This is a genomic window from Pelagibacterium sp. (assembly GCF_048264985.1).
GTDB lineage: Bacteria > Pseudomonadota > Alphaproteobacteria > Rhizobiales > Devosiaceae > Pelagibacterium.
Map to the genome: position 1 here is coordinate 171,771 of NZ_JBLXCL010000003.1, position 87,694 is coordinate 259,464.

Annotated in this window: 78 protein-coding genes and 1 pseudogene (1 of these 79 running past the window's edge); 32 read left to right on the forward strand and 47 right to left on the reverse strand. The window is 56.4% G+C overall.

The window, feature by feature from the left end:
• Nucleotides 1-857, forward strand: partial view of a dipeptide ABC transporter ATP-binding protein gene (locus ACN0TA_RS12440; RefSeq protein ID WP_417583359.1) — the 3' portion only. Its footprint begins 784 nt before the window's first position; the window shows 857 of its 1,641 coding nt (coding positions 785-1,641); its start codon lies beyond the left edge, outside the window; its stop codon occupies nucleotides 855-857.
• 35 nt (nucleotides 858-892) lie between these two features.
• Here ACN0TA_RS12440 and ACN0TA_RS12445 read toward each other — a convergent pair whose 3' ends face one another.
• The gene (locus ACN0TA_RS12445) at nucleotides 893-1,894 is read right to left on the reverse strand and encodes a helix-turn-helix domain-containing protein (RefSeq protein ID WP_417583361.1); all 1,002 of its coding nucleotides are present in this window, start codon (nucleotides 1,892-1,894) and stop codon (nucleotides 893-895) included.
• A 113-nt stretch (nucleotides 1,895-2,007) separates the two neighbouring features.
• Between ACN0TA_RS12445 and ACN0TA_RS12450 the strand changes: the two genes are divergently transcribed.
• Nucleotides 2,008-3,027 (forward strand): alpha/beta hydrolase family protein, encoded by a 1,020-nt coding sequence (locus ACN0TA_RS12450; protein WP_417583363.1) that lies wholly within the window; start codon nucleotides 2,008-2,010, stop codon nucleotides 3,025-3,027.
• A 736-nt stretch (nucleotides 3,028-3,763) separates the two neighbouring features.
• A pseudogene (locus tag ACN0TA_RS12455) lies at nucleotides 3,764-4,054 on the forward strand (IS256 family transposase); the annotation flags it as partial.
• A gap of 327 nt (nucleotides 4,055-4,381) precedes the next feature.
• Here the strand turns inward: ACN0TA_RS12455 and ACN0TA_RS12460 are convergent.
• Genes ACN0TA_RS12460 through ACN0TA_RS12475 form a run of 4 tightly spaced genes read right to left on the reverse strand, consistent with a single transcriptional unit; the run spans nucleotide 4,382 to nucleotide 8,511 of the window.
• The gene (locus ACN0TA_RS12460) at nucleotides 4,382-5,869 is read right to left on the reverse strand and encodes a tripartite tricarboxylate transporter permease (RefSeq protein WP_417583365.1); all 1,488 of its coding nucleotides are present in this window, start codon (nucleotides 5,867-5,869) and stop codon (nucleotides 4,382-4,384) included.
• Nucleotides 5,870-5,882: 13 nt separating this feature from the next.
• The gene (locus ACN0TA_RS12465; protein ID WP_417583367.1) at nucleotides 5,883-6,365 is read right to left on the reverse strand and encodes a tripartite tricarboxylate transporter TctB family protein; all 483 of its coding nucleotides are present in this window, start codon (nucleotides 6,363-6,365) and stop codon (nucleotides 5,883-5,885) included.
• A 5-nt stretch (nucleotides 6,366-6,370) separates the two neighbouring features.
• Nucleotides 6,371-7,333, reverse strand: coding sequence for a tripartite tricarboxylate transporter substrate binding protein (locus ACN0TA_RS12470; protein ID WP_417583369.1), 963 nt, complete (start codon nucleotides 7,331-7,333; stop codon nucleotides 6,371-6,373).
• Between the two features lie 5 nt (nucleotides 7,334-7,338).
• Nucleotides 7,339-8,511 (reverse strand): hypothetical protein, encoded by a 1,173-nt coding sequence (locus ACN0TA_RS12475; RefSeq protein WP_417583371.1) that lies wholly within the window; start codon nucleotides 8,509-8,511, stop codon nucleotides 7,339-7,341.
• Between the two features lie 271 nt (nucleotides 8,512-8,782).
• On the opposite strand from ACN0TA_RS12475, the gene ACN0TA_RS12480 reads away from it, so the two are divergent.
• Nucleotides 8,783-9,688, forward strand: coding sequence for a LysR substrate-binding domain-containing protein (locus ACN0TA_RS12480; protein ID WP_417583373.1), 906 nt, complete (start codon nucleotides 8,783-8,785; stop codon nucleotides 9,686-9,688).
• Between the two features lie 838 nt (nucleotides 9,689-10,526).
• On the opposite strand, the gene ACN0TA_RS12485 is transcribed toward ACN0TA_RS12480, so the two are convergent.
• The 9 genes from ACN0TA_RS12485 to ACN0TA_RS12525 form a co-directional block, all read right to left on the reverse strand.
• On the reverse strand, nucleotides 10,527-11,357 hold the full coding sequence (locus ACN0TA_RS12485; RefSeq protein WP_417583375.1) for a hypothetical protein: 831 nt from the start codon (nucleotides 11,355-11,357) through the stop codon (nucleotides 10,527-10,529).
• 4 nt (nucleotides 11,358-11,361) lie between these two features.
• Nucleotides 11,362-13,011 carry a DUF6538 domain-containing protein gene (locus ACN0TA_RS12490; protein WP_417583377.1) on the reverse strand — a complete coding sequence of 550 codons (1,650 nt, stop codon included), beginning with the start codon at nucleotides 13,009-13,011 and terminating at the stop codon, nucleotides 11,362-11,364.
• Nucleotides 13,012-13,340: 329 nt separating this feature from the next.
• Complete coding sequence (locus tag ACN0TA_RS12495) at nucleotides 13,341-14,081, reverse strand: GntR family transcriptional regulator (protein ID WP_417583379.1); 741 nt, start codon at nucleotides 14,079-14,081, stop codon at nucleotides 13,341-13,343.
• A gap of 14 nt (nucleotides 14,082-14,095) precedes the next feature.
• Nucleotides 14,096-15,859, reverse strand: a complete 1,764-nt coding sequence (locus tag ACN0TA_RS12500) for a thiamine pyrophosphate-binding protein (protein ID WP_417583381.1) — start codon at nucleotides 15,857-15,859, stop codon at nucleotides 14,096-14,098.
• On the reverse strand, nucleotides 15,844-16,437 hold the full coding sequence (locus ACN0TA_RS12505) for an ABC transporter permease (protein WP_417583383.1): 594 nt from the start codon (nucleotides 16,435-16,437) through the stop codon (nucleotides 15,844-15,846). The genes ACN0TA_RS12500 and ACN0TA_RS12505 overlap by 16 nt, the downstream gene beginning before the upstream one ends.
• Nucleotides 16,438-16,657: 220 nt before the next feature.
• The gene (locus ACN0TA_RS12510; protein ID WP_417583385.1) at nucleotides 16,658-17,440 is read right to left on the reverse strand and encodes an ABC transporter permease; all 783 of its coding nucleotides are present in this window, start codon (nucleotides 17,438-17,440) and stop codon (nucleotides 16,658-16,660) included.
• Between the two features lie 60 nt (nucleotides 17,441-17,500).
• Nucleotides 17,501-18,505: an ABC transporter substrate-binding protein gene (locus ACN0TA_RS12515; RefSeq protein ID WP_417583387.1), complete on the reverse strand. Its 1,005-nt coding sequence runs from the start codon at nucleotides 18,503-18,505 to the stop codon at nucleotides 17,501-17,503.
• A gap of 56 nt (nucleotides 18,506-18,561) precedes the next feature.
• Entirely contained in the window at nucleotides 18,562-19,374 is an 813-nt protein-coding gene (locus ACN0TA_RS12520) for an ABC transporter ATP-binding protein (RefSeq protein WP_417583389.1), read from the reverse strand.
• Nucleotides 19,375-19,418: 44 nt separating this feature from the next.
• Nucleotides 19,419-20,897: an aldehyde dehydrogenase family protein gene (locus tag ACN0TA_RS12525; RefSeq protein ID WP_417583391.1), complete on the reverse strand. Its 1,479-nt coding sequence runs from the start codon at nucleotides 20,895-20,897 to the stop codon at nucleotides 19,419-19,421.
• Nucleotides 20,898-21,259: 362 nt separating this feature from the next.
• Between ACN0TA_RS12525 and ACN0TA_RS12530 the strand changes: the two genes are divergently transcribed.
• The 9 genes from ACN0TA_RS12530 (at nucleotide 21,260) to ACN0TA_RS12570 (ending at nucleotide 31,293) form a co-directional block, all read left to right on the forward strand.
• The gene (locus ACN0TA_RS12530; RefSeq protein WP_417583393.1) at nucleotides 21,260-23,356 is read left to right on the forward strand and encodes a hydantoinase/oxoprolinase family protein; all 2,097 of its coding nucleotides are present in this window, start codon (nucleotides 21,260-21,262) and stop codon (nucleotides 23,354-23,356) included.
• A 1-nt stretch (nucleotide 23,357) separates the two neighbouring features.
• Nucleotides 23,358-25,115 (forward strand): hydantoinase B/oxoprolinase family protein, encoded by a 1,758-nt coding sequence (locus ACN0TA_RS12535; RefSeq protein WP_417583395.1) that lies wholly within the window; start codon nucleotides 23,358-23,360, stop codon nucleotides 25,113-25,115.
• Entirely contained in the window at nucleotides 25,112-26,056 is a 945-nt protein-coding gene (locus ACN0TA_RS12540) for a hypothetical protein (RefSeq protein ID WP_417583397.1), read from the forward strand. Before ACN0TA_RS12535 ends, ACN0TA_RS12540 begins: the two co-directional genes overlap by 4 nt.
• An 11-nt stretch (nucleotides 26,057-26,067) precedes the next feature.
• The gene (locus ACN0TA_RS12545; protein ID WP_417583399.1) at nucleotides 26,068-27,795 is read left to right on the forward strand and encodes an FAD-dependent monooxygenase; all 1,728 of its coding nucleotides are present in this window, start codon (nucleotides 26,068-26,070) and stop codon (nucleotides 27,793-27,795) included.
• Nucleotides 27,779-27,988 carry a DUF2783 domain-containing protein gene (locus tag ACN0TA_RS12550; RefSeq protein ID WP_417583401.1) on the forward strand — a complete coding sequence of 70 codons (210 nt, stop codon included), beginning with the start codon at nucleotides 27,779-27,781 and terminating at the stop codon, nucleotides 27,986-27,988. The genes ACN0TA_RS12545 and ACN0TA_RS12550 overlap by 17 nt, the downstream gene beginning before the upstream one ends.
• Before the next feature lie 51 nt (nucleotides 27,989-28,039).
• Nucleotides 28,040-28,927, forward strand: a complete 888-nt coding sequence (locus ACN0TA_RS12555) for a fumarylacetoacetate hydrolase family protein (RefSeq protein WP_417583403.1) — start codon at nucleotides 28,040-28,042, stop codon at nucleotides 28,925-28,927.
• Nucleotides 28,928-28,938: 11 nt separating this feature from the next.
• A complete protein-coding gene (locus ACN0TA_RS12560; RefSeq protein ID WP_417583405.1) occupies nucleotides 28,939-29,745 on the forward strand; it encodes an SDR family NAD(P)-dependent oxidoreductase in 807 nt (268 codons plus the stop codon).
• Between the two features lie 69 nt (nucleotides 29,746-29,814).
• Nucleotides 29,815-30,543 (forward strand): dienelactone hydrolase family protein, encoded by a 729-nt coding sequence (locus ACN0TA_RS12565; RefSeq protein WP_417583407.1) that lies wholly within the window; start codon nucleotides 29,815-29,817, stop codon nucleotides 30,541-30,543.
• Nucleotides 30,544-30,546: 3 nt separating this feature from the next.
• Complete coding sequence (locus ACN0TA_RS12570) at nucleotides 30,547-31,293, forward strand: isochorismatase family protein (protein WP_417583409.1); 747 nt, start codon at nucleotides 30,547-30,549, stop codon at nucleotides 31,291-31,293.
• Nucleotides 31,294-31,399: 106 nt separating this feature from the next.
• Here ACN0TA_RS12570 and ACN0TA_RS12575 read toward each other — a convergent pair whose 3' ends face one another.
• Nucleotides 31,400-31,630 carry a DNA-binding protein gene (locus tag ACN0TA_RS12575; RefSeq protein WP_417583411.1) on the reverse strand — a complete coding sequence of 77 codons (231 nt, stop codon included), beginning with the start codon at nucleotides 31,628-31,630 and terminating at the stop codon, nucleotides 31,400-31,402.
• A 13-nt stretch (nucleotides 31,631-31,643) separates the two neighbouring features.
• Nucleotides 31,644-32,264: a hypothetical protein gene (locus ACN0TA_RS12580; protein ID WP_417583413.1), complete on the reverse strand. Its 621-nt coding sequence runs from the start codon at nucleotides 32,262-32,264 to the stop codon at nucleotides 31,644-31,646.
• Nucleotides 32,265-32,659: 395 nt separating this feature from the next.
• On the opposite strand from ACN0TA_RS12580, the gene ACN0TA_RS12585 reads away from it, so the two are divergent.
• Nucleotides 32,660-32,905, forward strand: a complete 246-nt coding sequence (locus ACN0TA_RS12585; protein ID WP_417583415.1) for a helix-turn-helix transcriptional regulator — start codon at nucleotides 32,660-32,662, stop codon at nucleotides 32,903-32,905.
• A gap of 13 nt (nucleotides 32,906-32,918) precedes the next feature.
• On the opposite strand, the gene ACN0TA_RS12590 is transcribed toward ACN0TA_RS12585, so the two are convergent.
• The 4 genes from ACN0TA_RS12590 to ACN0TA_RS12605 all read right to left on the reverse strand — a co-directional run bounded on the left by ACN0TA_RS12590 (nucleotide 32,919) and on the right by ACN0TA_RS12605 (nucleotide 38,041).
• Nucleotides 32,919-34,820, reverse strand: coding sequence for an AAA family ATPase (locus ACN0TA_RS12590; protein WP_417583417.1), 1,902 nt, complete (start codon nucleotides 34,818-34,820; stop codon nucleotides 32,919-32,921).
• Nucleotides 34,813-35,214 (reverse strand): DUF6634 family protein, encoded by a 402-nt coding sequence (locus tag ACN0TA_RS12595; protein ID WP_417583419.1) that lies wholly within the window; start codon nucleotides 35,212-35,214, stop codon nucleotides 34,813-34,815. The genes ACN0TA_RS12590 and ACN0TA_RS12595 overlap by 8 nt, the downstream gene beginning before the upstream one ends.
• The gene (locus ACN0TA_RS12600) at nucleotides 35,130-35,759 is read right to left on the reverse strand and encodes a hypothetical protein (RefSeq protein WP_417583519.1); all 630 of its coding nucleotides are present in this window, start codon (nucleotides 35,757-35,759) and stop codon (nucleotides 35,130-35,132) included. Before ACN0TA_RS12600 ends, ACN0TA_RS12595 begins: the two co-directional genes overlap by 85 nt.
• A gap of 1,322 nt (nucleotides 35,760-37,081) precedes the next feature.
• Nucleotides 37,082-38,041, reverse strand: coding sequence for a helix-turn-helix transcriptional regulator (locus tag ACN0TA_RS12605; RefSeq protein WP_417583421.1), 960 nt, complete (start codon nucleotides 38,039-38,041; stop codon nucleotides 37,082-37,084).
• Nucleotides 38,042-38,165: 124 nt separating this feature from the next.
• On the opposite strand from ACN0TA_RS12605, the gene ACN0TA_RS12610 reads away from it, so the two are divergent.
• The 4 genes from ACN0TA_RS12610 (at nucleotide 38,166) to ACN0TA_RS12625 (ending at nucleotide 41,412) form a co-directional block, all read left to right on the forward strand.
• The gene (locus tag ACN0TA_RS12610; protein WP_417583423.1) at nucleotides 38,166-39,122 is read left to right on the forward strand and encodes a DNA-binding protein; all 957 of its coding nucleotides are present in this window, start codon (nucleotides 38,166-38,168) and stop codon (nucleotides 39,120-39,122) included.
• Nucleotides 39,112-40,284, forward strand: a complete 1,173-nt coding sequence (locus ACN0TA_RS12615) for a tyrosine-type recombinase/integrase (RefSeq protein WP_417583425.1) — start codon at nucleotides 39,112-39,114, stop codon at nucleotides 40,282-40,284. Before ACN0TA_RS12610 ends, ACN0TA_RS12615 begins: the two co-directional genes overlap by 11 nt.
• On the forward strand, nucleotides 40,272-40,781 hold the full coding sequence (locus ACN0TA_RS12620) for a hypothetical protein (RefSeq protein WP_417583427.1): 510 nt from the start codon (nucleotides 40,272-40,274) through the stop codon (nucleotides 40,779-40,781). Before ACN0TA_RS12615 ends, ACN0TA_RS12620 begins: the two co-directional genes overlap by 13 nt.
• A 217-nt stretch (nucleotides 40,782-40,998) precedes the next feature.
• Nucleotides 40,999-41,412 (forward strand): hypothetical protein, encoded by a 414-nt coding sequence (locus tag ACN0TA_RS12625; protein ID WP_417583429.1) that lies wholly within the window; start codon nucleotides 40,999-41,001, stop codon nucleotides 41,410-41,412.
• A gap of 440 nt (nucleotides 41,413-41,852) precedes the next feature.
• On the opposite strand, the gene ACN0TA_RS12630 is transcribed toward ACN0TA_RS12625, so the two are convergent.
• From ACN0TA_RS12630 to ACN0TA_RS12680, 11 genes are all read right to left on the reverse strand, one after another.
• Nucleotides 41,853-42,092, reverse strand: a complete 240-nt coding sequence (locus tag ACN0TA_RS12630) for a DUF2798 domain-containing protein (protein WP_417583431.1) — start codon at nucleotides 42,090-42,092, stop codon at nucleotides 41,853-41,855.
• 123 nt (nucleotides 42,093-42,215) lie between these two features.
• Nucleotides 42,216-42,536: a hypothetical protein gene (locus ACN0TA_RS12635; RefSeq protein WP_417583433.1), complete on the reverse strand. Its 321-nt coding sequence runs from the start codon at nucleotides 42,534-42,536 to the stop codon at nucleotides 42,216-42,218.
• Between the two features lie 38 nt (nucleotides 42,537-42,574).
• Nucleotides 42,575-43,360, reverse strand: coding sequence for an IclR family transcriptional regulator (locus ACN0TA_RS12640; RefSeq protein WP_417583435.1), 786 nt, complete (start codon nucleotides 43,358-43,360; stop codon nucleotides 42,575-42,577).
• A 47-nt stretch (nucleotides 43,361-43,407) separates the two neighbouring features.
• A complete protein-coding gene (locus tag ACN0TA_RS12645; RefSeq protein WP_417583437.1) occupies nucleotides 43,408-44,733 on the reverse strand; it encodes a TRAP transporter large permease in 1,326 nt (441 codons plus the stop codon).
• Nucleotides 44,734-44,791: 58 nt separating this feature from the next.
• A complete protein-coding gene (locus ACN0TA_RS12650) occupies nucleotides 44,792-45,313 on the reverse strand; it encodes a TRAP transporter small permease (RefSeq protein WP_417583439.1) in 522 nt (173 codons plus the stop codon).
• A 12-nt stretch (nucleotides 45,314-45,325) separates the two neighbouring features.
• Nucleotides 45,326-46,372 carry a TRAP transporter substrate-binding protein gene (locus tag ACN0TA_RS12655; RefSeq protein ID WP_417583441.1) on the reverse strand — a complete coding sequence of 349 codons (1,047 nt, stop codon included), beginning with the start codon at nucleotides 46,370-46,372 and terminating at the stop codon, nucleotides 45,326-45,328.
• Nucleotides 46,373-46,415: 43 nt separating this feature from the next.
• Nucleotides 46,416-47,714, reverse strand: coding sequence for a TRAP transporter large permease (locus ACN0TA_RS12660; RefSeq protein ID WP_417583443.1), 1,299 nt, complete (start codon nucleotides 47,712-47,714; stop codon nucleotides 46,416-46,418).
• Nucleotides 47,707-48,180: a TRAP transporter small permease gene (locus ACN0TA_RS12665; RefSeq protein WP_417583445.1), complete on the reverse strand. Its 474-nt coding sequence runs from the start codon at nucleotides 48,178-48,180 to the stop codon at nucleotides 47,707-47,709. The genes ACN0TA_RS12660 and ACN0TA_RS12665 overlap by 8 nt, the downstream gene beginning before the upstream one ends.
• A 57-nt stretch (nucleotides 48,181-48,237) precedes the next feature.
• A complete protein-coding gene (locus ACN0TA_RS12670; protein WP_417583447.1) occupies nucleotides 48,238-49,251 on the reverse strand; it encodes a TRAP transporter substrate-binding protein in 1,014 nt (337 codons plus the stop codon).
• A gap of 62 nt (nucleotides 49,252-49,313) precedes the next feature.
• Nucleotides 49,314-50,897: a benzoylformate decarboxylase gene (mdlC, locus tag ACN0TA_RS12675; protein ID WP_417583449.1), complete on the reverse strand. Its 1,584-nt coding sequence runs from the start codon at nucleotides 50,895-50,897 to the stop codon at nucleotides 49,314-49,316.
• A 111-nt stretch (nucleotides 50,898-51,008) separates the two neighbouring features.
• Nucleotides 51,009-52,457, reverse strand: coding sequence for an aldehyde dehydrogenase (locus tag ACN0TA_RS12680; RefSeq protein WP_417583451.1), 1,449 nt, complete (start codon nucleotides 52,455-52,457; stop codon nucleotides 51,009-51,011).
• A 202-nt stretch (nucleotides 52,458-52,659) separates the two neighbouring features.
• Here ACN0TA_RS12680 and ACN0TA_RS12685 point away from each other — a divergent pair, with 202 nt between their 5' ends.
• The 7 genes from ACN0TA_RS12685 to ACN0TA_RS12715 all read left to right on the forward strand — a co-directional run bounded on the left by ACN0TA_RS12685 (nucleotide 52,660) and on the right by ACN0TA_RS12715 (nucleotide 58,048).
• Nucleotides 52,660-53,094 (forward strand): MarR family winged helix-turn-helix transcriptional regulator, encoded by a 435-nt coding sequence (locus ACN0TA_RS12685; RefSeq protein ID WP_417583453.1) that lies wholly within the window; start codon nucleotides 52,660-52,662, stop codon nucleotides 53,092-53,094.
• A 90-nt stretch (nucleotides 53,095-53,184) separates the two neighbouring features.
• Nucleotides 53,185-54,846: an FAD-dependent oxidoreductase gene (locus ACN0TA_RS12690; RefSeq protein ID WP_417583455.1), complete on the forward strand. Its 1,662-nt coding sequence runs from the start codon at nucleotides 53,185-53,187 to the stop codon at nucleotides 54,844-54,846.
• 33 nt (nucleotides 54,847-54,879) lie between these two features.
• On the forward strand, nucleotides 54,880-55,935 hold the full coding sequence (locus tag ACN0TA_RS12695; protein ID WP_417583457.1) for a maleylacetate reductase: 1,056 nt from the start codon (nucleotides 54,880-54,882) through the stop codon (nucleotides 55,933-55,935).
• Nucleotides 55,936-55,977: 42 nt separating this feature from the next.
• Complete coding sequence (locus ACN0TA_RS12700; RefSeq protein ID WP_417583459.1) at nucleotides 55,978-56,835, forward strand: intradiol ring-cleavage dioxygenase; 858 nt, start codon at nucleotides 55,978-55,980, stop codon at nucleotides 56,833-56,835.
• The gene (locus tag ACN0TA_RS12705; protein ID WP_417583461.1) at nucleotides 56,822-57,187 is read left to right on the forward strand and encodes a hypothetical protein; all 366 of its coding nucleotides are present in this window, start codon (nucleotides 56,822-56,824) and stop codon (nucleotides 57,185-57,187) included. The genes ACN0TA_RS12700 and ACN0TA_RS12705 overlap by 14 nt, the downstream gene beginning before the upstream one ends.
• Before the next feature lie 310 nt (nucleotides 57,188-57,497).
• Nucleotides 57,498-57,776, forward strand: a complete 279-nt coding sequence (locus ACN0TA_RS12710; protein WP_417583463.1) for a transposase — start codon at nucleotides 57,498-57,500, stop codon at nucleotides 57,774-57,776.
• A gap of 116 nt (nucleotides 57,777-57,892) precedes the next feature.
• Complete coding sequence (locus ACN0TA_RS12715; RefSeq protein ID WP_417583465.1) at nucleotides 57,893-58,048, forward strand: hypothetical protein; 156 nt, start codon at nucleotides 57,893-57,895, stop codon at nucleotides 58,046-58,048.
• A gap of 80 nt (nucleotides 58,049-58,128) precedes the next feature.
• On the opposite strand, the gene ACN0TA_RS12720 is transcribed toward ACN0TA_RS12715, so the two are convergent.
• From ACN0TA_RS12720 to ACN0TA_RS12750, 7 genes are all read right to left on the reverse strand, one after another.
• Complete coding sequence (locus ACN0TA_RS12720) at nucleotides 58,129-58,476, reverse strand: transposase (RefSeq protein WP_417583467.1); 348 nt, start codon at nucleotides 58,474-58,476, stop codon at nucleotides 58,129-58,131.
• Between the two features lie 87 nt (nucleotides 58,477-58,563).
• Nucleotides 58,564-58,755, reverse strand: a complete 192-nt coding sequence (locus tag ACN0TA_RS12725) for a hypothetical protein (RefSeq protein ID WP_417583469.1) — start codon at nucleotides 58,753-58,755, stop codon at nucleotides 58,564-58,566.
• 387 nt (nucleotides 58,756-59,142) lie between these two features.
• Nucleotides 59,143-59,946, reverse strand: coding sequence for an IclR family transcriptional regulator domain-containing protein (locus ACN0TA_RS12730; RefSeq protein WP_417583471.1), 804 nt, complete (start codon nucleotides 59,944-59,946; stop codon nucleotides 59,143-59,145).
• A 247-nt stretch (nucleotides 59,947-60,193) separates the two neighbouring features.
• On the reverse strand, nucleotides 60,194-61,210 hold the full coding sequence (locus tag ACN0TA_RS12735) for a VOC family protein (protein WP_417583473.1): 1,017 nt from the start codon (nucleotides 61,208-61,210) through the stop codon (nucleotides 60,194-60,196).
• 176 nt (nucleotides 61,211-61,386) lie between these two features.
• Nucleotides 61,387-61,701, reverse strand: a complete 315-nt coding sequence (locus ACN0TA_RS12740; protein ID WP_417583475.1) for an NIPSNAP family protein — start codon at nucleotides 61,699-61,701, stop codon at nucleotides 61,387-61,389.
• 31 nt (nucleotides 61,702-61,732) lie between these two features.
• Nucleotides 61,733-62,467 carry an SDR family oxidoreductase gene (locus tag ACN0TA_RS12745; RefSeq protein ID WP_417583477.1) on the reverse strand — a complete coding sequence of 245 codons (735 nt, stop codon included), beginning with the start codon at nucleotides 62,465-62,467 and terminating at the stop codon, nucleotides 61,733-61,735.
• Entirely contained in the window at nucleotides 62,464-64,179 is a 1,716-nt protein-coding gene (locus ACN0TA_RS12750; protein WP_417583479.1) for an acetolactate synthase catalytic subunit, read from the reverse strand. The genes ACN0TA_RS12745 and ACN0TA_RS12750 overlap by 4 nt, the downstream gene beginning before the upstream one ends.
• A gap of 294 nt (nucleotides 64,180-64,473) precedes the next feature.
• On the opposite strand from ACN0TA_RS12750, the gene ACN0TA_RS12755 reads away from it, so the two are divergent.
• From ACN0TA_RS12755 to ACN0TA_RS12785, 7 genes are all read left to right on the forward strand, one after another.
• Nucleotides 64,474-65,724, forward strand: coding sequence for an FAD-dependent oxidoreductase (locus ACN0TA_RS12755; protein WP_417583481.1), 1,251 nt, complete (start codon nucleotides 64,474-64,476; stop codon nucleotides 65,722-65,724).
• 218 nt (nucleotides 65,725-65,942) lie between these two features.
• On the forward strand, nucleotides 65,943-66,923 hold the full coding sequence (locus ACN0TA_RS12760) for a Bug family tripartite tricarboxylate transporter substrate binding protein (protein ID WP_417583483.1): 981 nt from the start codon (nucleotides 65,943-65,945) through the stop codon (nucleotides 66,921-66,923).
• 131 nt (nucleotides 66,924-67,054) lie between these two features.
• Nucleotides 67,055-67,552: a tripartite tricarboxylate transporter TctB family protein gene (locus tag ACN0TA_RS12765; protein WP_417583485.1), complete on the forward strand. Its 498-nt coding sequence runs from the start codon at nucleotides 67,055-67,057 to the stop codon at nucleotides 67,550-67,552.
• Nucleotides 67,546-69,066, forward strand: a complete 1,521-nt coding sequence (locus ACN0TA_RS12770) for a tripartite tricarboxylate transporter permease (RefSeq protein ID WP_417583487.1) — start codon at nucleotides 67,546-67,548, stop codon at nucleotides 69,064-69,066. Before ACN0TA_RS12765 ends, ACN0TA_RS12770 begins: the two co-directional genes overlap by 7 nt.
• 82 nt (nucleotides 69,067-69,148) lie before the next feature.
• Nucleotides 69,149-70,633: an aldehyde dehydrogenase family protein gene (locus ACN0TA_RS12775; protein ID WP_417583489.1), complete on the forward strand. Its 1,485-nt coding sequence runs from the start codon at nucleotides 69,149-69,151 to the stop codon at nucleotides 70,631-70,633.
• Between the two features lie 95 nt (nucleotides 70,634-70,728).
• A complete protein-coding gene (locus tag ACN0TA_RS12780) occupies nucleotides 70,729-72,423 on the forward strand; it encodes a thiamine pyrophosphate-requiring protein (RefSeq protein WP_417583491.1) in 1,695 nt (564 codons plus the stop codon).
• Between the two features lie 153 nt (nucleotides 72,424-72,576).
• The gene (locus ACN0TA_RS12785) at nucleotides 72,577-74,040 is read left to right on the forward strand and encodes an NAD-dependent succinate-semialdehyde dehydrogenase (protein ID WP_417583493.1); all 1,464 of its coding nucleotides are present in this window, start codon (nucleotides 72,577-72,579) and stop codon (nucleotides 74,038-74,040) included.
• A 493-nt stretch (nucleotides 74,041-74,533) separates the two neighbouring features.
• On the opposite strand, the gene ACN0TA_RS12790 is transcribed toward ACN0TA_RS12785, so the two are convergent.
• The 9 genes from ACN0TA_RS12790 to ACN0TA_RS12830 form a co-directional block, all read right to left on the reverse strand.
• Nucleotides 74,534-76,324, reverse strand: a complete 1,791-nt coding sequence (locus ACN0TA_RS12790) for an ADP-ribosylglycohydrolase family protein (RefSeq protein WP_417583495.1) — start codon at nucleotides 76,322-76,324, stop codon at nucleotides 74,534-74,536.
• Nucleotides 76,321-77,016 carry a DarT ssDNA thymidine ADP-ribosyltransferase family protein gene (locus ACN0TA_RS12795; RefSeq protein WP_417583497.1) on the reverse strand — a complete coding sequence of 232 codons (696 nt, stop codon included), beginning with the start codon at nucleotides 77,014-77,016 and terminating at the stop codon, nucleotides 76,321-76,323. The genes ACN0TA_RS12790 and ACN0TA_RS12795 overlap by 4 nt, the downstream gene beginning before the upstream one ends.
• Complete coding sequence (locus ACN0TA_RS12800; protein ID WP_417583499.1) at nucleotides 77,013-78,404, reverse strand: 3'-5' exonuclease; 1,392 nt, start codon at nucleotides 78,402-78,404, stop codon at nucleotides 77,013-77,015. Before ACN0TA_RS12800 ends, ACN0TA_RS12795 begins: the two co-directional genes overlap by 4 nt.
• Before the next feature lie 137 nt (nucleotides 78,405-78,541).
• The gene (locus ACN0TA_RS12805) at nucleotides 78,542-80,515 is read right to left on the reverse strand and encodes a TRAP transporter large permease subunit (RefSeq protein ID WP_417583501.1); all 1,974 of its coding nucleotides are present in this window, start codon (nucleotides 80,513-80,515) and stop codon (nucleotides 78,542-78,544) included.
• 32 nt (nucleotides 80,516-80,547) lie between these two features.
• Nucleotides 80,548-81,594, reverse strand: a complete 1,047-nt coding sequence (locus tag ACN0TA_RS12810; RefSeq protein WP_417583503.1) for a TRAP transporter substrate-binding protein — start codon at nucleotides 81,592-81,594, stop codon at nucleotides 80,548-80,550.
• Between the two features lie 122 nt (nucleotides 81,595-81,716).
• Nucleotides 81,717-82,577 (reverse strand): IclR family transcriptional regulator, encoded by an 861-nt coding sequence (locus ACN0TA_RS12815; protein WP_417583505.1) that lies wholly within the window; start codon nucleotides 82,575-82,577, stop codon nucleotides 81,717-81,719.
• Between the two features lie 35 nt (nucleotides 82,578-82,612).
• Nucleotides 82,613-83,527, reverse strand: coding sequence for a fumarylacetoacetate hydrolase family protein (locus ACN0TA_RS12820; RefSeq protein WP_417583507.1), 915 nt, complete (start codon nucleotides 83,525-83,527; stop codon nucleotides 82,613-82,615).
• Nucleotides 83,524-85,236: a hydantoinase B/oxoprolinase family protein gene (locus tag ACN0TA_RS12825; RefSeq protein WP_417583509.1), complete on the reverse strand. Its 1,713-nt coding sequence runs from the start codon at nucleotides 85,234-85,236 to the stop codon at nucleotides 83,524-83,526. The genes ACN0TA_RS12820 and ACN0TA_RS12825 overlap by 4 nt, the downstream gene beginning before the upstream one ends.
• Nucleotides 85,233-87,290 (reverse strand): hydantoinase/oxoprolinase family protein, encoded by a 2,058-nt coding sequence (locus ACN0TA_RS12830; RefSeq protein WP_417583511.1) that lies wholly within the window; start codon nucleotides 87,288-87,290, stop codon nucleotides 85,233-85,235. Before ACN0TA_RS12830 ends, ACN0TA_RS12825 begins: the two co-directional genes overlap by 4 nt.
• Between the last annotated feature and the right edge of the window lie 404 nt (nucleotides 87,291-87,694).

Genomic DNA, 87,694 nt, shown 5'->3' on the forward strand with positions numbered 1-87,694 from the left:
CAACGCGCGGACGGTCATTGTTTTCAAACGATACGCCCAGCGCCGCTGCTCCGGCTCGGACCGGGCCCGTGCGCGAGATCATCAATGTCAGCAACATTTCGCATCGCTACAAGAAGCGAGAAGTGGTCAAGAACGTCTCGTTTTCGGTTTCATCAGGCGAAACGCTGGGGATTGTCGGTGCTTCGGGCAGCGGCAAGACGACTGTTGCGCGCATCATCATGGGGCTGGTTCGGCCCAGTGAAGGCGATGTCGAAATCGAAGGACGGCCATGGAGTGCGCTCCACGAAAGGGCACGGCGTGCCCTTCGCCCCAATATCCAGCTCATTTCACAAGACCCGCTCAGCGCCTTCGATCCACGCTATCGCGTCAAGGACATTATAGGCGAGGCACTCGAAATACGCGGCCTGAACCGCGACGAGAGACGCGGCCGCACGCTTGAATTGCTGGAGTCCGTAGGGCTGGGGCTACCCCATCTGGACCGCCGCCCGCTGCAGCTTTCGGGCGGGCAGCGTCAACGCGTCGCCATCGCCCGTGCCCTCGCGCTGTCTCCCGACATCCTGATCTGCGACGAGCCGGTTTCGGCTCTCGATGTTTCGACCCAGGCCCAGGTGCTCGATCTCCTCGACGACCTCAAGCGGCGGTTCGACCTGACAATGGTGTTTGTCTCGCACGACCTTGGGGTCATCCGCCATGTGAGCGACCGGGTGATCGTCATGCACAATGGTCAGGTGGTCGAACATGGTGATGTCGATGCCGTGATGGGCGCGCCGCAACACGAATACACAAAGCGCCTCGTCACAGCTCTTCCCGACCTGAGCGATATCCAGGAAGCCCCGGGTGCGCCCGATGGCCGTTAGTGCGCTGCCTGGTGTGGCGCAGCGAAAAAAGGGTGTCAGCGTCTCTTGGTGCGCAGAAACGCCGACGGCGACTGCCCCACGATCCGGGTAAATTCGCGGTTGAAATTGGATTTGGTGTTGAACCCGCTGCAGAGCATGGCCTCGGTAACGCTGTCGCCTCTGTCCAGGGCCAGACAGGCATCGCGAATGCGGTACCCGTTGACATAGCGCGAGACATTTTCGCCCTTCGACAGGTTGATCGCGGCTGAAAGCTGCTTGATCGGGACATGCAATCTTTTGGCAAGGCGGGCAAGGGTCAGATCGGGATCGCGATAGGGTCGTTCTGCCTCCATAAAAGCATCCAGCCGCAAGATCAGCGCCGTTTCCTCCTCTGAGGGGCGGAGCGGATTTTCTGTGCCGATTGCATCCCCTCCATCGTCTGCAGTGCCGTCAGCATCGCGGGATAGGCTCAAAATCCCGATGCCCAAAAGCGCAAAAGACGTGAGAAAGCTGATGATCAGTGACCGCCATTCACTATTGCCGGACCTTATGGCCACGGCGATCAGGATGTCAGACAGGGCGGAAAGGATCAGTAGAAATCCCACTGTCCTCCAGATCTGCGCGGGCAGGGGGCCCGAACCGAGCGGGGCGAGCGGAAGCGCGCCGTCCTTGCGCGCGCGGAAAAGGGTCGCAGCCCCGTACCCACAAAAGATGGCTGGAAGCACCACATCAAGGGTCGTGGGCGCAAAGAGGGTACAGAAGGCTGTAAATGCCGGCCCGAGCAGGTGGATGGCGTCACGTTTGAGTGCCAGCTGGCGCAGCGCAGCCGATTGAAAGGTCAGCCAGGCCAAAGGGGGAACGACGCTGGCGGTGACCGGCTGGACGACTGCCAATTGCCCAAGCCCATAATGCTGGGTCAGCGAAATCATCAGCGCCTGGAGCGCACAGGCCGCCAGGAGGGCGAGAAATACGCCGGACCGATCGCCGGTCAGCGAATGTTTTAGGGCCAGAAAGCCCAGGATCAGAGCGACGATAAGGGGAATCGGAAGCGTCAACATGAGGGCCGAATAGACCCAAATCCGTTTCTGCGCGACCTCAAACCGGTTCGAGGACGCCGGCCGGCATCGCACCCCGCACGATAACGGCACCAGTCAGATCAAGGAGTTTTCAAATGAAACCTGTGTTGTCCGCCTTTGCCGTTGTCCTTTCACTCGCCAGTCCGGCCGCCGCTGATCCCCTTGTCGGTTTCGATCGGCTCGATATCCAGGCCAAACACCGTTCCAGCCCGTTGTCGGCGGCAGTCTGGTACCCAACCGGGCGCAAGACCTACGCCGCGCCGATTGGCGACAGCCTGGTATTCGAGCCGGTCGAGGCTTATATCGGGGCGGCTCTACCGGATGAAAATTTGCCGTTGATCGTCGTGTCCCACGGCTCCGGCAGCAGTATCGATGGCACAGCCTGGCTGGCCGCGGGTTTGGCCGGGCGCGGTGCGATGGTTCTGGTCATGAACCACCCGGGAACCACATCGGGCGACAGTTCCCCGCGGCGAACCGTGCGCCTGTCGGATCGGTCCGCAGACATGAGCGCGTCTCTTGATGCCATTCTGAGCGATCCTGCCTTTTCCGATCGGATCGACTCCGCCCGGATCTCGGCCCTTGGCTTTTCGCTCGGCGGGGCAGCGGTTTTGGGAATTGCCGGTGTGCGCTTTGATGCCAATGCCTACGCCAACTACTGCCAAACCGCAGGGGATGCCGCCCAGGACTGTCTGTTCCTGGCGCGGGGTGGCGTCGACCTCGACGCTCTGCCGTCGGAATTTTCCGCCGATATGGCAGACCCTCGCTTCACCAGTATCGTCGCCATCGATCCGGGCTTCACCTATGCTGCGACAGCCAATAGTGCGGCGTCGGTAAATGTGCCGGTTCAGATCGTATCGCTTGGCGACACGTATCCCTGGTTCTCAGTCGATGTGCGGGCTCAGGGCAGCGGGCTGATCGATAGGCTGGCCGATGTTGAGCATGCGGTCATCCCGAACGCCTTCCACTATTCGTTTCTGCCCATCTGCAATGACAATGCGGCCCAATTGCTGATCGAGGAGGGCGAGGACCCGATTTGCGATGATCCGGATGGCTGGGATCGTGCAACCGCACACGCTGCATCCATCGAGGCGATTTCCCGGTTCCTGGACCTCTAAAAAAGAGCCTGCAAACCCAACCCCGCCGCTCGCACACAGCGGTGGGGACCGTAAGGGGGCGGAATCAGCTGGCAGTCCCCAGCACCAATGCGCCGCGTATCCTGGAAAGGCGTTGAAAACCGCCACCAGCGATACGATCGGGCGCGGTCCAGATATCATGGTCCACCATTTCAGGTATATCGACGTTGTGCGGAATAGCGGGTTGCATGGATCAAAATCAGCGATGAATGGCGGAGGGGATGGGTTTGAAAGACAACCGTCTCCGCCATCTACGTCATTGTTTTATATGACGTTGACGCTGGCTTGAATGGTCATTTGGTTCAGTCGCGACTGGCAGCGAAACGGATGGCCGTGGTCCCTATACTCCCACGCGGAGATTAACGGACCTGTCCGCTGCGGCGCGCCGTGGCTTCACGACGGCCATCTTCCGTGCCGCGCGTCTTTGGCCGCCATCCCGGCGCAAAGGATCATCCTGTCGCCCGCCGAGAAATTCGAGCTGCTGCGCATCGGAGCGGAGTGCGGACACGATATCGACAAGCTCGGGAGGTGATCAAACCCGCGATCCACAAGGGCTGGCTTGCCCAGACCCGCTCCGGACGCTCCTTCAAGGCAGTGGGCCGGCCACGCCTGACACAGGAACTGCGCGACGTCGTCAACCGTATCGGGTCGCAAAGCCTCCTCTGGTGGTCTGGAAGCGAGCCGCAGACAGCTTGACGGCTTTGACGCCGAAGGTGGCAAGCTGGTCAGGGATCGCTAGGCGTTGCTGACCTTTTACAACTATCCGGCCGCACACTGGAAGCACGTCCGAACATCCAATCCGATTGAAAGTACCATCGCGACCGTTCGACACCGCTCGAAGCGCACCGAAGGTTGCCTCAGTCGCAAGACCGGGCTGGCAATGGCCTTCAAGCCGATAATGTCGGCGCAAAAGAAGTGGCGAAAGCTCGACGGCCAGAACCGCCTGCCGGAGATCCTCCAGGGGATTGAGTTCAGCAACGGCCTTCGCCAACTTCGAGCCGCCGCCTGATCAAGCATCACCAACTTTCGCCAATGTCTCACCGCCGCGTGGTAGTACTTCGTTGCCAATGACGGCCCGGTGGTGCCGCCAGAGACCCTCGCCCGCCTTCACGCTTTGAACGCGCGCATGCCAGCACCGAGGGTAGTGGCCTTGGCCGCGCCCTCGTCGCCGCCATCGCCGACCGGATCGGCAGTAAGGTCCTTTTGGAATAGCCCCGGCCGCGTGAAGTCACAGGTTTCCGGGCCTCGGTCGAGCTTCCGACAGATATTCCGAAAACCTCGACGCGGGCGCCATAGGTGGAATCGCGTGCGCTTGCGCGAAATGGCTACAGCCTCCTCACGCCCCTTTCGGCTTCCGCAAGCCGAAATAGATCGACAGCGCGCAAAGCAGCACCAGCGCCAGCGAAAATGGCCGCGTGACGAACTGCATCAGCAGGGTACCCGCATCGCCCTGCACCAGCGTCAGCGCCCGCGACAGGTTCGATTCCGCCATTGTGCCAAGCACCAGACCCAGAACCATGGGTGCGCGCGGCACGCCGAAGACCGAGAACATGTAGCCGATGAACCCGATCCCCGTCATCATCACCACATCGCCGATCTGGCCGCGAATGGCGAACGCCCCGATGGTGGCCAGCGCGAGAATGGCGGTGGCGAGGATCTCTTTCGGCAGCAGGATGACACGGACACAGTAGCGCGCGATGAGCAGCCCCACCGGGACAAAGAAGATGTTGCTGATAAACAGGCTGAAGATAAAGCCATAGGCAACGTTGGGCGTGTTCTCGAACAGCATTGGGCCAGGCGCCAGACCGTGAATGATCAGCCCGCCCATCAGCACCGCCGTCACCGCGTTGCCGGGGATCCCCAGCGTCATCAGCGGCACCAGCGAGCCGCCCGTCACCGCGTTGTTGGCGGTTTCGGCAGCGATCAGACCTTCTTCCGAGCCATGCCCGAACTTCTCTGGCGTTTTGGAACTGCGTTTGGCCGCATCATAGGCGATGAAGCTCGCGATGCTCGACCCGGCGCCGGGAACGATCCCGACCAGCGTGCCGATCACGCTGGACCGGACAAGGTTTAGCCAGTCCGCCAGCACATCCCTTAGCGTCTTGAAGGCGCCGCTGAAGCTGCTCTTGGTGTTGTCGGCGTCGCGCGCCTGCCTGTCCGACAGGATGCTGATGACCTCGGGGACGGAATAGAGGCCGATCAGCGAGATCACCAGCGGCACGCCGTCATAAAGCGAGGGCATCCCGAAGGTCAGCCGCATCTCGCCCGTCATGGGGTGCATCCCGACGACACTGACGATCAGACCCAGCCCACCGCTGAGCAGACTTTTTAGCAGATCGCCCTCGGACAGCGAGGCGATGATGGTGACGCCGAAAACGGCGAGCAGGAAATATTCAGGCGCGCCCAGCATCAGCGAAAAGGCAGACAGCGCCGGTGCCAGGAACAGCAGCGCAAGCGTGCTGAACAGCCCGCCCAGACAGGACGCATAGACGGACAACCCGATGGCCCGACCGGCCCTGCCCTGCTGGGTCATCGGATAGCCGTCCTGACAGGTCGCCACGGCCGACGGGGTTCCGGGGATGTTCAGCAGGATCGCGCTGATCGACCCGCTGAAGGTCGAGGCGAGATAGATCCCGCCCAGCAATGCCAGCCCGACCTCTGGTGGAAAGGCGAAGGTGACGGGGATCAGCAAGGCCACGCCCATGGTACTGGTCAGACCCGGCAGCATCCCGATGAAGACGCCGCCGATCACGCCCAGCAGCACCGCGATCAGCATCGCCGGTTGCACGGCGGTCAGAAACCCGATGGTAAGTCCTTCAAGCATCGCCAGCGTCCCCTCAGAAGATCATCAAGTGGCGGTCGAGGTCGAGCGTGCTGTCGGGCAGCGCCACGCCAAGAGCGGCAAAGAACAGGGCAAAGATAAAGGCCGCGATGCCTAGTGAAATCAGCACATAGGAAAAGCTGAACCTGCGGCCGAACCCGACCAACGCGGCATGACAAAAGATTGCGGTCGACAGGAAAAAGCCGACGACGCCGATCAGCGCGACATAGCCCAGAAGCAGGACCAGGACCGTTGCGGCAGGGGCCACGCTGTCGGCCCCTGCGCCCGACGCCGAAGACGACGGACGCAGGAAGGACAGCAACAGCCGGACCGCCGCCCCGAGCGCCAGCGAAACCGCCATGACGCGCAGGAAGATCGACGAGTTGTAGGAATAGGAAAACGCCTCGCCGACCAGAAAGACACCGGCAATCAGCATGATGACCGAGAACAGCCTGTCACGCGTGACCAGAGGCGAGCCGGCAGAGATTTCGTTTTCCACGACGATTACTCCATCAGCGTGATGAACTGGCGAGTGTCGGCCATGGTTTCGTCCAGAAGGCCCGAGAACTCTTCGGCGCCCATATAGGTCAAAACGATCCCGGCGTTGTTGGCGGCTTCGATAAAGGCCTCATCCTGCAAAAGCTGCTCGAACGCGCCCGACAGATGGGCGACGCGATCGGCATCCATCCCGGCCGGGCTGACAACGCCGCGAATGGCGGTGCCGACGCCGGGCATGTTCTCGCCGGTCAATTCGCTGATCGTCGGCACATCCGGCAGGCTGGGATGCCGTTCCGGCGAGAAGACGCCCAGCGCCCGGACCTTGCCGGCATTGACGAATTGCAGCGCGGAGCTGGTCGTCAGAAGCGCCGCCCGCACCTCGTTGCCCAGCAGCGCTGTGGCCGACGGGCCGGAGCCGGCGTAGCTGACAAAGTTGATGTCCAGACCAAGCGTCTTTTCGAAGGCAGCTGCCTGCAGGTGGACGTTGGATTGCGGACCATCGCCGGCAATGTTGATACTGCCCGGATTGCTTTCGATTTCCGCCGTGAGCGCGGCGAAATCCGTCAGATCGGCATCGGCGTTCACAGTCAGCAGGATTGGGTCCGACTGAATGTTCGCGATCGGCTGGAAATCGTCTTGCGAGAAGGCGACGCCCTCGCGCAGCAGTTCGATCATGAAGATCGACGGCGCGCTGAGCAGCCCGATCGTGTAGCCGTCATTCCTCGCCCGCGCCAGCCGGGTAAAGCCGACCTGACCGCCTGCGCCTGCCTGGTTTTCGACGACCATGCGCGTGCCGAGATAAGGCTCGATATGCTGGGCCATCAGGCGCGCGACGGTGTCGTTCCCGCCGCCTGGGGAATAGGCGACAATCATCGTCACCGGCTGTTCTGGAAAATCCGCCGCCATCACCGGCATGGCCGCAGCGCTGGACAACAGCAGCCCCGCCAAAAGTCTGTTCATGATTTTCATGATGTTCATCCTCCTTTGCTATTCACGATCGACGAAACGTCGATTTCGTACATCTGACGCTCATGCTGGTGCATGGAGTCTATGCAGACACGCTGGCCGTCCTGGCTCCACCGGGGATGCAAGTCGCAGCGGTTGTCCTTGGTCAGTGCCGGGTCGGCATAGAAGCTGCCGACATCGTGACGGACGTTGTTGTCCACGTCGAACAGGATCAGCACCCGTTCGTTGGTAACCGGGTCGGGATAGGTGTCCGTCAGCAGCCAGCGCTTGTCGACCGGGGAATAGGTCATATGCCCGTTCTCGGTCAGAATGCCCTTGCCGATGATTGTCACCTGTCCGTCATCAGCATCTTCATACAGATGATAGTGGATGGACCCGTCATGCGGCCCCCAGACGATCACGTGACGGTCATCGCGCCAGAGCGGGTGCGAGATCTGGTATTCGGATTTCTCATAGTCGAAGGTGCCGACCTGCGTGGGATCGAAATCCTCGGCCAGCTGCGGCAGCGGGTGGTCGGAACATTCCAGAATCCGCACATCGCTGCCATCGGGGTTCATGGTGATCAGCCGATGCAGGAAGCAGGTTTCATCCTCGACGCGCTCGGTCCAGCGATGCAGGAACAGGATGCGGTCCGAGGATGGGTTGATCTCGATATGGCTGACCCAATGGATCGCCTTATCCATCGACGGCTGGTGATCCAGCGCCTTCAGCCCGGCATAGCTGATCAGCATCTGCGTCTCGCCCGTTTCCAGATCCACGCGGTGGATGCCGTCATCGTCCGGGCACAGCGGCAGGTCGCGCTTTGGGCCGTTTTCGCCGACATAGCCGATGGTCCGATGGGTGATATACAGCCGATCATAATCGACCGTCACGGCGTAGCGCCCGTTCGGCGCGGCGACATAGATCGGCGTCTGCAGCAGGCGGGACTCGCCAGTTTTCAGGTCATGGATCACCGAGCCGAAGCCGGGATATAGCTCACCCTCGGCCTGCACGTTATAGATCAATCGCTGTCCGGCCGTCGCATCCAGCCATTGCAGCTGACTGCCCATCTGCCAGTTCCAGGCCGTGGTCGAGCCGATGACATGGAAGATGCGGTCATCGGCCATTTCGTAATAGCCGATCTCGGCCACGGTTTCGGGGGTGAGTGCGAAGTCTCGATCGGCGACCCGGTGACCAAGCAAAAGCCGATCCTGCGCCCCCCAGTTGGTCTTGTCGTAATAGCCGAAAAAGTGGTGTCCGGAATCGCGTCCTATCCGCTTAACGGGACAAGGTTCATCCGACGGAGACCGCGACAGATCAGGGCTTGGGTTCACGGATACCTCGAAACTTAAAGTGTCATGACCGAGCTGTTACCTGTGACAGTAGTCGCCGGCGGCGATGCTTGATAATGTTATTTCTCTACCTATCCATACGCATCTGGTATACTTGCTGGGACCGGCAGGGAGAGGCGTCGTGGTAAGACCATTGAATTTCAGCCAGATTCAGGCGTTCAAGGCGGTGATAGAGACGGGGACCACCACCAGCGCCGCCTCGCTTCTGAACACCACGCAGCCGTCGATCAGCCGCAAGCTGTCCGACTTTCAACGCGCGACCAGGCTGAAACTGTTCGAGCATCATCGCGGACGACTGCGCCCGACGCGGGAAGGGCAGCAGCTTTACGAATCGGTGCGGCGGCATTTCGAAGGTCTGGAAAAGATCGAAACGGCAGTCGGCGTCCTGCGGAAATCGGGTGCGGGTGTGCTGCGGGTCGGCAGCACGCCGACGCTCGCTTCTGGTCTGCTGCCAAGGGTCTTCAATCGCTTTCTGGACCAGTTTCCCGGCACTTTCGTCGGCCTTCAGACCTTGCCAACCGATCAGCTGGCCGAGCTTCTGATGCAGAACCTGATCGACCTGGCCGTCACCACGGGCAAGGTCGACCCGTCAAAGTTCGAAAGCCTTGTCATCGCCACAACCTCTGCCGTCTGCATCGTTCCCCCAGACCATCCGCTGGCGCAGCAGGACTGGGTCAGTCTTGAAGATCTGGCCAAACACCGAATGATCCTGCTGAACGATTCCGACGATATGGTCATCCGGTTGCGAGAGTTCCTGCGCGGGCTGGGCGCGCAGGAAAACACCGCCATCGAGACCAATTCCTCGATCACGATTTGCGCGCTGGTGGCGTCAGGCGTGGGGGTCGGGGTGGTCAATCCCTTCATCGCGCATGCCATGTCGCAGGACATGGTCATCAAGGAACTGCGGCCGTCGATCAGGGTCGACGTCTCGCTCGTTCACCCGCTATCGCTGGCGCCCTCGCTTCTGGGCGAGGCGTTTACGACCTTGCTGATCGATATGATCGACCCGGACGAGCGAACCGTGTAATTTCTGTACCGCATGAGAACGGCGGTGCGAAATTAGTCCACGGAAGCGGCGGCTTGGTGCTGCTGCGGGCGGCGTAAAAGTCGTCCACCCTTTGCCTTTCTGCGGCAGCAGGGAGGGCGTGAGGATCTACAGCGTGGAACTATATCTCAGGGTTCGCCAGGCATATCTCAGGGTTCGCCAGGCCTGCGCGGATGGCATGAGCCAGCGTGAGGCGGCGAAAATGATGGGACTAGATCAGAATGCCTCATGCGTGTCGCATGGTGTCCATCGTCCTGGACCTGTCGACCGGCTTGATCTCGCGCGTCGCGGCGGGCTGACCGGAGAACAACCTTCGCACCCAGCGCCGCGACACCCGCCGCCCCGCCACCCTTCATAGTGCGGCTGTCGGCCAGCACTTCGCGCGCGGGCGGCGTCTGCCATTCGCGGCAACGTTAGAGGAGCTTCCTTGAGCGTTGTTGCTTGTGAGTTGAAACGGGACGTGCAGTCGTCAGGTTCTCTTCGCTGGTCGTGAATGGCTTCACCCTTGACCGTAGCGTGAAGTGGACCAGCTCTACTTGGCCGCCATTGCATTCTCCGGCACGAGCAATTGGCCGGAGATCGGACGGACACGTACACAATGCATGTGCTCAGCGCCCAAAGATTCTCCGGGAGCCCAAGTCGTTGAAACTTATGAGGAAGCAGGAAATGGCGGAGAGAGAGGGACTCTCCCCTAGCTTGCTAAAAAGCCCAGAAATGCTGAGCTTCTGCTCCACCATTTCTGTACCAGACGTACCACCATTTTGTACCAAGATTCAAGGCCCACCATCTCACGACCGAGGTGCCAGAAAACGGCCTCGCACTATGTGGCCATCAGTTTTTCGTATATGGCCTCCAGCTCGTCGATAAAGCGCCGGTCCCGCTTTAAAGCAGGCAGCAGCTTCAACATGATGTCTGTATCACCTGGGGCGGTCCCCGCCTTCGGCGCCGTCAGTTTTTTAATTTTGCCGTGGATCCAGACCGCCCATCCGATTATCGGCCACTTCTTCAAATGCTCGGCCAAAAGTTCTCGCACCAGCTTTCGCAGTCTCGCGAAGGCCTCCTCCTTGGGAATTTCTATGAGCATCGCTTTCAGGCGCCGAACCAGCTCGTCTCGACCGACTTCCAGATTTTCGCTGCGAAACGCTTCCAGCGTATCTGAACGCAGGTTGTAGACCGTTGCGGCCAATCGCGTGATAGCTATCGCGGCCTCTCCTGCATCTGCGGCACGTGTCTTCCGATCTTCGAGTGGGTCGGGTCCACCTTCGGGCGTAAGTTGATGTAGGGGCTGATCCTCACGCCGAAGCCGAGCCATTGTTTGATCGAGATAGTCCGAGGTCTTTTTGAGAATGTCCCCCGCAGCGCCCGCGGCTTCGCTCAACGCAAGATGCTCGCTCTGAAGTCGAGCCAGAGCAACCTTCGATACAAGCTGACCGGCTCTGCGGTCAAAGTCCGCAATCTCCCGACCTGTCTCCTCGGCGATCTGTCTGGCGGCTTCTGCACGCGCGGGATCGGCATCCTGGAACTTCCGCAGATACTGTTGGATGATGACGGACCCGTTCGAACGCCCCTCCGAGGCGTAGCGCTGCATCGCAGACGCGATGAGCCCCTGCGATTCTCTCCATCTCGTTTGGAGTTCGTCCATGTCGATCATCGCGTCACTCCGGAGCGGCTGGCTTGGCAACATCTAAATATGGAGGGATTTTCGAGACCGCTTCAAAAGAGACTTGCGGCCACACGGAACCATATGTCTCCCCCACAGTTCGCGGCGCGTGTCCGTCAATGTGGTCGATCACCTGCGGGTTGACATTTGCGGCCAGCAAGTGCGACCGGAAAAGATGGCGCCAGCCGTGATTGGGGTTCACATTTTGATCGTCAATGCCGACGTCATGCCGAACCCAACGTCCCAAGCGCTCGCCAACCTTGGCGTACTGTGGGTTGCCTTGCGAGCCCCCGCGCGCCCGGGACGGATCAAAAAACAACCTCTTGCCAACGCGACCACGCACATAGTCAAGAAATCCTTGTTCAAGCAGGTGCGGATGCAACGCAACCTCGCGAGCGTCACGATCCTTTACACTTCCGGCCTCTGGCGTAATGCGCAGCATCCAGACAGGGTCTGCTCCTCTGACCTGGGTGAGAAATATATCTTCCGCCCGAGCTTGGGTAATCTCATTGATGCGCGCGCCGGTGTAGGCGCAAATCCAGGGAACCCAGCGGCGGGCCGCCCGACTTTCCTCAGTCAGGCGTCCTTCGGGAGGTTCCAGTGAAGCCTGCAGGATGCGTTCCGCCTCTTCCAGCGTGAATGCCTTTTCCCGCAGCTTAGCCTTCGTGCGGACCCGAATTCGGATGCCTTCGAAAGGGTTTGCTTTGATAAAGTCGTCGTCTGCGGCCCAACCGAAAAAAGTTCGGGGATGCGCGATGTCGGCGTTGCGGATCGTTTGACGTTGCTTTTCTCCGGCCATCAGGTGCCGCTTCCAACGTTTCGCGTCGGCTTTGGTCACGCAAGAGGGGTCATCGTGACCTAGAAACTGGAAAAATGCGCGAAGTACACCGCGCTGCCTCTTGATCGTTGCGTCAGCTGGTTGCGCTTCTTCAATATAAAGTTCGAACAAGTCATTCCAGTTTAAGGTTGTTGCCGACCCTAGATCTTCGAGGCGCGGAAACCTGTCCGCATCGGGATCGGGCCTATAGTCGCCCCTGGCGCGCTTTATCAAATAGCGGTACGCCTGAGCCAATGCCGTGGCGGCAAAGGGATAAAGCCGGTACCGCGCTTCCCAATCGAGCACGATCCCTTCAGCTTTTAAGTATTCCCGGACGTCGGAGCCAAGCCGGCGACCAGCCTCAAGTACTGGCGTTTGCGCTCGGGTCGGCATCGGCTGAACAAATCCCGGTTCTCGGAGATCTTCGGGCAGTGCAGATTGCAGCGAATTCAGTTTTTGCTGCCAATAACTCGCGCGCCCGGGATTGTTGGCATGGTGTTCGATCGTACGTCTGTAGAGGGCTCCCGAATGGGCCACAAGTTCAATATCACTCACACGCTCGAAACATTCCGGCGATCCTTCTCCCTCGACGGCGGGATCAGAGAGCGCGGATATCTCCATGTCCTCAGAACTCTGTTTCTCAGCCTGCAGCACGGCCCACTGCCTAGCTACATCCGCGGCTATGTCACGGTAGCGCCGCTGGGCGATCTCAAGGTCCGCTGTTTTCAGGCTGACCTTTACTTCGTGCTTTCCAATCAGTTCCCGGAGCCCTTCCGGAACGACTTTTCGAAAATAGTAAACACCGTTGCGCAGAAATGGCTTACCCATCAACCTTGTCCATGTTGCACCGGCAATCTTGAACAGGCACCTCTGAAAATACGGTAAAGCTAGGCAAGAGCAAGATTTATGGTCTGCTGTTTGGTGCGATAACATCAACAAGCTGGCAATAAACGCACCACGACTGGGCGAGGTGCAGACGTGCCTGGTTCAGCACCTGCCCGACTTTGCCAAGCAAACCGAACTGACGCAGGGGAATGGGAAAATCAGCCTCGACGTTTTATCAGCCAGATCTGCTCCAACGGATGTCAGGAGCTCATTTCACTCTCCGATATTCTTGGCCTGCTGACGTCATTGACGATCCCTCAACAGCGCAACACTTAAGTTATTGCATGCCGGTCCTGCACTAGAAACTCGAAGTTGCCCCCGGCCCGGGCGTGCTTCATGATGATGTCGGCCGTATGCTGCAGGTGTGCCTCAATCAATAATAGAAGTTGCGCTTCGTCTCGTGCAAGAGCGGCCTCCATCAGTTGCTTGTGATCGCGATCCTGTGCTGCCTTATGACTAGATTGAAGCTCGTTGTCGGCGGCGCGAAGCGGAATGGAAAGACGCCGATAGCGCTCCGACTGGACGTAGAGAATAGCCTGTAGTCTTAACATCCAGCGGCTTTCGCATCCCGCAACCAGGGCCGCATGAAACGCTGAATGCGCTGCCGCCCAGCTTTCGCTGACGATGTCATCCTTTCCTGCTTCAAGTTCCGAAGTGCGCACCAAGCGATGATAGGTTGCTACGATGTTGGTTTCCCATTCGAGATCACCGTGCTTTAACGCCGATTGAAGGCAGAGTGACTCGATTTCGATGCGGGTTTTCGTTAAATCAAGGAGATCGTCCATTGAGACAGCAGCGACGCGGAATCCTCTCTGCGTCTCACTCGTCACCAGCTCTTCGGACGTCAAACGAGACAGAGCTTCGCGCACGGCGCCAAGGCTTGCCCCATAGCGCCCCGTCAATTCGCTGATAATGAGCTTTTGTCCAGGCTTGATCCGACCTGCAATGACCTCTTCTCGTAGCCGAAGATATGTCGATTCTATTTGGCTAAGTGCTGGGCCGTTTGTGCTCATGACTTTTCTCGATCCTAAGCTGCGTATTCGGCCGGCACGACGACATCCACCACGAACGGGCGACCCGACCGCGCGGCATCCAGGCCCTCCGCCAATGCCGATCGAAGATGGGCCAGCTCCGTGATGGGGCCCGCGGCCCCAACGCCTTGGGCCCTTGCCAAGGCCGCAAGGTCTGGAGCCGGATCATCCAAGCGTTGACCAATCCATTTATTTTCCACTGGTCGATGTCGCACGCGCGCAACATGCTCCTGGTGGGTTTCGTCGTTAAAATATGAGCGATTGTTAGCAACGACGATCAGCAGTCCAATATTGAATTTCGCAGCAGTCCAAAGAGCATTGACGCCCATCAAGTAGTCCCCATCCCCAAGAACGGCCACTGCCGTTCGATCCTTGTGATGATCTCTGAGTGCCAATGCTGCGCCTATGGCTATACCGGGTCCAGCTCCAAGGCCGCCGCCGCCGTTAGCCCCCAGAAAGTCGAGGGGGTGCTCGCAGCGGACCGCTTCTGCCGGCCAACCAAGTGGATTAGAAACTAGCGTAATATTCCGATCTTCGGTCAACTCCTTGAAATTGGCGGCGAGACTACGAAGGTCGAGACGCGGGTTATGCTCTTGTCTCTTCTCCCTCGCAATGCTGGTTTTGAACGTAGTGCCGGTCGCCCGAGGCATCAGCTTCGAATTGATTGCCGCAACGAAACTCTCAGGCGTTGTCGCAATCCTGAGGTCCGCGAATGCGAGCTTCTGGTAGTCCATATTCCAGCCTCGATGAATCTCCTGATCGTTGCTGCACGCAAGAATTTTTGCTCTTTCAGACTTCGTTCCTACAATTTGTGAAAGCGTTCCTCCCAGATCGGTCCAATCCAGTGAAATAATGAGATCTGCATCACGTATCTGCAACGGCAGCTCCTTGATTGAGAACCGGAGGGCTTCAGCAAACAATGGATGGGAACGTGGAAAGCTGGCGGCGGAATTGTATTCCACGAAGACTGGCGCGTTTATCGCCTCCGCGAATTCAATCCGCGCGTTCCAGGCATCCATCTGGCGCGAAGCGCGTCCGCACAACACGACCGGGCGACGGGCTGCCGAAATCATGGCGAGAGCGTCGGCGAGATCGTGCTCGCTCGGCGCAGGGCTGCGTGCAGGGGCAAACCATTCCAAAGGCTTTGGGGCAACCGATGGGCTAATTTGCTGCTCCTGCACGGTCGAGTCGATATTGATGTAAACGGGTCCGCACGGTCGGGTTGACGCGATCATCGCGCCACGTCGCAACGACTCAATCGCTGCAAGAGGAGACCCTGGTTGATCGTCCCATTTCACGAAACCTCTTACCACCGCTCCCTGATCAATCGACGTATGGATCCAATCAATCCATGGCCGACGTCTTTCAGCGTCAAGTGGTCCGGTAGCCCCTATTGCCAAAAGCGGCACCCGATCGCACCAAGCATTGAAGATCGCCATGGATCCATGCAGGAGGCCAACATTGGCGTGCAGCAATACCGCCAACGGGGCATCAGTGACCTTCGCGTACCCTTGGGCGATGGAAACGGCGTGCTCCTCATGCAGACACACAATCATCGAAGGGCTGGAATTGCCCAAGTGATTGACAAAGCTGTCATGTAGACCGCGATAGCTCGCGCCCGGAACCAGGCAAATGTATGGAATACCTAACTCTCTGACGGCTTCGGCAATAAGATCGCTGCCCCAACGTTCGGCAACTTCGGTCGATTTTGCGGACTCGGGCGTGGACATAAAGGAGGCCTCTACTAGTGCTGACGCCATCGGCTGAAATGATTTTCGATACGGCGCAGCGCTTCGTTGATGATCACCGCAATGGCGGAAAGAAGTGCTATGAGGGCGAACAGACCTGCAGGATCAAACTCTATCGCAAAGCTCTTGGTGAAATAGCCAATGCCTTGTTGAGAGATATAAAGCTCGGCCAGAAGTACCCCAATCAAGGTGGCTGCCATTCCCAAGCGAATTCCCGTAAAGAACGAGGGGATGATTGCGGGCACGATCACGTGACGAATAATCTGAAGCCGCGTGGCTCCCATGGACTGTGCCGCCACCACCAAGCTGGGTTTCAGCTTTTGGACGGCTGCTATGACCGTAACGAGAACCGGGAATACCCCGTGACTGAACCCATAGGCAATTTTGGCCGAAGACCCGATACCGAATAGCACTGTAAAGATCGGCAGTAGTGTCGATTGAGGTATCGCGAAGAGGAAAATTACGATCGGCATGAGCGTGAGGTAAGCGAACCGACGGAGGCCAATGGTCAATCCCAACGTCAACCCAATGGTGACGGCAAGGAAGAACGCGGAGCCGAGCTCGAGCAGGGCCCGAAGTAGTGCCTCCACCACACCATCTCGTTGCAACACGGGGGCGACCGCAGCTATCACTGCCGTCGGAGGGCTCAGGAATAATGGATCGACAACGAATCGCGCTGCGAGCTCCCATACGACAAGAAAGGCCAAAATGATCAGCGTGCGAGTTACCGCTGGGGGGGCCTGACGCCAAGAATGACGTGAGGGTCTCATTGCAGCGTGGGTCACGGTTTGCAACATTTCCAGTCTCCCCTCAAGCGTGTCGGTTGATGCGATTTTCGACGGCGAAGGCCGAAAACGTTATGATCAGAGCCATGGCGATCGCGACTATGACGTAGGCAAATACCTTGGCCATGTTAAACTGGTCAGAGAGGGTTACAATCATGTGGCCGAGTCCGTTAAACGATCCCAGCGCTTCTGCCGCCAAAGTACCGCCGGTAGCCGTGATAGTCCCGATGCGCAATCCCGAGGCAATGACGGGAAGAGCCGCAGGAAGGAGTACGTGAAAGAACATCTGGCGATCACTGGCGCCCATCGACTGCGCCGCGACCTTGTATGCCCGATCGACGTTGGCAAAACCGGCAATAGTAGCCAGTATTATTGGAAATATAGCGATCAGTATTCCCATAGCAATTTTGGACTGCACACCAATGCCAAAGAAGAGAATCAGCAGCGGGTAGAATAGAATGGAGGGTATTGCGTACAGAGAAGAGAATAGTGGATCGAACACTTTGACAGTATAACCGGTTCGGCTCGCAAGATAGCCGACGGTGAGTCCTACGATCGACGATACTGCAAGAGCTACCGCTATTTGTCCTAGAGTCGTGAACAGCGGTGACCAAACCTCGCCTTCCGCAAAAATCTCCCACAGCTCCTCGAAAACGGCACCGGGCGCTGGCAATACGAGGGGGTTAACCATACCCTGCTCAGTGGAGACGTACCAAAGAATTGCCAGCACCAAAAGAAAGCCCAGCTGGATGGCTCGGCCGAGCGTGTCATACCCTGCCAATCTTGTGGAAATGGTTGCGGAAGCCATAGCTCTCCTACCTAAATTTCTGGTGACGGGCGCGAAGATTTATCGCGCCCGTCAGTCTGGTTACTGGGGAAGGAACTCTTCAGTGTAGAGCGTCGACAAATCAGGCTCTTCATCTAGAGTGCCGTTCTCAACCCAAGACTCCGACAACAAATCCATTGCCGCCTCATCGAACCGAAGATCTGAGGAGAACGCCGGCATTGCTTCGTCAAAAACCGCTAGCCCAATGTCGGTGTCGACCCCTTGGATGTCCTTGGTCATTTCAACCGTTTCTTCCGGGTTCTCACGCATCCACTCAATGGTTTCCATCCAGCCTTCGATAAACGCGCGGACGGCTTCCGGTTCCTGTTCCATGAAGTCATTCGTGGCGTACATTACGTGGTTGTGGAAAGGGGTCACATACTCGCCAAACCGTGCCACGATGGTTCCAACCCCTTCTTTTTCCAGCTGAAGTGCTGTCGCCGTATTAATGACGATGGCATCCACCTGATTGGTCCGAAGGGCTGCGAGCCTCGATCGATCATCGCCGAGCGCCACAAGCTGAATGCCATCTGGTCCCCAGCCCAGGCCCGCTGAAAGTCGCTGAGTTAGGTAGGCTGTGAGCGAGCCGATTTGCGTAACCGCTACGGTGCCACCTTCGAGATCTTCAGCCGACTGCACTTCTGGATCGTCAGCATTTGCAAGTAGGACAAGCATGGCGGGTGGGCCCATGAACATGGCAACGCCCTTGGCCGGATTTCCCTTGGCGATTGACGCTAGTTCGGGTCCTGAACCTAAGCCGATATCGACAGCGCCAGCCGCCATGCCTTGTTGTAGTCTGGCGCCACCCCCGAAATCGGCGATCGACACATTCAGTCCGTGTTCTTCGAAAATACCGAGTTGCAGGCCGACATGAACTGGTGAGAATGCGAATGTTTCCGCAGAAGACTTCCCGACGCGCACGTCCGTCTGTGCGGCAGCCGGCTGCGCAAACAGTATGGCGGCGGGTAGTGCGATCGCGACTGCTGCACAAAATGCCTTGGATCTGTCAAGCCAGGACTGTTTATCTACGCTGTTGGTTCGAAGCATTTCGATTTCCTCCCTTTGGTTTCGATAGCTGGTTAAACTGCACGCGATTGAAAAACCTATCGAGCCATCGATTGCTCAATCATGGTCTTCCTGATTTCCTCATGCAGCAATTCAAAGAGCTCGTTCCTAAGCTCGTTGAATGTCGGCGACGTCATGAAATCGGCGCTGCGTGGATGCGGCGCGTCAATGTCGATGATCGTCTTGATCGTTCCTGGACGGGCCGTGAAGACTGCCACTCGGTCGGCAAGAAAGACCGCTTCGCCAAGGCTGTGGGTCACGAAGACAATGGTCTTACCCGTCTTGCCCAAAAGCACTGAAAGATCTTCCCCCAGTACGATCCGGGTCTGTTCGTCGAGTGCGCCGAAAGGTTCGTCCATCAGAATGATCGGCGTGTCGAGGCTAAGAGCGCGGGCCAATGCGGCGCGCTGCTTCATTCCGCCCGATAGCTGACCAGGATAGTGATTTAGAAATGCCGAGAGCCCAACCGCGTCAAGTGCTTCGCGGGCCCGATCTTCGCGCTCGGCCTTCGGCACACCTTGAAATTTGAGCCCGAGGCCGACATTTTCGATGATGGTATTCCAGGGGAAAAGAGTGTTCTCCTGAAAGACCATGGCAATTTTCTTTGGAATTGGCCGCCCCGACAATTGTTCACCGTCGACCACAACCGTGCCGGCGGTGGGAACAAGCAGCCCCGCAATTATATTGAGCAACGTGCTCTTCCCACAACCGCTGGGACCGATGAAGCACATGAGCTCGCCGGCGCGGATATCAAGGGACGTTTCCTGCAGCGCTACCATTGGCTGAGAAGTCCCTGGCTGGTTGAAGCTTTGCGATACCTTGCGTGCCTCAATCACGGCTGTTGTATTCAATTCCCTACTCCCCAATTGATCGAGCTTCGTTGCTCCAATCATCGTCATAAATTGTCTTGTCCGCCCGTCGGAGGTGACCGGAATGCTATGTTGTAAGCCTTCGTCTCCGTGTAGCTGTAGAGTTCCTCAAGGCACTCCTCGCGACCAACGCCGCTTGATTTTTGGCCCCCGAATGGAACTGCTCGGTAGTGGGCACTGACAGTATTAACCCAAAGATATCCGGCCCGGATTTCTCGCCCGACGCTGAGCGCTGTGTCGATATCACGCGTCCAGATGGATGCTGTGAGTCCATAGTCTGTACCATTGACTTGTTCGATCAGCGCCTCGCGGTCGCTCCAACGAAAGACTGACAGTACGGGCCCAAAAATCTCTTCAGTGGCTATCTTCATGTCAGGCCGCACGTCGGCAAAGACCGTGGGGGTAAACCAATACCCCTTAGTGAAATCCGCCCCGTCTGGGCGGAATCCTCCGGTCATCAGCCGCGCCCCCTGCTCCCTGCCCGACGTAGCGAAGGATTGCACCCTCCGCAGCATGGAAGCCGAATTAAGCGGACCCATCTCGGTCTCACGTTTGATCGGGTGCCCAAGCTTGATCCGCGATACACGCTCTACGACCCTGTCCAGTACATCCTCATAGATATCGTCATGAATAAAGAGCCGGCTCGTCGACCCGCAGGACTGACCCTGCCAGTTGAAATTCATGCCCGAGACGGCAGCCTCGGCGGCCGCCGTGAGGTCGCAATCGGGAAAAATGATCATTGGATTCTTGCCGCCGAGCTCAAGTGAAACGTTTTTAACGCCCACCTCGGCAGCCGAACGCTGAATGGCTCTACCAGTAGCCGCAGATCCGATGAACGCTATTCGTTTCACGAGCGGATGGCGCACGAGCGCGTCTCCAACAACTGCCCCAGGGCCAGTGACGATATTGAATACCCCCGGCGGAAGAGCCTCCCTGCATATCTCCGCAAGCACCATCGAAGACAGCGGGCTGGTCTCCGGCGGCTTCACCACGACGGAGTTGCCCGCGGCCAGCGCCGCCGCGGTCCTGGCAACAGAGAAAAGCAACGGGTGATTGAAGGGCGCTATGCGAACGACGACGCCATAAGGCTCATGCTCGGTGAAGTGGAACATATTTGGCGCACCTGGTACGGACTCGCCCTTCAGTTCCTGTGCCATCGCCGCAAAGTACCGGACCCAGCCTACGGTATTCCTCACATCGTTGGACATTGCGGTGATCGTGTTGCCGGTGTCCCAGACCTCGATTTCCAGCAACTCGTCGGCGCGCGCTTCAATGCCATCTGCCAAGCGATTGAGCGCCTGCATTCGGCCCGAGGGACCAAGTCGAAACCAACTTTGCCATGAGGCGGCAGCTGCCCGCACGGCGCGATCGACATCTGCTGCAGTTGCGGATGGCACTCGACCGAGCGACTGCTCGGTGGCTGGATCGAGTGAAACGTCCCACAAACCGGATTCGCTTTCGACAAGCTTGCCACCGATCAGCATCTTCGAAGGGATCTCAAGCACCTATGTCTTCCTCTCGACGACAACGCATCGTTCAATGCTGCCAAACATTTAAACACACCAAATCATCGGCGCGAGCACTAAGTCAACAAAAAAAATATTTTATTGGTGTTTAAGTGTTTTTTGTTGACATGGCGCAGATGCGGTTGATGATATGTGGTGACCACCGGGGAGAGGCCATGATCAAGAAAATTGTCGCCGAAGATCTATATACGCTGGCGGCTTGCGAGCCTGGATCCTTGCCAGTCATTGATCCGCGGCCCCGCATTCGTGCATTGAACCACTCAATTGCTGCACCAAACTCGGTTGCTAGGATGGGGTTTGATGCCCTCCGCACCTCCGTTCAGCAGCGATAGTGATTTTCTATGACCAGCAACAACTTAACGCACCGAGATGCCAACACCCTCCGCGTATCTGTCGATATCGGCGGCACCTTTACCGATCTTGTAGGCTATGATGCCACGACCGGTGCACTGAGCTTTTCGAAAAGCCTCACGACATACGAGGGACTCTCAAATGGGGTCTTTGATTGCATTCGTCTCGCCGAGATCGATGTATCCGACGTCAGCTATTTCATCCACGGATCGACGATCGCCATTAATACCGTCATTCAACGCAAAGGCGCACGCACCGGCCTCATTACGACCAAGGGGTTTCGTGACGTTTATGCCATCGGTCGCGGCAGCAGACCGGAAGCATACAACCTGATGTTGGAGAAGTTGCCACCGCTCGTTCAGCGGGAGAACATCTTTGAAGTTGATGAGCGCTTGAATGCTGCAGGTTCTGTCGTCGTAGAACTAAACGAAAGTGATGTCGCAATAGCTGTCGATGCGTTGGTTGCACAGGGTGTCGAATCTATCGCTGTTGCGCTGCTCCACGCTTATGCCAATCCCATACACGAAAAGCGGATTGGCGAAATAATTGCTGAAAGAGCACCCCAACTCTATGTTTCGCTATCGCACGAGATTCTGCGAGAATTTCGCGAATACGAAAGAACGTCCACGACTGTGCTGAACAGTTTCGTGGGCCCGATCATCGGAGAATATCTCGGCGAATTGGAAAGCAGTCTGACGAGCGGGGGATTTGCTGGCCACTTTTTAATCATGCAATCCAATGGCGGCACAATGTCGTCAGAGACCGCTGTCGAGAAGCCGGTAGCGATGATGGAGTCGGGGCCAGTTGCAGGTGTCATCGGCTGTGCCCGCTTGGGACAAGCATTGGGCCAGCCGAACGTCATCTCTTTCGACATGGGAGGGACTACTGCAAAGTCTAGCCTAATTGAAAATAACGAGGTTAGAATCGTGACGGGTTATCACATTGGTGCCAGTGAAGGCCTGGGTCATCCAATGATGCTGCCGGTCGTCGATATTGTCGAGGTTGGTACCGGCGGGGGCTCTATCGCTTGGATTGACCCTGCCGGAGGCCTCAAGGTTGGACCAATTAGCGCGGGCTCCGCGCCAGGTCCGGTATGTTACGGCAAGGGGGGCAACGACCCAACGATCACCGACGCTAATTTGGTGCTCGGGCGCCTGGACGCGGGGAACTTTCTTGGCGGACAGATGAACTTGGACCTTGAGGGGGCCAGACGTGCCATCGACGAGAAAATTGCTCGACCCTTGGGCCTTTCTGTCGAGGAAGCGGCTTTGGGAATCATCAAGATAGCAGACACTAAAATGTCCCTCACGGTACGCGAAGTCTCGGTCCAAAAAGGCCATGATCCGCGTGGGTTCGCAATGATCGCAACGGGGGGAGCGGGTCCGCTTCACGCAGTCAGCATTGCTCGTGAGTTGTCATTGCCTACTGTAGTGATTCCCGAACTTCCGGGCACATTTTCCGCGCTTGGAATGTTGATGTCCGATGTCCGGCACGATTTCGTTCGAACGATGATCTTGCAGATGAAGTCGGCGCCGGCCGCTATCATCGAGAACGTGTTTGTCGAGATGGCGGATGAAGCCAATCAACGACTGGCTGCCGACGGTGTGCGCTCTGGCAATGGCTTTCTTACTCGCGGCCTCGACCTGCGCTACGAGGGCCAGGAATATACACTTACGATACCCGTGACCGCGGATGTGATTGATTCAGCGGCGCTAGAGCAGGTGCGCGAAAAGTTCGATGAACTGCACCGCGCACAGTATGGACACGATGCTCCAGAGGAGTCGGTGGAAATAGTGAATCTGCGTTTGGCGGCAATTGGAACGATGGGTGAAGAGCCAGATGTATTCGGCCAGCCTATTACCACCGGCCATGAGCGAACCGGCCGACCCAAAGGGCGACGGACCGTCCATTTTGAAGAGGGTGAGTTCGAGTGTGACGTCTTCGATCGCGGAGCATTAATTCCCGATCAGATCGTCACCGGCCCAGCCATCATCGAGGAACGTGTGTCAACCACTGTCGTCCTTCCTGGCGCGACAGCTAAACTCGATTCCGGTGGCTCCATCATTATCTCGGTGGAAGGAAATTGATATGACAACTGTTAACCCGATTACTCTCGAAGTCGTGCGAAACGCATTGATCGCCTACGCTGACGAGATGGCCACTGTGCTGTGCCGAACCGCCTACAATATGATGATTTTCGAAGTCAGGGACTACTGTGTGGGCATAGTCGATCCTGAAGGTCGAATCATAGCTCAGAACACTGGCGGCCTACCGATCTTTCTTGCGGATTTGGGTGCTGCGGTGAAGGGCGCTATCGACATCCATGGAGTGGAATCGTTCAAAGAAGGCGACGTTTACATCAGCAACGATCCGGCCGTTTGTGGTCAGCATCTAAATAATGTGGTGGTTTTCACTCCCTTCTTCCATGAAGGCAAGCTTGTCGCTTTTCCAGCGTTGCGTGCGCACTGGGTAGACGTGGGTGGTGGCAGCAGAGGATTCGGCTCAACATCGAGCCATGAAATTTACAACGAAGGGCTGCAGCTTTGCGGGGTTCGGGCCTATAGCGGCGGCGAAGCCAATAACGAAGTGCTGCGAATGATACGGGATAATATCCGGTATCCTGACTCGTCCTTTGGCGATCTACGTGCGCAGATCGCAGGTTGCCGGCTTGGTGAGCGGCGACTTTCGGAGTTGTATACCAAGTACGGCGCTGAAACAGTGGATGACTGCATAACCACAATTTGGGATCAGTCCGAAAAACTCGCTCGTCACGCCGTGGCACAAATACCCGATGGAACGTATGAGGCGTCGTCTTTCATCGACAATGATCTCATCAGCCGCGATAAAACGATCCCCATAAAGGTGAAGGTGGTGGTCGACGGTGAAGAGATGACCATCGATTTCTCCGAATTGCCGCCGCAACAAAAGGGTCCTGTCAATTCCGGAGCTTCCGGCGGTATCGCCGCTGCCCGCGTCGCCTTCAAGTGCATTACCGCGCCGCTCGGCGTGGTCAATGAAGGCGAAATGCGACCCCTCAAGATAATCCTTCCCGAAGGTACAATGCTCAGCGCGCTCCCTCCCGCTCCGCTGGGCATATGGAGCATCTCTCTTCCTACGGTCATCGACACCATACTTAAAGCGCTGGCAGATGTTCTGCCAAACTCGATCACTGCAGCCCACAAAGGCGACATGGGCGGACTGGCTATGTTCGGGTTTGATGAGGCTCATAAGCGACGCTTCATATGCCTGAATATCTTCGGTGGCGGTTTTGGAGCGCGGCCAAACGGTGACGGGCTAGACGCTGTGGTGTCTGTCACGCAGGGCAATGTGAGAAATGCCCCAGTAGAGGTCCAGGAAGCCTACTATCCGCTTCAGATCGAAACTCATCGTCTGCGGCCCGACAGCGGTGGTGCGGGCAAATACCGGGGCGGACTCGGGGTCGAAATCGTTATGAAAAGCGACCAAGACTTCTTCATGAACACTCATTTTCAGCGGACGAAGTTGCCGCCTTGGGGGCTAAAGGGAGGATTGGATGGCGCGCCAATGTCAGCTGAGATTGTTCGGGCCGACGGAACGACCGAACCTGGGAACATTCTCGACAGCATGCGGATTGCCTCGGGCGATCGGATGATCGTCCGCTCAGCTGGGGGTGGCGGCCATGGAAATCCGCTCGACCGAGACGCCCACGCCGTGGCGCAAGATGTTCGCAACGGTGTGGTGAGCCGCGAGGCGGCCCAGGAGGCCTATGGCGTGGTGTTCTTCAACGACCTTGATGAACTTGACATTGAGGCGACGAAATCTGAGCGCGCATCGCGCAATGCCAAGCATATGGAGTTGGCAAAATGACACTCGAACTTACATTTGCTTGCGGCGACTACGAAATTTTGCGGGGCATAAAGGATGGCTCCGTTAGGGCCGAAGGGATCGAGCTTAAGGTTGATACGCGGCTTGGCCCCAAAGACCGCCACTGGGTCATGGCCAAGGAGAACGCTTTCGACATATGCGAGTTCAATGCGCCGGCGTATTTTATGGCGCGAGACCGCGGTGTAGCTTGGAACGCGCTTCCCGTCTTCGCTCATCGTCGTTTTCGCCATGGCTTCATTTTCGTGCGGCCGGATGGAAAGATCACTCGCCCGGAACAGCTGTCTGGAGCTCGTATAGGCGGCACTAATTTTCAGCCGGCGGGCAACATTTGGGTGCGAGGCATTCTGGAGGAACACTACGGCGTTAAGCACGACAGCGTCACTTGGTACACTGAACGCGGCGAAGACATCGACTTCGAGCCGCACGACGGCCTCCGAATTGTCCGCATTCCAGAGACCAAGACGCTAGATCAAATGCTGTTCGATGGAGAACTTGACGCGCTCATCCAGCCGGAGTTTCCCAAGCCTTTCCTCGAAGGCGATCCCCGCATGGTCCGCATTTTCGACGATCACAAGAAGGTCGAGAAGGATTACTGGGACGAGACTGGGCTATTTCCCATCATGCATGTCACCGTCATTAAGCAGGAGATCGTGGACGAGCATCCTTGGGTTCCAGCCAGCCTAATGAAGGCCTTCAATGCATCCAAATCTCTCGCCTACGAACGGGTCAGCAACCCAAGAGTGGTGCCACTCGCGTGGTGGGCCAACGCGTGGGAAGAGCAACAGCGAATTCTCGGGCCGGATCCATGGGAATACGGATTGACTCCAGCGAACGTCCGAAATCTCGAAACCCTGCTCGGATACGCGTATCAGCAAGGCTTAATTAGCCGCACGCCTGCCGTGTCAGACCTCTTCGTTCAGTGAGAGGAACTGAGATGGTTCAAAAAAAGAGAGCATCGAGAACGGGGCAGCCCACAACACTCGGTGCATTCACCTATCCAAAATACCCCTACGTCCGACCGGCTGAACTCAATAGCGAACACGTGCGGCACGTGCCAGTTGTAGTTGTGGGCGGGGGCATGGTGGGTCTTACGCTTGCTATTGACTTGGGGCGGAAGGGTGTTCCTTGTATCCTACTCGACGACAACGACACGGTGAGCGCCGGAAGCCGCTCCATCGCCCAGGCCAGGCGAACCATGGAGATATGGTCCCGACTTGGCTGTGCCGAGCCCATGAGTAGGAAGGGGGTGTCATGGTCTCGTGGACACACGCACTACGGTCCCGATACCATCCTGTCGTTTGACGTTTTCCCTGAGGGGGGAAGCCGTTTTCCATCTTTCACAAGCTTGGCTCAATACTACGTTGAGCACTTCCTTGTTGAGCGCGGGAAGTCCCTGGAATCGCTCGATATTCGCTGGCTTCACCGTGTTGAAAGCGTGAAGCAGACGAGCAGTGGCGTTGAGTTGAGTGTTGAGACGCCTGACGGCAACTACAAATTGATTGCGGACTGGGTAGTGGCTGCGGATGGTGCCAAATCGACAGTGCGTCAGGCGCTTGGGCTGGAGTTTCCAGGCGATCGATTACAGGACAAGTTCGTGATTGCCGATGTAAGCTGCCGGGTGGATCTGCCACTTGAACGCAACTACTGGTTCGAGCCCCCCTTCTATGAGGGAAATTCCGTCCTCCGCGTCCCTCAGTCGGACTCGATCTGGCGAATTGACTGGCAAATCGACGTCGATACCGATGTAGAAAAAGAACTTGCCCCTGAGACAGTTCACAGGCGCTTGAAAGGTATTTTTGGTGAGGGCGTCGACTTTCAGGTCGAGTGGGCAAGCACCTATACGTCAGAACATCGGCTCATGGATTCATTTAAACATGACCGAGTGTTGTTTGTCGGTGATGCTGCCCATCAATTCTCGCCCTTTGGAGGTGGTCGGGGTGGCAACTCAGGAATTCAAGATGCCGACAACTTAGGCTGGAAGCTAGCGGCGGTGATTGCCGGAGAGGCCCACCCAAGCTTATTGGACACCTATTCAGCAGAACGGCGTCCGATCGCTGTGCGCAATATAGCCGATTCAAGCACGTCTACTGAGTTCATCACGCCCAAGAGTAGTCACTCTCAAGCCCTTCATGATGCCGTCCTTGCACTCGCAAAGAAGGCGCCGTTCGCAAAGCGATACGTGAACACGGGTAGATTTGCCGTCTGGCCCGTCCTGGAGGAATCTCCTCTGTCGGTTCCTGACGCCGATCATTTCGCCGCAACGGGGCGGCCGGGCACTCCCGTGCTGGATTGCCCGTTGTTTGACAGTAGTGGAAACGAGGCCTGGCTTACTGATCAGGTCGGGGACGATTTTGTGTTGGTCGTCTACGACCAAATCGATGCGTCTGGTGCACAGGGTGCTGTTCAACCGACAAAAGCTCCACGGCCAATACGAGTCCTCCATGTCGCGCCCGCTGGCAGCCCGCTGCGGGAAGGCAGTTTTGAGGACGCGACGGGCGCGTTTGCACAGCAATACGGAGCTCAATCAGGGACCACTTACCTCTTCCGGCCGGATCAGCATGTATTGGCGCGGTGGAGACAACCCTCGCTCAAAGCTGCTGAAGACGCCATCACAAGAGTATTGGGTACCGGAACAGGAGGGTCTCATGAAGCTAAACATTGAGCCCAACGAGAACACCAACCCTGACGAAATCTATTCGAAGCTGAATGCTCTGGGGCGCGACGTGTCAGATCGAGAATCCAGACGTGCGCTCGCGGCTCTAGTTCTCTTGCTTTCCAATCACATCGGGGATGAAGCGGTTCTCGATGACGCCATCGCCCTCGTGGAAAAGCTTCCACCATTGGCAACCAGTTGATCCCTACACGGGCATCACTTGGCCCATTGCAACAAAAAAATAGGACTGCCAATGCGTCTTTTCAACTTCAAACTCGGTGAAATCAGTGGCGTCGGTGTGGCCGATCCGAAGGGCACCCTCCGTGGACTTCTCGTGAACCAGGAACGGTATCCTGGGAGCATCGAAGATTTAATCGGGGAAGGCAAAAATGCTCTCAAAGAGGCTGGCGACCTTCTGGCAACGAGTCCAGTCCTCGATGCAAATGCACTTCAATTTGAACCGCCGGTAAAACGACCCTCAAAAGTATTATGTGTAGGTCTGAACTATGCCGATCACGGAAGCGAGGTGGGGCAAACACTAGTCGATTACCCCACGATATTCTCGAGGTTTGCCACCGGAATTGTCGGGCACGGCGTAGCTATGGTGCGACCGAAGGTTTCCCAACAGTTTGACTTCGAAGGCGAGCTTGCGGTTGTGATAGGGACCACAGCTCGCAACGTTTCTCAAGCCAACGCTCTGTCTCACGTGGCGGGATACTCCATCTTCAACGATGGCTCGTTGCGCGATTATCAAACCCGAACTTCGCAGTGGACAATGGGTAAGAATTTCGACAGGACCGCAGGTTTCGGACCATTCTTGGTCACACCTGATGAACTCCCCGAGGGCGCGGCAGGAATACGTCTGCGTACGCGATTGAATGGTGAGGTGGTTCAGGATGCTACCACGTCTGAGTTTCTTTTTGATGTTCCGCATCTGATCGCGCTGATCAGCGAAGTGATGACACTTGAACCCGGCGACGTAATAGCCACTGGCACCCCAAGCGGCGTCGGTGCAGCTCGCCAGCCTCAACTATTTATGCGCCACGGCGACGTTTGCGAAGTAGAGATCGAGGGCATCGGAACCCTAGTCAACCCTATTCGCGACGAAGGCGAAGCTCGGCAAATGGCAGTGGGATCGTAAGGACGAGGGCGGTGACCTTTGATGGTACGATGGCAGCCGATGCACTCTTCCAGCCAGCCGAGACGGGCATAAGGGGACGTGTGATACTAATCACGGGTGCCGCTCAAGGAATAGGGCGTGAGTTGGCGCTCGAGTGCTCCCAAGCAGGTGCAATTCCGGTAATCACCGACCTCAATGGTGAGGGCGCGCGTCGGGTTGCAGATGAGATCGCGACGCATGGCAACGATGCTCTCGCGCTGGCACTCGATGTCTCGGATGAGCTGAGTGCCGGGGAAACCGTTGCCGCGGTCATGGCGAAGTATGGACGCGTCGATGTGCTCGTCAACAATGCTGCGGTATTCTCCGGCCTGACGATGAAGCCATTTCATGAGATCGGCGTCGACGAGTGGGAAAACCTCATGCGCGTGAATGTCACAGGCTGCTTTATTATGGCCAAGGCCGTGATAGGTGCGATGAAAACCGCGGGTTGGGGCAGAGTCATAAATATGACGTCCAGCGCCGTGCAGCTTGGGCTACCAAACTATCTGCATTACGTGACCTCTAAGGCGGCTCTTGTGGGCATGACCAATGCAATGGCTCGCGAAGTCGGCGCCTATGGAATTACTGTAAATGCAGTTCAGCCCGGCGCCGTTGCCACAGAGGTTCCGCGCAGTACGGTGACGCCACAAATCATGAGTAAAATTGTGGAAAGCCAATGCATACCTCGTCCGCAAACTCCACCGGATTTGGTGGGCCTCGTCCAGTTTCTCGCTAGCCCGGCTGCCGACTTCATCACAGGGCAGACGATCGCGTGCAATGGCGGTCACACCCACCGTTAGGCCTAGAAGGTGCACGTCCGCACAATTAAGTAAATTTCTGTCGGAACCACAGTGTTACTGGAGACGAAAATGGCAAGCGAGATACTGATCGATACTTCGGATGGGGAGGCTCGTGCTTTTCTTTACCAGACCGAGCAGCCGAATGACCCAGCCATTATTGTTTTCATGGATGTGTTTGGAATTAGGCCCGCGTTATTTGGTATCTGCGAGCGCATCTTCATGCTTGGCTATAACGTGCTTCTGCCCGATCTGTACTATCGTCTTGGCGAATACGGCCCTTTCAAAGCTTCGGATATTATCGGAGTGCCAGAAAAGTTCGCCGCCGTCCGCGAACTGCGAGACAAGACTCCAGTTTCGGCCACTATGGCTGATGTGCCCCACTTTATCCACGCCCTGACCAGTCGAGGTATTGGCGGAGACTTGGCTTTTGTAGGCTACTGCATGGGGGGTGGGCGAGCTATTCGCGCGGCGAACACCGCGCCTGAGCGTGTAAAGGCGGTCGCTTCCATCCACGGAGGGAGGTTGGCCGTTGACGACCCCGAAAGCCCGCACTTGCACCTCGATCGGCTGAAAGCTCGACTCTACATTGGATGTGCCGGCGAAGATGAGTCCTTTCCGCCCGAACAGTCCGGGCTTTTGGTGCGCACACTGCGGGAGAGCCAAATTGACCATCTGATCGAAAACTATATCGGATGCCAGCATGGCTGGGCCCTTCCTGACAACCCGATTTTTAATCACCTGGGATCAGAGCGTCACTGGCAGCGCCTTGAAACCCTACTAAAAGAAACTTTGAGGTAGCTTATGTCCGAACGTATCTGGGAACAGTTTCTGACTGAAAGCGACAAGGCAGTGCTTGCAGCTGGCAACTTCGGACAGCGTGCCGGCTTTGGGAAGAGACCGGCCTTGTTGGTGATTGATGCTACTTATGGGTTTTGTGGCGATCGTCCTGAGCCTGTCATGGAGGCCATAAAGCGCTGGCCCACCTCATGTGGACAGGCGGCATGGGACGCTATTCCTGTTATCAAGACCGTTATTGATAAGTGTCACCACAAGGGCGTGCCTGTGATCTACACGCATGGGGTTCGACGTGCCGACAATTGGGACAGCGGCAGTTGGCGGTGGAAGGTGGCTGCTGAGACCGGGCACGGTCCGTCGCCGCGCCATGATGAGATCGTGTCTCCCCTTGAACCTTCAGCCCAAGACGTCGTCATATCTAAACGCAAGCCATCGGCTTTCTTCGGTACAGACCTTGTTGCATTTCTAAACTTGCTCCAATGCGACAGTTTGATCATCACAGGGGCCACAACTTCCGGCTGCGTTCGCGCGACCGTGCTCGATGCGTTTAGCCTCAATTATCGTGTGGCCTTGGTGGAGGATGGCTGCTTCGACAGGCTCGAATCAAGCCACGCGATACATTTGTGTGAGATGCATGCGAAATATGCCGATGTGGCCAGTGCCGAAGAAGTATTGTCGTACCTTGAACAAATCGAGTCCGGTTTGTTCTCACTGCCAAGCGGAATGGCCGATAATAAAGCGTACATAGATTGAAATAAGCGAGTTTCGCAACGCCGATTGGGGTCTCGTGCCTAATGTTCGCCGTTCGGTAGCGTTAAGCACTGGCTAGCGGGCTGCAGGCCACTTCACGCCTAACCGCCTAATAACCATGGCCATCTTGCGAGGGGTTGCCCTCATACTCCTCCTGTTGCCGGATCCACTTGATGAGAGTCGATTTGCGCGCGCAGATACCACTCCCAAGTCTGAAAACGGGCAAATGACCCATATTCACCACGTGATAAACGCGCCGCTTCGGCAGGCCGAGAAATCTGCCGATTTCTTCTGCGCCGTATATCATGTCGCTCGCTATCTCTTGATTGCCTTCTTCCATGTCTCACTCCATTTTAGCGCGCGACTAGCAGACGCGATGAACCCGATAGGCGCCGCCAAATGGATCGATCGGTTACATGGGCACCTGTGATAGTTTTAGCCGCGATCAAAGCAGAAGGTAGAAGTACATCCGCCATTAATCGCCACCTATCGCGTACACCCGGCAGTTCGCCGAGGACGCTCTGGCCTTGCAGCCAGCGGCGCCTATCGGCGATAGGCGTGAGAAGTGCAGCGTTTTCCCGCCGACGGATGTCTGAACCTGCACGGACGAGGAAGCCCGAAGGATGGGCCGCTCCCCTAGCCCAGATGCCATCGTAAGTAAGTTCGAACTCATCGAGGCTCTCTGACATCTTCGTGGAATCGAAGGCGATAGCGCCGTCATCAGCTTCCGCCGCATTTGCGGCCAGGGGAAGCGATCCCGCATCGATCGCTCTGCAACCTTCGGCGTGCCACAATATTCTCGATTGCTCCAGCCACGTTTCCAACGTGGCAACTTCTGACTGTGCAGGAGCAAAGACGGGCGGCACTCTTTCTACCTCAAGAATGGCGGCGCTTGACGCTTCAACCAATTCATGAAGCCTGGCCTCGAGATACCGCACGTCCAGTTTCGTGAACCGACCATCGACAGAACACATCACATATACTTCTTCGAAGGAGGATTTTGTCGGATCGGCAGCATGTTCCATGAGACGACGGCGAACGTCACTTGCTTCGCCAGGCCGCACCGCCAGGCATGCAGAACCGTTTTTGTGAGGGCCTACTAATAGGTAAACTCCATGGGTCGGAGGCAGACCAGCGGCCAATAGCCCCTGAAGATCGACCCAACGAGCGGCAAATGCCCTCAGGGGTGAAGTCCGGCTTTCGGCAATCCGGGGGCCATCGTGATGACCGCTAGCGTAGTGAATGTTAATGGTCAGGCCCCGCATAATCTCCACCTCCGTCTTTTCGAAGGGTTGCGCTGGCGATGGCTACCGGCGAAGATGACACTGGACTCTGACACCGCCAAACCTGAAATGCTGAACAACCACCCATGACTGAGTCGACGCAATCGATCATTGTCCCTGCCCAAATCAGAGCAGCCCGTGGACTTGTCGGTTGGTCGCAGCAGGATCTCGCGAAAAAGACAGGCATATCCAGGCGCTCTATCATGGCTATCGAGACCTCGTCTGCTGCCGCTCGAGCAAGCACCCTCAAATGCATTGAGCAAGTTTTCGACGAAGCCGGCGTCGAATTTCTCAACGAAGGAAGTCGAATCGGTGTTTTGCTGCAGCAATGAAATTGCTTTTGGATCAGTGTTCATGATTGCCTCCGGCGAGTAGCCGTTGAATTTCATCTCCGCCGAGCAGCCTGGATTTCATAAGGGCACGGGCCAATGTTTTCACCTGGTCACGCCTCCGTGCCACAATTTCGATCGCGCGCTTCTCAAGTCGCTGGAGGTCTTGCTCGATGGAGGCTCTTAGGCTTCTATCTGTACTTAGCGCGATCTGCATTGCTGCCGTTTCTCCGCGCCAAGCGAGTTCGCCTCTCAAGCCAAAGCGGCAGTGCGCTTCAAACATCAGCCTTGTTGCCAGATGCAAGTCGCTAGATTGTCCTCCGCCTGAACCTATAGAGACCTCGCCCAGAAGGGTTTTTTCCGCGGCTCTCCCTGCAAGTGCGAAGCAAGTCAGTTTCTCGATTTCATGATTAGTCGATGTGGCGGCGTTTTGATCGATCACGGCCGACCCGCCAACGCCATCGTTGCTGAGGATGGATACGCCAGCGATTTTCAGGCCAAGCTCGACGGCAACGACTGCATGGCCCGCCTCATGTACGGAGATTAGCCATCGTTCGGCGTTGCTGCGTTGGTCAGTGCCTAAGACCTGGCGCTCGAGGTCCAGTAGACTTATTTGGCGACCTTCGGTACGCGCATGCCTTTTGGCGGCACGCACCCATTCCATAATTATCGCGCCGGTGGCCCCTTGTGATGCGGCCGCAACAGCGAGATTCGACAGATCTGTCTGAATCGAGTCTCCATTGCCGACATGGTGCCTGATGATCCGTTCGATACCTGTCGGACTGGGCAGATCGATTGGAATTGCACGCTCCAACCGGCCGGGTCGGAGCACCGCTGGAGAGATGCTGTCAATTCGATTGGTGGCTCCAATGACTACAAGGCCATCTCGCTGACTCACCGCTGAATCCAGGAGAAGGAGAAAGTCAGCAACGACGGGTGACCACCATTGCTGGTGCCGTGAATCCAGACTGTCGAGGTCGGGCAGTTGGTCGATCTCATCAAGGAACAAAATGGACGGAGTGTGTGTCAGGGCGCGTGCGAACAGCTCCCTTTGCGCCTTAATAACACTGTCAAGGTAACCGCGAGAGCTTGCAAAAAGGTCGGCCATGGACGCAATCTGGATGGGTACACCGCAACCTTCCGCCAGCACTTGGGCGAATAGGGTTTTGCCAGTGCCCGGGGGGCCAAAAAGAACGGCGCCCCGATCGACGTCCTCCCATCCTATGTCACCGTTTTGGTAGTCCAGAAGATCTCGTCGCAATTCGAGTCCCCAATCGCGAGCCTTCCCGAATTCAATGGCCTCCTCAAGGATGGGGAGGCGAACGCGAGAGGTTTTCCGACCACTCGTGGCATGCTTTTCGAGAGCCATCACGGCGACTCGGCTCGACCCGCCTCGGGGTAACAACGCGCAGAGGTCATCGAAATCGAGTTCCTTCAGTACGAGGTCACCCTTCAGTCGCGCACGGCCGCGCATCTGCCGTGCCAGCACTCGATTGAGCATTGTCGCCGTCGAAGTTTGAATTTTCACTTTTCGGGTAAGTACGCTTTCAAATGCCATAGGCAGCTGGGGACTGCCGGTGGCTACCAAGACCACGGCATCGCCGTCCGACAGGTTATCCGTAAGGATCGTTGCCAAGTCAGAGTCCTTCCCCTCCCGCTGCCGGAGAATGGACACTTCGGGAGAGATCAGGCGTGACAACGCCTCAGCCACGGGAGAAACCCATTGGCGAGTAGGCACTTGGATGAGTACCCCTGAAGGATGATGTTTGCCAATCGAATCCCAAAACGAGCGCGGTGCCGCTTCCCGGAGGGCAAGGGTGGCTAATAACCAGCGTGTTTCGGGACCATCATCGCCGTCACCATTGGTATCGACGTTGGAGCATCGCCGCATTTTGAATTTCCGAACACTATCAGTCATCAAAAGTTCCCCCGGAATGGTGCGGAGCGCCGAGCTTGTAGAGACGCGAATGCGTCCTCGCCCAAAATCCAGCGGGCTGAAGCGCGTAGAGTTGCGACGTGGTGATCCAGCGACCGGACCCAAGCAACGGGTGCCCCGAAACACGGCCAACCAAGGATAGGCTAACGGTTTCAGCAATAAACCATTGATCCAGGACCGGTGCCGCATGCAGTTGGTCGCTCGTTGGGAACTCCCCGCGCCGTGCAGCCGTCAAATCTCTTGTGAGGTCTTCGAGAGGCACTGGGTCAGCTACGAAATGAAGGCGCGGCATTACCGGTCCCCCCACTCTGCGATTTCGACACGAGTTTCGGGCCCGATCGGCTTTCGTAAATCGATCCGAAGGGTGCCTTCCCATGCGAGGCGAAGAACGCTCCCCACGGGGTTCTCATGACTGAAGAGTTCGGCGCATTCGCGCAGGGTACTGGCTCCCGAGTCCATCAGATGAACAAGCACTGACAGCCTTGACGTTGCATCAACGGACAACGAGCGGCTACGGTGCAACAGTTCCGCATTGCTGCGGCGGGGCTCTTGGTCCACAATCGATTGGGGCACAATCAGGCATCGCCGGCCGAGTTGCTTGGCGGCACGCTTCATCGCCCGGACTTTTGCCATATAGTCAGGCTTGTAAAAAATGCGGTGCGGGACAGCGATCACGGCAATGATCTGATCGCGACGGCGAACCGTCCGCAGAACCAGATCTGCCTCATCGAACCCCTCTCGGAATGCGAGATTTTCTAGAAGTTCATCGGCTCCCAAGTCTTGGGCCGACGACATTGTGTCGATCAATGCGAGAAGCCGCTTCTCCAGGCGGAAATACGCGCGGAGATGCCGGGCCCTTCGGTTGCGACTGTCATGAACCCGGCGTTGCGGCGAAGAGATCTCATAGGAAGCGTAACGCATAGCGGTCTCCTTCGCGACGGCGCTTACCGTCACGTTTCTGCAGCTTTCAGTTTCAGTTGGGTTCGTCGCCCCGTCAGTTGCGGTGCGCGGATAAGCTGGCTCAGCCAGCGCTACGACGCTTTTCTCGCGTCTCGCCGATTCGGTTACCGCATTTTTCCAACGCAAGCAACATAAACTTCGCAAAAAGAGAAGTTAGAGGGGTTTTATGGTTAAGAACCGGTGTCAAAGAAGCACTCGAGAGTAACTCGCCAGTGCTGCAGGTCGAATCTAAACTGTGTTGGTTAAGGTGCGCAGGAAAGTTGAGGGTGGGACCCGGAATGAGGAAACGGTCGAGGAGTACGAAGCCGCTATTCCCATCCTTTCCTTTAGCTTGTCTATTGCGCTGAGCGATATCTGGTTAATGTGCACCCCCCGCACGCGGCTTCACGTCGTCAAGAATGACCAGAAGACGGACCGGTAGATGAACCCATCTCAATTCCAAATTGAATTGTTGCCAGTGCTCGATAAATTGCGAACGACATTCGTGTCCGAGGATATCGCAAGATCGACGATGTAGGCATGGAAAGGCGCGCGGGTATCATCGGCATTCGCCGATGTTACCTATCACAACTAGGATAAGCATTTCAAAGCTTGGCGGCGTCATGCGAAACCGACGGCTTCTCGCTTTCGTATCACAGCCGGATTCCGGAGGTTCCGCTACACTCATATCTACTGCGTGGCTGGCAAGCCAACTAGTCTTGGCTGCGGCCAAACTCGAACGTGTGATGCGCAAGATGTTGGCAGACGGAGCTTGAAGCCGGTGTGCAACGAGTGTGGCAGCAAAATTGCCGCGATGCATTTCCGAATGCCGGATCGGAACCCCGTTGATGTACGCATGGGATTTCGACAGAGTATCTTTCCTGACGAGAAGGTGCCCCCAGGACTGAATTTACCTGCCCAAACTGGCCGACGGGAGCCGCCGTAGGTCCTTGGCAAGACATCCAATTCATGTCGGAACGTTCTCATCGGATACCGTAGGATCCGACGACCTCCAGCAATTACATTGCCAGAATCTTACCTCGTAGCTTCAAACCGCCCAGTTTCCGGGATGAAGCCCCAGTCTCTTAACCCGTGCCTCCCCTGACTGGTGAATTTCGGTGCATCGCTGTTCAACACCAGTTCGTCGCTTTTTCGATTTTAACATCAAGTACTTAACTTCGAGGCGCCTAACTGTGGCAAGCGGTGCCGATGCACCATTTTACATTGATTTGCACCCTTTCCGAGGCATTACATTGCCAATTTCCACCCATGAGATTGCGATAAGCGCAATTCGATATCCTACCCTATTCCACTGCCATACCTACCACTGAGCCTAGCTGGTCGATATCTATGAAGGGAATGGAAAGGGAATCACCGTGCCTCTCGGACGTGACGGCAATTTCTAAGTGGTCGTGCATTCGGCTCTTCAAGTACCCAATAACCAGTTCATACCTGTGCTCTTTAATGGTGATGCATGCAATGTCTCCCACTCCCGGTGGCCGCCAAGGATGCACAAAGACGACCTCCCCATAGCGAAATCGAGGAGCAAGCGCATTGTCTCCGATAAAAAGGCCATACCCCTGATGTACCCCCATGAGTGCTGAGGGTGGCAGTCGATACTCTGCAAGTCGCCAGGCCAGCGTTTTCTTTGCGGAATGCGACCAGGCAAATCGCTCGTATATTGGAATACGGCCATTAATTGCGGTGTGATGAGCGATAGCCTCATCAGACAACTCGGGCGCACCATCGCCCGACCACTTGGGTAGCACGCATTCTGAGTCACGGCGGTTGACCTCGGTGGGTCGCATTACCCCAATGCCGCCATACAGTAGCCATCCCCTTGGAATACCTAATTTATTTGCAATCCTATCCCAGAGAGACAAGTCCGGAAAATCGCCCTTTCCCGCAAGCATGGCGCCCAACCGTTCCCGCGATATGTGGATTTCTGAAGCAAGCGCGTCCTCGGCAACCTCTGCAATAGCCAACGCGGCCTGAAGTCGCGCAGCAATGCCAAGCTGTACAGGCCGCCATGCGCCATCGTGAAACCTTTCGCCTCGAACGACCGGAGTCTGCGTAGCGCCACTACTCTGGAAAAATTCTTCTAAAATGGCAATTTCGGCTGCCTTCAGGGCGCGCGTGCCGCTCAACATTCGGCTAACCGCAGAGGGGGCGACCCCGAGTGCGGCAGCCAAGTCTTTCTGCGAACGCCCCGCCATACGAAGAAGTGAGCGTATCTGTACGGGATCGTACCAAGCTGTCTGCATCTGATTCTCCCGCGGTGAAGTTATCTTATTGCCAGGCCGTTCGCAATTCGTTAAGCAAGTTGCGTTTTTCGCATTGCGCATGTTGCGGGCAGCTTTTATCTTTGCGGCATAGCGAGGTTGACTTATGGAACTCACAAAAATCGAAGCTGCAGTGGCAGCACTCGAAGAATGCGGAAGAGACGTAACGGTGCGCTCGGTCAGAGAAGCCCTTGGAGGTGGCTCGATGACTGATGTCGCGGCAGGCCTGAAGGCACATCGTGAGAAGCGTCGAATGGCTGACGCCATTCAACGCGAAATACCGCCACAGCTTATGGACACGTTGAACGAGATTCTAGTTCAGGTGTGGTCGCACGTATCCTCGGAACACTCTAAACGCCTTGAAATGGTTCAGCGAGGAGCTGCGAGCGCGGCCTCTGAAAGTGACGCGGCACTTAATGAACTCTCGCGCTACGTTGACGAAATCACCCTCGAATTAGAGACCGCGAAAAATCATTCCCACGATGCCGCACTTGAACTTGAGGGGTGTCGTTCCGCGCTGGGTGAGAACGAGAAGCTGCTAGCCATCGCTGAGAACCGGCTTGATGACCTTAGAGAGCAACTTTCTGAGGCACGCCAGCGGGAAATTATCCTGATCGAGTCCCTTCGAGGGACGGATTTCTCAGGCAAACGCGCTACCACTCCAGAACATGATCCTCCAAAAAGACCCGAGATTCCTTCACGGCCCGAAGTTGAACATGAGCGAGGGACAGGCGAAATTGTAGCTTCACACGACGACCACGTGAATTTACCCAATTACGAACCGGGTGCGGATGGTCCTCTTGACCTGCAAAAGCCCTGGACCGGTGAGATGAGAAACGCGGGTGCCTCGATGATTGAGGAGGCCATAAGGAGGAATGGCCCAGTCTCCGTGCTTGAGCTTCGAGATTTGGCGACGGAATTTGTTGGCAGCGATCTGATAAAGTTGCGTGATTTCGTCCAACAACTGGCGAAACAGTTCAACAGGTTCACCATAGGTGAGGATGGTAAAATCGTCCTCCTCAGTGTCCCCGCTTCAAAAGCAGGCGACGACAATGGCCATTGAGCGGCGGCGCCGGGCCGATGGTAATTATAGCTATCGCGTGACCTGGTACGCGAAAAAATCTGGCAGACCTGTGCAGCGCTCGAAAACGTTCAGACGACGGAGCGACGCTAAGGCTTTTGAGGTGGAAAAGCAGGCCCAAATTGCTCGCGGCGAAGAGTTCGCAGAGCATGCCACGACCAAAACGATACGTGAACTTACGCGCGAATGGGTGGACATCAAGTCCAACACAGTGCGCACCTCAAGCATGCCAGAATACCAAATCGCTCGTGCACGCATAGACGCTCATTTCGGAGACGCCTATATCTCGAACATAAGAACGCATCATCTTGAATTTTTCAAAGATCATTTGATTAAGGAAAGACCGCTGGACCAAGCCAGAAGGATCCTTGTCAAAACGAAAGCTTTTTTCGTTTTTGCGCGTCGCAGGGGCCTCATTTTGTCCAACCCCGCCGCTAACATCGAGAAAATTAGGAGGCAGCCCGCCCAGGATCGGGAATGGCCCGACAAAGCCGAAGTTCGCAGGCTGCTTCGAGCAGAAACCGGTCTTTTTCGTGCCTTCTTCTGGTTAGCCGCATTCACCGGTCTTCGGACTCAAGAGCTGCGCGCGCTGCGGTGGAGCGACCTTGTCCATGATCAGCCAAGAAACACATGGTACCTCGACGTGAGATGCGCGGCAACGAGAGACAATAAAATCTACAAGCTAAAGTCCAAAAATTCCCGGCGCCGCGTTCCGATTGGGCACGAGGTCGTACAAATATTGCACGAATGGCAACAGAAATGCCCAAGTTCACGTCTTGATTTGGTATTTCCAAACGGATCTGGTGGTCTCCTCGGTCCCTCCAAAGCTGGTAGGCGCTTTCGCGAAATGCAGGAGATTATTGGTATCGTTACGCGCTATGAGACCGTTCGCTATGGGCGCAACTGGGTAGCTGGTAAAAGCAAATACAATCTACATGCGTTGCGACATTTCGCTGCTTCGATTTTTATTGCCAGCGGCATTGGTCCGAAACGAATACAAGCTCTTATGGGGCACGCATCGATCACCACTACATTTGATCTGTATGGATATCTATTCCCGGACTCCGAGCTAACTTCCACAAGCATGTCAGCCATAGTTGGTGATGTTATGTTCGAACTGGAGGGTGCGGAATGCAAGAACTAAATGGCGCGCGTCTGCCCTCATGCTGTGACCAGCAATGCGAAAAAGAATCGGAAATCCAGTCGTTGCGAGCGCTGATCAATGAGTGCGACTTGAAGATTCGATCTTTGACGGCGGCGCTTGGGGAGCAGGCTGGCCCAAGAGAGCACAGGCCGGAGGAGGCTCCAACGGCTAATCTGGACGCGCCAAAGCATAAACATGTTCCAGAGGTTGGGGAGCAACCGTTGGCCAAGCGCGCCTACACCAAAGATCGGCTCACGCCAGAGAACGCCGCCAAAATTAGGGTTGAAATGCAAAAATTGCTGAGGGAGCAGGGCCCATTGACCGTGAATCAAATCATGAGTGCGATCGTTACGGACTTTGCGTTCACCAAGTCACAGCTTCAGTCAATTGTGTATAAAGAAGCAAGCTCCCCAGATAGCTTAATTCAGCGGGCGGGGCGGGCTCCATTTAATAATGAGGTTGTCGTCTCTCTGAGAGTCGAACGTAACGCTACGTAACGGATAACAGAGGGTGCGATCGCCATATGCTTATGCGGTCAAGAAGGGAATGACGTGAGGTGCGAGATGCGGCACCGCCCACGCCCTGTCCGTGTTCGCAAACATAGTATGTCTTCATCCAACTGCTAAAAACACGAGTAAAACCAAGCACTTGCAATTATGTTGAGTACGAGCCAGCATTGCAGACAGATGCGCCTTGGCTTGGAAGGGATAACCCATGCGTTTTGAGGATTTGGATAATTTCGAAGTCGGATATGCCTCTGCCATCATCGGTTGGCAGGGCTTTTGGCCGGAAGATGATTTAGAGGAGTTTGCAAAGTGGCAAGAGGTGGATTCAACGAGTTTCGGCCCATTAGCGATTCAGCGCATTCATCGGGACTGCGCTACTTTTCGTTCTTTGAAAGTGTCTGGCACTAGCGTTGCCGACCTTCTCGCACAAGCTCAGTTCCATGATTACGATGAATTCAACGCGGGCTGGGATTTGTGGCTGTCTCGCCAAAGATGCGGTGTGAGCTACGGCGATCGCAATCTTGACCAAATCGGCGAAGCATTAGACACAGCAGCCGAGCAACTGGGCGAAACGTACGTGGAATTAGGAGACGATAACTGCATTCATTTCGGGAACGAATAGACTTTCCTACAGGCACGTTCCGAGATGAAATGAGTTTCGCGGTTGCCGATGTCTTGTTCAAGAACTTGGACAAGGAATAACATCGGCCCGGGCGACGACTATATACAAGGTCCCGGGCGCCGGAGGGAAAGCAACGTAACCGCCAAGCCCACCCCGGAGGTCACGGCTGCCGTTGAACGCCGATGACCTTCCGCTCTAACTTCAGGAAGATTTTGCGCGCGCAATGGGGTGTAACTCGACCGGCTGCTGATGTGGCAAATGGATGGGCAGGCCAGCTCCGAGCTCAGCCCAGCCCCGTCGGTTCGTTGTCTTCTCGCGCATCGAGCGGATCTTCGCAAATGAGACGATTGTCCCACCCCCGGTGCAGAAAGCGGGCAAGACCGCATATCCGCCTACTTATGTAGGTTTCGTAACTTCGATTGCCCGCGTAAAAGCAGTCCTCAATATGTAACGCGATCAATAAAGGATTTTACGATTGGTGTCACCAACACAGCAGTCGGTATGGCCACCGGAAGTATACCCACATAAGCCATCAACCAACGACTTATAAAATCCGTCTGGAAACCCAGGTTTATAGCGGTGGCGACGAAAGACATGACGATGCTCATCAGCAGTGCCATTATAAGGCCCATCACAAGCCCAGCATATCTTCTCGGTATTCTTATCTGCGCTCGCGGCATTGACGATTGATCGTTTTAATTAGGCGTTGAAAATCGCTAGTGGCGTATGGCCTGGTTCTCGGACGAAACCAATGCCTGCGGGTGTTGACCCTCATCGGTTAACGGAAGGAAGCTAGGGCCAGATCAAAGAGCCAATGGGTACTCAACTACCGACTCTTTCTGGTTGTCAATCACCATGAAGAGCTGGAAATACTTTATCGTGGGCTCGACACCTGTGCGCTCAAGAAAGCGGGCCCGCCATTTTTCATCGTGGGCAGATCGCGCCGCCTGTTCATTTGGCCAGATATAGATTCCCCCAATTTCGCCGTCCGCACTCTTCATAAAATGCTTGCTGACCAAGTTAGGGTCACTACGCCAGTGATCCACTACGCTTCGAGCATCTTCTATCATCCGCGCGTCGTCGAATTGCGGTGGCTTCTTGAACAAAACAAGCTCAACAATCATCACTTTCTCTCCCATGCATGCCGGTCACCCCTGCTGAATCAGCGTGAGGCGGCGTTCTGAGCGGGCGTGACGCCGTACAAGTGGGAGCTAATTTCGCTCGCAACCGACTTGAGCTTGCCGACCGCATTCTGGACATACTGGTCGGAAAACCGCCAACTAGGTCCAAAAATAGATAATCCAGCCACTGTACTCCCTGAACGCGTTTTCACGGCCACAGCGACGGCGGAAATCTCCACCTCCCGTTCCCTCAGACAGAGGGCATACCCTCTCCTATTCACTTCCTCGACTTCCTTGATTATCGCGCTCGCATCCGTAATCGTTTGCGCGGTGAATGATGCACGTTTCTCATTGTCCAGATAGCGCCTCAGTTCCTCAGGTGGCAGGCTCGCGAGCCAAAGCTTCCCATTAGCCGTGCAATGGGGTTCAAGAACGGAACCGACAGGCATATGCATCGCGTAAGGTCGCGATGATAGTGCGCGCGCGACAATCTCTACCCGCCCTCTGCTGTATTTGGTCGCCAGGGCCGTCTCCCCTAAATCATCAGAAAGCGCGTTTAGGTAGGGCTGGACCTGGGCTGCAATGAAGTCCGCCGAAACGGCTCGCTCCCCCAAATCAGCAAGAGATAGCCCGAGGCGGTAGTGTCCCCTCTGGCTGGCCACTATGGCGCCGGCGGCCTCCAGGCTCCGCAGGAACCGGTATGCCGTCACGGTGTTCATCTCTAGTTCACGGCTCACGTCCTGCGTCGTGACGATCGGGCGATGAGGGGTGAAGAGATTGAGTACCGAGAAGGCCGTAATCACCGACCCGTTCAGTTGGCCTGCCATGTTCATTCCGTCCAAATTTTAAAATGCCTACTCTACTGCCCCCGCTATCAGTTGCCGAGCCATTGAGGGAGAAAGAGCACTATTGCAGGAAAGGCGAGCAACAGCGCAACTCGGACAAGTTCGATCGCAAAGAAGGGGAGAGCGCCCTTAAATGTGTCCATCATGGGCACGTCTCGAGCCATCGAGTTGATGACAAATACATTCATTCCCACCGGTGGCGTTATGAGTCCGAGCTCAACCACGATTAGCGCGAGAATTCCGAACCAAATCTTCGTTTCGTCGGGCGTCATGCCAAAGTCGAGCTGGGCAATGACGGGCCAAAAGAAAGGCATGGCAAGGAGGATCATCGAAAGAGAATCCATTAGGCAGCCGAGGACGATCAAAACAACGAGAAGGAGTATGAGAATCACCATCGGCGTAAGGCCGGAGTTCAACATCATCTCTGCCGCCGCTTGCGGCACTCCCCCGCGTGACATGAATATCTTGAGCAGCTCGGCACCGAACAGTATGATATAGATCATACCTGCCGTTTTTGCGGTTTCGAGAATGGAATCGACTATGTCTTGGCGCGTAACAAGTCTGCGCGCCAGTCCATAAATCAACACCATGAAGACTCCAATGGCCGCAGCCGGAGTGGGCGTGAAAAGCCCTGCGTATATCCCACCGATTACGAGCCCAAACACGACGACAACGGGGATCACACCGATACTGGCGCTGACCAACTCCTGTCGGTCCACCGCCGCGCCCTTCGGGCCTGCTTCCGGGCGAACTGTCGTGTATATGGCGATCACTGCTATAAAGAAGGTCACAGCAAGCAGCCCTGGGATAAGTGCTGCGGAAAACATCGTCACAATGTTTGCTTCAACAATTACGGCGTAAACGACCAACACAACCGAAGGCGGTATGAGGATGCCAAGCACTCCGCCGGCGGCCAGCGTGCCCGTGGCAAGCGACGGCGAATAATTGTAGCGACGCAGTTCCGGCAAGGCGACCTTGCCCATCGTGGACGCGGTTGCCAGTGAAGAACCGGACACAGCCCCAAATCCGGCACACGCAGCGATCGCAGCCATCGCCACTCCACCACGAAATCGGCCCATCCATGCATTTGCTGCACGAAACAAGCCTTGAGAAAGCTGAGCTTTGGTCGCTAGGTGGCCCATGAGGATGAAGAGGGGAACGACTGACATGTCATAGTTAGAAAACGTCCCATAAGCCAGCGTCTTAAGTTGAGACAGCAAGATGGCTGGGCCAGAGAGCATGATAATGCCGCCCATCCCCACCGCAGCCATCGCGTAGCCGATAGGCACTCGTATCCCGATTAGAGCAATGAGGATTGCAAGGCCGGCGAGGCCAACTAGAAGTTCGAAGCCCATGTACTTACCCCTGGCGCATCGGCGCCATTATTTTCGATTTATGCCCAGCGCTACAAAATCAGGCGCTTTCGACCTCATGGGGGACGATCCCTTGGCGAGCCTGAACAAGATTTGCCATTGCCGCGAACGCCATCAGGACAAGCGACATCAGGATGGGAACGTAGGCGTACCAGAGTGGAATCTGGTAAATGGCCGTCGTCTCACCATAGGCGAGCATATCTCCAAAGCCGAGATACATACGCCAGAGCAACAGGATAGAAAGGGCCAGCGCGAAAAGTGCTCCGAGCCCGCCGAGAGCGGCTACGGCATTCTTGCCAAGGTTTGCCGTGAAGATATCGGCGGTCACATTGGATCCCGATATTTGGCAATAGGGCAAAAACATAAACATGCCCATTGCCACCCCCATTTGAACCAACTCATAGACGCCGGGGAATGGTCGATCAAAAAGCATGACCTGCGCCACGCTGTAGACATTCAGAGCTACGATACTGAAGATGAACACCCCACCTAGTAGGGCCCAGTAGCGGGTCATGACGCGAACAACGCCAACAAAGCCTGTCAGGTGGGGTGTCATTTTCATAATGAGCTCCTATCAGTCGGAATGTGCCGATATGGCCGCCCTGGCCGCATCGACTAGAGCCTGGGCGTCAATGGACTCTTGCCCACTCACTTCCTCAACCCAACGAGCAACCACCGGCTCAACAGCTTGGGTAAAGGCAGCACTCTCTTCCTCAGAAAGCACCACATGCTCGTTGCCGGCTGCGACAGCAATATCGATACCGTGGTTGTCAGTTTCCCGCCAGATATCCCCCACCTCACGGAGCCATTCCTCGCTAGAGTTGTCGAGGAATATCTGCTGGATGTCCTCGGGCAATGAGTTCCAACGGTCAAGGTTCATCGAAACCTGAAACACGGACGTGCCGAGGCGACCCATGTCAGTGAGTTCAATCTGGTAATCCGTGAGGTCCTGCAACTGAAGTGCTGGGATGATCTCCCAGGGCACTAACCCGCCATCGACGACCCCCCGAGAAAGGGCCTGCGGAAAATCGGGAACGGGCATGGAAACAGGGTTTGCCCCAAGCGCCTCAACGACCCAGGCACCTGTGCGCGTTGGGGTGCGGAGCGTTTTGCCTGCAAGGTCACCGGGCTCACGGACGACATCCCCTGCAACCTGAATTGCCTGCCCAGCATGGACATGCTGGAAAAGCACTTTTACACCGATATGCTCCTCGGCCAAATACTCGTCAAAAAGGTCAGCGATTGCCAAGTTCGTCGCAACAGGGTCGTTGGTATGCACGTTGGCGAGTTCGAACACTTCGGTCCGAGGAAACAGGCCCGGCGTGTAACCGTTCAAAGTCCAGATCAAATCAACGACGCCGTCGCGCGCTTGCCTGATGAGTTCCGGTGCTGTTCCTCCCAGTGACATTGACGGATATATCTCAATGTCAACTCGGCCGTCCGATGCCTGTTCGATCCGTTCCGCCCAAGGTTCCAACATGTCGACTTGAGCTGGTGCTTGTGGGCCCAAAAAATGGTGCAGCGTAAATGTGTATTCCTGGCCAGTCGCGGAGAGCGAAAAACTGGGAATAGACAGCAAAACTGCAGTTCCCAGCGAAAGCCGATATGCAAATGAAGACATAACAATACTCCTCCTTGGTTTTATTCTACAGTGAAAACCCGAACTACATTGTACTCGGCAGAAAAAGTGAGAGTGCTGGAAAAGCACAAATTAGAAAAAGTCGTATAAGATCGGAGAATATAAAGGGAGCCACGCCGCGATATATATTTCCTAAACTTACGTCCTTCGCCAATGAGTTGATCACGAATACATTCATGCCAACCGGTGGGGTAATCATGCCTAGCGTGCAAGTCATGACCACGACCACGCCGAACCAGACGGGGTCAAACCCCAGTTGAATAATCGCTGGATACACAATTGGAACCGTGACCAACACCACGGCCAGCTCATCCATAAGCGCCCCGAGGACTATGTAGACGAGGACAATCAAGAGCAAAACGCCATAAGGGCCGACTGGAAGCGCGACAAGGAAATCAATGATGTTTTGCGTCGTCTGGGTTATCGTCAGGAAGTAGCCGAATAGATAGGCACCGATAACGATCATGAGGATGGCGGCGCTCGTCCTGAGAGAAAGTACCAAACATTCGAGGATATCGGAGGGTCCGAGCCGTCGTTGCAGTACGCCAATGATCAGTGCCCCAACTGCGCCGACGCCGGCTGCTTCGCTGACCGTAAAAACACCACCATAGAGACCGCCGATAACTGATGCGAATAGGAGAACCGGTGCCCCAACATGGCGTAATGTCGCAAATCGGGCTGATAGAGGTAGAGGATCAGCCATCGGCACTTGATCGGGCCGAAACAGCATCACGAGCCTGATCGTAATTATGTACATCACGATGCCGAGAATGCCGGGCACTACACCCGCCATGAAAAGTCGTGCAACGTCCTGCTCGGTGATAACCGCGTAAAGAACGAATATCACCGAGGGCGGAATCATGATCCCGAGCGTGCCGCCGGCGGCGATCATCCCTGTCGCAAGTTTGTCGCCATAACCTGCGCGCTTTAGTTCCGGCAAAGCGATTTGTGTCATGGTCGCAGCGGTTGCGACCGATGAACCGTTGATGGCGGAAAATCCGCCGCACGTTGCGATCGTGGCAACGCCCAGCCCACCCCGCCAATGACCCAACCACGCGCGGCTGGCCGTGAACAGGTCGCGCGACATGCCAGAGCCGGTAGCAAACGCTCCCATCAAGATGAACATGGGGATGACAGTGAGATTAAAATCGGTGACAGACGAGTATGGCGATTGACTCAACAGGCTGAACGCAGACGACCAATTGGTGAGCAAGCCAAAGCCGACAACGCCAACGATGCTCATCGCAATCCCTACCGGGACCCTCAGAAACATCATGATGAAAAGCGCCGCAAATCCGCCGATGGTGACTAATTCTCTATCCATGGCGGGTGTCCAATTTCATGCAATGCTTGAATAGGGCGAGCACAGAGACCAAGGCTGTAGCGACAACGCCGAAGGCGGCGCAAACGTAGAAGGGCCAAATTGGAAGACGCATGTCAGAAGTAACCTGACCCGATCCAACCATAGAGGGGAGTCGATCAAGCAGGGCCCAGGCAAAACACACAAAAAAAATCGTGGTGATTAGGCTAGCGACGAGATCAATCCACCACTTAAGTTTCGGGGAGGCGGTCTCCCAGAGGATATCCACTGTGATGTGGCCATACCGCCATGTGGCGACCGTGAGCCCCCACATGATGGCGATGCCTTGGAGGTATCGTGCGAAATCGAATCCGTCCGGAACATTCCAGGAAAACCCGTATCGCAGAACGGCGGTAAAGAAGATGAGCAACGCGACCACTGCGATTGATATGGCAGCCGTCTTTTCTATCGCGGAGATAATTTGATCCATCGGAGGCTCCCGGCGCCGGTGGTGAGGCGACGTCGTAACGTCGCCTCTCGGAAGTTCCTACTGAAGCGCCGCGCCTTCGGAGCGCAACGCGTCCCGCAGCTCTTCCAGAGCTGTGAGGGGATCGTCGATTCCGGCAGCTTCCGCATTGTCTGCCCACCTTTGCTGGGCTTGCTCGGCAGCCTCCAACCAAGCTCCCAGTTCGTCTCCCGTAAGCGAATAGACATTGTAGTTGTCGGAGTTCTTCAGAGCTTCATAGCCTTCTTGCTCGTGGGCATTCCAAGTCGACGCGACTTGTACCGCCCATCCAGTGCTACAATGAGAGTCAAACGCAGCACGTTGCTCGTCATTAAAGCGCTCATAGGTTTGCGGATTTACAACCCATGCGAAACCGGAGACGAAAAAGGGAGCGTCCATCGCATAGCTGACTACGCTATCCAGGCCGAAGCTGGAAATTGAGCCCCACGGGAAGGTTACAGCGTCAGCCACGCCAGACTCCAGGGCGGTCCGAGCCTCCGCTGCCGATACGCGCACATTGCTTCCACCCAACTGGGTCAAAAAATCTGCAATCACTGAATTGGCAGTGCGAACCTTGAGCCCTTGGGCCGCGTCGGGTGTTCTAACCTCTGTTCTCGAATGTAGCGAAGCTGGGGCATGCATAAACCCGAGGCAGTACTTCACCTCTTCCATTTCGGATTCTGCGAAGGGACGATACCAGGAGTCAAACGCCTGTGTTCCCCCAACGCCATCGGAGATCATGAATGGCAGATGGACAGCCTCCGCGAGAGGAAAACGACCGGCCTGGTACCCGACGTTGATGTAGGCCATGTCAGCAATTCCATCGCGAGTCATGTCGTAGTGATCGTCGGCACGCCCCAGCTGCTGCGCCGGGTAGAGAGTTCCACTGATGGTCCCTCCGCTCGCCTCGTTAAGGGACGCTGCCCATTCTTCGAACGCCTCATGCACTGGGTGGGCTGGAGGCAGAAATGTTGAAAACCTGAGTTCAACATTCTGAGCACTGGCAGCCGCCGTTCCCGCCAACAAGAGGGTGCCTGTCATCAAGATAGTTTTCATTCGCCTTCTCCCTAATTTCGATGCGCCATCCTTGACTGCACCGCCTCAATGAACTTTTTGCCTCAGTCGTAAAGTGTCTGCACGTCGCGATCGATTTCCACCTCCAGCAAATGGGGTCCGCGTGAGGCGAAAAGTGCCCCAAGCGATGCTTCGAGTTCGCTAGGATTGGATACCTTCGTCGCCTTACACCCCATGCCTCGTGCAAGGCTGAGGAAGTCGAGTCCAGACAGCTCTATGCCCGGCACGTTCCGTACCTGCAGGAGTTGGCTGAACGACCGCATGGCGCCGTATCCGCCGTTATTGATCACCAAGACTTTGAGATCGAGATTATGCTGAACAGCAGTCCAGAGCGCTTGGGGCGAATACATGAATGATCCATCCCCAATCAGGCACAGCACCTTCTGCTCTGGTCTCGCCAGTGCCAGGCCTACTGCGCCAGGCAATCCGTAGCCCAGACCGCCGCTCGCCATGGTATAAAAACTGCCCCATTCCTTCATAATGAGATGGTTTTGCATGGTGGGACGCGTGGACGGCGATTCTTCCATCACCACCACGTCGTCGGGAATGAGTTGCCCTATCCGGCTGAACAAGATTTCAGCCGTTAATTTTTCTGACGAGACAGGACTTGCCGCCTTTTTGCGGGGAGAGGCGGAAGCCGTCTTCGTACGAGGCGCCGTCGCATCCAGAAAAGCCTGGAGCGTAAGGCGCAACGAGCCCAGCACGGATTGGGCGCGTACTGCGCTCACTGCGCTTTCGGCATCGCTTGTGAATTGCAGAATGGGTGTATTCGATCGCATCAACGCTGAGTCACCGGGCACGTGATAGGTGAACACCGGAGCTCCCACGACAACGATCAGGTCGAAATCACATAGCGCGTCCGATATTCCTCCGGGCGAGGCGGGAAGAAATCCTTGAAAAAGCGGATGGTCCTCGGGAAAGCATATTCTGGATGCGAACGGTGCTGTCATCACCGGAGCGCCAACGCGCTCAGCAAATGCCATGAGGGCAGGGCCTGCGTTTTCTTCATCGACCTCAGAACCGACCACCAGGACAGGTTTGCGTGCAGCGGACAAAATCCGAGCAGCCTCGGAAATGCGTTCAGGGTCAGGACCACGGTCGCTCGATATTGCACGGGGGACCACGAAGGATGCGGGGCGCGACCAATCATCAACGGGAATCGACACGAAGGTCGGGCCGAACGGCCGCTGCATGGCCATATAGTATGCCTTTGCTATCGCTTCTGGCACATCCTCAGCGCGCGCTGGCTCAATACTGAATTTGACATATGGTCTGGGGAATTCTGCCGCCGCGACTGCGCCAAGATATGGCACCCCAGGCAAAAGCTCCCGAGCCTGCTGGCCCGCCGTAATGACAAGAGGCGCGCGGTTTCTGAAGGCGGTGTAGACATTGCCCAGCGCGTGCCCCAATCCCGCTGCCGAATGCAAGTTTACAAAGGCGGCGTTACCAGTCGCTCGCGCATACCCGTCGGCCATGGCAACGACTGACGCTTCCTGCAGGCCGAGCACATACTCGATATCTTCGGGCCAACGATCGAGAAACGGTAACTCGGTTGATCCCGGGTTTCCAAAGAACTTTGTAACGCCCAGAGACCGAAGGAGGTCCAGGGTTGCTTCTCGAACGGTCATTTTGGATGACGGATGCATGCGTCTCGTTGTCCTGCCTGTTTGGCGTACTGGCGTCTTGTTCCAACGGATACGGCGGCGGACGGTCTAGCGACCGCCGCCGTATCCTCGCGATTAGAACGGATAGTGCTGGTGGGGATCTTCGATCGTGATCCAGCGCAATTCAGTGAACTGCTCGATGCCGGCCCGACCGCCAAACTTGCCGTAGCCGGAGCCCTTCACGCCGCCGAACGGCATTTGAGCCTCGTCGCCTACAGTCGGCCCATTGATGTGGCAAATGCCGGATTCAATTGCCTCTGCCACTCTGATCGAGCGATTGATATCGGAACCATACACTGATGCCGAAAGGCCGTACTCGTTGTCATTGGCGAGCTCGATAGCGTGGTCCGTGTCGCGGGCACGTACGACGCCCACCACAGGACCAAAGCTCTCGTCTCCGAAAAGTGCCATTCCGGGCTCGACGCGATCGACGATGGTGGCCGGCATTATCGTGCCTTCGTCCGGCACATTGCCGGCGACAATCTCCGCCCCTTTGTTCGTCGCGTCATCGATCAGCATTTTTACGCGATCGATGATCTCGCGATCCACGACCGAACCAAGGACGACGTTATCTGCAGAATTGCCAAAGCTAAGCCCCTTGGCTTTCGCCGCGAACTTTTGGATGAATTGATCCGCGACCTTCTCATCTACGATAATGCGCTCGGTGGACATGCAGATTTGTCCCTGATTCATGAAGGCACCGAACGCTGCACCCTCGACGGCCGCATCGATGTCCGCATCATCGAGCACCACGAAAGGAGCCTTGCCACCCAGTTCGAGAAGGACTGGCTTGAGGTTTTTGCCTGCCTGCTCCGCGATTATCTTACCCACGCGCGTAGAACCGGTGAAATTGATGCGCTTCACCGAAGGGTGCTCTATCAAGGCAGAAACAACTTCGGGGGCATCTTCAGCTGAATGGGTTATGACGCTCAAAACCCCGTCGGGAAGGCCGGCCCTTTTGAACACTTCACCGATCAATCGATGAGTGTGCGGACAACGTTCTGACGCTTTTAGAATAACTGTGTTTCCGCAGGCCAAAGGAGTGGCCACTGCACGCACTGCCAAGATGATGGGTGCATTCCATGGCGCCATGCCAACCAAGACACCCACAGGTCGACGGACTGACATAGCCAACGTTCCCGGCTTGTCCGAAGGAATGACCTCACCATTGAGCTGCGTGGTCAGCGATGCCGCTTCGCGGATCATCCGCGACGCCAGCATCACATTGAAGCCGAGCCAAGTTTTCGTGGCACCGGTTTCGTTCATTGCAGTTTCGATGAACTCGGGCGCCGCTTCATCGAAAAGATCAGCGGCCTTCAGTAGGATAGTTCTGCGTTGGTTGGGGCCCATTTTTGCCCACCCGGGAAAGGCTGCCGCGGCAGAATCAACCGCGCGGTTGACGTCGGCTCGCCGCGCAGCAGGCGCGCGGGTTACAATTTCTGCGCTAATCGGATTTTTGCGCACGAACTGGCCACCCTGCTCCGCTTGAGCAGCGCTGCCATTGATCAACATGTCGATGTCCATCCATCGTCCTCCTACTGGTCAGGCATCCTTACTAACACCTTACAAGCTATTATAGCAATAGAAAAACTACGAATAGATCTCTGCAGCCTTTTGCTGTGATACCCATCACGACGACCTAACCCGGGTCGCCGCAGCTAATCTAGGTTGACGGACTTTCCCAGCTGGGGGAGATAGAGCCCACATCGACAGGAGAAAGAGATTCATGGGACCCAGTTCTTGGCGCAGGACAAATATTGGTCGCCTGATGAACGAGGCAGTCAGAGTTTTCGAGCAGCGCGTTCTGGAACTTATGCGAGAGCGGGGGTTCAGCGACCTGGGTGCTGCACACGTGAACCTTACCCGCCATCTCGACGAGGACGGAAGCCGACTGACCGAGCTGGCCGAGAGGGCAGCAATGACCAAGCAATCCATGAGGGAACTCGTGGAGCAAGTGGAGCGAGCGGGTCTGGTACAAAGAAAACCTGACCCCAATGATGGGCGAGCCAAGATAATCGTGTTTACTCCAGCGGGACTGAAGTGGCTCGCGGCATTTGGTGAAAGCGTCGCAACGGCAGAAGAAGAAATGGCAGATGTGATTGGCTCCGAGCGCCTCAAGCAGGCGCGCGATGCGATGAGACAATACGTAGCTGGACGATGAATGGGGCGCAGCTAACCTTTCGCAAGAGTATCGATTGACAAAATAGTATGGCTTCCTTACTAACTGACGAAAATTAGTGTGGAGGATGCGGTGACTTCGTTTGATGTCGATGTAGCGATTGTTGGTGGTGGCCCCTTCGGTCTCATGCTTGCCATAGAACTTGGTCGGCGCGGAATCAGTGTGGCGCTATTCGATCAGAAACCGTCCACTGCGACCAATCCGCAGGCTAACGCCACCCAGGCAAGAACCATGGAACATTTTCGGCGTCTTGGGTTCGCCAATGAAATTCGTGACCTGGGATTGCCGCCCGAATTTCCGACCGACATCGCCTATTTTACTCGCTTCGCGGGTCATGAGCTAGCGCGCTTTAAACTACCAAGTGCGCGCGAGGCGCGCGAACGAGTGACAAGCATGTCTGGATCCTGGAGCGCGGCGGAACTGCCCCACCGGGTGTCACAGAAGTTTGTAGAGCAGGTCTTACATCGGCAAGCAGCCAGTCTGGACGGTGTCGAAATCTCATTCGGCTGGCGGGTCTGCGATTTTGAAGACGACGGAGAAGGCGTAAACGTTACAGCCATCGCGACTGACGGTAGTGGGAAAAAGACTCTTCGGGCGCGATACCTTGCGGCCGGCGACGGCGCTCGCAGCACGGTGAGAGAAAAACTCGGCTTCCGATATGAAGGGGATGAGGGGGCTGTCCGTGACTTCTTCGGCGGGCGCATGTACGCGGTCTACGTAAACGCGCCCGATTTCTACAATCAGGTTCCACATGCCCCTGCATGGATGAACGTAACTTTCAACAAAGATCGGCGGGCCTTTATGGCCGCCGTTGATGGCAAGGGAGAGTTCGCCTTCCATACGCAGCTGCGTGATGGTGAAGACGAGGCCACGATGACCGATGCGGGTGCCGTCGCATTGTTTCAGGCAGCCGTCGGACGCCCCATAGAGGCAACTGTCATTTCGCGGGGCACCTGGACCGCAGGCTATGCGTTGGTCGCTAACAAGTTCAGGTCTGGCAGAGTTTTCCTGGGTGGGGACGCAGTCCATCTGTTCACCCCAGCCGGAGGGCTCGGTTACAACACCGCCGTGGATGACGCAGTCAATCTCGGCTGGAAGCTTGCCCATTCCGTACGAGGCGTTGCGGGACCGAAACTGTTAGACAGTTATGAGAGCGAGCGGCGACCCGCAGCCATTCGCAATACCGGCTACGCGCGAACTTTCGCCGACTCCCTGGGCTCATTTGTACCATCGCCACACATAGAAGCAGAGGACGAGATCGGCGAAAGAGCTCGGATAGAGGCTGGAACCTACTTGGAAGCTCATGGCAAGGCCGAATTCAACATTCCAGGGATAACCTTCGGCGTTCGCTACGAGGGCTCCCCCATAGTCGCCGCTGAGGCCGGTGCGGCGCCGCGAGACAGTGCCGACACCTACGAGCCAACTGCCAGGCCAGGCGGTCGGGCACCTCATCTATGGCTGGAGCCGGGCAAGTCGTTGTATGACACGTTTGGATTTAGTTGGACATTGCTTCGACTTGGCGATCACCCACCTGAGGTTGAGAAATTTGTCGAAGCAGCAAAGTCAGCCAATGTCGAGCTCGCGGTCGTCGACATATCGTCTAAGGAAGCCGAGCAATTATACCAAGCCAGCCTAGCTCTCGTACGCCCAGACCAAGTCGTTGCTTGGCGAGGCCAAGGCGAAGCGGATGCGCACAAAGTATTAAAGCGTGCACTGGGCGGTCCAAGCTACTAACACGTTGCATAACGAATCCCGGAAGGTCATCCCATGCAAATGAACTTCGTGTATGAACCAAACGCATCGCGAGTGGTGTTCGGCGTCGGCGCTGCAAAGCAGGTGAGGGATGAGGTGGCAAAACTTGGCTCGCGGGCTCTCATCCTTTCCACGGCCTTTCAAAGGTCGGACGCCGAAAGGCTCGCTCAAGATCTTGGAACATTATCGGCGGGAGTGTTTGCGGAAGCGGCAATGCATACTCCGGTGAATGTCACCGAAAAGGCTCTCGCTGCCTTCCAAGAATCTGGCGCCGATTGCATCGTTTCTATCGGCGGAGGCTCTACTATCGGCCTCGGCAAGGCGATTGCTTACCGCAACGATGCTCCTCAAATTGTGCTTGCAACGACCTATGCAGGTTCTGAGGTCACTCCAATTCTCGGGCAAACCGAGAACGGCCTAAAGACCACGGTAAGAGATGCGACCATTTTGCCGGAAGTGGTCATTTACGATCCCGAACTCACCGTCGGATTGCCGGTGCAGATGAGCGTAACGAGCGGCTTGAATGCCATGGCACACGCGGTCGAGGGGCTATACGCTCAAGATCGGAACCCCGTTTCATCGCTTATGGCCGTGGACGCGCTGCGAGCTCTTCAAGCGGCGTTGCCGGTTATTGTATCAGAGCCGACCAACATAGATGCGCGCAGTCGCGCCTTATATGGCTCCTGGTTGTGCGGTACGGTGTTGGGAAGCGTCGGCATGGCGTTGCACCACAAGATTTGCCACACCCTCGGAGGCAGCTTCGATCTGCCCCACGCTGAGACGCACGCGATCATGCTGCCTCATACAGCCGCATTCAACGCAGTCGCGGCGGATGAATTCCTTCGTCCCGTGGCCGAAATTTTCGGCGGCAGTGTTGGCGGCGGGCTACATTCTTTCGCAGTGCAGTTGGGAGCGCCCACAGCTCTTCGGGACCTCGGACTTAAGGAAAGCGATCTCGAAAGAGCTGCTGAACTCGCAACCACCAATGCCTATTGGAACCCGCGCCCGGTAGAAAAGAACGCGGTTCGGGACATGCTCTCGCGAGCATGGGAAGGATCCCCGCCTGAATAATAGCACTGAGCATCGGACACAACATATCGGAGAGGGCTGCAAATGCTTCCATATTTCACGGAGGAGAATTCTGTTGAGACGGTGAATGCTCGGATGAGCGAAGGGGCGAATCCCCGTCTTGTACAGGTCATGTCGGCATTGGTTAAACATCTCCATGCCTTTGCGAAGGAAATTGAGCTCTCGCAAAGCGAATGGGAGGTGGCAATCGACTTTCTTACCCGGACAGGACAGATCTGTTCCCCTGAACGGCAGGAATTCATCCTTCTTTCGGATACACTTGGGCTCTCGATGCTCGTCGATGCGATCAACAATCGACGGCCGGCCGGCGCCACCGAAAATACGGTGCTAGGGCCCTTTCATGTCGCCGGAGCACCAGAGCGCGAAATGGGTGCTTCGATCTGCTTGGATGGCAAGGGCGAAAGCTGCTTGTTCGAAGGGCGGGTTCTCGATTTGAACGGCAACCCGATCGAAGGCGCACGCGTTGATGTCTGGTCAGACAACGCTGAAGGTTTCTATGACGTACAGCAACCTGACATCCAACCCAAATGGAACAACCGTGGCATCTTTACGACCGGTGCCGACGGGCATTACCGCTTTGTCGGCATTAAGCCCGTTTCCTATCCCATACCAGATGATGGACCTGTCGGTCAGATGCTCGCGCATTTGGGCCGCCATCCCTATCGGCCTGCCCATATGCACTACATCGTCACGGCCCCTGGCTATGAGAAGCTAGTCACGCATACGTTCGTTGGTGAGGACGAGTACCTCGATTCAGACACAGTATTCGGCGTCAAGAACACTTTGATCGCACCTTATGAACGGCTGCAAGATGGTCTTGCCGAATGGCGTTCGCCATTTGACTTTGTTCTTGTTCAGGAAAACACCAGTGCCGAACGTTAAGCTGTATATTGATCGCGAACTCCATAAAGACCTCGGCTCCTCGCTTAAATCCGCTCTTCCTCAAATCCGCGAGATTATTTGTTCGCATCTGGCGATTGGTCCGTCGGCATGCCAACTGGCGGTCATCGCGGTTGACGGTTTGCCGGACCAACCCTTGGCGAACCTGGAGCTCCATATTCTACCTGGTGCCAATCGCACCTCCGACAAGCTCAAGCAGCTTGCAGCCGAGCTGCAGAATGCGTTGGAGCCCAGACTGCAGGTGTGTCCGGCGGTGCGCATAGCTCAACTTGACGCCGAAACGTATGTTGCTCTGATAGGGCGGGGCGGCGGCGCGAGAGTTTCGATTTTCTGATCTTTCAACGAATGCTTCACTGCAATCGGTGGGAGAATGCATGCCTTCCATCGGGTTTTGGCTACGCTTTGCAAACCTCGTAGTTGACGGGCAGCAAGGCGGATCTTTGCCGTAAACGGTCGGCGTTTCTTATCAGGGATTCCGCGCATGACACCAGAATAGCCCAGAAGGCGGTAGTTTGCACCCGCGACCTATGAGCTTTGTGTACCAGTGCTGTGGTCAAATTTCAATGGCAGTCCGCTGTGCCCTGATGCCTCGATTGGGATCATTCTGAACTGGAATTTTCGACTTATGATCCCGTGGCCGTGAGATGGAGAATGCTAATGAAGAAGTCCAAGTTCGCCGAGGCGCAGATCGCCTCGGGCACAAGCAAGCCGAGGATGGGACCGCGGTCGGGGAAGTCTGTTGCAAGGCAGGCGTTTCGGCAAACACGTTCTACAACTGGCGCAAGCGGGATGCTGGGCTGATGCCCTCTAAGATGAAGCAGCTGCGTCAGCTCGAGGAAGAAAACGGCAAGCTCAAAGGGTCCGTCGCCGGTCTGAGCCTAGACAAGGCCATGCTTCAGGATGTTCTGCAAAAAAATCTCTGACGCCTGCCCGCAAGCGCTCGCTTGTCGATGAGGTCAGCGCGGTCTGGAAGATCTTGATCCGCAAGACCTGCGATGCCCTCAGAGTGAAGCGGTTGCTCTACCAACCATAATAGTCGATGGCTGTTCCTCTCATCATGCCTGGGGCCGATCGCTCGGACCTTGTTACAAAGACCATCATTCTGGGGACAGCCACCAATCTTGGCTACTCTCCGCTGGCCCATTACGGCATCTCGCGCTCGTGGACAAAGGCGAGCTGCGGAATCCAGTTTTGACTCACGGCTTCCATTTGGAGGCAATCTTGGGCAACTGGACCGGTTTGACAGATGACGAATGGACACTGATGGGTCCGCTTCTACCTTCTGAACGCGGGCGCGGAGTAATCGGCCGGTTTAGGGCCGCAGCAACCATTGGGCTGGCGTCGGCTGGCCGCCAGTTCCATGGGAGCAGCTCGTCGAGCGCTCACGAGCCCCTTGCGGCGCATCTCGCGCCGCCACTGATAGATATGCTGGCGGGTGATATCGTGCCGACGCGCAATACTGGCGACAGTCTCGCCGTCCACGCCGACTTGACCCAAAACCGAAAGCTTCTCTTCGCCCGTCCAGCGCCGCCGTCGCTCAACCCCCGTCATTACCTCATAGCGCATGAAATCCCCGCCGCTTGCGTTGCTGACGTCAATAACGACGCCGATAACGACGGTCATTACACGTCAGCACCTACCCAGCGAAAGGCGGCCCAACCCGGCCGGTTACGGCGCGGATGCTGCCCTGCCCAAATATAGCCGCTGCTATTACGAAGGCATGATGTGGATGGCGCGCACGGTGGCGCAATGGCGGCATCTGCCTGATGATGCGGCAAGTGGAACAGCGTCTTCCGGCGATATCGAGGCAGGGTCGAGGCGATGCTCAAAACTCTGGCCGAACTGGTCGAGCGTGATCGAAGCGCTGACATGATCGACAACTCTGTCATCCGGTCCCATCATTGTGCGATCGGCATGCAAAGGGGACTCAGGCAGCCGAGGCGCTTGCCGATCGCGCGGGGGTTTCACCACCAAGCTCCATGCCCGGTGCGATGCGAAGGGGCGGCAGCTGGGCTTCGTCCTGACGCCCGGGCGAAGAGTGCGCCAGCGCCGACGTCGAGGCTGTCAACCCGTCAAAAACCAACAGGCGTAGTCCGCTCCCGCACGACAAAGCCCAATACAAATGGCGCAACCGGATGGAGCGGCTTTTCAACAAGCTCATGAACTGGAGACGTGTCGCGCCGTTACGCCAAGGCCAAAGAATCTTAACTCGGATTCGTCGCAATAGCAGCAGTCAAACTGTGGTTTACCCTTTGTCCACGAGCGCAAGCTAACAGCAAAGTAGCATTGCTATTTGTAGGAGTCCATCATGTATTCGCTCGACTCAAACGCTAACTGTATTTCTGCCACGCACTCTTTTAATGGAGTCATAAATTCGTCTTCCACAATATCAAGATCAAATGCAGAGCGAAAAATAATGATGTTTACTGCACCGGCCACTTTGCCAAGTCGATAAACAGGCAGTGCGATCGCGCAGATACGAGGGGTGGTCTCTTCTAGAGAAAGCGCGTATCCCCTACGTTGGAAGTCTTTTAAGATCCATTCAAGCTTGCCAGCCTTGTTTATATCTGATTTATTCTCTTCACTGCTCTGACTTATTTCCGAAATTAGCGCTCGTCGGTCGTTTTCATCCATACCGGCAAGTATAGCTTTCCCCAAGGCCGTCCGGAGAATGGGGCGGATACGTCCAACAACATTACGAAAGAACGTCATGCTGGTGAGGTGATGGCTGGAGTCGACGATTTTCAGAGTTCCACGGGAAATCGTTCCGTAATCGCTCGGCCACCGTATCTTGCTTGTTAGCCGGGCCAGCGCTTGGGAAACGAGCATAGAATCGGTGTCCTCGGCCAGAATTCCTCTGCTTAGGTGGCGCATCTTGCTCGAAAGGAAAAACTTGCCATCTTGTTCTCTGCGCACGACATAGCCGGCGCCGATGAGCGACGCGAGGAGACGATACACTGTACCGCGGTCGATCGCTGTTTCCTTAGCAAGTTGGCTCGGAGTCAGCCAACCCAAGCTGCCCATTGTATCAACGAGCGATAGGGCGCGGCTCACAGAGCGAACTTCTTTGAATTGTCCAAGTTCTTTCGCCATCTCACACCTCCAGCCATAGGCCTAAGCTTGATAGCATGGCAAAATCGTACGCTGGGATAAAGAGCCACAAAGGTATGAACCTCACTCTCTTGCTAAGCCGCTGAGAACCAACATTTCGGTCTTGTCGCTATGAGCACTGGCAATTCTTACTCGGCACAACTGTCTCGAAGGTGCTGCCCGTGACGAAAGAATCAAAGGCTGTCGATGCAATCAGATCAAGCTGACGGAGAAACGTTATTGTGGTTTCTCACATATCACTGCTGTCACTCGCCTTGCGCGCCTGCTCCCACCAGATGCAGTTAATCGCGTTGTCGCGGAAGTTATCGCCAGCAACGTAAAGAGGCTCCCTCACGCCATCGGAGGCTGCTTTCAATTTCATCTCTCTGGCCTTTTGGCGGCCTTCCTCGCTCAGCCAATCACGTTCATGGCCCCAGATGCTCGGTCCGACCGTCACTTCATAAGGCGTCCAATCGTTTACGTTGATGAGCTTGCCTCCCCATCCATATTCCATGAGGAATTGTGATGGTGTCCTCGTATAGAACGAGGTCATGAAATCGTTACTGTGCCGGCCCAGTGTGGTTGCGATCATTTCGGGCGTCTTCAGGGCGATGTCGTAGCCTTGCCCGACATCGTCCAGATGATAGAGTTCCATCATCATGTGGTGGACGTCGTTAGATTTCCCCTCGATGAGCGCGACGCTGTGGTGCCTGGGATTGATGTGATAGAAGAACGCTCGAAATGGCGCCGTCACGTAATCGCTCATCCGAAAGCCCAGGATCTTGGTATAAAATTCGTGCGCCGGTTCGATGTTTTCCACGTAAAGGGCGATATGTCCGAGGCCCAGCGGGCCGGTAACGAAGCCTGAAATAGCTCGGGATGGGGCAAAATCGTCATCGGCGACAGTGGCTCCGTAGAACACTTCCAGCCGATTTCCAGCGGGGTCAAAAAAGGTCACGCCTTCGGTAATCGCGCGTTGCTCGCAGAGTGCCGTCGGCATTTTGGTATAGGGAACTTCGGCCTGATCGAGCCTGCGGCAAATCGCGTGCAAAGCCTCCCGATCCTCGGCCTCCCAGCCGTAAAAGGAGGCGCCGCCGCCATCGCCGGCTTCCACGATGATACGCTGCTTGCGATCGTCCATTCGAAAGGCGATGGATTGGCGGGTGCTGTCGACCACCTGCAACCCCAGCAACGATGTGCCGTAGGTGTTCCACTCCGACAAGTCGGCGCTCCGATAACCCACATAGCCAAAAGAAGAGAGTGCCATAATGCCTCCATACAAGCTGATAACAGAATGTGCCGCCAACTTAGGCCCGATGAGCATCGCACGAAAGCGCGCGCGGGCCTCCGTTCGCCATGCGAACGCTGCCACACGAGTGGCTTTCAGGGAAATGCTGCTCAGGCTGAATCAAAGGAAGGCGCCTTAGCGCTCTTCCTTAATAGCTAACGCAATGGCGAGAATGCTGTGGGCAGGAGGATGATGCCTTGCTGCTCGACCAGCGCATCAGAGGTGTTTTTCGTCGGATCCAGCCATTCGGGATCGGACCACAGGTGCTCGCGCCGGCGCGAGCGATCGAGATGGTCCTCATATTCCCAGATGTGGATCAGTTGGTTGACATTACCGGTATCGGGCGTGAAGGCTGCCACCAGTCGGCCGAGATGGCGCTGTAAAATCGGCAGTCGCGTCTCCTCGAACACTTTGAGCCACGACTTCAACTTTCCCGGCTTTGCGGTATAGGTTCGCATTTCATAGATCATAACAGGTCAAGTCCCGGTGTGATGTTTGCTATTAAGGGCGGGGAATACGGTTGTACGCATTGTTCCAGCGCGGTGTAATGACCAACTCATTTATCGCCACGTGACCGGGCTGGCCCAAGATGTAGGAGATCGCACCGGCAATGTCGTCCGGCTGCAGCATCTTGGCGAGGACCTCGGGCGGTGGCGGCGGAACGCGCCTTTGCATTGCAGGGGTCGCCACCTCCCCAGGGCAAAGTGCAGTCGCGACGACGCCGTTGAGGATTTCGGACATGTTGAGGCTTTCGACTAGGCCGCGCATGGCCAGTTTTGTACTAGTATAGGCCGGACCCGGCTGGGGAGTTACATACCATCCGGCAAACGAAGACACGACCACGATCCGGCCACCGCCATTGGCGCGCATGCCCGGCAGCACTGCGTCCACGGAATGATAGGTTCCCAAAAGGTTGGTGGAGACGACATCACGGAAATCTGCGTGGGATATCTCTCCCCACGCTCGGCGACCAACATTCATGCCCGCATTGGCGACCAGCGCCCCAATCGGTCCCTGTTCGCTGATGAGCCGATCCACTGCCGAGCGCATTTCGTCCCCATTGGCGACGTTTGCCGGAAGCAAGAAGCAGGAATGGCCAAGCTGCTCCCGGGCAGCTTGTAAACGTTCCTCGTTTCTGCCGCTGATGGCAACGGTCCAACCCTCGTTCAGCAGGCGGCGGGCGGCAGAAAAGCCGATCCCGCTGGCGCCTCCGGTAACCAATGCAAGTTTTGTCATGCGTCCAACCTTTCCAAACGGGTGATCTGTTCCTTGCTTTTGCCGTCGAACAGGCTGATCGGCGGATAGGCGTCAGGGTCCGTCATCACCTCGATGAGCGTAGGAGCTTTGCGCGCCATTGCCTCCGAAAGTGTCTCGGGCAGGTGACCAGCCTCCGATACCCTGACGCCTTCACAGCCGCATGCTCTTGCAATCGCGGCATGGTCCACCTGCGTAAAATTCACGGAATTGCTGTGGAACCCATAATGGACGTTCTCGGCGTGATACTGGAAGCCCAGAATGCTGTTGTTGAGCACTATTACCGTCAGCGGCAGTTGGAGGCGGAAGAGGGTCTCCAGTTCCTGCCAGCAATGGCCAAAACCCCCATCGCCGACGACCGCAACCACGCGCGCATCGGGTTGCGCGAGCTTGGCTCCGATCGCCATCGGCATGCCCCATCCCAGCCCGGCTAGGCCCCTCGGAACGAGAAACCGCTGGCCGTGGCGTTGCGCCGAAAGATATGTCGTGATCCAGTTGGACGAATAGCTGGCGTCGGCGACAACGATATCACGCGCATTGAGGAGCGGCGACAATTGCGCCATGACGAATTCGGGACGCAAACGCCCGTTCGAGCCAGGCCCGACCGCTTTGACGTAATCGTTTACCGCTGCGGCGGCGTTCTTTGCACGCGTCGCGGTCTCTTCGATATCCGCGCGCTGCGGATAGTCGTAGGCCTCAGAGAGAGCGGCGAGCGTGAGCTTGGCATCCCCAACGAGCCGCAGCGCCTCGTAATTGCGTCCGATCTCCTGGGGATCGATGTCAATATGTAAGTATTGTGCCTCCGACGGGTATGTTTTCCAGCTATCGGTGCCGTTCTGATTGGTGCGCGTTCCGACCAGCAAGACGACGTCGGCATCGAAAAGATAATCCCGAAGCTCTCCGGCGCGGTTCCCTTCCTGGAGGTTGCTCGTGAATACCCCGATGGCTAGCGGATGATCCTCGGCGATCGTGCCTTTTCCCATATTCGTCGTTGCCACCGGAATTCCTGACTTTTCCGCGAAAGCGACCAGTTCCACGCTCGCTTGCGACAGATGCACGCCGCCGCCAGCGATAATCAGCGGTCGGGCCGCTTGGGAAAGTAGTTTTGCGCCCCGCTTTACGCGCTCGGGATCTGCCACCATACGATCCAGAGGATAGTGGCCTAGATTGGCCGTGCGGCGGGTGTTTTCGGGAGCGTCTTGACGTAGGACATCCATCGGTACGATCAACGCGACGGGACCAGGGCGCCCGCTGGTCGCGGCTGTAAACGCCATATCTACATAGTCGTCTACCCGTTCGGCTCGATCGATGCGACGTGTCCACTTTGTACAGCCATCAAACAACGCCAAATGATCGAATTCCTGGAAGGCGTTCCTGTCTACCATGGTGCTCGGCACGTCCTGAACGATGGCGACCATGGGAACTGAGGCTTTCATCGCCTCGGCCATCGGCGCGACGAGCAGCGTCGCCGCCGGGCCATTCTGAGCGCAAACCACGCCGACTTTGCCCGATATCCGGGCATATCCATCGGCCATTACGCCACCGGCATTTTCGGTGCGGTAGCCGATCTGTCGGATCCCGTACTGGGGGAGGGCCAAAACGAATGCCGATGGAATGCTTTGTCCAAAGACGACCTCTACGCCATGCCGCTTCATCCCAGCAGCCAGCGCGTCAGCCACGGTAAATTTCTTCATTCTATCGCCTTAGTAATTGCGGAATTGCTTAGGGAGTACCGTAACGGTAGGCACAGCCTTAACAACCGCAGGAGCAGACTCCAGTGCCCTCGCGGCTTGTGTTTGCGTGGTGAACGCCCTTACCCATTGTTTCATCCGCACGTTTCCGACACGCCGCGAAGCCAGATGTTCACCCCCTGAACGCGACGGCAGTCTTGGTTGCCAGCCCTATGACCGCGAACTAGTGCTTTTTGCATGTAAATCAGCTCCCGCCTTTTGTCGTGTGCAATCGGGGAAAGTATTGTTGGTAGTATAATGAAACATGTTGTTGTTATAGGCGGCGGTATTGGTGGTCTGACTGCTGCGCTGGCGCTTCTCAAGCGGGGTTTTCGCGTCACGGTTTGTGAACGTGCGCCCGCATTTCAGGAAATTGGAGCCGGGCTTCACATCAGTCCCAATGGAACGAGCGGCCTTATCGATCTCGGTCTGGGAAAGGCGATGGAAAGGCTGGCGTTCGTACCCGTGGGCAAGGAATTTCGCCTGTGGAATACCGGGGAAACGTGGCCCGGATTGGATTTTGGAATGAACGCCGAGGTATTGTACGGTAGCCCGTATTATTTCCTGCATCGTGCGGATCTTCACGAAATAATCTATAAGAGCATCCTTGAGATCGATCCTGAGTGCATCCTGCTGAACAAGCAGTATGTTCGTCATGAGGATGACGGCACTGCGATATCGGTCTTTTTAAGCGACGGGGGCGTCGTAAAAGGTGATGTTCTCGTTGGCGCCGATGGCGTGCATTCGGTGGTTAGAAGCGAACTATTCGGCGCCGACAAGCCCGTGTTTTCGGGCTGCGTGGCGTGGCGGATGGTCATGCCGAAAGAGGATATCAGAATCCCGGTTCGTCCGGTCAGCTCCAACTGGCTTGGGCCTGGGGCTCACTTCGTACACTATTTCCTGCGTGGCGGCGAGCTCCTCAATGTCGTTGGTATCGTTGAGCGTGATGACTGGCAGGTTGAAAGTTGGTCCACGCAGGGAAGCCAAGAAGAAATGCTCGCAGATTTTGAGGGCTGGGCGCACGGTGTACGCGCGATCATCGAATCGGGCGCCAAACATCCTCACAAATGGGCGTTGATGTTGCGGTCACCCTTGCGCGAATGGGTCTCGGGCCGGACCGCGTTGCTCGGCGACGCCGCACATCCCACCATGCCGACCATGTCACAAGGTGCCAATATGGCAATCGAGGATGGTGTTCTGCTCGCGCGTGCCTTGGGAGAATTCGACGATACCGAACTGGCCTTGCGGTCTTTCGAAGCGGCGCGGCTCGATCGCACCGCAAGGCTGGTGGAGCAGGCCAATGCAAACGTCAAAAGTTTCCATAGCGAGGAACTGCGGGATCCAGAACGTGGGTCTTCTTTCATGGAAAGCGTTTTCAGCAGTTCTAGAATGAAAGAACGTTTCGACTGGGTCTACCAATATAACCCCGCAACGGTACCGCTTCCGGACGTGCGAACCCGCTCGGCTTCGCCGGAATGCGCGCGTGACGTGCCGGTGTTTACCAAGTGAACGCCGTCTTACCCTTGCTTGATCGTCCAATGGGAATGGAGGAACCGTATGCAATGACGCTCGCGGCAGCCTAGCCGATTGCCGTCGCCTAACTAGCGGGATCCGTTCGGCGTCTGTTAGTTCGTGTGAAAAGGCATGGGCCGTAAATTGAAGTCACAACTGAATGTCTGTGAATCGAATACCGGTTCGGGCGAATTGAAAAGAGGAGGACATATTCAATGAATGAGAAAATTCTGGGAATTTTGGCTGCGGTTATTGTAACCTCATCGGCATATGGCGCGGATTTTCCCACGCGACCAGTGACGCTGATGGTGGGGTTTCCGGCCGGGGGCGCCAATGACGTGATGGCGCGCGCAGTGGCCGATGTGCTGTCGGAAGATTGGGGGCAGCCGGTCGTAGTGGAGAATATACCCGGCGCGACCGGAGGCGTTGCCCTCAACCGCTTGTCGCGCGCGTCGGCAGATGGTCACACCATAGCTATGGCGACGGCCGCGATCATGGCTGTCAGGCCCGCGCTAACCCTAGACTTTGAGGCCGAATACGGTTTTGACCCCACCGACGACATAGCGCCGGTGGCGTTGCTTTCCGAGCAGAGCTTCATGCTGGTCGCGACCAAATCGCTTCCAGTCAATACTTTCGAGGAACTCTTAGACTATGCCAGGGAAAATCCCGGCCAGCTCAATTACAGCACGACGGGCGAGGGTGGTACGCCGCACCTGATCGGGATGATCGTCGATGCCGAGACCGGCATAGAGGCTCAGGCGATCCCCTATGGCGGTGAGATGGAGGCCCTGACAGCGGTCATCGGGGAAGAGGTGCAACTCGGCTATTCGCTTTATTCGCGCAACATCCAAGCTCAGATTGAAAGCGAGACCGTAAAGCCGCTGGTTGCAACCGCCGCTCAGCGACTGGGGGATCTGCCCGATGTCCCCATTCTGGCCGAATATCCTGACCTGGACAATTTCGCCGCCACCACATGGTTCGGGATTTTCGCGCCGGCCGCCACCTCTCCCGATATATTGGCCGCCCTCAATGATGCCATCAACGAGGCATTGGACGATCCACGCGTCATTTCGCGTTTTGAAAGCGCCGGTTTCACTCCGACTCCGATGGCGCTCGCTGCGTTTCAGGATTTTGTGCCGGCCGAACGCGCGCGTTGGCAGGAAAGCATCTCCGGTTTGGACATCGATTTCGACTGACATTGACGCCTTGGTACTTCCGGACGCGTTGCTCCGGAAGTACCAAGTTCAGTTCGGTCTTCCCTAGAAGGCGAACGCCAGTCGAACGCACTCAAACAGAAAGTAAATTCGGTGCAAACGAGTATTCTTAAATGAAGTTCAATACAGCCTCTATCTTGAAAATGAGAAAGGTAAATTTGCGAGAGGTCGTGGCGGCGATCCTTATCATGGCCCTAGGCGCCTTCGCTACGTGGGAGGGTTCGCGCTACGGCCTGCTTGCGGGATCGCGCGTGGGGGCCGGTTATTTACCGTTCTGGATCGGCATCCTCTTGATGGTGTTCGCGGCTATCCTGATAATTTCCGAGCTTTTCTCCATAAATGCCGATCCCTATGACGCCGCGGAGGATTCAAACATCCCTTTTCAAGGCCGCTCATTCTTTGTCCTTGTGCTTTCCATCGTCGTCTTCAGTTTCGTCGTGGTGAGGTTCGGTTTAGGGCCAGCAGTTTTCATGGCCGTTTTGTTGAGTGGTTTCGCCGATAAGTCCCTTCGCGTTTGGCAGATTCTTATTCTGGCCTCCGTGGTTACGGCTTTAAGCATACTCATTTTCAGGATTGGGCTGGGCATTCAGATCGAGGCGATCAAATGGTAGATGTGTTTTCCCCCGGTATAATCGAGGGCTTCTACCGTGCGGTAGCACTCGATAATATCTTGTATTGTCTGGTCGGGGTGACGCTCGGCATGGTCGTGGGCGTTATTCCGGGAATCGGGACGTTGGCAGCCATTTCCCTGCTGATTCCGCTGACGTTCTACCTTGAACCGCTGACGGCCATTTCTCTTTTGGCCGGGATATATTACGGCAGCGCCTATGGTGGTTCGACGGCGTCCATTCTGCTGAATCTTCCGGGAACGGCCAGTTCGGCCGTCACGTGCCTCGACGGGTACCCGATGACCAAAAAAGGCAGGGCGGGGCCGGCCCTGTTCATCACGGCCATCGCCTCTTTCGTGGGTGCGATATTCGGAACTCTGGTTCTGGCCGTATCGGCCGAGCCTTTCGCGCGGCTGGCCTTGCAGTTTCGCGCGCAAGAGTACTTTTCGCTGATGGTCCTGGGCTTGATTGCCGCCACCATGATGACGTCGGCGGGGGCCGCCAAGTCGCTTGTGATGGTGGCGCTCGGGCTCCTGATCGGGATGGTAGGGATCGATGGCACCAGTGGCACCACCCGGTTCGCGTTCGGTGTCATCGAACTCTATGACGGTGTGTCTCTCGTCGCCATCGCGCTCGGGCTGTTCGGCCTAAGTGAATTGATGCGCAATGTTGGCCACATGCCTACATCCGTTTCGACCGTGGACTTCCGCTTCAAGGCGCTTTTGCCCAACCGCAAGGACTGGCGCGAGATGTGGCCGGCCATCGCGCGGGGAAGCGGTCTTGGATCCCTGCTCGGTACACTGCCCGGCACTGGAAGCATCGCGGCCTCATTTCTTTCTTATGCGCTCGAACGCAAGACGAGCAGGACACCCGAAAAATTCGGCAAAGGCGCCATAGAAGGGATCGCAGGGCCCGAATCCGCCAATAACGCCGCCATTCAAACGGCCTTCATTCCGACATTCACGCTCGGAATCCCAGGCGATCCAGTCGTGGCGCTGCTGCTCGGCGTGCTCATAATCCACGGGGTGACACCCGGTCCACAGTTCATCGTAGCCGAGTCCGCGATGTTTTGGGGGGTGATCTTCACCTTTATCGTCGGAAACATCGCGTTGCTGATCATGAACATTCCCTTGATCGGCGTTTGGGTCAGACTGCTAGCTATTCCCTATTCTTTCTTGTTTCCGTCCATCGTGGCCTTCATCTGCGTAGGTGCCTATTCGGTTAGCTATTCGATCGTCGATTTGTACATACTGATTTTGTTCGGTGTCGTGGGCTATTTTGCTGCCGTCCTGAAGTATCCCGTGGCGCCCCTGCTGCTGGGCTTCATTCTCGGGCCGATGATGGAGCAGAATTTCCAAAGAGCCATGCTTCTTCAGCGAGGAAATATCCTCGGGTTCTTCGAAAGGCCGCTAAGCGCGATATTTCTGCTGCTGGCTTTGGTCATGCTGATCTTGCCGCTCGTTTCTTCCCTTAATGCCCGGAAGCGAAACCGCGCCGTCTTGGGTGCGCGAGAATGATCACTCCCGCGAGAAGTCCCCGCGGCTCGAGTGTCCCACGGTCGCTCTTACGTAATCTCTAGATCCATTGGGAGAAGCACAATTGACTAATTCCGACCCCGACCTATTCGATCCCGAGACGGTTTCGTTTCCTTCCGGATGCCTCATTGCGGGCGAGCTGCGCGAAGGGCTCGGCGATCCGTTTCCAGTCATCCGCCCATCGGATGGAAAAATCATTCTGACGATGCGTGGGGCGGACCTTTCGGATGTCGACCGTGCCGTTGAGGTTGCAACGCAAGCCTTCCGTTCCGGCACATGGAGGGGCGTGCGCCCGGTAGACCGCGCCCGCATTTTTCGCCGCTGGGCGTATCTCGCCGAGCAACATCTAGACGAACTTGTGCAGCTCGAAGCCGTGGCGTCGACGAGGCTCGCCTCGGAGGCCCGAGTTGCTGACATACCCAAGGCAATCGAGATCATCCGATATTATGGCGAACTCATGAGTCGGACCCATGGCGACGTTCTTGGTTCAGGCGGCAACGCTCTCAACTTTACCCAGAAAGAGCCCTATGGCGTCGTCGCGGCCATATCTCCATGGAACATGCCAATCATCTTGTCCACGATCAAACTCGCGCCGGCGCTTGCCGCAGGCAACGCGGTGATCTTGAAGCCTTCAGAGTTCACGCCGTTTTCAATCATCCGGTTGGCTCAACTCGCGGTCGAGGCAGGCGTGCCGGCGGCGTGTATTTCGGTTCTGCCTGGCACGGGGCCGATCACGGGTCACGCGCTCGTCACTCATCCCGGCATCGATTACGTGACCTTCACCGGATCGACCCAATCGGGTTCCGTGGTCATGGGCGACGCCGCAAGGCACGGACCTAAGCCCGTTTCCCTGGAACTCGGCGGGAAAAGTCCCCAACTCGTATTCGCCGATGCCGATATCGATATCGTGGCGGATACGGTGGCGCGATCGGTCATAAGGAATGCGGGGCAAATTTGCTTTGCAGGTACCCGACTCATCGTCGACCAAAAGATCGCCAATGAATTCACCGATGCAGTCAGGCGCCAGCTTTTGACCGTGGTTCCCGGGCCCACATGGAAGCAGGCGTCTACTCTCTCGCCGGTAATTTCCGAAAAGCAGAGCGAGCGTATTCTCGACATATTGCGCCAGGGCAAGGAAGCAGGCGCCGAAATCACGCTGGGCGGCGGTCTCTATGAAAACGTATCGGGGGGCTGGTTCTTCAAGCCCACCATGGTCGAACGACTCGAGCAGGACAATCCGATCGTTCAGGAAGAAGTCTTCGGCCCGGTTCTGTCCGTGCAGACCTTCAGCGATCCGGAAGAAGCCCTGAGCCTGGCCAATGACAGCCAATACGGGCTGGCCGCAGGAGTGTATTCGGCCAACCTCAACACCGCTCTCCACTGCGCACACAAATTGCAGGCGGGAACAGTTTGGGTAAATCAGTACGGACCCGACGATATCGCCTCTCCGATCGGCGGTTTTAAGAAATCGGGGTTCGGAAAGGATTTCGGTGCCGACGGATATGACAAATATTTGCGCCTAAAGAACGTCCGGATCAAGTTTGGCTGATCTGCTAGGTGCCGTAAGCAATTGCAGTGAATACGTACCGGGAGGGAATTTTGCTCGAGAAGCGAGAACCAGATATGCATGACCGCGAGCCCAACTTGGACACTCCTATACCCGAGACCGGCGCCGAGGGCTTTTTGATGGGCCTCGACGCCGCGGGGGTTGACTACCTGTTTGGAAATGCTGGAACGGATTTCGCTCCTGTTATCGAGGCTCTCGCGGGTTCCAAAGCGGGATTCATGCCAGAGCCAGTGCTTGCGCCTCATGAGACTGTCGCCGTCGGCATGGCGCATGGATATTACCTAGCCACGGGCAAGATGCAGGCCGTCATGGTGCACACCAATGTCGGATTGGCCAATGCGTCGATGGGTGTACTCAATGCGGCCTCCGATAATGTGCCGATGATGATTTTTTCGGGACGCACCCCTATCACCACTCGCGGACACGCCTTTTCTCGGCGTACTCATGTTCAGTATGGACAAGAGATGTATGATCAGAGCACGCTTGTAGGAGAAGCGTGCAAGTTTCGCTATGAACTGCGCTATCCGGAACAGGCGGTTCCGCTCATTCGCCGCGCGGCAGATCTCGCAGTGTCCGAGCCCACCGGGCCGGTCTACGTCAGCTTGCCGCTCGAGGCGCTGCACGATCCCATCGCGGTGCACGCACGGGCGCTGCCGGCGGCGCCGGTGCCTGCATCGGCGCCAGCCGCAGAGCACGCTGCCATCGTGGAGGCCGCCAAGCTGTTGCGGCGAGCGGAGCGCCCCGTGATCATCTCTCAGAGGGCAGATGCCGCCAGTGCCAAAGCTATTGCAGAGTTCGCCGAACGCTTTAGCATTCCTGTCGTTGAGCCCTTCACGGTGGTCAATGTCCTGCCGAGCTCGCATGCGATGTTTGCCGGTTATGACGTCGGGACGATACTTGCGGAAGCCGATGTCGCCATCGTCTTGGAAACCAGCGTGCCGTGGATTGAGGAAACCGATAGACCAGACCATCTCAAAGCGTGCATTCATATCGGGAATGATCCGCATTTCCGGCAATTGCCCTATCGCACGTACCAGACAGATCTCGCCATTACCTCGGGTGTGGCTAGCGCACTTCAGGCGCTCGGGCGCGAATTTGATGAGCCATCAAAGAACTGGCCGAAGTGGGGAGCGCACGCGCGGCGGGCTTACGAGGACCGCCATGCGCAATTGACTGAAAACGCTTGGAATAAAAGTCAGCTCGGTATCTCCAATGAGCTGCTCAGCTGCTGTGTTTCGGACATTTTGGATAGAGATGCGCTGCTTTTTAACGAACTCGGCGTCGTGCCCAACGCGATAACGACGGTGTCCAGCAGACAATTTTTTACCCATCCTCATTCCGGCGGTCTCGGTTGGGGAGTCCCGGCAGCACTCGGCGCGCAGCTTGCCGATCGCGATCGCCTATGTATCGCCTGCGTAGGGGACGGCTCGTTCATATTCGCAAATCCCGTCGCGTGCCTTCAGGCCGCAGAAGCCCTTCAACTGCCCATATTGATCATCGTAAAGAACAACAAGATGTGGAATGCGGTGCGCCGCTCGGTGGTCAACGGCTATCCCGATGGCGCGGCGGCGACGTCAAACCAGATGCCCTTCGTCTCGTTATCGCCATCGCCTGACTTCGCGCTAGTTGCGAAGGCAAATCGCGCCGTTGGTGTCCGCGTCGAAACAGCGAAGGATTTGGCCAGTGAGCTTCGGCGTGCAGTAGAAATCATTGGAAGGGAGCGACGGGCAGTCCTGCTGGACGTGTCCGTCGGTTTCGCTGACGCTAACTGATGCTTGTCTATAGATTACTCATTCTTAGCTTGTTCGCGAGAGCAAAGGAGGAGGAATGCCAACCCTGCTATTCGACTCACGGTATGAGTGCATGAAGATGAACGCCAGTCGGTCAAGCCAAGGGCCGTCATATTTCGAAAGGGACCCGGTGCAATGGCAATACGGCGAACGCTCAACGATCATACACTTTTGAGGGAAGCGGCCCTTATCGGCGGAGAGTGGATTCCCGTGATCTCCGACGCCATCGAAGTCACCAATCCTGCTTCCGGCGAAGTCATCGGCCGTGTACCCAATCTCGGTGCGATCGAGACGAAGCGAGCTCTTACTATAGCTGCTCAAGCCCAAAAGGAATGGTCTGGCCGATCGGCCAAGGAAAGATCGGTTGTGCTCCGGCGTTGGTTCGAGCTCATGATCGAAAATCAGGAAGATTTAGGTCGTATACTGACGCTTGAGCAGGGAAAACCTTTTGCAGAAGCTGTAGGCGAGATCATTTATGGAGCCAGCTTTATAGAGTGGTTTGCCGAAGAGGGACGTCGTGTTTACGGCGACTTGGTGCCTAGTCATCAGCGGGATAAGCGAATCCTAGTGATGAAGCAGCCAATCGGTGTCGTCGCCGCAATAACACCATGGAATTTTCCTAATGCCATGATTACCCGCAAAGCTGGTCCGGCACTCGCCGCCGGATGTGCGCTAGTTCTTAAACCGGCGTCACAGACGCCACTCTCGGCGCTAGCACTGGGAGTGCTTGCCCAACGCGCGGGGCTTCCCGATGGACTTTTCAGCGTTGTAACCGGATCCGCCAGAGAGATCGGCGCAGAGATGACTGCAAACCCGGTTGTCCGGAAACTTACTTTTACCGGTTCCACGGAAATTGGCACGCAACTCTATGAACAGAGCGCCCCTACGATCAAGAAACTTAGCTTGGAACTCGGAGGCAATGCGCCTTTCATCGTATTTGACGATGCCGATTTGGATGCGGCCGTAGACGGGGTACTCATCGCCAAGTTTCGCAATAACGGACAAACCTGCGTCTGCGCCAACCGAATTTACGTACAGGATGGTGTCTATGACGCTTTTGCGACGAAACTGGCTGCGGCTGTTGCTGCTCTCGAGGTCGGTGACGGTTTTGCTGAAGGCGTCTCTTTGGGACCACTCATCGACAGGGCGGCCATGTCCAAGGTTGAGGAGCATGTGGCAGAGGCTGTATCAAAAGGGGCACGAATACTTCAGGGAGGGATCCCTCATGCCCTTGGGGGCACATTCTACCAAGCCACAGTGCTGGCGGACGTCACTCGTGAAATGAGGATCGCACGGGAGGAAACGTTTGGCCCTATTGCCCCGTTGTTTCATTTTGTTGATGAGGCCGATGTCATCGCTCAAGCCAATGATACTGATTTTGGTTTGGCTTCCTATTTTTTTGCAACAGATATTGCACGCGTTTATCGGGTAGCTGAGGCGCTGGAGTTCGGAATCGTCGGCGTCAACACCGGACTTGTCTCAACACCAGAGGCCCCCTTTGGTGGCGTCAAACTGTCCGGCTTGGGACGAGAAGGCTCAAAATATGGCATCGATGAGTTCATGGAACTGAAATACGTGTGCTTGGGTGGCATAGCATGACACCTAAAAGCCCCCATGCCTTAATGGCGCGTTGGCGATAGCCTAAGACGCGCGAAGGCGGGGGCAATAGGGATGTTGCGAACATGCAGTTCCGCCAGCAACACTGCGATCATGGCAAGGTGATCCGGCACCTCACCTAGTTTGCGGTTGTTGGAAATAGAATTCGGGCGCCTGCCCAGTAATTGCGCAAACTTTCGAACGCTAAGGCCCGCCTTACTCAGTTCGGCAATGAAGTCATCATAGGACATGGGGGTCAGGGGCTTTAACTCATGATTTTGTGACATTTGCACATTAAATTATGTGCGTCCAGCAGCAGGCTGAGGTGACGATAGTCTGCCCCGCGGGTGAAGGAATATTCTGGGAATGTGTGCTTAGACAAACGCTGGCGACTGTAGGTCCAATTGGGGAGTTGCCTCTCCCAGGGGCGCCGCATTCTACAAATCAGCTTTCATGCTAAAGGATGGTGTCACGCCTGCGACTGCGCGCTCAAGCATTATGCTGCGGGCGCACCTTGTGGCAACGACTGATAAATCTCGAGCCTATAACCGTCCGGATCGAGGCACTGCATCCGCGTGCGGTCCTCACGTTCCTCAACGCGGTAAAGTCCTTCCGGCATGAGTCGCTGATATGCGGAGATGCTTCGTTCAAGGTCTGCAACCGCCACGAACACCGTGATGTGATCGCTCACCGCATGAAACTGGGTCGTCTCGGCGAGCGACAAAATCCCACCGAGATTTACTGATTTAGCCGTGCGCTTGCTTATCGGAAGGCCAATCACCTCCTGGTAGAAGGCGACGGAGCGGGAAAGATTCGAAACGACAAGCCGAAAACCCACATGGAGGGGGGCGGACGGTTCCTTTCGCCTAAGTCCGTCGAGCTCTGGGTTCTTGCTGGCTGCCTGGGGCATTTCGAAGGATGCTTTCGACAGCTTCTTAACGAAGAGCGTCTGCCCATCCTCTAATGTCAGCCGCCATGCCTGCGCGGTGAGAGATCGCGCTCTGGATTTGATCCCATTCCAGATCTCGACGCTCGCGGGAAGTCCGTTGGGCAGTAGGACTTGTGAAGGCTCACGCAGGTCCTGCAGTTCAGCGATGAAAGACGCAAGCGATGCCTTAGTCACGCGTTGAGTGCCGATTCCTGGCCGCCCCTCCGCCGACAAATCGCGAACTGCATCCCCCGCCTGCCGGATTGTCTTCTCATCCTGCAGGTCCCGCGCAAAGGTAGACATCCATCCTAGACCGAGTGCTGCTCCAAGCAATCCCCCTGTCATGGATGCTAGCGTATCGGTGTCCGCACCTTCCGCGAGGGCGGCCTGCTTCACACCTTCGATGGGGTCAGCCGCGTTGCGAGAGGCGAGGAACAGCGCCGCGGCCGCGTTCACGGTCCCAGAGCCATTCACACGGCGGTCGAAACATCCTAGCTCCCTGAGAACATCTTCGTCGATGACAGCAACGCCCCCCGCAAGCGCGACCGCGCATCGGTCGAGAAGATCCAGCTGTTCATGAAGCGTCTCCGACCAGAGCTGTTCGTAGGCGTCGAGGTGGGCCCCCTCCGTCCAATCGGACCACCGGTCTCGGATCGTTGGTATCGCGCCCCAAGCTTCCGAGTTCGTGCGTACAGCATCAAGAAGCTGACCGTAGGCTAGCGTGCCGCGGTGCCGAAATGCCTGCCAGAGGCCGTAGCCATAGGCGAGCGCACCGATCAGCGCCCGCGGATGGCCGTGCGTGGTGACCCCGTCCGTCATGATATCTGCGGCGGGCTTGGAAAAGTCAGCGGCGCTCGCATGACGAAGACAGTGCGGCAAAATCCGCATGGCCACACCATTACCGCCCGCCGAGAAATAGCGTGCGGCATCTTCGGGCTTCGCATTCCAGGGTGCTCGGCCCGCTAGCCAGCTTGATGCCGCTCGCTTTGTCGCTCCACCACCGCCTCTTTGATAGAGGGTCCAGAGCGGCAGCTCTTCGGAGGCGAAGGACACCCACCAGGAATTGGGCTCACGCAACAGGGCACGCGCAGTTGCCAGTATCAGCTGCGTGTCATCGCTATAGTGGCCCGCCTCGATCAATTCCTCGTGCGGCTGAAACCGTCCGCCGGAGCGCTTGGTCCACGTCATAAAGGACAACGTAGGAGGCGTACGATTCTTTTCGGTGCGAGAAGCGCGCATTTCATGCGGCCATCCGAGGGCGTCACCGATCGCGGCGCCAAGGAAGGCGCCTTCGGCCCGATCGCCGGGAACGCGAAACGCCGGGTTCGTATCGCGATCTAAAGCCAAACGGTCGGTCATGCGGTCCACAGCGTTTCGGATTGCTTCTGCCCTGCTCGAATGGAGGAACTAAGAGCGTACTTGTCGAATAAGGTTGGTGATACCACAAACTTCAGGTTGCCGATGTCGATCCCCAAGATCATGAGCCGGATATGTTCCGCCCGGGCTTGTTCCTCGCTCGAGACACCTATCGCCATGATACTTGCCGGTGGGATCGATTCTGGGACCAACACCTCTGCCTGATCGTCCGTGGGCGAACACGGCAGATGTAGCAACGAACGGCTGCGCAAGACACCTTGAGCACCGGGCACAGACTGTGCGAACATGCTCGCGTAGGCATCATAACCTGCTGCTATATAAGATCCAGAGCCTGCCGCGGCGTTACGCGGACAAAATAAGGTTCCTTCTAACGCCAGTACAGCGGGATCTACGAAGATCACAACCCAATCACGGAATAAAATCTCGCCCTTCCTCGCGCGGTCAAGGTACCAAGCGTTCGGATATTCGATCGAGCAGCAGATATGATCGGCGTGACCGTCGAGGCGCTGAAGGTCGGTGGGATTGAAGAGCAGGCGATCCTCTTCCGCGAGCAACCTGGACGGCAGAATCCCAGCTCCACCTGCCAATATATGGGCGAGGCTCCGTGACGGCGTGAAATGACACAGGCGTGTGATGCCGCGCTTGGCGACGTCTTTTTGGATCGCTTCGTTCATTTTGCGACTTCTACGTATAGTGATCCATCCGGCGGAAGCAGTGCCGATTTCTCGTCGCTACAGGTCAAGAGCAGGGCTGTCCTAGCGCGCGTCACGCCGACATAAAGAAGCCGCCCATCCGTCGCAGTGGCGTCGTCCAAACCACTGTTCGCTATTGCGAGCGGATGAGGAAAGAGCGGCTCGGAAAGATGGGGGAGGATTACACTATCGAACTCAAGCCCTTTGCCGCTGTGCAGCGTGCCGATCGAAATTCCCGGCCCTTCCTTCCAGACCGCAATAGAGTCCTTGAGCAGCCGCGCTCCGGGCAGCTTAGTGGCAAAGGCTCGCGCCTGCGCCCGGGTGCGGGTCAGGATCGCGACGCTGCGCGTCCTCGCAAGGCGGGCGGCGCGATCAACAACGAATGCAATCTCGTTGTCTATGTCCGAGAAGTGAACAAGGGTCGGCTTTGGCCCCTCGGCTGCAGGTTGCTTAGGAATCACTAAGTCGGCCTCGCCCGCATAGTATGGCATGCGCGACACCGCCACGGCGAGGTCCGCAATAGCTTTGGTATTCCGATAATTCTCCTCGAAATACCAGATTTTCGGTGGACTAAGTCCCGCCGATCGCCAAGTCATCTGATTGCCATAAATTTGCTGCGCAACGTCGCCGAAAAAGGTGAAGGAGCCGTCCTTAGGAACCGCTTTGGATAGCGCGCGCAACATTTCTGGGCTCAGATCCTGACCCTCGTCAACGATAACATGCTTATAGAGCCGAGGTTCATCGTCACCTTCAAGAGCGTTCGCGACCGCTGAAGCAATGTCATCGACGTCATATCGGTAACCGGCTTCGTCGCGAAGTCTTCGATATTCAAGGAGAATCTTCCACATAGTGGGGCGCAGCGAACGAACGAGTCGGGCATCGGCACGACCTGTCCTGCTGGCAGAAGAATAGTCCGCCTCGCTGACGATGCCGTGGCGCGATAGCCAGCGTATTTCGTCTTCGAAAAAAGAGTTGGTCCTAGCGAAGAAGGCGTGGGGATCGTGTTGGTTGGCCACGTTTGCGACCGCTTGCTGCACCAACGCCTCGTAGCGGCGGGTTGGCAGGATTGATGTGCCGGACATCTGGCCGCGAGCGCGCAAATATCCTCGCGCGAATAGGTGGAAATTCTCGATGGTAACTTGAAGCAACACATCGGCGGCTAAAAAGCGAATATAGGAGCCCAGCGTTTTGTTGAAAGTGATGAGGAGTGTCTTGCCCGAACCGGGAAAGTCGACGTTCGAGAGAAGGGCGGCCCGAAGAACTGCCATCGAGGTTTTTCCGCTGCCAGCTGTTCCCAACACCACCTGGTGGCCCTGCGTTGGAAGGTAGACCACTTCCCGCTGGCGGCCCACCGGCTTAGGTAATGCCACGAACTTCCCCCAAAAAACTGACATCCGTTCTTGCGGTCGAATCGAACCACAATACCTGCGCCACTCGTTGCCGTATTTGAGGATAGATCGGCTAGAATATCAACGTTCAAAAGGGGAAGTCGCTTGTCCGTGGGAATTTACCCTGCAGAACTGAGCGACGGAAGCCACAGAGCAATCGCCGGGAGTGCAACAACGAGAGCGACCTTAACAATGTCGACAAGAACAAACGGCAGAATGCCCTTATAGATCGTGGAGAGCGGCACATCGGGTGCAACGCTGCGCATCACAAAAAGATTCATGCCGAAGGGCGGCGAAATCACTCCGATTTCGATGACCATTACCATGACCACGCCCCACCACACAAGATCGAAGCCCAGTGAAGTGATAATGCCAGCAACAATTGGCGCCGTCACGATTAATATAGTGAAAGCATCCATAACGCTTCCAAGAACAATGTAAGCAGCCAACAACAAAACAATAACAAAAATTGGCGAAAGACCAGTTCCTATGAACATACTGGTTAAAAGCTCAGGAAGTCCAGCGGCGCCCATAAAGAAGGAGAAGGATTGTGCTGCGATCAAAATAAAATAGAGCATCGCAGTAGCCTGAGTTGTCTCAACAACTAGTCTGCCGATAGCTTCTTTTTGAAGTCTCCCGCGAAGTAATGCAACCACGAATGCAATTAAAACGCCAACTGCAGCGGCTTCGGTTGCGGTGAAAACCCCAAGGAATATTCCGCCAATTACTGTTCCAAACAGTACGAATGAACTTAGGCTTCCCTTCAGTGCCGACAGCAGCTCTTTTATGTCGAAGCGGCCCCGATCAGGGGCTGCCGACGGGTCCATCGCTACGATAGTCGATGCCGCAACGAAGTACAGAAACATCGAAAGCATAGCCGGAATTAGCATCGCAATGTACAATGCTCCGATCGACTCATCGACAAGCAACGCATAAAGGACAGCTGCTGAGGAGGGCGGTACAATCTGCCCCAGCGTGCCACCCGCTGCTATGCAGCCTGTGGAAAACGACTTTGAATATCCACGTGCTTGCATCTCAGGGTAGGCCGCTTTTCCGATCGTTGCCACAGTCGCTAACGACGTACCAGTGAGAGCTCCAAAGCCTGCCGAGCCCCCGATCGTAGCCAGGGCGAGTCCACCTCGCTGAAAGCCAAAGATGGCGGACGCCAATCTATAAATGTCGCCAGCCATACCGCCGGCGGTTGCGAGCCCGCCCATTATTAAGAATAAGGGAATGACCGCAAGGTCGACGCTGGTTATGAGAGCTGCGGTTTCTGAACCGACAATCGAAAGTGCGATCGGAAACCCCATAAGCAATGCTATGCCGATGAAGCTGACAAAGAAAATCGCGCTTGCTACTGGCTGTACCAGCAATATAAAAACCCAGAGCACGAAAAATGCTGCGCCCGCTAGTAGCGCGCCGTGGCCGACGAACGTGCCCTGAAGGGCCTGTACTCCGAAATACACTGAGCCGACGACCACGGCCACTACCGCAACCCCGGTCAATATGAACCGTAGCAAGCTGCGGTTCCAGTCATCGGTCCCCTGCGATTGATATGTCGACGAGGTGCTGATCATCTCGAGCAATCGCTCAAGCGCGATTGCCAATTGGATCGGCACGCATATTATAAAAACGATGGCGATAGCAGACAGGAATGGCCAAGTTTTCCACTGCAGTATGGTCGTCTGCCGCCCGCTGTCGTAGGCAGAGGCCGCGTAAGCTGTAACCTGCCAGGCGATCAGGATAATTAGCAGCAGCATGGCGACGGAACCGATCAGCCTGAACCAGTCCGCTCGCCGATCCCCCAGTTTCCCAACGAGCAAATCCACCTCGAGCATGCCGCGTTCTGCCAATCCGCTTGGCAACACTGCCGCTATGGCGACAGCAAAAATCGTACTCAAAAACTCATTCGATCCTGGGATCGGCGCATTGAAGATGCTGCGCAGCACAACAACATCCACTGTTGTGAGGATGCTGATACCTAGCATGCCCAGTACGCCTGCAAATGCTACCTTCTGGGCCAGCGACCGTCCGAATTGTGTTATCCTAGATATGGGATGGTCGCGCATTTGGTCGTGCTGGCTTGCTTCCATGGTGGCAGCATCCTCCAAGTCGAAATTCTATTTTATTGGTTGGAAGCGTTGTTCAACTCTGCTCGGAATTGTTCCAAGATCTGCTCGCCATCGGGAGTATCAGCAACCCACGAATCGACCACCGATTGAAGCCGGGACTCCCATTGCGCGCGCTCTTCCGAGGATAGCGTAAGTACCTGCTGCCCCTCAGCGTTCGAGATGGTTTGTTCGATGTCGGCAGCGAGTTGTTCGTAGTGCTCGCCGAGGAACTCCGAGGAGGTTCCGCCTGCGGCAGAATCCAGCGCTTGCTGAGCTTCAGGAGACAGGCCCTCGTAGACCGACTGGTTCATAACAAGAAAGCCTGGCACACCGCCCAGAGAGATCCCTCGCTGATGGTTGGGAGCTACTTCTCCAACTCTGAAGCCGCCTACCATAAGCCAGTTGACTACGGCAGCATCTACGACCCCGCGGTCCAACGACTGGTAAACTTCCTGAGTAGGAATGGAAATCGGAGCCCCACCAAGGGCCAAGACGGTATCTGCGGCGACTTTGTCGACTGCACGGACTTTCAAACCCTCCATATCGCTGAGGGTATTGACCGGAGTGCTGGCGCTGATGCCTTGGATCGGCAGGCTCGTCAAAGCAAGAACGTGAACGCCCTCATATTCGTCGGAGATTAAGTCCGACTCGTACAAGCGCCACAGCGCCGATGACGCAGCCACAATGTCCTGGTACAGGAAAGGCAGACTTGCCACTGCTGTCTTTGGGAACGGAAGGCCGCTGGAGCCGTGAAGGCTCCAACCAATGTCTACAATACCCTGCTCGACACGCTCCCACATGTTGCTTGGGTTGGCGATCGCCACGCCGTTGATCACTTCAATTTGAAAGTGTTCACCTCCTTCTTCGTTCATCATTTCGGCCCAAGGCTCGAGTACCTCGGTGACGATCGGGCTGGTGTCAGGAACGCCCGTCGCGAAGCGCAGAACCGTTGGCTGAGCATGCGCCGTAGCAGCTACCAGGGATGTTGCCGCAGCTAACGTCGCAACGCGAAGCGCGCGGGTACCCGCCGATCCAAAAATCTTAAAATAATGTCGTTTCATAGTTTCCTCCTTATGGTGACTTGTTCTTCGCGATGGACCAGGCCTATCGGAAGCGTTGTCTGGCCAATCTGTATCTTCTCTATGCAGATGTGGCCGGGTGGCGGTGCATGAGAGTAAGCCTCTCACTGCGAGCGGGTCTTTGCTTCATCAGAACCCACGTCAACTATCCGAAGCCGCGCGCGTACTTCAGCCATGACCCGGTTTAGCGTAGTCCTCGTCTCCGAATTGGCGTGCCCACGAGGCATGATCGTCGTGATGGTGCACGCCAACCCTCCAGATTCATCAAAGATCGGCAGCACGGCGGCCGTACCGGTGATGACAGCGTTCACGCTCCAAAATACATCCTGGGAACGCACCTTATCCAGCTCCGAACGCAGCCATTCCTGTGAAATGTCGATTCCTTCACCCGCCGCGAGAGCAAGCTCTTCTTCAAGCAATTGCCGGGTCTCATCTTCGGGCATCAACGCCAGGAAGACGAGACCAGTCGCCGATTGGGAAAGTGGCAGCGCGGTCCCGAGCTTTAGGGCCACGGGAAAGGCGTGTCTGCCGACCTCGCTTTTCACCAGAGTCGGACCGAGTTTAGTCCAAACGTATAGATTGCTGGTGTATCCCGTCGTATTGACGATCTCACCAATTGCCGCGTGCACTCCGGACAAATGGTCGTAGCGACGTAGGGCGGACATGCCGATTTCGAACGCGAGCGGTCCGATGTCGTAAAGGCCCGTCTCATTAGACTGAATTAAGAGACCGTGATGCTTAAATCCTGCGAGGTAGCGGGAGAGTTTGTTGGGCGACTCCCCGCTCATACGCGAGATGTCCATTAAGCTCAGCTTGCCTTCATGCCGAGCAATAATCTTCAACAGAGCAAATGCGGTATCGAGCGCGGCGATGCGTTCTGGAGCGCGCCCCTCCCCACGCGGCCGACCGCGCGCCGGGAGGTTTCGTCCCTGATTGTCAGCGATGGTTTTCTCATTGAACGACATCGAACTCGCTCCATTTCTGTTCAATTCAGCGGTCGCTAGACAATCGAGAGATTCTGCTCGCCCATTCCAGTAATCCGCGTGCGAACCGTGTCCCCCTTCTTCAGAAAGGTCCCCGTTTCGGCCCCAACACCGGCAGGCGTTCCCGTCAGCACTATGTCTCCAGGGTGTAGTGTGACGTAGGTCGAAATGTGTGCGATCTGCTCCGCAATGCTAAAAAGCATGTGACGTGAGTTCGAGTTTTGCTTCAGTTCCGAATTAACCCAAAGTTGTATGTCGATGTTCTGCGGATTGCCGACGTTTGAGGCAGGTAGAATGATTGGGCCGAGCGGACAGGACTGCTCGAAGCTCTTATGGGCCGCCCAGTCATAGTAGAAGGTTGATCCGGGCTCGCCGTTCTCACGCACCATCCGATCACGCGCAGAAAGGTCATTTGCGATCATGTAGCCAGCGACATGATCAAGCGCATTTCTTTCTGACACATTCCGCGCCTGGAGGCCGATAACCGCAGCGATCTCCGCCTCCCAATCCAGGTTTGCGCACTCCAGGTTGATTGCGGCGTTTGGACCACAGACCGTGCGACCTGACTTCAAAAAGTGCCATGGTCGAAGGCCACGATCGTGAGGGTCCGGTTCCGTCGGTATTCCGCGGGCGCGCGCCATGTTGTCGACGTGGTCGCGGTAGTTCGCGCCAGCGCAGTAGATTGCAAGTGGCCGCTCCACCGGCGCGTGGATCGTTACCTCTTCCAATGGGACGCCGCTAGCTGCGGCAGCTTTGGCGGCTATTGGAAGTTCTTTCTCGATTTCGCTCCATTGTGCGAACAAGTCGATCATGTCTGCTCGCGGTGGCAGGGAAAAATACTGGGCGAGGTCGAGCACGTGCTGATCGACGAGCAGTCCCGGCTTGTGCCAACCACCACCGTCGTCAAACGTCACAAGGCCGTAGGAATTCATCGCGGCGCCTCCTGAGGAAAGCCGTACAGTTCGTGGGCACGCTCCGCGGAAACATAGCCCTCACGTACATCACTGATCACACTCTCTCGTTGGCGAAGCTGAGGATCCCCAAACCCGCCACCACCACCTGTTTCAATGCGAATTCGATCACCAGGCTCGAGAGCCATGTTTGAGGTCTTGCCGTTCTCAAGGATCTCCCAACCATCTGCGGTAGCTATCGACAGGCGATTTGCTGCACCCGGCTGCCCTCCCATCACGCCCCATGGGGCACAATGGCATCTCTCGATTGCCGTGCTGAGTTCCACCGGAGCAAGGGCACGAATTACGATATCGGCGCCTAGCCCTCCTCGAAACTCACCTGCCCCTCCGCTATCCTCCCGAAGGGCGTAACGCTCAATCAGAATGGGATATTTTGTCTCCACTTGTTCTGAGGGACTGTTGTGGGTATCGCCGTCGTTCGAACATACTGTCACTGGGTTTCCATCGGAAACTGCCGTGGCACCCCAGCCTCCTCCACTCGGACCGACAACCCCAACGAAAAAGCGGCCAGACCTGGGGTTGCTGCCGTGAAACTGGGCCACACAGAGATCTGCATGATGCCCGCCCGCCGTTAAATGCGGCACCGCTGGCGCGACCGCTTTAATGATCGTATCGACGACTGTCATCGGGATCGTCATCCACCACCGCATTGCGGCCGGACGTTTGGCGCTTATCGCAGTGCCCTGGGGGCATATCACTTTCAGACTGCGAAACGCGCCATCGTTAACCGGGTAGATATCGGGTGTGGTCAAGCATTTGAATGCAACCTGTGCGCAGGCAATGCCAGTTGCCCCCGCCGAATTATAGTACCCCTTAACTTGGGGAGAGACACCGGAAAGATCGACCGTCACCTCGCCATTAGCGACCTCCACGCGAACCCTTACGGGCAAACGCTCGCCAATAGAAACGCCGTCGTCGTCCATAAACGACTCGGCTTCATAGACACCGTCGGGAATTAGAGCGGCCTTTTCACGAGCCACCTTATCGCTGTGATCCATGATGTCTTCGATCGCAGCAAGTACGGTTTCATGTCCGTGACGTTGCAGCATCTCCAGCATGCGTTTCTCGCCCGTTTCGACCGCCGTCACTTGCGCCCTTAGATCACCCATCGCGTGATCAACCATGCGTACGTTGAGCTTGATGAAGGAGAGAAAGTCTTCGTTGATCTTTCCGCCGGACCGGAACTTCAGGATGGGCACCTGCACGCCCTCGGAGTAGATGTCAGTTGTCACCTCTCCCTTGCTGCCGCCAATGTCGATCCAGTGAGCCATGCAACAGGTGAAAGCAACGACTCGCCCATGCCAAAATACCGGCTTTGTCAGAGTAATGTGGTTGAGGTGGCTCCCCGTAATAAAGGCATCGTTGGTCACGAGGATATCGCCGGGATGGATGTTTTCGATTCCAAAGTGAGCGACTTTCGCCTTTACTGTTTCGGACATACCCCGAATGAAGCTTGGCAGGCCGAGACCAATGGAAATAGTGTCGCCTTCGACTGTGTAAAGGCCCACAGTAAAATCAAGCGCTTCATAGATGATCATGTTGTAGGCGGTGCGCGTGAGATTGATCTTCATCTCTTCGGTAAGGGCAATTACTCCATTGCGCACGATTTCTACCAAGACTGGATCGATATCCTGCCGCTGTTGCGAGATGGGGCTGGCGCCAACGCTCATTTGTTGTCTCCTACTTCGATGATGAGATTGCCGTATCCATCAATGACAACGCAGTCAGTCGGCCAAACCACAGTTGTAGAGGCGTGCTCCTCGATGAGAGCGGGGCCAGCAAATTCGTTGCCGGTTCGCAGGGCTGTGCGAACAAACACGGGCGTTTCAATGGTGCCATGTATCCCGAAGTGTACGGGTTTGGTTCTCGCAATCGCCTCAGCGTCAGTTCGAGGTCCGGAGTCCGGCAATCGATCCATCTGCGGTAGAGTCATCTTGCCAAATGCGGTTACGCGAAGGCTCACGAACTCCGCTTTTTCTTCAGGCGCGTTCGTCCCGTAGCGCTGCAGGTGTTCCGCATCGAATGCCGCCTTAATTGCGGCGACCGCATCCCCTGACCGGAATGCTGTTTCTGGCAAGTCGACCGAAACAGCGTGCTCTTGGCCGACATAACGCATGTCAGCAGACCTTACGAGTTTGATTGAGGTAACGCTGGCGCCTGCTTCAGATATCACCCCCTGCCCAGAGGTTTCGAGTTCAGTATATACTTCATCGATCGCACTTAGGTTATTGGATAGGGGCGCAAAGACGGAGCGGACGAAGTCGTAACGCAGTTCTGAGAAGAGCATGCCATAGGCAGAAAAATGGCCCGGTGAGGCGGGAATAATGACGCGTCGAACGCCAATCTCACGTGCAATCGCCGAGGCGTGTAGCGGACCTGCACCACCATACACGTACATAGCGAAGGCGGCTGGGTCGAGACCACGCTCGGTCGTAACCCCCTTGACGGCATAAGACATAGTGGTGGCTGCGATTTTGAGTATCCCCTCGGCAGCTTCTTGTACGCTCAGTCCGAGAGGATCCGCTATTTTCTCGCGAACGGCGCGCTCAGCAGCAGCGTAATCGAGCTTCATCGCCCCGCCGAGGAAGTGGTCCGGATCAAGACGGCCCAACACTAGGTTGGCATCAGTTACGGTTGGGTTCTCTCCGCCACGACCATAGCAGGCTGGTCCTGGCATGGATCCCGCACTACGAGGGCCAACGCGGAGCGCTCGCCCCTGCTCAACTCGAGCGATACTCCCGCCGCCCGTGCCGACTTCAAAGATATCGATCATCGGAATTTGAATTGGAAGATCGGAACCGTACGCCCCAATCCGAGCACTACTGGTCGTCAGCGGAGCGCCGTTCTGAATGAGACCGGCTTTTGCGGTCGTTCCGCCCATGTCGAATGCTATGGCGTCAGATTGTCCGGTTTGGCGACATATAGCTTGTACGCCAACGACTCCACCCGCGGGTCCAGACTCAAGCATGTTAACGCATTTCCGGCGGGCATCATCTACCGAGAATAAGCCGCCGGTGGACTGCACGGCGAGGAAGCTGCCCCCAAACTGTCGGTCTTGGAGCTTGTCTTCGATTTCGCCCAAGTAGCCCGCAACTCGCGGCCCCACATACGCATTTGCGGCGGTGGTGGAAGTGCGTTCGAACTCGCGGTATTCCTGCGAAAGTTCATGCGACGCGGTGACGAAAGCGCCGGGCATTTGTTCTTGTACTAGTTGTTTGACTCGCTGTTCATGAGCCGAGTTTTTGTATGAGTGAAGGAGGACAATTGCTACGGCCTCCACCTCCTCATCACGTAAAAACTTTATCGCCTCTAGGACACTGCTCTCGTCCAGAGGAGTTTCCACTGAGCCGTCAAACAGCAGTCGTTCATCAATCTCGCAACGCAGTCGCCGCGGGACCAACGGCTGGTGCTTCTTGAACTGCAGATTGTAGGCGTCGGGTCTGTTGATGCGCCCTATTTCGTAGATGTCGCGGAAGCCCCGCGTAGTTATGAGACCCGACTTCGCTCCGGTACGCTCGAGTAGGTTATTGATTACGACAGTTGACCCGTGAAGGAACAGAGTGGCCTTGGCTAACTCTACACCGGCATCATCCACGGTATGCTCAATTCCCTCTACCAAGGCGCCATACGTCGATAGCGCTTTGCCAAATGCAAGCACCTGTCCGTCTTCGTCAAATGCAGCCAGGTCCGTAAAGGTACCCCCAATATCAACCGCTATTCTCATGCGCTCCAGCCGTCACTCCAAATTATGCATTGTTCGTGAAATATTTCACGGATGATGTTTTGTCAACGTGGGTGAGCGCCGATTGGCTTCGCAAGAACTGATGCGAGAGCACCGGTGGTGATCCCCCTTCCGGGAGACAGTTCTTCCTCATGAGTATATGCCGTCTTTATCGAGTAGGCGGGGGGACATGGGGCCGTGGCCGATAATGCGATCGGACGAATAGCGACCACTACACGAGATATTACCAGGGTGTCTGGAAAGCGCCCTCATGCACGAACCCGCTTCGCGGGAGAGACGCGCGTGGTGAGACCTGATGGATTCGTCTGAGGCTCTGGGCAGCTAGAGGCTTGGGTCCGAACATGGAGTTCCTTTCAACAGGAGGAACTCACGATGACGACCTATCA

Coding starts and splice junctions, on each gene's coding strand:
- ACN0TA_RS12810 (WP_417583503.1), bottom strand. CDS start 81,594: ATGAAACGACATTATTTTAAGATTTTTGGATCGGCGGGTACCCGCGCG.
- ACN0TA_RS12790 (WP_417583495.1), bottom strand. CDS start 76,324: ATGACCGACCGTTTGGCTTTAGATCGCGATACGAACCCGGCGTTTCGC.
- ACN0TA_RS12565 (WP_417583407.1), top strand. CDS start 29,815: ATGGCAAGCGAGATACTGATCGATACTTCGGATGGGGAGGCTCGTGCT.
- ACN0TA_RS12460 (WP_417583365.1), bottom strand. CDS start 5,869: ATGCTTGAAGGACTTACCATCGGGTTTCTGACCGCCGTGCAACCGGCG.
- ACN0TA_RS12580 (WP_417583413.1), bottom strand. CDS start 32,264: ATGTGTTCTGTCGATGGTCGGTTCACGAAACTGGACGTGCGGTATCTC.
- ACN0TA_RS12670 (WP_417583447.1), bottom strand. CDS start 49,251: ATGAAAACTATCTTGATGACAGGCACCCTCTTGTTGGCGGGAACGGCG.
- ACN0TA_RS12645 (WP_417583437.1), bottom strand. CDS start 44,733: ATGGGCTTCGAACTTCTAGTTGGCCTCGCCGGCCTTGCAATCCTCATT.
- ACN0TA_RS12745 (WP_417583477.1), bottom strand. CDS start 62,467: ATGACAAAACTTGCATTGGTTACCGGAGGCGCCAGCGGGATCGGCTTT.
- ACN0TA_RS12680 (WP_417583451.1), bottom strand. CDS start 52,457: ATGGACATCGACATGTTGATCAATGGCAGCGCTGCTCAAGCGGAGCAG.
- ACN0TA_RS12820 (WP_417583507.1), bottom strand. CDS start 83,527: ATGAATTCCTACGGCCTTGTGACGTTTGACGACGGTGGTGGTTGGCAC.
- ACN0TA_RS12585 (WP_417583415.1), top strand. CDS start 32,660: ATGACTGAGTCGACGCAATCGATCATTGTCCCTGCCCAAATCAGAGCA.
- ACN0TA_RS12590 (WP_417583417.1), bottom strand. CDS start 34,820: ATGACTGATAGTGTTCGGAAATTCAAAATGCGGCGATGCTCCAACGTC.
- ACN0TA_RS12725 (WP_417583469.1), bottom strand. CDS start 58,755: ATGATGGGACCGGATGACAGAGTTGTCGATCATGTCAGCGCTTCGATC.
- ACN0TA_RS12710 (WP_417583463.1), top strand. CDS start 57,498: ATGGAGAATGCTAATGAAGAAGTCCAAGTTCGCCGAGGCGCAGATCGC.
- ACN0TA_RS12665 (WP_417583445.1), bottom strand. CDS start 48,180: ATGGATCAAATTATCTCCGCGATAGAAAAGACGGCTGCCATATCAATC.
- ACN0TA_RS12470 (WP_417583369.1), bottom strand. CDS start 7,333: ATGAAAATCATGAACAGACTTTTGGCGGGGCTGCTGTTGTCCAGCGCT.
- ACN0TA_RS12685 (WP_417583453.1), top strand. CDS start 52,660: ATGGGACCCAGTTCTTGGCGCAGGACAAATATTGGTCGCCTGATGAAC.
- ACN0TA_RS12500 (WP_417583381.1), bottom strand. CDS start 15,859: ATGGCGTCAGCACTAGTAGAGGCCTCCTTTATGTCCACGCCCGAGTCC.
- ACN0TA_RS12760 (WP_417583483.1), top strand. CDS start 65,943: ATGAATGAGAAAATTCTGGGAATTTTGGCTGCGGTTATTGTAACCTCA.
- ACN0TA_RS12535 (WP_417583395.1), top strand. CDS start 23,358: ATGACAACTGTTAACCCGATTACTCTCGAAGTCGTGCGAAACGCATTG.
- ACN0TA_RS12485 (WP_417583375.1), bottom strand. CDS start 11,357: ATGATCGACATGGACGAACTCCAAACGAGATGGAGAGAATCGCAGGGG.
- ACN0TA_RS12695 (WP_417583457.1), top strand. CDS start 54,880: ATGCAAATGAACTTCGTGTATGAACCAAACGCATCGCGAGTGGTGTTC.
- ACN0TA_RS12575 (WP_417583411.1), bottom strand. CDS start 31,630: ATGGAAGAAGGCAATCAAGAGATAGCGAGCGACATGATATACGGCGCA.
- ACN0TA_RS12495 (WP_417583379.1), bottom strand. CDS start 14,081: ATGAGCACAAACGGCCCAGCACTTAGCCAAATAGAATCGACATATCTT.
- ACN0TA_RS12510 (WP_417583385.1), bottom strand. CDS start 17,440: ATGGCTTCCGCAACCATTTCCACAAGATTGGCAGGGTATGACACGCTC.
- ACN0TA_RS12540 (WP_417583397.1), top strand. CDS start 25,112: ATGACACTCGAACTTACATTTGCTTGCGGCGACTACGAAATTTTGCGG.
- ACN0TA_RS12830 (WP_417583511.1), bottom strand. CDS start 87,290: ATGAGAATAGCGGTTGATATTGGGGGTACCTTTACGGACCTGGCTGCA.
- ACN0TA_RS12570 (WP_417583409.1), top strand. CDS start 30,547: ATGTCCGAACGTATCTGGGAACAGTTTCTGACTGAAAGCGACAAGGCA.
- ACN0TA_RS12515 (WP_417583387.1), bottom strand. CDS start 18,505: ATGCTTCGAACCAACAGCGTAGATAAACAGTCCTGGCTTGACAGATCC.
- ACN0TA_RS12655 (WP_417583441.1), bottom strand. CDS start 46,372: ATGTCTTCATTTGCATATCGGCTTTCGCTGGGAACTGCAGTTTTGCTG.
- ACN0TA_RS12600 (WP_417583519.1), bottom strand. CDS start 35,759: ATGCGTTACGCTTCCTATGAGATCTCTTCGCCGCAACGCCGGGTTCAT.
- ACN0TA_RS12720 (WP_417583467.1), bottom strand. CDS start 58,476: ATGACCGTCGTTATCGGCGTCGTTATTGACGTCAGCAACGCAAGCGGC.
- ACN0TA_RS12715 (WP_417583465.1), top strand. CDS start 57,893: ATGGCTGTTCCTCTCATCATGCCTGGGGCCGATCGCTCGGACCTTGTT.
- ACN0TA_RS12635 (WP_417583433.1), bottom strand. CDS start 42,536: ATGATTGTTGAGCTTGTTTTGTTCAAGAAGCCACCGCAATTCGACGAC.
- ACN0TA_RS12555 (WP_417583403.1), top strand. CDS start 28,040: ATGCGTCTTTTCAACTTCAAACTCGGTGAAATCAGTGGCGTCGGTGTG.
- ACN0TA_RS12620 (WP_417583427.1), top strand. CDS start 40,272: ATGCAAGAACTAAATGGCGCGCGTCTGCCCTCATGCTGTGACCAGCAA.
- ACN0TA_RS12700 (WP_417583459.1), top strand. CDS start 55,978: ATGCTTCCATATTTCACGGAGGAGAATTCTGTTGAGACGGTGAATGCT.
- ACN0TA_RS12490 (WP_417583377.1), bottom strand. CDS start 13,011: ATGGGTAAGCCATTTCTGCGCAACGGTGTTTACTATTTTCGAAAAGTC.
- ACN0TA_RS12625 (WP_417583429.1), top strand. CDS start 40,999: ATGCGTTTTGAGGATTTGGATAATTTCGAAGTCGGATATGCCTCTGCC.
- ACN0TA_RS12445 (WP_417583361.1), bottom strand. CDS start 1,894: ATGTTGACGCTTCCGATTCCCCTTATCGTCGCTCTGATCCTGGGCTTT.
- ACN0TA_RS12630 (WP_417583431.1), bottom strand. CDS start 42,092: ATGCCGCGAGCGCAGATAAGAATACCGAGAAGATATGCTGGGCTTGTG.
- ACN0TA_RS12770 (WP_417583487.1), top strand. CDS start 67,546: ATGGTAGATGTGTTTTCCCCCGGTATAATCGAGGGCTTCTACCGTGCG.
- ACN0TA_RS12450 (WP_417583363.1), top strand. CDS start 2,008: ATGAAACCTGTGTTGTCCGCCTTTGCCGTTGTCCTTTCACTCGCCAGT.
- ACN0TA_RS12730 (WP_417583471.1), bottom strand. CDS start 59,946: ATGGCGAAAGAACTTGGACAATTCAAAGAAGTTCGCTCTGTGAGCCGC.
- ACN0TA_RS12805 (WP_417583501.1), bottom strand. CDS start 80,515: ATGGAAGCAAGCCAGCACGACCAAATGCGCGACCATCCCATATCTAGG.
- ACN0TA_RS12605 (WP_417583421.1), bottom strand. CDS start 38,041: ATGCAGACAGCTTGGTACGATCCCGTACAGATACGCTCACTTCTTCGT.
- ACN0TA_RS12815 (WP_417583505.1), bottom strand. CDS start 82,577: ATGTCGTTCAATGAGAAAACCATCGCTGACAATCAGGGACGAAACCTC.
- ACN0TA_RS12795 (WP_417583497.1), bottom strand. CDS start 77,016: ATGAACGAAGCGATCCAAAAAGACGTCGCCAAGCGCGGCATCACACGC.
- ACN0TA_RS12550 (WP_417583401.1), top strand. CDS start 27,779: ATGAAGCTAAACATTGAGCCCAACGAGAACACCAACCCTGACGAAATC.
- ACN0TA_RS12595 (WP_417583419.1), bottom strand. CDS start 35,214: ATGGGAAGGCACCCTTCGGATCGATTTACGAAAGCCGATCGGGCCCGA.
- ACN0TA_RS12650 (WP_417583439.1), bottom strand. CDS start 45,313: ATGAAAATGACACCCCACCTGACAGGCTTTGTTGGCGTTGTTCGCGTC.
- ACN0TA_RS12530 (WP_417583393.1), top strand. CDS start 21,260: ATGACCAGCAACAACTTAACGCACCGAGATGCCAACACCCTCCGCGTA.
- ACN0TA_RS12545 (WP_417583399.1), top strand. CDS start 26,068: ATGGTTCAAAAAAAGAGAGCATCGAGAACGGGGCAGCCCACAACACTC.
- ACN0TA_RS12735 (WP_417583473.1), bottom strand. CDS start 61,210: ATGGCACTCTCTTCTTTTGGCTATGTGGGTTATCGGAGCGCCGACTTG.
- ACN0TA_RS12615 (WP_417583425.1), top strand. CDS start 39,112: ATGGCCATTGAGCGGCGGCGCCGGGCCGATGGTAATTATAGCTATCGC.
- ACN0TA_RS12740 (WP_417583475.1), bottom strand. CDS start 61,701: ATGATCTATGAAATGCGAACCTATACCGCAAAGCCGGGAAAGTTGAAG.
- ACN0TA_RS12640 (WP_417583435.1), bottom strand. CDS start 43,360: ATGGCAGGCCAACTGAACGGGTCGGTGATTACGGCCTTCTCGGTACTC.
- ACN0TA_RS12610 (WP_417583423.1), top strand. CDS start 38,166: ATGGAACTCACAAAAATCGAAGCTGCAGTGGCAGCACTCGAAGAATGC.
- ACN0TA_RS12765 (WP_417583485.1), top strand. CDS start 67,055: ATGAAGTTCAATACAGCCTCTATCTTGAAAATGAGAAAGGTAAATTTG.
- ACN0TA_RS12785 (WP_417583493.1), top strand. CDS start 72,577: ATGGCAATACGGCGAACGCTCAACGATCATACACTTTTGAGGGAAGCG.
- ACN0TA_RS12825 (WP_417583509.1), bottom strand. CDS start 85,236: ATGAGCGTTGGCGCCAGCCCCATCTCGCAACAGCGGCAGGATATCGAT.
- mdlC (WP_417583449.1), bottom strand. CDS start 50,897: ATGACCGTTCGAGAAGCAACCCTGGACCTCCTTCGGTCTCTGGGCGTT.
- ACN0TA_RS12750 (WP_417583479.1), bottom strand. CDS start 64,179: ATGAAGAAATTTACCGTGGCTGACGCGCTGGCTGCTGGGATGAAGCGG.
- ACN0TA_RS12755 (WP_417583481.1), top strand. CDS start 64,474: ATGAAACATGTTGTTGTTATAGGCGGCGGTATTGGTGGTCTGACTGCT.
- ACN0TA_RS12660 (WP_417583443.1), bottom strand. CDS start 47,714: ATGGATAGAGAATTAGTCACCATCGGCGGATTTGCGGCGCTTTTCATC.